Annotated in this window: 116 protein-coding genes and 1 pseudogene (1 of these 117 cut by a window edge); 29 read left to right on the forward strand and 88 right to left on the reverse strand. The window is 37.6% G+C overall.

The window, feature by feature from the left end; genetic code table 11:
• The 15 genes from N0O92_RS02665 to N0O92_RS02735 form a co-directional block, all read right to left on the reverse strand.
• On the reverse strand, window positions 1-523 hold the 5' portion of the coding sequence (locus tag N0O92_RS02665; protein WP_315613058.1) for a cell division protein FtsQ/DivIB. It extends 257 nt beyond the left edge of the window; only the first 523 of its 780 coding nucleotides appear in the window; its start codon is at window positions 521-523; its stop codon lies off the left edge, out of view.
• Window positions 524-725: 202 nt separating this feature from the next.
• Complete coding sequence (gene murB / locus N0O92_RS02670; RefSeq protein ID WP_315613059.1) at window positions 726-1,643, reverse strand: UDP-N-acetylmuramate dehydrogenase; 918 nt, start codon at window positions 1,641-1,643, stop codon at window positions 726-728.
• A 68-nt stretch (window positions 1,644-1,711) separates the two neighbouring features.
• On the reverse strand, window positions 1,712-2,803 hold the full coding sequence (gene murG / locus N0O92_RS02675; RefSeq protein WP_315613060.1) for an undecaprenyldiphospho-muramoylpentapeptide beta-N-acetylglucosaminyltransferase: 1,092 nt from the start codon (window positions 2,801-2,803) through the stop codon (window positions 1,712-1,714).
• Between the two features lie 234 nt (window positions 2,804-3,037).
• Complete coding sequence (spoVE, locus tag N0O92_RS02680) at window positions 3,038-4,135, reverse strand: stage V sporulation protein E (RefSeq protein WP_315613061.1); 1,098 nt, start codon at window positions 4,133-4,135, stop codon at window positions 3,038-3,040.
• A gap of 149 nt (window positions 4,136-4,284) precedes the next feature.
• Window positions 4,285-5,652 carry a UDP-N-acetylmuramoyl-L-alanine--D-glutamate ligase gene (gene murD / locus N0O92_RS02685; RefSeq protein ID WP_315613062.1) on the reverse strand — a complete coding sequence of 456 codons (1,368 nt, stop codon included), beginning with the start codon at window positions 5,650-5,652 and terminating at the stop codon, window positions 4,285-4,287.
• Entirely contained in the window at window positions 5,653-6,627 is a 975-nt protein-coding gene (mraY, locus tag N0O92_RS02690; RefSeq protein ID WP_315613244.1) for a phospho-N-acetylmuramoyl-pentapeptide-transferase, read from the reverse strand.
• 171 nt (window positions 6,628-6,798) lie between these two features.
• Complete coding sequence (locus N0O92_RS02695) at window positions 6,799-8,259, reverse strand: UDP-N-acetylmuramoyl-L-alanyl-D-glutamate--2,6-diaminopimelate ligase (RefSeq protein ID WP_315613063.1); 1,461 nt, start codon at window positions 8,257-8,259, stop codon at window positions 6,799-6,801.
• 67 nt (window positions 8,260-8,326) lie between these two features.
• Window positions 8,327-10,246, reverse strand: a complete 1,920-nt coding sequence (locus N0O92_RS02700) for a stage V sporulation protein D (RefSeq protein WP_315613064.1) — start codon at window positions 10,244-10,246, stop codon at window positions 8,327-8,329.
• Between the two features lie 111 nt (window positions 10,247-10,357).
• Window positions 10,358-12,547, reverse strand: a complete 2,190-nt coding sequence (locus tag N0O92_RS02705; protein ID WP_483860623.1) for a penicillin-binding protein — start codon at window positions 12,545-12,547, stop codon at window positions 10,358-10,360.
• Window positions 12,548-12,690: 143 nt separating this feature from the next.
• Complete coding sequence (gene ftsL, locus N0O92_RS02710; RefSeq protein WP_315613245.1) at window positions 12,691-13,038, reverse strand: cell division protein FtsL; 348 nt, start codon at window positions 13,036-13,038, stop codon at window positions 12,691-12,693.
• Between the two features lie 18 nt (window positions 13,039-13,056).
• Complete coding sequence (gene rsmH, locus N0O92_RS02715) at window positions 13,057-13,992, reverse strand: 16S rRNA (cytosine(1402)-N(4))-methyltransferase RsmH (RefSeq protein ID WP_315613066.1); 936 nt, start codon at window positions 13,990-13,992, stop codon at window positions 13,057-13,059.
• 23 nt (window positions 13,993-14,015) lie between these two features.
• Window positions 14,016-14,447: a division/cell wall cluster transcriptional repressor MraZ gene (gene mraZ, locus N0O92_RS02720; protein ID WP_315613067.1), complete on the reverse strand. Its 432-nt coding sequence runs from the start codon at window positions 14,445-14,447 to the stop codon at window positions 14,016-14,018.
• Between the two features lie 153 nt (window positions 14,448-14,600).
• Window positions 14,601-16,292 (reverse strand): bacillithiol biosynthesis cysteine-adding enzyme BshC, encoded by a 1,692-nt coding sequence (gene bshC / locus N0O92_RS02725; protein ID WP_315613068.1) that lies wholly within the window; start codon window positions 16,290-16,292, stop codon window positions 14,601-14,603.
• A gap of 12 nt (window positions 16,293-16,304) precedes the next feature.
• Window positions 16,305-16,685: a DUF3397 domain-containing protein gene (locus tag N0O92_RS02730; RefSeq protein WP_315613069.1), complete on the reverse strand. Its 381-nt coding sequence runs from the start codon at window positions 16,683-16,685 to the stop codon at window positions 16,305-16,307.
• Entirely contained in the window at window positions 16,682-17,608 is a 927-nt protein-coding gene (locus tag N0O92_RS02735; protein ID WP_315613070.1) for a 2-dehydropantoate 2-reductase, read from the reverse strand. Before N0O92_RS02735 ends, N0O92_RS02730 begins: the two co-directional genes overlap by 4 nt.
• A gap of 182 nt (window positions 17,609-17,790) precedes the next feature.
• On the opposite strand from N0O92_RS02735, the gene N0O92_RS02740 reads away from it, so the two are divergent.
• Window positions 17,791-18,309 carry an N-acetyltransferase gene (locus N0O92_RS02740; protein ID WP_315613071.1) on the forward strand — a complete coding sequence of 173 codons (519 nt, stop codon included), beginning with the start codon at window positions 17,791-17,793 and terminating at the stop codon, window positions 18,307-18,309.
• Between the two features lie 141 nt (window positions 18,310-18,450).
• Here N0O92_RS02740 and N0O92_RS02745 read toward each other — a convergent pair whose 3' ends face one another.
• The 4 genes from N0O92_RS02745 to N0O92_RS02760 form a co-directional block, all read right to left on the reverse strand.
• Window positions 18,451-19,038, reverse strand: coding sequence for an RsfA family transcriptional regulator (locus N0O92_RS02745; protein WP_315613072.1), 588 nt, complete (start codon window positions 19,036-19,038; stop codon window positions 18,451-18,453).
• Between the two features lie 163 nt (window positions 19,039-19,201).
• A complete protein-coding gene (locus N0O92_RS02750) occupies window positions 19,202-19,972 on the reverse strand; it encodes an enoyl-CoA hydratase/isomerase family protein (protein WP_315613073.1) in 771 nt (256 codons plus the stop codon).
• A 73-nt stretch (window positions 19,973-20,045) separates the two neighbouring features.
• Window positions 20,046-20,219, reverse strand: coding sequence for a 50S ribosomal protein L32 (rpmF, locus tag N0O92_RS02755; protein ID WP_144450654.1), 174 nt, complete (start codon window positions 20,217-20,219; stop codon window positions 20,046-20,048).
• Between the two features lie 99 nt (window positions 20,220-20,318).
• Window positions 20,319-20,834: a YceD family protein gene (locus N0O92_RS02760; RefSeq protein ID WP_315613074.1), complete on the reverse strand. Its 516-nt coding sequence runs from the start codon at window positions 20,832-20,834 to the stop codon at window positions 20,319-20,321.
• A 213-nt stretch (window positions 20,835-21,047) separates the two neighbouring features.
• Here N0O92_RS02760 and N0O92_RS02765 point away from each other — a divergent pair, with 213 nt between their 5' ends.
• Window positions 21,048-22,262, forward strand: a complete 1,215-nt coding sequence (locus N0O92_RS02765) for a nucleotidyltransferase (RefSeq protein WP_315613075.1) — start codon at window positions 21,048-21,050, stop codon at window positions 22,260-22,262.
• 103 nt (window positions 22,263-22,365) lie between these two features.
• Here the strand turns inward: N0O92_RS02765 and N0O92_RS02770 are convergent, their stop codons facing one another.
• Both N0O92_RS02770 and N0O92_RS02775 read right to left on the reverse strand, forming a co-directional pair.
• Entirely contained in the window at window positions 22,366-23,406 is a 1,041-nt protein-coding gene (locus N0O92_RS02770; protein ID WP_315613076.1) for a SepM family pheromone-processing serine protease, read from the reverse strand.
• Window positions 23,387-24,196, reverse strand: a complete 810-nt coding sequence (locus tag N0O92_RS02775; protein WP_315613077.1) for a patatin-like phospholipase family protein — start codon at window positions 24,194-24,196, stop codon at window positions 23,387-23,389. Before N0O92_RS02775 ends, N0O92_RS02770 begins: the two co-directional genes overlap by 20 nt.
• A gap of 124 nt (window positions 24,197-24,320) precedes the next feature.
• Between N0O92_RS02775 and ylbJ the strand changes: the two genes are divergently transcribed.
• Window positions 24,321-25,547: a sporulation integral membrane protein YlbJ gene (ylbJ, locus tag N0O92_RS02780; protein WP_315613078.1), complete on the forward strand. Its 1,227-nt coding sequence runs from the start codon at window positions 24,321-24,323 to the stop codon at window positions 25,545-25,547.
• Between the two features lie 49 nt (window positions 25,548-25,596).
• Here the strand turns inward: ylbJ and coaD are convergent, their stop codons facing one another.
• Both coaD and rsmD read right to left on the reverse strand, forming a co-directional pair.
• Complete coding sequence (gene coaD, locus N0O92_RS02785) at window positions 25,597-26,082, reverse strand: pantetheine-phosphate adenylyltransferase (protein WP_315613079.1); 486 nt, start codon at window positions 26,080-26,082, stop codon at window positions 25,597-25,599.
• Window positions 26,079-26,645 (reverse strand): 16S rRNA (guanine(966)-N(2))-methyltransferase RsmD, encoded by a 567-nt coding sequence (rsmD, locus tag N0O92_RS02790; protein WP_315613246.1) that lies wholly within the window; start codon window positions 26,643-26,645, stop codon window positions 26,079-26,081. Before rsmD ends, coaD begins: the two co-directional genes overlap by 4 nt.
• A 380-nt stretch (window positions 26,646-27,025) precedes the next feature.
• Here rsmD and N0O92_RS02795 point away from each other — a divergent pair, with 380 nt between their 5' ends.
• Entirely contained in the window at window positions 27,026-27,415 is a 390-nt protein-coding gene (locus tag N0O92_RS02795) for a DUF7147 family protein (protein ID WP_315613080.1), read from the forward strand.
• 60 nt (window positions 27,416-27,475) lie between these two features.
• On the opposite strand, the gene N0O92_RS02800 is transcribed toward N0O92_RS02795, so the two are convergent.
• Window positions 27,476-28,714: an MFS transporter gene (locus N0O92_RS02800; protein ID WP_315613081.1), complete on the reverse strand. Its 1,239-nt coding sequence runs from the start codon at window positions 28,712-28,714 to the stop codon at window positions 27,476-27,478.
• 240 nt (window positions 28,715-28,954) lie between these two features.
• Window positions 28,955-29,233 carry a YlbG family protein gene (locus N0O92_RS02805; RefSeq protein WP_315613082.1) on the reverse strand — a complete coding sequence of 93 codons (279 nt, stop codon included), beginning with the start codon at window positions 29,231-29,233 and terminating at the stop codon, window positions 28,955-28,957.
• A 139-nt stretch (window positions 29,234-29,372) separates the two neighbouring features.
• Here N0O92_RS02805 and N0O92_RS02810 point away from each other — a divergent pair, with 139 nt between their 5' ends.
• Window positions 29,373-29,693: a hypothetical protein gene (locus N0O92_RS02810; RefSeq protein ID WP_315613083.1), complete on the forward strand. Its 321-nt coding sequence runs from the start codon at window positions 29,373-29,375 to the stop codon at window positions 29,691-29,693.
• A gap of 70 nt (window positions 29,694-29,763) precedes the next feature.
• Here the strand turns inward: N0O92_RS02810 and N0O92_RS02815 are convergent, their stop codons facing one another.
• Both N0O92_RS02815 and uvsE read right to left on the reverse strand, forming a co-directional pair.
• On the reverse strand, window positions 29,764-30,204 hold the full coding sequence (locus tag N0O92_RS02815; protein WP_315613084.1) for a YlbF/YmcA family competence regulator: 441 nt from the start codon (window positions 30,202-30,204) through the stop codon (window positions 29,764-29,766).
• A 40-nt stretch (window positions 30,205-30,244) separates the two neighbouring features.
• On the reverse strand, window positions 30,245-31,234 hold the full coding sequence (uvsE, locus tag N0O92_RS02820; protein ID WP_315613085.1) for a UV DNA damage repair endonuclease UvsE: 990 nt from the start codon (window positions 31,232-31,234) through the stop codon (window positions 30,245-30,247).
• A 74-nt stretch (window positions 31,235-31,308) separates the two neighbouring features.
• Here uvsE and N0O92_RS02825 point away from each other — a divergent pair, with 74 nt between their 5' ends.
• Entirely contained in the window at window positions 31,309-32,088 is a 780-nt protein-coding gene (locus N0O92_RS02825; RefSeq protein ID WP_315613086.1) for an ATP-grasp domain-containing protein, read from the forward strand.
• Here the strand turns inward: N0O92_RS02825 and N0O92_RS02830 are convergent.
• The 3 genes from N0O92_RS02830 to N0O92_RS02840 form a co-directional block, all read right to left on the reverse strand.
• Complete coding sequence (locus tag N0O92_RS02830; RefSeq protein WP_315613088.1) at window positions 32,075-32,509, reverse strand: lipocalin/fatty acid-binding family protein; 435 nt, start codon at window positions 32,507-32,509, stop codon at window positions 32,075-32,077. The two genes, N0O92_RS02825 and N0O92_RS02830, sit on opposite strands and share 14 nt — an antisense overlap.
• 251 nt (window positions 32,510-32,760) lie before the next feature.
• Window positions 32,761-33,027, reverse strand: coding sequence for a YlbE-like family protein (locus N0O92_RS02835; protein WP_315613089.1), 267 nt, complete (start codon window positions 33,025-33,027; stop codon window positions 32,761-32,763).
• Between the two features lie 26 nt (window positions 33,028-33,053).
• Window positions 33,054-33,482, reverse strand: a complete 429-nt coding sequence (locus N0O92_RS02840; RefSeq protein ID WP_315613090.1) for a YlbD family protein — start codon at window positions 33,480-33,482, stop codon at window positions 33,054-33,056.
• 112 nt (window positions 33,483-33,594) lie between these two features.
• Here N0O92_RS02840 and N0O92_RS02845 point away from each other — a divergent pair, with 112 nt between their 5' ends.
• On the forward strand, window positions 33,595-34,101 hold the full coding sequence (locus N0O92_RS02845) for a PaaI family thioesterase (protein WP_315613091.1): 507 nt from the start codon (window positions 33,595-33,597) through the stop codon (window positions 34,099-34,101).
• A gap of 71 nt (window positions 34,102-34,172) precedes the next feature.
• Here the strand turns inward: N0O92_RS02845 and N0O92_RS02850 are convergent, their stop codons facing one another.
• On the reverse strand, window positions 34,173-35,246 hold the full coding sequence (locus tag N0O92_RS02850; protein WP_315613092.1) for a CAP domain-containing protein: 1,074 nt from the start codon (window positions 35,244-35,246) through the stop codon (window positions 34,173-34,175).
• Between the two features lie 274 nt (window positions 35,247-35,520).
• Between N0O92_RS02850 and N0O92_RS02855 the strand changes: the two genes are divergently transcribed.
• The gene (locus N0O92_RS02855) at window positions 35,521-35,871 is read left to right on the forward strand and encodes a YugN family protein (RefSeq protein WP_315613093.1); all 351 of its coding nucleotides are present in this window, start codon (window positions 35,521-35,523) and stop codon (window positions 35,869-35,871) included.
• A 41-nt stretch (window positions 35,872-35,912) separates the two neighbouring features.
• Here the strand turns inward: N0O92_RS02855 and N0O92_RS02860 are convergent, their stop codons facing one another.
• On the reverse strand, window positions 35,913-36,368 hold the full coding sequence (locus N0O92_RS02860) for a TcaA NTF2-like domain-containing protein (protein WP_315613094.1): 456 nt from the start codon (window positions 36,366-36,368) through the stop codon (window positions 35,913-35,915).
• A gap of 168 nt (window positions 36,369-36,536) precedes the next feature.
• Between N0O92_RS02860 and ytvI the strand changes: the two genes are divergently transcribed.
• The gene (gene ytvI, locus N0O92_RS02865; RefSeq protein WP_315613095.1) at window positions 36,537-37,595 is read left to right on the forward strand and encodes a sporulation integral membrane protein YtvI; all 1,059 of its coding nucleotides are present in this window, start codon (window positions 36,537-36,539) and stop codon (window positions 37,593-37,595) included.
• A 38-nt stretch (window positions 37,596-37,633) separates the two neighbouring features.
• Here ytvI and N0O92_RS02870 read toward each other — a convergent pair whose 3' ends face one another.
• From N0O92_RS02870 to cyoE, 6 genes are all read right to left on the reverse strand, one after another.
• Window positions 37,634-38,194 (reverse strand): DUF420 domain-containing protein, encoded by a 561-nt coding sequence (locus N0O92_RS02870; RefSeq protein WP_315613096.1) that lies wholly within the window; start codon window positions 38,192-38,194, stop codon window positions 37,634-37,636.
• 183 nt (window positions 38,195-38,377) lie between these two features.
• Complete coding sequence (locus tag N0O92_RS02875) at window positions 38,378-38,722, reverse strand: cytochrome C oxidase subunit IV family protein (RefSeq protein WP_315613097.1); 345 nt, start codon at window positions 38,720-38,722, stop codon at window positions 38,378-38,380.
• Window positions 38,723-38,735: 13 nt separating this feature from the next.
• Window positions 38,736-39,350, reverse strand: a complete 615-nt coding sequence (locus N0O92_RS02880; RefSeq protein ID WP_315613098.1) for a cytochrome (ubi)quinol oxidase subunit III — start codon at window positions 39,348-39,350, stop codon at window positions 38,736-38,738.
• Window positions 39,351-39,353: 3 nt separating this feature from the next.
• Complete coding sequence (gene ctaD / locus N0O92_RS02885) at window positions 39,354-41,222, reverse strand: cytochrome c oxidase subunit I (RefSeq protein ID WP_315613099.1); 1,869 nt, start codon at window positions 41,220-41,222, stop codon at window positions 39,354-39,356.
• 27 nt (window positions 41,223-41,249) lie between these two features.
• Entirely contained in the window at window positions 41,250-42,278 is a 1,029-nt protein-coding gene (gene coxB / locus N0O92_RS02890; RefSeq protein ID WP_315613100.1) for a cytochrome c oxidase subunit II, read from the reverse strand.
• A 111-nt stretch (window positions 42,279-42,389) separates the two neighbouring features.
• Window positions 42,390-43,325, reverse strand: coding sequence for a heme o synthase (gene cyoE, locus N0O92_RS02895; protein ID WP_315613101.1), 936 nt, complete (start codon window positions 43,323-43,325; stop codon window positions 42,390-42,392).
• 297 nt (window positions 43,326-43,622) lie between these two features.
• On the opposite strand from cyoE, the gene N0O92_RS02900 reads away from it, so the two are divergent.
• On the forward strand, window positions 43,623-44,519 hold the full coding sequence (locus N0O92_RS02900; RefSeq protein ID WP_315613102.1) for a COX15/CtaA family protein: 897 nt from the start codon (window positions 43,623-43,625) through the stop codon (window positions 44,517-44,519).
• Between the two features lie 163 nt (window positions 44,520-44,682).
• Here the strand turns inward: N0O92_RS02900 and pyc are convergent, their stop codons facing one another.
• The 3 genes from pyc to glsA form a co-directional block, all read right to left on the reverse strand.
• Window positions 44,683-48,129 carry a pyruvate carboxylase gene (gene pyc, locus N0O92_RS02905; RefSeq protein WP_315613103.1) on the reverse strand — a complete coding sequence of 1,149 codons (3,447 nt, stop codon included), beginning with the start codon at window positions 48,127-48,129 and terminating at the stop codon, window positions 44,683-44,685.
• A 228-nt stretch (window positions 48,130-48,357) separates the two neighbouring features.
• On the reverse strand, window positions 48,358-48,639 hold the full coding sequence (locus N0O92_RS02910) for an Fpa/YlaN family protein (protein ID WP_315613104.1): 282 nt from the start codon (window positions 48,637-48,639) through the stop codon (window positions 48,358-48,360).
• A 99-nt stretch (window positions 48,640-48,738) separates the two neighbouring features.
• Complete coding sequence (glsA, locus tag N0O92_RS02915; RefSeq protein WP_396334465.1) at window positions 48,739-49,668, reverse strand: glutaminase A; 930 nt, start codon at window positions 49,666-49,668, stop codon at window positions 48,739-48,741.
• A gap of 189 nt (window positions 49,669-49,857) precedes the next feature.
• On the opposite strand from glsA, the gene N0O92_RS02920 reads away from it, so the two are divergent.
• Window positions 49,858-50,370 carry a peptidyl-prolyl cis-trans isomerase gene (locus N0O92_RS02920; protein WP_315613106.1) on the forward strand — a complete coding sequence of 171 codons (513 nt, stop codon included), beginning with the start codon at window positions 49,858-49,860 and terminating at the stop codon, window positions 50,368-50,370.
• Between the two features lie 70 nt (window positions 50,371-50,440).
• On the opposite strand, the gene N0O92_RS02925 is transcribed toward N0O92_RS02920, so the two are convergent.
• Window positions 50,441-51,772: a PhoH family protein gene (locus N0O92_RS02925; protein WP_315613107.1), complete on the reverse strand. Its 1,332-nt coding sequence runs from the start codon at window positions 51,770-51,772 to the stop codon at window positions 50,441-50,443.
• A gap of 225 nt (window positions 51,773-51,997) precedes the next feature.
• Entirely contained in the window at window positions 51,998-52,453 is a 456-nt protein-coding gene (locus N0O92_RS02930) for a pyridoxamine 5'-phosphate oxidase family protein (protein WP_315613108.1), read from the reverse strand.
• A gap of 189 nt (window positions 52,454-52,642) precedes the next feature.
• On the opposite strand from N0O92_RS02930, the gene N0O92_RS02935 reads away from it, so the two are divergent.
• The gene (locus N0O92_RS02935) at window positions 52,643-52,846 is read left to right on the forward strand and encodes a YlaI family protein (protein WP_315613109.1); all 204 of its coding nucleotides are present in this window, start codon (window positions 52,643-52,645) and stop codon (window positions 52,844-52,846) included.
• A 21-nt stretch (window positions 52,847-52,867) separates the two neighbouring features.
• Here N0O92_RS02935 and N0O92_RS02940 read toward each other — a convergent pair whose 3' ends face one another.
• Together N0O92_RS02940 and typA are read right to left on the reverse strand one after the other, a co-directional pair.
• Window positions 52,868-53,194: a YlaH-like family protein gene (locus N0O92_RS02940; protein WP_315613110.1), complete on the reverse strand. Its 327-nt coding sequence runs from the start codon at window positions 53,192-53,194 to the stop codon at window positions 52,868-52,870.
• Window positions 53,195-53,217: 23 nt separating this feature from the next.
• Window positions 53,218-55,053, reverse strand: a complete 1,836-nt coding sequence (gene typA / locus N0O92_RS02945; protein ID WP_315613111.1) for a translational GTPase TypA — start codon at window positions 55,051-55,053, stop codon at window positions 53,218-53,220.
• 264 nt (window positions 55,054-55,317) lie between these two features.
• Between typA and N0O92_RS02950 the strand changes: the two genes are divergently transcribed.
• On the forward strand, window positions 55,318-55,506 hold the full coding sequence (locus N0O92_RS02950; protein WP_315613112.1) for a DUF5325 family protein: 189 nt from the start codon (window positions 55,318-55,320) through the stop codon (window positions 55,504-55,506).
• A gap of 78 nt (window positions 55,507-55,584) precedes the next feature.
• Here the strand turns inward: N0O92_RS02950 and N0O92_RS02955 are convergent, their stop codons facing one another.
• The 3 genes from N0O92_RS02955 to N0O92_RS02965 form a co-directional block, all read right to left on the reverse strand.
• Entirely contained in the window at window positions 55,585-56,487 is a 903-nt protein-coding gene (locus tag N0O92_RS02955; RefSeq protein ID WP_315613113.1) for an NAD(P)-dependent oxidoreductase, read from the reverse strand.
• Window positions 56,488-56,489: 2 nt separating this feature from the next.
• Window positions 56,490-57,290 carry an inositol monophosphatase family protein gene (locus tag N0O92_RS02960; RefSeq protein WP_315613114.1) on the reverse strand — a complete coding sequence of 267 codons (801 nt, stop codon included), beginning with the start codon at window positions 57,288-57,290 and terminating at the stop codon, window positions 56,490-56,492.
• 200 nt (window positions 57,291-57,490) lie between these two features.
• Window positions 57,491-57,679, reverse strand: a complete 189-nt coding sequence (locus N0O92_RS02965) for a hypothetical protein (RefSeq protein ID WP_250095239.1) — start codon at window positions 57,677-57,679, stop codon at window positions 57,491-57,493.
• A gap of 253 nt (window positions 57,680-57,932) precedes the next feature.
• On the opposite strand from N0O92_RS02965, the gene N0O92_RS02970 reads away from it, so the two are divergent.
• Window positions 57,933-58,562 (forward strand): YktB family protein, encoded by a 630-nt coding sequence (locus N0O92_RS02970; RefSeq protein WP_315613115.1) that lies wholly within the window; start codon window positions 57,933-57,935, stop codon window positions 58,560-58,562.
• Window positions 58,563-58,634: 72 nt separating this feature from the next.
• Here N0O92_RS02970 and N0O92_RS02975 read toward each other — a convergent pair whose 3' ends face one another.
• Window positions 58,635-58,910: a UPF0223 family protein gene (locus tag N0O92_RS02975; protein ID WP_315613116.1), complete on the reverse strand. Its 276-nt coding sequence runs from the start codon at window positions 58,908-58,910 to the stop codon at window positions 58,635-58,637.
• Window positions 58,911-59,094: 184 nt separating this feature from the next.
• Between N0O92_RS02975 and N0O92_RS02980 the strand changes: the two genes are divergently transcribed.
• On the forward strand, window positions 59,095-60,570 hold the full coding sequence (locus tag N0O92_RS02980; RefSeq protein WP_315613117.1) for an aminotransferase class I/II-fold pyridoxal phosphate-dependent enzyme: 1,476 nt from the start codon (window positions 59,095-59,097) through the stop codon (window positions 60,568-60,570).
• A gap of 46 nt (window positions 60,571-60,616) precedes the next feature.
• Here N0O92_RS02980 and N0O92_RS02985 read toward each other — a convergent pair whose 3' ends face one another.
• From N0O92_RS02985 to N0O92_RS03000, 4 genes are all read right to left on the reverse strand, one after another.
• Window positions 60,617-60,742, reverse strand: coding sequence for a GapA-binding peptide SR1P (locus N0O92_RS02985; RefSeq protein WP_315613118.1), 126 nt, complete (start codon window positions 60,740-60,742; stop codon window positions 60,617-60,619).
• A 222-nt stretch (window positions 60,743-60,964) separates the two neighbouring features.
• Window positions 60,965-61,411 carry a hypothetical protein gene (locus N0O92_RS02990; protein WP_315613119.1) on the reverse strand — a complete coding sequence of 149 codons (447 nt, stop codon included), beginning with the start codon at window positions 61,409-61,411 and terminating at the stop codon, window positions 60,965-60,967.
• Between the two features lie 90 nt (window positions 61,412-61,501).
• Window positions 61,502-62,584 carry a M23 family metallopeptidase gene (locus N0O92_RS02995; RefSeq protein ID WP_315613120.1) on the reverse strand — a complete coding sequence of 361 codons (1,083 nt, stop codon included), beginning with the start codon at window positions 62,582-62,584 and terminating at the stop codon, window positions 61,502-61,504.
• Between the two features lie 137 nt (window positions 62,585-62,721).
• Window positions 62,722-63,552, reverse strand: coding sequence for a polysaccharide deacetylase family protein (locus tag N0O92_RS03000; protein WP_315613121.1), 831 nt, complete (start codon window positions 63,550-63,552; stop codon window positions 62,722-62,724).
• A gap of 157 nt (window positions 63,553-63,709) precedes the next feature.
• On the opposite strand from N0O92_RS03000, the gene N0O92_RS03005 reads away from it, so the two are divergent.
• From N0O92_RS03005 to N0O92_RS03015, 3 genes are all read left to right on the forward strand, one after another.
• On the forward strand, window positions 63,710-64,756 hold the full coding sequence (locus N0O92_RS03005) for an FUSC family protein (RefSeq protein WP_315613122.1): 1,047 nt from the start codon (window positions 63,710-63,712) through the stop codon (window positions 64,754-64,756).
• 119 nt (window positions 64,757-64,875) lie between these two features.
• Window positions 64,876-66,498 carry a glycine betaine uptake BCCT transporter gene (locus N0O92_RS03010; protein WP_315613247.1) on the forward strand — a complete coding sequence of 541 codons (1,623 nt, stop codon included), beginning with the start codon at window positions 64,876-64,878 and terminating at the stop codon, window positions 66,496-66,498.
• 256 nt (window positions 66,499-66,754) lie between these two features.
• Window positions 66,755-67,204, forward strand: a complete 450-nt coding sequence (locus N0O92_RS03015) for a hypothetical protein (RefSeq protein ID WP_315613123.1) — start codon at window positions 66,755-66,757, stop codon at window positions 67,202-67,204.
• A 64-nt stretch (window positions 67,205-67,268) separates the two neighbouring features.
• Here the strand turns inward: N0O92_RS03015 and lpdA are convergent, their stop codons facing one another.
• The 5 genes from lpdA to N0O92_RS03040 all read right to left on the reverse strand — a co-directional run bounded on the left by lpdA (window position 67,269) and on the right by N0O92_RS03040 (window position 73,194).
• Window positions 67,269-68,678, reverse strand: a complete 1,410-nt coding sequence (gene lpdA / locus N0O92_RS03020) for a dihydrolipoyl dehydrogenase (protein WP_315613124.1) — start codon at window positions 68,676-68,678, stop codon at window positions 67,269-67,271.
• A 3-nt stretch (window positions 68,679-68,681) separates the two neighbouring features.
• Entirely contained in the window at window positions 68,682-69,968 is a 1,287-nt protein-coding gene (locus N0O92_RS03025; protein WP_315613125.1) for a dihydrolipoamide acetyltransferase family protein, read from the reverse strand.
• 83 nt (window positions 69,969-70,051) lie between these two features.
• Window positions 70,052-71,029, reverse strand: coding sequence for an alpha-ketoacid dehydrogenase subunit beta (locus tag N0O92_RS03030; protein ID WP_315613126.1), 978 nt, complete (start codon window positions 71,027-71,029; stop codon window positions 70,052-70,054).
• A 3-nt stretch (window positions 71,030-71,032) separates the two neighbouring features.
• Window positions 71,033-72,118, reverse strand: coding sequence for a pyruvate dehydrogenase (acetyl-transferring) E1 component subunit alpha (gene pdhA / locus N0O92_RS03035; RefSeq protein WP_315613127.1), 1,086 nt, complete (start codon window positions 72,116-72,118; stop codon window positions 71,033-71,035).
• Between the two features lie 425 nt (window positions 72,119-72,543).
• On the reverse strand, window positions 72,544-73,194 hold the full coding sequence (locus tag N0O92_RS03040) for a YkyA family protein (protein ID WP_315613128.1): 651 nt from the start codon (window positions 73,192-73,194) through the stop codon (window positions 72,544-72,546).
• A 350-nt stretch (window positions 73,195-73,544) separates the two neighbouring features.
• Between N0O92_RS03040 and N0O92_RS03045 the strand changes: the two are divergent.
• From N0O92_RS03045 to rnjA, 4 genes and pseudogenes are all read left to right on the forward strand, one after another.
• A pseudogene (locus N0O92_RS03045) lies at window positions 73,545-73,622 on the forward strand (YjcZ family sporulation protein); the annotation flags it as partial.
• A gap of 114 nt (window positions 73,623-73,736) precedes the next feature.
• Window positions 73,737-74,285, forward strand: a complete 549-nt coding sequence (def, locus tag N0O92_RS03050; protein ID WP_315613129.1) for a peptide deformylase — start codon at window positions 73,737-73,739, stop codon at window positions 74,283-74,285.
• A gap of 364 nt (window positions 74,286-74,649) precedes the next feature.
• A complete protein-coding gene (locus N0O92_RS03055; RefSeq protein WP_315613130.1) occupies window positions 74,650-74,859 on the forward strand; it encodes a DNA-dependent RNA polymerase subunit epsilon in 210 nt (69 codons plus the stop codon).
• Window positions 74,860-74,862: 3 nt separating this feature from the next.
• Window positions 74,863-76,530, forward strand: coding sequence for a ribonuclease J1 (rnjA, locus tag N0O92_RS03060; RefSeq protein WP_315613131.1), 1,668 nt, complete (start codon window positions 74,863-74,865; stop codon window positions 76,528-76,530).
• 53 nt (window positions 76,531-76,583) lie between these two features.
• Here rnjA and N0O92_RS03065 read toward each other — a convergent pair whose 3' ends face one another.
• The 4 genes from N0O92_RS03065 to N0O92_RS03080 form a co-directional block, all read right to left on the reverse strand.
• Window positions 76,584-78,572, reverse strand: a complete 1,989-nt coding sequence (locus tag N0O92_RS03065; protein WP_315613132.1) for an electron transport protein — start codon at window positions 78,570-78,572, stop codon at window positions 76,584-76,586.
• Between the two features lie 131 nt (window positions 78,573-78,703).
• The gene (locus tag N0O92_RS03070; protein WP_315613133.1) at window positions 78,704-79,936 is read right to left on the reverse strand and encodes a peptidoglycan recognition protein family protein; all 1,233 of its coding nucleotides are present in this window, start codon (window positions 79,934-79,936) and stop codon (window positions 78,704-78,706) included.
• 113 nt (window positions 79,937-80,049) lie between these two features.
• On the reverse strand, window positions 80,050-80,502 hold the full coding sequence (locus N0O92_RS03075; protein WP_315613134.1) for a redoxin domain-containing protein: 453 nt from the start codon (window positions 80,500-80,502) through the stop codon (window positions 80,050-80,052).
• 81 nt (window positions 80,503-80,583) lie between these two features.
• The gene (locus N0O92_RS03080; RefSeq protein ID WP_315613135.1) at window positions 80,584-81,135 is read right to left on the reverse strand and encodes a peroxiredoxin; all 552 of its coding nucleotides are present in this window, start codon (window positions 81,133-81,135) and stop codon (window positions 80,584-80,586) included.
• Between the two features lie 349 nt (window positions 81,136-81,484).
• Between N0O92_RS03080 and N0O92_RS03085 the strand changes: the two genes are divergently transcribed.
• Window positions 81,485-82,324, forward strand: coding sequence for a mechanosensitive ion channel family protein (locus N0O92_RS03085; protein WP_315613136.1), 840 nt, complete (start codon window positions 81,485-81,487; stop codon window positions 82,322-82,324).
• A 58-nt stretch (window positions 82,325-82,382) separates the two neighbouring features.
• Here the strand turns inward: N0O92_RS03085 and N0O92_RS03090 are convergent, their stop codons facing one another.
• The 11 genes from N0O92_RS03090 to N0O92_RS03140 all read right to left on the reverse strand — a co-directional run bounded on the left by N0O92_RS03090 (window position 82,383) and on the right by N0O92_RS03140 (window position 94,117).
• Window positions 82,383-82,634: a YkuS family protein gene (locus tag N0O92_RS03090; RefSeq protein ID WP_315613137.1), complete on the reverse strand. Its 252-nt coding sequence runs from the start codon at window positions 82,632-82,634 to the stop codon at window positions 82,383-82,385.
• Window positions 82,635-82,783: 149 nt separating this feature from the next.
• On the reverse strand, window positions 82,784-83,905 hold the full coding sequence (locus N0O92_RS03095) for an N-acetyldiaminopimelate deacetylase (RefSeq protein ID WP_315613138.1): 1,122 nt from the start codon (window positions 83,903-83,905) through the stop codon (window positions 82,784-82,786).
• Entirely contained in the window at window positions 83,892-85,115 is a 1,224-nt protein-coding gene (locus N0O92_RS03100; protein ID WP_315613139.1) for an aspartate aminotransferase family protein, read from the reverse strand. Before N0O92_RS03100 ends, N0O92_RS03095 begins: the two co-directional genes overlap by 14 nt.
• A gap of 83 nt (window positions 85,116-85,198) precedes the next feature.
• Entirely contained in the window at window positions 85,199-85,921 is a 723-nt protein-coding gene (gene dapD, locus N0O92_RS03105) for a 2,3,4,5-tetrahydropyridine-2,6-dicarboxylate N-acetyltransferase (protein ID WP_315613140.1), read from the reverse strand.
• A gap of 96 nt (window positions 85,922-86,017) precedes the next feature.
• Window positions 86,018-86,914, reverse strand: a complete 897-nt coding sequence (locus tag N0O92_RS03110; RefSeq protein ID WP_315613141.1) for an AEC family transporter — start codon at window positions 86,912-86,914, stop codon at window positions 86,018-86,020.
• Between the two features lie 232 nt (window positions 86,915-87,146).
• The gene (gene aceA / locus N0O92_RS03115; RefSeq protein WP_315613142.1) at window positions 87,147-88,442 is read right to left on the reverse strand and encodes an isocitrate lyase; all 1,296 of its coding nucleotides are present in this window, start codon (window positions 88,440-88,442) and stop codon (window positions 87,147-87,149) included.
• Between the two features lie 30 nt (window positions 88,443-88,472).
• Entirely contained in the window at window positions 88,473-90,071 is a 1,599-nt protein-coding gene (gene aceB, locus N0O92_RS03120) for a malate synthase A (protein WP_315613143.1), read from the reverse strand.
• Between the two features lie 213 nt (window positions 90,072-90,284).
• Entirely contained in the window at window positions 90,285-90,797 is a 513-nt protein-coding gene (locus N0O92_RS03125) for a hypothetical protein (protein WP_396334461.1), read from the reverse strand.
• A gap of 175 nt (window positions 90,798-90,972) precedes the next feature.
• Window positions 90,973-92,472 carry a glycine betaine uptake BCCT transporter gene (locus tag N0O92_RS03130; protein ID WP_315613144.1) on the reverse strand — a complete coding sequence of 500 codons (1,500 nt, stop codon included), beginning with the start codon at window positions 92,470-92,472 and terminating at the stop codon, window positions 90,973-90,975.
• Window positions 92,473-92,557: 85 nt separating this feature from the next.
• Window positions 92,558-93,691 carry a mechanosensitive ion channel family protein gene (locus tag N0O92_RS03135; RefSeq protein WP_315613145.1) on the reverse strand — a complete coding sequence of 378 codons (1,134 nt, stop codon included), beginning with the start codon at window positions 93,689-93,691 and terminating at the stop codon, window positions 92,558-92,560.
• Window positions 93,692-93,835: 144 nt separating this feature from the next.
• Window positions 93,836-94,117 (reverse strand): YtxH domain-containing protein, encoded by a 282-nt coding sequence (locus N0O92_RS03140; RefSeq protein ID WP_315613146.1) that lies wholly within the window; start codon window positions 94,115-94,117, stop codon window positions 93,836-93,838.
• Between the two features lie 144 nt (window positions 94,118-94,261).
• On the opposite strand from N0O92_RS03140, the gene N0O92_RS03145 reads away from it, so the two are divergent.
• Window positions 94,262-94,405, forward strand: coding sequence for a hypothetical protein (locus N0O92_RS03145; RefSeq protein ID WP_315613147.1), 144 nt, complete (start codon window positions 94,262-94,264; stop codon window positions 94,403-94,405).
• Between the two features lie 66 nt (window positions 94,406-94,471).
• Here N0O92_RS03145 and N0O92_RS03150 read toward each other — a convergent pair whose 3' ends face one another.
• The 6 genes from N0O92_RS03150 to ku form a co-directional block, all read right to left on the reverse strand.
• Window positions 94,472-94,711: a YozQ family protein gene (locus tag N0O92_RS03150; protein ID WP_315613148.1), complete on the reverse strand. Its 240-nt coding sequence runs from the start codon at window positions 94,709-94,711 to the stop codon at window positions 94,472-94,474.
• A gap of 91 nt (window positions 94,712-94,802) precedes the next feature.
• A complete protein-coding gene (locus N0O92_RS03155; RefSeq protein ID WP_315613149.1) occupies window positions 94,803-94,946 on the reverse strand; it encodes a hypothetical protein in 144 nt (47 codons plus the stop codon).
• 73 nt (window positions 94,947-95,019) lie between these two features.
• Window positions 95,020-96,603 carry a response regulator gene (locus N0O92_RS03160; protein ID WP_315613150.1) on the reverse strand — a complete coding sequence of 528 codons (1,584 nt, stop codon included), beginning with the start codon at window positions 96,601-96,603 and terminating at the stop codon, window positions 95,020-95,022.
• Between the two features lie 12 nt (window positions 96,604-96,615).
• Entirely contained in the window at window positions 96,616-97,479 is an 864-nt protein-coding gene (locus N0O92_RS03165; protein ID WP_315613151.1) for a CheR family methyltransferase, read from the reverse strand.
• A 28-nt stretch (window positions 97,480-97,507) separates the two neighbouring features.
• Window positions 97,508-100,237, reverse strand: a complete 2,730-nt coding sequence (locus tag N0O92_RS03170; protein WP_315613152.1) for an ATP-binding protein — start codon at window positions 100,235-100,237, stop codon at window positions 97,508-97,510.
• 205 nt (window positions 100,238-100,442) lie between these two features.
• Window positions 100,443-101,309: a non-homologous end joining protein Ku gene (ku, locus tag N0O92_RS03175; RefSeq protein ID WP_315613153.1), complete on the reverse strand. Its 867-nt coding sequence runs from the start codon at window positions 101,307-101,309 to the stop codon at window positions 100,443-100,445.
• Window positions 101,310-101,422: 113 nt separating this feature from the next.
• Between ku and N0O92_RS03180 the strand changes: the two genes are divergently transcribed.
• The gene (locus N0O92_RS03180) at window positions 101,423-103,261 is read left to right on the forward strand and encodes a DNA ligase D (protein WP_315613154.1); all 1,839 of its coding nucleotides are present in this window, start codon (window positions 101,423-101,425) and stop codon (window positions 103,259-103,261) included.
• Between the two features lie 101 nt (window positions 103,262-103,362).
• Here the strand turns inward: N0O92_RS03180 and N0O92_RS03185 are convergent, their stop codons facing one another.
• Both N0O92_RS03185 and eutH read right to left on the reverse strand, forming a co-directional pair.
• Entirely contained in the window at window positions 103,363-104,037 is a 675-nt protein-coding gene (locus N0O92_RS03185) for an NAD(P)H-dependent oxidoreductase (RefSeq protein WP_315613155.1), read from the reverse strand.
• 82 nt (window positions 104,038-104,119) lie between these two features.
• Window positions 104,120-105,211 carry an ethanolamine utilization protein EutH gene (gene eutH / locus N0O92_RS03190; RefSeq protein WP_315613156.1) on the reverse strand — a complete coding sequence of 364 codons (1,092 nt, stop codon included), beginning with the start codon at window positions 105,209-105,211 and terminating at the stop codon, window positions 104,120-104,122.
• Window positions 105,212-105,427: 216 nt separating this feature from the next.
• Between eutH and N0O92_RS03195 the strand changes: the two genes are divergently transcribed.
• The 3 genes from N0O92_RS03195 (at window position 105,428) to N0O92_RS03205 (ending at window position 108,006) form a co-directional block, all read left to right on the forward strand.
• The gene (locus N0O92_RS03195) at window positions 105,428-105,571 is read left to right on the forward strand and encodes a YjcZ family sporulation protein (protein ID WP_315613157.1); all 144 of its coding nucleotides are present in this window, start codon (window positions 105,428-105,430) and stop codon (window positions 105,569-105,571) included.
• Between the two features lie 316 nt (window positions 105,572-105,887).
• Window positions 105,888-106,793 carry a PucR family transcriptional regulator gene (locus N0O92_RS03200; RefSeq protein ID WP_315613158.1) on the forward strand — a complete coding sequence of 302 codons (906 nt, stop codon included), beginning with the start codon at window positions 105,888-105,890 and terminating at the stop codon, window positions 106,791-106,793.
• Between the two features lie 115 nt (window positions 106,794-106,908).
• Window positions 106,909-108,006, forward strand: a complete 1,098-nt coding sequence (locus N0O92_RS03205; RefSeq protein WP_315613159.1) for an ABC transporter ATP-binding protein — start codon at window positions 106,909-106,911, stop codon at window positions 108,004-108,006.
• Window positions 108,007-108,070: 64 nt separating this feature from the next.
• Here the strand turns inward: N0O92_RS03205 and N0O92_RS03210 are convergent, their stop codons facing one another.
• The 7 genes from N0O92_RS03210 to N0O92_RS03240 all read right to left on the reverse strand — a co-directional run bounded on the left by N0O92_RS03210 (window position 108,071) and on the right by N0O92_RS03240 (window position 114,712).
• Entirely contained in the window at window positions 108,071-109,042 is a 972-nt protein-coding gene (locus tag N0O92_RS03210; protein ID WP_315613160.1) for an ROK family glucokinase, read from the reverse strand.
• A gap of 184 nt (window positions 109,043-109,226) precedes the next feature.
• Entirely contained in the window at window positions 109,227-110,195 is a 969-nt protein-coding gene (locus tag N0O92_RS03215; protein WP_315613161.1) for a sugar phosphate isomerase/epimerase family protein, read from the reverse strand.
• Window positions 110,192-111,250 carry a Gfo/Idh/MocA family protein gene (locus tag N0O92_RS03220; protein WP_315613162.1) on the reverse strand — a complete coding sequence of 353 codons (1,059 nt, stop codon included), beginning with the start codon at window positions 111,248-111,250 and terminating at the stop codon, window positions 110,192-110,194. Before N0O92_RS03220 ends, N0O92_RS03215 begins: the two co-directional genes overlap by 4 nt.
• 14 nt (window positions 111,251-111,264) lie before the next feature.
• A complete protein-coding gene (locus N0O92_RS03225) occupies window positions 111,265-112,290 on the reverse strand; it encodes a Gfo/Idh/MocA family protein (RefSeq protein WP_315613163.1) in 1,026 nt (341 codons plus the stop codon).
• A gap of 31 nt (window positions 112,291-112,321) precedes the next feature.
• Window positions 112,322-113,035 carry a ThuA domain-containing protein gene (locus N0O92_RS03230; protein ID WP_315613164.1) on the reverse strand — a complete coding sequence of 238 codons (714 nt, stop codon included), beginning with the start codon at window positions 113,033-113,035 and terminating at the stop codon, window positions 112,322-112,324.
• A gap of 144 nt (window positions 113,036-113,179) precedes the next feature.
• Window positions 113,180-114,166: a LacI family DNA-binding transcriptional regulator gene (locus N0O92_RS03235; RefSeq protein ID WP_315613165.1), complete on the reverse strand. Its 987-nt coding sequence runs from the start codon at window positions 114,164-114,166 to the stop codon at window positions 113,180-113,182.
• Window positions 114,167-114,322: 156 nt separating this feature from the next.
• The gene (locus N0O92_RS03240; protein ID WP_315613166.1) at window positions 114,323-114,712 is read right to left on the reverse strand and encodes a hypothetical protein; all 390 of its coding nucleotides are present in this window, start codon (window positions 114,710-114,712) and stop codon (window positions 114,323-114,325) included.
• A 365-nt stretch (window positions 114,713-115,077) separates the two neighbouring features.
• On the opposite strand from N0O92_RS03240, the gene N0O92_RS03245 reads away from it, so the two are divergent.
• Window positions 115,078-115,281 (forward strand): alpha/beta-type small acid-soluble spore protein, encoded by a 204-nt coding sequence (locus N0O92_RS03245; protein ID WP_315613167.1) that lies wholly within the window; start codon window positions 115,078-115,080, stop codon window positions 115,279-115,281.
• Window positions 115,282-115,343: the final 62 nt, after the last annotated feature.

Below are 115,343 nucleotides of genomic sequence, written 5' to 3' on the forward strand. Positions count from 1 at the left end.
GCAGTTCTTGAAGTTCTGCCGATAACTCCGCTAACAGTTCACCTTGAGAAAAACCAATTAATAGTGGTGCATCCGATGGAAATTCATGACGCGGTAATTCTTCTAAGTAGTGACCCGTTTCTAGAATAGGGTAATACTTATCTTCTCGATAAAGGTATCCAATTCTAGCGTACTCTTCTACAGAAATCTTTATCGTGCTCGGTAATACTCTCTCTATATGAGCTGACCGAATTTCAACATGACTTAGAATGCGATCGACGACCACTTCTTGTTCAAGGTTCCACATGCTTGTCCCATTATCAACTTTACTTAATTTAATCAGTTCCTCATCAGAAACAAAATAATTCCCAACAACGGCTACATTTCTAACATGACTGAGAGGAGACTGAAAATAAACCATCAACAATAGGAGTAAGAAAAAGAAGGATAAAAAAAACAGCAAACGTCGATTAGCACGCTGTTTTCGCTGCTCTTTTAGCGATGGGATTCGTTCATTAATGGTAACAACCTTTTCCTTGCTCATACTCTTTCCTCCACCTACTTCATCCATCACGTTTACTAAAAAGCAAATAGAATGTTCTCAACTACGATTCTTCGTTGCAACCAACATATTTATTAGATTCGAAATGGCTCCTCCCCCATTCATTTTGAATAAGGGAGGAGTGATTAATTAGCATCCTCTAATTTGTTTAATTGTAACATATTTACTAATGAAAATAAGCTATTTACTCGTTTTCTTTTGGACGTCCAATCATTTCGACTTCCGTCTCAATCTCAATATTATGTTTAGTTTTAATTGTCTCTTTTACATGAGAAATTAAATTCATAACATCCTCAGCTTTTGCCTTATCTATATTTACAATGAAATTAGCATGCATCGTTGAAATTTGCGCCCCACCTATTTGAAACCCTTTTAAACCAGCTTCCTCTATTAGTTGACCAGCATAATTGGGCAACGGGTTTCGAAAGACACTACCACATGTAGGATGTTTCCATGGTTGAGAGTCGCGACGATAATCTTTATTTGCTTGCATATGCTTTACAATTTCTGCTTTTTCCCCTTTTTCTAATTGAAAAACGGCTTCAACACAAATGCCATGTTCTTGTTGAAGGCGGGATGTACGATAAGAGAATCCCATCTCTTCCCCCTTAATCCATTCCAGGCGACCATCCGGGAATAGTACAAGAGCTTCTTTAAGTATTTTAGAAATATCTGAGCCATGTGCTCCAGCATTCATGAATACCGCCCCACCAACAGAACCTGGAATCCCTCCAGCAAATTCAAGACCTGATAGCCCTTCTCGGCTAATAACAGTGGCGAGCTTGATAAGTGGATATCCCCCCCCTACTCTGATCGTATCCTCTTCTATTTCTAACTGATCCATTCCTTTGCCTAATTTAATAACCACTCCTTCGATCCCACCATCTGCCACCAACAAATTGGATCCTCTTCCAATCACTCTCCACGGAATATCATATTGTGAAATCAACTCCATTATCCGTTTTAAACTATCCAAACTATCCGGTTCAATTAACACATCAGCCGGACCACCTATTTTCCACGTCGTATGATTGGAAAGAAGTTCTTTTTCTTTTACAACTCCTATACTCTCTTTCTGAATCACTTCCAAAAACTGTTCCATATTCGTTCCCTCTTTTCTTGCTAAAGAAGTTAAGCTCTTTCCTCTTTTTAGCTTATGCAAACACCCATTTAGCGTGCTGTATCTCTTAATAACTGATAAACTTGATTCGCGGCAGATGGAACTCCTAATTCCTTAGCAGCCACGTGCATTTTCTGCCATTTCCCCTCTTCCGTAAGGACTCGATCAATCTCTTGCATTAATCGTTCCCCACTCATTTCTTGCTCTTTTAAAACGATTGCGGCTCCATTTGTTTTTAGGGAATTCGCATTTTTTTCTTGATGATTATTCGTTACATATGGACTCGGGATCAATATACTTGGTAAACCAAGAGCAGTAATCTCAGCTAATGTTGTCGCACCAGCGCGAGCAACAATTAAATCAATTGCACCTAAGACATCTGGCATATTATGAATAAAAGGTTTAATAATAACTCGATCAGAATGGCTAGTTTGCTTCACTTTTTCCATAACCGCGTCATAATGTACAGAACCTGTCACGTAAACAACTTGATAATCCTTTTTCGACCATTCATGAATAACAGATAAAAATGCGTCATTAATTGGCCTTGCCCCTCTACTTCCACCAACTATTAAAACTGTTTTTTTGTTTGGATTGAGGCTTAATGAGTTTCTACCTGCCTCTGAATCAATATTCAGCACATCTGAAGCTCTTGGATTACCGGTAAATACAACCTTCTCTTTCGGAAAAAATTGTTTCGCTTCTTCAAAACAAATGGCAACTCGATCGACGTATTTACTTAAGAATTTATTCGTTAATCCTGGTACACTATTTTGTTCGTGAATGACAGTAGGAACTTTAAGTTTCGCCGCAGCAAAAACAACCGGACCACACACATAGCCTCCAGTCCCTATAACAACATCAGGCTGAAACTTTTTAATCATACTTTTTGCACGTCTTGTGCCCACTAAGAAACGTGTTACCGTTTTAACATTATCAAAAGAAAGTTTTCTTTTAAAACCGGAAATATGTATGGTCTTAAATGGTATGCCCTCTCTAGGGACTATATCCGCTTCTAACCCTTGTTCCGTACCAATGTATAGAATCTCTGCATCTTGATGGTTTCTTTTTATTTCTTTAATTAAAGATAAGGCAGGATAGATATGTCCACCTGTTCCTCCACCACTAACCACTACTCTCATTAGCTTCCTCCCAAAAAACATGATTAGTACCATTTTATCATGAACAGAACTTGTATTATACACGAAACCTGCTAGTTTTTTTATGTTCCGATATCTTTCATACTTTCCCATTAAATTCATGAATATAATAGAAGTTTATTTCAAAATAAATCTTATTAACAAACGAAAGCACCCCCGTTAAAAATAACCATAATTATCTTTAACAAGGGCACTTCTTTTTTGCTATCCATTTTGTCATTTCACATAGCGACTTATATTTAACAACACTCCAATAGAAACAAGCATTAACGTAAGGGAAGATCCTCCGTAACTAAGCAAAGGAAGTGTAATTCCCGTAACTGGCATTAAGCCTGTAACAACACCGACATTAATCATAACCTGAATCGCTACCATGGAGATGATCCCAACAGCTAAAAAGCTCCCAAATAAATCTGGTGCCCCTAATGCGATTCTTATTCCTCTCCATAGCAAAATACCAAATAAGAAAAGAACAATAAATCCACCAATAAACCCTAGTTCTTCAGATAATATGGCAAAGATAAAATCTGTTTGCGGTTCCGGTAAATAAAAATACTTTTGCCTGCTTTCTCCTAACCCCATCCCCATTAATCCACCTGGACCAATTGCATAGAGTGATTGAATAATTTGAAACCCACTCCCTAAAGGATCTGACCAAGGATCAAGAAACGAAGTAATTCGCTTAATTCGATAAGGAGCAGAAGCAATTAAGGCTACAAATCCAACAAGTCCAGCTACTCCTAACCATGCAAAATGACTAAGGCGAGCACCCGCAACAAATATCATAATGACACAAGTGCCGACCATAACAGCCCCTGTCCCAAGATCGGGTTGTAACATAATCATACCAAATGCAACCATGACAAGAGACAGAGAAGGCATAAGTCCATGCTTAAAAGAAACGATCTTCTTTTGATTTTCTGATAAGTATTTTGCTAAAAAAGCAATCATAGCCATTTTCATAAATTCAGAAGGTTGAATAGAAAAGGCACCAATACCCAACCAACTTCTTGCCCCACCACGAACAAGGCCTACTCCTGGAATAAGGACGATTACGAGCAAAATAAAACAAACAATAATGATTACTTTAGACCAAGTACGCCATGTCCAATAATCGACCCGAATAACAAACAACATAGCTAGTACACCTACACTAGCAAAAAACAATTGTCGTTTAGCAAAGAAAAATGAATCATCGAATCGGTAGCTTGCCCATGCAGCACTTGCACTATAAACCATGATTAGACCAATTACTAATAGTACTAGCGTAGTGAACATTAGAACGTAATCTGGTGCTGTTCTCGTTTTTGGCATTCCTCCACACCTCATCTAACACGAATTAAGTTTTTCAGTTGCGCTGTACAACCCCTCAACTTAAACGTATGCTCGCGAACTACAAAACATGTCCAACGATTTTCTCTAATCGAAAAAAAGGCCGACTCACTAATGAGTTGACCTTTTGCTTACGACTTAGATGCGGCTTGTAGAGTTTCTACTGCTTTTACAAAACGCAGCCCTCGTTCTTCAAATGTTTTATACTGATCCCAACTTGCACATGCAGGGGAAAGCAAAATGACATCTCCAGACTCTGATTGATCATAGGCAGCTTGAACCGCTTCTTCCATTGTGTTTACAAAAACAATCCTTTCTACTTTTGCTTCTTTTGCTGTTTTTGCCAACTTTTCCTTTGTCTCTCCAAATGTAACTAATGCTTTCACATTCTTAAAGGAGGAAGATAACTCATCAAATTCGTTACCTCGATCGAGACCACCAGCTAATAAAACAATCGGTTGCTCAAAAGCTTCTAATGCTTTTTGTGAAGCTAAGATGTTCGTTGCTTTCGAGTCATTATAGAAACGTCTACCTTCATACTCAGACACAAATTGCAAACGGTGTTCGACTCCACTAAACGTTTGCAAAACATGTTCAATTTGCGACCGCTTAGCCCCCATCGTTAACGAAGCCCCAATAGCCGCTAATATATTTTCTAGATTATGAGCCCCAGGTAATACAATAGAATGAAGTTGGACGAGTGGCTGTCCGTTATAATAAATAGCTTCATTTTGGATACTCAATCCTTTTGCTAATGGTTGCTTTACCGAAAACGGGATTAGAGTTGCATCACTATCGTTCGCAATTTTCCTTACAATAGGATCATCTACATTATAAATAAGATAGTCACTCTCGGTTTGGTTAGCCGTAATTTTAGCTTTCGCTAATCCATACTCTTCTTTGGTGCCATGATAATCAAGATGTGCATCAAAAAGGTTTAAAAATACACTTACTTTTGGCTTAAATTGCTCCGTCCCTAATAATTGGAAAGAAGAGACTTCTAAGACCATTACTTCTTGATCTGTAGCTTTCTCAGCCACTTCACATGCAACAGTACCAATATTACCGGCAATTAACGGTTCACGCTCACCATTTTTTAGCATTTCGTAAATTAACGTCGTTGTCGTTGTCTTACCATTTGACCCTGTAATAGCCACGATTTCTGCCTCACTAATTAATGAGGCAATCTCTACTTCCGTTACTACAGAGATCCCCCTATGTAAAGCTTCACGAACAATCGGATTTCTGTACGGAATTCCCGGATTTTTCACCACCAACTCGATTCCTTTATCCAAAAGTGTGAGTGGATGACCTCCACAAACAACTTCAATCCCGATAGATTCCAATTGTTTTGCTTGCTCATTCTCTTCATACGGCTTTGCGTCATTTACAACAACATTAGCCCCAAGCTTATGAAGTAATTTAGCTGCCGCTTCACCGCTCTTAGCCAGCCCTAAGATCAAAATATTCTTTTCTTTAAACAGATCGTTTGACTTCATTTACAACCACACCTCTAAGTAGATTCCGAGCACTGCGAAAACCATACCAACAAACCAAAAAGTAACGACAACTCTCCATTCCGACCAACCTGATAGTTCATAGTGATGATGCAATGGACTCATTTTAAACACTCGTTTCCCTCTTGTCTTAAAAGAGATCACTTGAATAATAACCGAGAGTGTCTCTATGACAAAAACCCCACCAATTAAAACAAGTAATATTTCCATCTTAGTCATGATTGCAATGGCCGCGATGGCTCCACCTAAAGCTAGGGATCCAGTATCTCCCATGAATACTTTAGCTGGATGAGCATTATAAACAAGAAATCCTAACACAGATCCAACAATTGCTGCACTAAATATAGATACATCAATAAAACCAGCATACCAAGCAAGGACAGCAAATGCACCAAAAGCAATAGCTCCCGTTCCAGCCAATAATCCATCTAAACCATCTGTTAAATTCACAGCATTAGAAGCACCGACAAGCATGACAATGACTAAAGGTAAATAAAGCCAGCCTAAGTCAATGGATAAATTTGTAGCCGGGACATGAATCTCTGTAGAAAAATCCATTTGAATAAGACCAATATAAAAAAGGATCGCAATAAGTAATTGACCGGCTAATTTTTGTTTTGACGTTAACCCAAGGTTGCGCTTTAATACAACCTTAATAAAATCATCTAGAAAACCAACCAATCCAAACCCTACTGTTACAAGAAGTAATAATAAGATTTCTTGACTAAAAGACAGAAAACGAGTTGAGATAAATACAGTGGTCACTAGGACTGTCAGGACAATGACAATACCTCCCATTGTCGGAGTACCACTTTTCTTTTGATGTGATTTTGGGCCTTCCTCCCGAATACTTTGCCCGAATTTTAACCTTCTTAAAAAAGGGATAAAAAGGGGTGATAGGAGGACAGCAATTAGAAATGAAGCCAGTAAGGTAAGAAGTAAGACGCGCTCTAACATCACTGATCATTCCTCCTTTCTTTATAACGAATAACCATATTCATTTGTCATTTTTTAGTATTGTTAACTCTTTTTTTTTAGACCTTTATCATTTTCTTTATTATTGATATCACTTAATAGCAAGCGATATGTGTCTTTTCTATTCAAGAATTTAATCCTGTTAGCTTTCTATTATGATAACTTTTTTTCTAGTATCGCTTGCCGCGCCACTTCTCTATCATCAAAGTGGATCGTTTGATTGCCTAAAATTTGATACGTTTCATGTCCCTTGCCAGCAATGACAATGATGTCATCTTTTTCAGCTTCGTTAATCGCCTGTTTAATTGCCTCTGCTCGGTCCATGACTACCTCATAACGCCCATCACTAACACCTTCTGTCATATCATGAATAATTTGTTTTGGATCTTCTGAGCGAGGGTTATCTGATGTAAAGATGGCTCGATCGGCCTCCTCACAAGCAATTCTTGCCATAACAGGACGCTTTGTTCGGTCCCTATCTCCTCCACAGCCAACAATCGCAAAGATTCGTTTCGTGGCAAATTCTTTAACAGTTTTCAGTACATTTTCTAAGCTATCTGACGTGTGGGCATAGTCGACAATGACAGTAAAATCTTGACCTTCATCAACCGTTTCGAAGCGGCCGGCTACACCCTCTACCTGCTCTAGGCTGGCTTTAATAGAGGCTAATGACACACCAGAGACATAAGCAGCTGCAATAGCAGCTAATGCGTTATAAACACTGAACATTCCAATTAATTTCAAAGAAACGGATTCACTTTCTCCAAAAGCTGTTAAGTCAAACGTTGTACCAGAGGGGCTAATTTTTATATTATTAGCGACAATATCAGCCTCTTCTCTCACGCCATACTTCACAACATCAACCGTTGTTAAACGAGCCAATTCAGTAGAAGCGGGGTCATCTGCATTTAACACAGCTACCTTATTAGAGAACGTGTTACCAAGTTGTGAGAATAATAAGCCTTTAGCATACAAATAGGACTCCATTGTCCCATGATAATCTAAATGATCTGGAGACAAATTTGTAAACACCGCTACATTGAAATCACATCCACGAACTCTTCCTAAATGAAGGGCATGAGAAGAAACTTCCATTAATGCCACATCCACTTGCTCAACAACCATTTCATTAAATAATTGCTGAAGCGGAAGGGATTCAGGGGTTGTGTTCTTTGTCTCATATTGAGTTGAGCCCACTTTTGTGTACATCGTCCCAATCAAACCTGTTTTTTTGTGATCATCCTGCATGATCTTTTCAATTAAATGAGTAACCGTTGTTTTTCCATTTGTCCCTGTAACCCCAATTAAATGGAGCTTTTCGGTCGGATACCCATAAAAATGACAAGCAAGCTTAGCCATTGCTCGCTTTGTGTCCGGAACGATAATGACCGGAATAGACACAGAAAGAGGGCGTTCAGCGATAACCGCTACCGCCCCTTTTCTTTCTGCCTGTTGTGCGTAATCATGACCATCTACTGTATATCCTTTAATACAAATAAAGACAGTACCTTCTTTTACATTTCTAGAATCCATTTCTAAAGATGTGACAGTTGGGTTAGCTTGACACTCTTTATATTGAAACCTTAGTGGCACAAGGAGTTCCTGTAGTTTCATATTATTACAACCTCTCAATCCATTTCACAAATTACCAATCGCTTTAACTATTTTAGACGTTTTGTCCTTATTTGTCACCCATATAAATGCGGATTGTTGATCCTTCTTCAACTTTCACTCCAGGTTCCGGTGATTGTGCAAGCACATAATTCCCTTCTCCATCAGCATTAACTTTTAGTTCATAGTATGACTCATTTAATTCTCTTCTAGTTCGACCAACTAAATCTGGAACTTCAACGAGCGGAGTATCAGTCCAGGTCATTTCTTTCTCAATTCCTCCATCACGTTTCTCTACTCCCATCGCTTGCAAACTATCACCGATGATATTTCCAACGATAGGCGCTGCTACGATCCCACCAAATTGAAGAGTATCTTTGGGATTATCAATCGCAACATAGACGACGATTTGTGGATCATCTGCAGGTGCAAATCCAATAAAAGAAACAATATGGTTGTTTTCTAAATAGCGACCATCCTTTGCCTTTTGCGCTGTTCCTGTTTTCCCACCAACTCGGTACCCATCAATATAAGCGCCCTTACCTGAACCAAGAGCAACAACGTGTTCAAGTGCGTAACGCACTTCCTTTGATGTTTCATCTGAAATAATTCGTCTTTTAAGATTTGGAGTTCGTTGATCAACAACCTCATTTGTCATTGGATCAACCCACTCTTTTGCTAAAAATGGCTGATACAAATATCCTCCATTCACGGCTGCGGACACAGCAGCTACTTGCTGAATTGGAGTAACAGCAACCCCTTGACCAAAAGCCGTAGTGGCTTGTTCTAGAGGACCAACACGATCTCTATTAAAAAGAATTCCTGTTCCTTCTCCTTGCAGATCAATACCTGTTTTTTCTCCAAATCCAAAATCTTCAATGTAATCAAATAGTCGATCTGTACCTAAGCGTTCTCCTAACACAACAAAACCAGGGTTACAAGAATTTTGAACGACTTCTAAGAATGTTTGATGTCCATGACCACCTTTTTTCCAGCATCGTAAGTTTCGACCAGCGACCTCAATGTACCCTGGATCGTTAAATGTATCTTTCTCTAAGTCGACTTCGCCTTCTTCTAGAGCAGCTGCCAATGTAATAATCTTAAACGTTGATCCTGGTTCATACTGCATCCAAACAGGTTTGTTTTGATTATAAATTTCAGCAGGAACATCCTGGAAATTTTCCGGGTTATAGTGAGGCCTACTACTCATCCCTAATACTTCTCCTGTATTTGGATTCATAGCAATAGCTATAGCGCCGTCAGGATTGTACGTAGCTTCAGCGATATCAAGCTCTCGTTCCATAATGGTTTGCACTTGACTATCAATGGTTAATCGTAAATCTAAGCCATTAACAGGGGCGGTATATTCATCCGCTAAATTAGGCATTCTATTTCCTTTTGCTGTTGAAAAAAAGGACACGTATCCACTGTCACCCTTTAAATTATCATCATAATAAAGTTCCAAACCCGTAAGTCCCTGATTATCGATCCCTGCAAATCCTAAAACATGTGACAAGTAACTACCAAACGGGTAATGTCTCAAACTATCTTCGGCAATATAGACTCCCTCTAAACGTAACGAACGAACCTCACTGGCTTTCTCTTTCGTCACCTTTCTCCCCTCTGGGTTAATCCGAACAATTGACTCTTGTTTCGTCACATATTCATATGCTTTTTTATGATCCATATCGAGTACTGATGCAAGTTTTTCAGCTGTATCAACAGGATCTTTCACTTGTCTTGGCACAACGAGAATCGATGGCGCACTTACATTGGTTGCAAGAACTACATCATTCCTGTCCCTGATCTCACCTCTTTTTGCTTCAAAAGGAACGTCCCTACTCCATGAATCTTCTGCTCGATCTGTTAACCAATCACCTAATACAAATTGGACATACCCAAGTCTTAGAGCAATAATTAAGAACACAGCCAGTCCAAAAAAAAGTACAAGAATGAGTCGTTTTCGCACTGTTACGTTAGAAACTCGCACCGTAATACCTCCCGCATACATTCATATCATGTGCCGCCAGTTTAGACGGGGCTTGTTTAAACATATGCTTGTACGCGATTGGTTAGAACAGTAGCTACAGGTCTAAAAGTCTTATTCACCTATTTGATCTAAATTCAACTCATCGTCTTCTCGACTGTACTCTCTCTCCCCCGAATTTGGAGCTAGCTCTACTACAATATAATCACCTGGTTCGATTACTGTCCCCGGTTCTATACTTTGTTTCTCGACATATCCATTTCCGAAGAAAGTTGGATTTAACTCCATTGCTTGGGCAAAACGACGTACATCCCGATTGGACCAGCCTGTTAAATCAGGCATCTGAAAATGATCTCCATCTGTTCGGATAAATAACCGTTCTCCGTGCAATAGTCCTTTTCCAGCTAAAGGTTGTTGCGCTTCTATTTTTGATCCATTTCCTAAAACAGTTAATTCGACCCCATTCTCTTGTAAACTCTCCTGTATACTAGAAACGGTTTGACCTACATAATCCTCTGTTTTAAAACCCGTTTCGGTTTCTTCAACAATCTCGTCAAGAGTTGGTGTGATATTTAAATATTGTAAACTATGTTTCATGATTGTGTTGAAAATCATGGATGTCGGCATAGACCCAGACTCCTCTAGGCTTAATTTTGGTCTTTCTACAGCAACATAAACAATTACGCGGGGATCTTCTTTAGGTGCCATGCCTAAAAATGAAAAAATATTTTCTCCATGTCCCTGAATATACCCTCTTGCATTTGGATTGTTAATTTGAGCTGTACCAGTCTTACCTATTACATCAAACCCTTCTAAATAATAAGGGTGACCGGTTCCTGCTGAATTTGTAACAACCCCTTCTAATAAATCCTTTACTTGATCTGCCGTCTCTTTAGATATTGGTTCACCCACTACTTCTGGCTCATTTTTTTGTACAATTGTATTATTGTTTGGATCTACAATTGAATCAATAATATATGGTTTCATCATTTTTCCACCATTTGCAATTGCCGTAGCAGCTTGAATTTGTTGAATTGGCGTTACAGCACTTCCTTGCCCAAAAGCAGTAGTGGCTGCATCTACTCGTCCATTTCTTGCTAATAGACTATCTGCTTCATTCGGTAGATCAATACCCGTTTTTTCGTCAAAACCAAATTTACTCAAGTATTCATAAAGCTTATCAGAACCTAACTTTTCAAGGACCAATTTGGCCATCGCAACGTTAGAAGAACGATAAAAACCTTCATTATACGAGATTGATCCCCATCCGCGAGCTTCATTATGATCCCCAATTCTACGATCCGCAACTTCAATTGTCCCAGATTGATAGAATTCTTCTCCGTTGTAGACGCCCTCTTCAATTGCAGCTGCTACCGTAAACATTTTCATGGTTGATCCTGGCTCATAACGATCAGACACAGCGAAATTCAAGTAATTCGTGATTTGCTCATAATGATTCGGATTAAAACTAGGACGATTGCTCATCCCAAGAATTTCACCTGTTTTCGGATCAGCTACAATTGCAATTATTTTTTCAGGGTTGTAATCTTCTTCCACTTGAGTCATGACTTGTTCAAGCGCCGTCTGGATATTGGAGTCTAACGTTAAATATACAGCATGTCCATTTTCAGCCGCTGTTATGTTTTGGTTAGGGTTTAGCAATGGAAAACCTTTACGATCACGTTGATAGCGAATTGTACCATCATCTGCACTCATTAACTCATCCAGACTTCGTTCAAGCCCCATCCTTGCTTCTCCCGTGTTTCGCTCTGTAAATCCAATTATGTGAGAAGCATATGTTTGTTTCGGATAATATCGTCTTGATTCTTCCCTAAAATAAATACCGTCTAAATCCAATTCTCGAATCGCTGTTACTTGTTCAAAAGTTAAATGTCTCGCACCTGAACCTAACTCAATTTGAAATTTCCCCTCTGCTTGCCCATTCGCAAACGCCCTTTCCAAATCTTGTGCTTCCATATTAATATGAGGCGCAAGAAGAGTGGCCGTCTCTTCATTATTAACGACATATCTTTGATAGTTTTGGTCTAATACCGCATAAACAGTATAGGAATTCACTTCTTGTGCAACCGGACTACCTGTTCGATCATAAATTGTTCCACGGACCCCTTTTAACACTTCCGTAGTTGTCCATCTTTCTTCACCTAGTGCTCGTAAATTTTGCCCGTCTATTTCTTGTGTTGTTTGAATATAAATAATTCTACCAAGCAATATAACAAAGAAAAGCAAAACAACACTAAGTAGCAACACAGCTCTCTTATTTGTGACTGATCTTTTTATTTCCAATCTTTTCACCTCATTTTCTACTATACATAAGGTGGATGGCAATTACATGTCCTAAAATATGCCAATTTCAGAAAAAAAACTAGCCTATAGCTGAAGGGTAGAGAAAAAAGATAATTTTTCTCTACCCTATTAGCTAAACTAGTTTAGTTTTGCACAACTTTCACCTTATTATCATCCAAAGACATCCCCAGTTGTTCTGATGCAATATGTAAAATTCGATCTGGAGCACTTAATTCAACAACCTGTAGGGACAGCCCTTCATTAACTTGTTGTTGATTACTAATCGTTTGTTCTAACTGATAAACTTCTTGATTCATTGAATATAATGTTGCAAAATTATTGACCATGAATCCAAGAACAACAAATGTCAAAACCGCTACCATTCCAATAATGGCTTTTTCCCCTAACGTGATAGGATTACGAACGTGACGAATTCTCGTTTTTGTTTGAACCTGTGATTGTTGTTGCTCTTGAATGTTACGCGCTACCATACTCAACTTCATTCCCCCTTAATGTTGCTTTTCCGCTACTCGCAGTTTCGCAGATCTTGACCGGTTATTTTCCTCTAATTCCTCGCTTGAAGCTACAATTGGTTTTCGAGTGATTAGTTTTAAAATCGGCTCATATCCCTCCGGTATTACAGGCAAACCTGGTGGTAAGTCTGGTCCCTTGCTTTTTTCTTTAAAGATTTCTTTACAAAGCCGATCTTCCAAAGAATGAAAGGTAATAACAGAAATTCGTCCACCTACGTTTAATAGTGAGATCGCATCTTCCAACGCTTCTTCAAATGCTCCCAATTCATCGTTTACAGCAATTCGAATCGCTTGAAATGTTCTTTTAGCCGGGTGGCCCCCTGTTCTTCTAGCTGGTGCTGGTATGGCTTCTTTAATAATCTCAACGAGTTCTCCAGTCGTTTTAATTCTTTTTACTTCTCTATGTGATTCAATCTTGCGAGCAATTTGTTTAGCGAATTTCTCTTCTCCATATCTTGAAATAATCTTAACAAGTTGTTCAAATGGCCAATCATTCACAACATGAAAAGCCGTAAGCTCTGCCGTCTGGTCCATTCTCATATCAAGAGGGGCATCTTGGTGGTAACTAAATCCTCTCTCTGCTTCATCAAGTTGAGGACTGGATACACCAAGGTCAAACAATATTCCATCCACTTGTTCAACACCAAATTTGGCTAGCTCTTCCTTTATATGGCGAAAGTTGCTTCTTATGAGGGTTACTTTCCCTTCAAAAGGACTTAATTGTTCCCTTGCATGAGACAGAGCTTTATCGTCTTGATCAAATGCATAAAGGTGACCTTCCTCACTAAGCTGTGATGCTATTAACGACGAATGCCCGGCACCACCTAATGTACAGTCAACATAGACACCATTTGGTTTGATATTTAGGCCATCGACTGACTCTTGTTTTAATACTGTCACATGATGAAACATCTCACTACCTCCAAAACAAACGACTAAAAATCAAAATCTACAATATTCTCGGCAATTTCACTGAAAGAATCTTCTGATTCAGCGAAGTATTCCTCCCAGATCGTTTTACTCCAAATCTCAACTCGATTGGAAACCCCAATAACCACACATTCTTTATCAAGTTGTGCATACTCCCTAAGCGGTGAAGCTATATTTACTCTTCCCTGCTTATCTAGTTCACATTCAGTCGCTCCAGAAAAGAAAAATCGAGTAAACGCTCGTGCATCTTTTTTCGTAAAGGGTAAGGTTTTTAATTTATTTTCAAGCTTGCTCCACTCTTCCTGTGGATAAACAAACAAACAGCGATCTAAACCTCGGGTCACGACAAAAGAAGAGCCCAAACTATCCCGGAACTTTGCCGGAACAATCATACGACCTTTTTCATCTACGTTATGGCGATATTCTCCCATAAACATCGCAAACCCAACTCCCCCCACTTACTACCCTTAAGTTACCACATTCCTCCACTTTGCACCACACTAAATTTTTGATTTATCCACACAAAAAAAATCCTACCGCAAGGGCAGGATCCTTTTATCCACATTTCGACGGAAAAACGTAACATGAATTTACAAATATACAATTTTATGAGTGGGGGTTACCGACATATCTGTTGACAACAATCGCCTAAATCCATCTTCTCCTATGACATTCATCAACAAGATCGGATGAAATACTCGTTCTTGTGGTAAATTTAATGGCGCTGCCCACTTACCTGCTTCTGTAAATTTCGCAAGTGTATGCTCATGGCTTTGTCGAACAAAAAGTTTCATCTTTTTGTTCATAAATTCAATTTGATTCTCCATAATGGCAAAGTTTTTTTCACTCATTTTTGCCAAAGTGGGATCCATTTTGCTTGCTAGTTCCTGCAATGGCTGATGGTGATTAGAAAAAGCCGCTTTTACTTGCTCTATCACTTCATCAATTGGATAGACAGTTGCATCTTCTAACCAAGATTCTCGTAACTCCGTCATTTTCCCAAGTAGAAATGGCTTCAGATCATATTTTGTTTCGGCTAGCCACTTTTGTACGTCAGGTGGGATAAACGTCATTTGAATTCTAGGTATAACAGGTGGAACGTTCAAGTGAAAATGAGAAAACACTTGTTTTAATGTCGCCCAATAACGCAACTCGCCTGGACCAGCCACAAATGCTAATACAGGTAAAAGCCACTCTTGCATTAAAGGTCTCGTTACCACATTATTGCTGAACCTTTCCGGCTCCTTATGTAACAATGTAAGCAATTCACTCTTCGTAAAAGAAATATCTGTATCTTTCACAAAAAAGCCGTTCTCCTCATAATCTAATCTTTTTCGTTCTCCATTTATTTCTAAAAAAAGGTGTGCATTCGTTTCATCTGTGACAATCGGATCGCCATATCCAGCTTTTGCAAAGGCTGCTGCCCCATGTTGCTGTCTAATCTGAACCTGCTCTACATCTTGTATTAATGCTTCAAAATAATCTGTTTCGAGATTTCGAATGACAGGATCGTGTGCATCCAACAGCAATAGACCCTCACTCCCAAACAACCAGTTCATTATCTCCTTAAAGAAATCAACAAAAGTTGTTGATTGATCCATGAATGCTCGTAGTTGCCCCAAAATGGATTTCGTATGGACCGTTTCAGGAAGTGTTGCAAACAACTCATCCGTCCACCTTTGCAACTCCTTCTTATTAAGATGAAGCATGGAAGCGGACGCCACTTCAAAATGATCATTATATAAATGTTTCTTCCAATTTCCAGCTTTTTCTTTATAGACAAAACGAATTTCATCTACATCATGGTCTTCTCCTGCGATCCAGAAAACCGGCACAACGGGAATTTTTAACTTCTCCTCTTGTTGTTTTGCCAATAATACTATTGAGATTGCTTTATATACGGTATAAAGCGGGCCAGTTAACAGTCCAGCTTGTTGTCCTCCAACGACTACAACCGAATTAGGTTGTCTTAATTTCTCAATCTGAATCAGCGTTTGCTCTTTACCTTCAAGTGATGTATGAACATCCAGTAAGTAATCCGCTAATTCTTTCCGTTTAAAAGTGCGCGAAAGTAAATCATCCGCCCTTTTCGAGAATTTTTCTACATCGTTATATGTAAAATCAAAAAAAGATTCCATCCGTTCATGCCCGCTTATGTAATCTCTCATAAAACCTGTATTTGATATTAGGTCGATTTCTCTTACTTCCATCATGTATAGACGTCCCTTCGTATCACTTAATTCCTTTTCATCATAGCAAACTATGAGCCATTGACCAAGCATGACGAACTACCATTAACTAAATATTCTTGAGATTAATCCAAATCCACTTAATAACAAATAAAGAATAACAAAAAAAAGAAAGTTAAACCTCCATATCCCCTTAAATAATTTATTTGTTTGAATATCTCCTGATACTTTCCATTGTATCCAAGTAACGAAAAAAGCAATTAAAAAGAAAATAGCTAATATTAACCAACCAAAAGACTGATCCCATAGCTCAATTAAAATAAAATAAACAGCCATCATAAACAACACCGTTGTCCAATCCGAGGCACGACGTAACGACTTTGATTTATTTTTTGATATCTTTACGGAAGTAAGATAAATGACATACCATCCGAGCAAAGGAACTGTTACGATTGTAGCAATAACTGCTGCTAACACACTTGTCATAAAGTAGTACCTCCTAACTCATATGTTTGCTCCTTCGCTCTAATTGCACGATAAAGGAAAGTTAAAACGGGCACATTCATTTGTTTAGCTGAAGCTTGTCGAAGTAAGTACCCTACAATGCTATCGACTTCTGTTTCACGGTGACTATCTATGTCTACCAACATAGACGAGCGGTTTCTAGATGTTTTCTCACAAACTTGACAAACATACTTCCACAGACCTTCTTGATTCTCTATCCCGAGGATATCTGTCACTTCAACAAACACTTGTCTCATCATTGAGAAATAATAATCATTTTTCACTAACATTCCATTTGGAATGGCAAAAATAGCTGTAATTGGATTGATACAAGCATTTACTACTAATTTTCGCTGTAACAATTGTTTCCAATTCTGTTGTTTCTCAATTGGAAAATGCTCTTCATTTAATTGACTAAACAACCTCTCAATGAATTGGCTCTTTTGACGAACATAACTCCACTTTAACATTCCAATCCCCGTGTGACGAACCGTAACGTTATTTGTCCGCATAGCCCCATGTTCCATCACACCTACTGCAATTTCAGGGACAGAAATTTGGTGAAACAATTCTGTGTGAGACATTCCATTTTGTAAAAATAGGACGGAAAAAATATTCAACTGATTTTCATCTATCTGTTTTATCACATGTTCAACCTGATGAGACTTAACTGTAACAATTAGTAAATCGACATCTGTAAGTTGTGTCAATTGCTGAACATTCATCGCAAGGATAGAGACCTTTTTTATTGTTTTTTCTGAATAAAAAAGATGCAGACCGTTCTGATTTAAATCATCTGCTTGTTCTACTCGGTTCGTAACTAATGAAACAGGACATCCTAGTTTTGTAAAATAAAATGCCATTAACATTCCAATTGATCCTGAGCCTATTATGACAACGTTCACTCGTATTGCTCCTTGCTTTTTATGAAAATTGTACCATACTCTGGGGCAAAACTTACAAATAATAAAATTCTGACTATTATAACATTTTGTTCTTTAATAAAAAATTCAGGCATATTTAACCGCTTTCAGACTAATATGTAGTAAAATATAGTAGAGAACTGTAACTATGAGGAGGAAGTCTTATGCACAACTATGAAGTTAAGCGTTTACTTGTAAATTATAAAACGTTAGAAGAGTTTAAAAACTTTCGTGAATACGGTTCAGCCGAACTCTCTATGAAAGGTGACCTTGAAGCGAACATTATTGAAAATGATAGTGAATCACCGTTTTATGGCGTTTATTTCGGAAAAAAACTTGTCGCGAGAATGAGCTTGTATCGAATTGACGGCAAATACGATCGTTATTTTAATCCACCACAAGACTATCTAGAATTATGGAAGCTGGAAGTGTTAGAAGCGTACCGAAAACAGGGATATGGAGAAGCATTAGTTAATTTCGCAAAATCTTTTCAACTGCCAATCAAAACGAACGGAAGACAAGGATCAGGACCATTCTGGGAGCATATGGGTTTTGAAGCAGCAACATATGATGCTACAAGAGATAGAGGTGAAAGTCCTTATGTTTGGTACCCAGAAGGAGTAAAGGAACAAGTTGCGGGTAAAGAACCCGTAAATATAGAATCCGAAGATAATCTTTCTTAACACAAAATAGAGAGGTGTCCCAAGAAATCTATTTATTGATTTCCGGGACACCTCTTCAGCCTATTATGGACAAGTTCGACACCTCTTAAAGCCTTGAGAAAAGTGAGTTTCCTTCTCTCAAGGCAGCAATAACTTATTTAGTTAGATCGATAATTTTCTAGCACGATCCATAATAGACAGTAGCGCTCGATAGTCCTCTGTCATTATTTTTTTCTCCTCTTTTACCTTTTCAAGTTCTTCTTGTAACAGTTCGTTCTCTCTTTTTAGCTTTTCTATTTCTTCATATGGAATGCGTTTCTTCATTTCTTCTTCATAGTCAGCTAAAAACGAAAGTACCGTCTTCATTGTAAGCTCAGACGAAACCGTTTCCTTCTTTAAAGCAGCTCGCTTTTTACCTTCTGCTTTTTCTATATCTTTCTCTTCCTTAACGGAGACAACTGGCTCCATAATTTCTTCACTTGTTTCATTTACAAATTCTTCTGGTTCAGCAGGTTGTTGTTTCTTCCCTTTAGTCCGCTGTTTTTTCGCTAACGCAACAGCAGATTCATATTTTTTTCGAATCGCTGAATTCCAGCGGAACCCGCAAGCAGCGCTAGTTCTAGACAAGCGTTCTCCAACTTCTTCGAATGCAGAGAGTTGCGTGCTCCCTTCTCGAATATGTCTAAGAACGACTTCAGCTAAAATTAAATCTTCATCTGTGCTCCATGCATCTTGGCGAATCGTTGTCATAGAATCCCTCCTCAAAGTCTCATTTGCTTATTCATATGCATCTACTAGAGTAGAAAGACTTATTATTAGTAAAAAAAGATCAACTCTTCTTTTTTTATTAGATAGATTTTGTTCTATTAGTCAATTATGACCGATTTACCAAGTTCTATTCACAAATCTAGTATTAGCTCTCTTTTGACGAATGTAAGAACGTACGAACAGCCTCATGATGTTCTTTTGTTTCCCATAATTTTGCACAATGGCTTATTTCATTACTGATATGTTGATGAATGACAGATCTATTCATATGTTCAATCAGTCGTAATTTATACGCCTTTAGAACTTCGGCGCTATGACTTAAAAACGGGGTCACATAATCAATCACTCCTTCTTCAAACGGTTCTTTGTGAATAATTTCTTTAATAAACCCATTATTCACCAAATCAGTTACAGGAAACATCTTTGCTGTCACCAACATATGTAATGCTTCTGGCTTAGGTATCCTTTCAAATAGCAATGTGGCACCACCCCAACCTGTTGTAATTCCTAAATTAGCTTGGACAAACCCAACCTTTGAATGAGGAGCAGCAATGCGTAAATCACAGGCAGAAGCAAGCTCACTTCCTCCACCAACAGCCGTGCCATTTAAAGCAGCTACCGTTATTTTTGGAAAAAAAGCGATTCTCTCTAAAATGGATCCCATCTTACTGAACATCTTTTTAGCGTCCTCTTCCGTCATTAAGTGTTGAAAAGCTGTTAAATCTCCTCCTGAGCAGAAAGCTCGTTTCCCCGCCCCACTTAGAACAATGACTTTACTTTCATCTAATTCAGCCATGTCCAAAGCCTTATTTAACTCTTTCATCACTTGTTCATTTACCGCATTCCTAATTTCTTCGCGATTAATCTGAATCCACGTTACACCATTTTCACATTGCCTCATCTCTACGTTCGCCACATTCTCTCTCTCCTTTTCCCCTGTACAAAAAAGACGAAGAGAGAGCTCTCTTCGTCTTTCAGTTCGTATTAAATTACTTGCTGATCACATCTTGACCTTTGTAAGAGCCACACTCTTTACAAATACGGTGAGCAAGCTTTAATTCTCCACACTCAGGACATTTAGTCATACCAGGTACTGCTAACTTGTAGTGAGTACGACGCTTATTCTTGCGAGTTTTAGATGTTCTTCTAAATGGTACTGCCATCATTCCCACCTCCTTAAAAAATCTATAAAATCCAACCGCGCCCAAACTTAGTTGGTTATATGAAATGAAGGCCCGATCTTAGTCGGTGCTTCGACTTTCCTATTCCTTTTCAAAAAACTTTGCCAAATCAGCCAATCTTGGATCTACACGATTTTTGTGCTCTTCCTCTGTAACAAGTCCCCAATCTTTTCCTGAGGGTGGAGCAAGTCTCTCTTCTTCTGTCTCCGCATATACTTGAATTGGAATTTCAAGTAATATACGTTCCTTTATGACAGGAAGTAAATCAACTGTTTCTCCTTCAAAAAAATTAATTTCATCATGATCAACATCTGCTGTAACATAATCATTGGTCGGATGAAAATGCTCTGTTATTTGAAGATCAATTGGAAACTTTACATCAGCTAATGTTCTTACACACGGAAGAATCAACTCGCCTACAATCGAAAGCTGAAATGTAATCAAAGTACCGGAGTAGTTCACCTCTCCTTTTACGATTACAGGAGATACTGATCTAATCTCTGGATTTAATTCTTTTAAGCTAGATAAATCAATTTCTTCTTCAAATGTAAATGGTTTGCGCTTAGCAACAGATAATTGCTGTAATGACCATTTCATCTCTGATCACCTCTAAGACAACAAAATTAAGTATAGCTCTACACTAATTGAATGTCAACCTTTTTTCTTTACAGTAACATACAAGAAAAATTGCTAGAGCTTGTACTTGTTTTAAGCATGACGTTTATTGTAGCATGTCATAAAAGAAGAGTAAAGGAGCACGATTGTAATTATTAGATTTCACCTTACCATAATATTAGGAGGATGAGAAACATGAAAGCAGTTGGAATTGTTGTTGAATATAATCCATTTCATAACGGGCATTTTTTTCAAGCTGAACAAGCACGAAAAATGACAGAAGCTGATGTAGTGATCGCAGTGATGAGTGGCTCCTTTCTACAGCGAGGTGAACCTGCCATTGTCTCAAAATGGTACCGAACAGAGATGGCATTATCTTCTGGAATAGATCTAGTGATCGAACTCCCATATATTTATTCTACCCAAAAAGCAGAATTATTTGCTCACGGTGCCATTTCGTTATTAGCTGAGATGGGAGTTACTTTTATTAATTTTGGGAGTGAATGTGGTAACATTGATCAATTTAACCAGTTAATTTCATTTATGATAGAAAACAAACCAACTTTCGATCAATTCGTGAAAGAAAAAGTAAAGCTTGGATACAGCTATCCCCGTGCAACTTCTGAAGCGTTTGAGAAGTTGAAACCTAGTTCATCTATTTTATCTTTAAGTGAACCTAATAATATTCTTGGCTACCACTATATGAAAGCGATTAAAGATCAAGGACGACACATTAAACCAACTACAACATTACGCAAACAAGCTCACTATCATGACCAAACGGTTTCCGATAAAAACATAGCGAGTGCTACAAGCATCCGAAAAGCCATTGCCTCTAAGCAATTCAGAGAAATCCAACATGTCATGCCTGAAGTACCCTATCGTTTGCTCCTTCATTACCAAGAATCGTTTCACCTTCTCCATACGTGGGAACATTATTATCATCTTTTGCAATATAAACTACTGTCTACTCCTGTTGACCAATTGCAGCAGATTTACGAATGTGAAGAAGGGCTTGAATATCGTATGAAAGAAACCATTAAACATTCCCATTCATTCGCTGACTGGATGCAGCAAATGAAAACAAAACGTTATACTTGGACAAGACTACAACGGCTTGCTACACATGTGTTAACCAATACAACAAAGATAGACATGGCCGAAGCACTATCAACAGAACCGACATATATCCGACTACTTGGCATGAATGCTAAAGGTCAGGCCTATCTAAATCACACAAAGAAGAAACGAGAGGTTCCCCTTGTTACAAAACCAGCCAAGCTAACTGGACTTGCTGCAACATTAGATGAAAGAGCTACTAATGTTTATGTTACGGCCCTTTCAACGGAACATCGAATGAAACAAATGAGAGAAGAAATGACCAGACCCCCATTGCTACTTACAAACTAAAAAGAGGAGAAATGTTATAAGCTTCATGTTCCCATTTGCACACTTTTCCACTAAGTAATAACATGTGTGCAAATAGGAGTGAAACTTATAAGCGATTTCTCCTCTAAGATTTTTCTGGAAGTGATTGTAAAAAGACAAGTGCTTCCTCAAACGTATCAATCGGAATAATTTGCATTTGAGTTCCGATATCTTCAGCAGCCTCTAATGCCTCTAAATAATTTGAGTCATCTGCCCCTCCTTCATTTGGAGCAAAAAAGTAATCAGCTCCTGCCTTGTCAGCTGCGACTACTTTTTGTCCAGCTCCGCCAATACGGCCGACGATGCCTTCCTCCGTTATTGTACCTGTTCCAGCTATGTTATAGCCTTTCGTAATATCTGCTTCCATTAATTGATTGTAAATTTCCAAAGAAAACATTAAACCCGCGGAAGGCCCTCCAATTTGACTCGTATCGATTGTAACATTAGGATGAAATGTTACGTCACGGTCGGTAACAGGAGCAGAAATTCCAATACCCACTCTTCCAGCAGGTGCATTCGTTTCATCCGGAAACGCTGAAAAACCAACTTCAAAGACTTCCTCTTGATCATTTCGCCTAACCGTTAAGGTAACCGTACTTGTCTCGTCCATCCCTTGCAATAGATCAATTAATTGTTCTGCTGTTACGACTTGCTCCCCGTTTACCGCAAGAATATGATCCCCTGTCTGAAGGACACCTTCTGCCGGCATTCCTTCAATAAGACTCGTAACCAAAACTCCCTTATAATCATACTCCACATCCAACCCTGCTGCTTCATAGGCAACAATTTTGGCAATTTCTTGCGAACCTGTCATGGCCATTAACTGCCGGTGCTGATATTCCTCATCTGTTTCTCCCTCAAAGCGAAGCTGCTCTTCTGGATAAATCATCCGGTAAGGGCTTAAGTGGGCCCATGCATAAAAGAAAAGATTAGCCTTTCCCATTTGCACAGTCGTAAGCATGAAAGAGCCCTCTTCCTCTGTAAAGCCTCCCTCAACTGAAATCACATCATCAAGCACCTTCGCGCCCCCTGGTTGAGAATAATAGTAAGGCAGCTGATAAAATTGCAAAAATAATAATACAGCTATAAGTATGATCCACCTCTTTTTAATCTTCGTCCCGGTCATTTTTGTTCTCCTTCCAATTTTCAATACTACGTTTTATGTCACTTAATTTATCCCTCGTAGCATCTTCCCCACGTCGGATTAAATTTTCAACTTCAGTAAAATCAAGCGAACTAGAATGTTCGACAATGGGACGGATCATGACAGAACTATCAATTTCTTGTACTCGGACAAGTTCGCGAGCCATGATGTCCATACTTTGCATAATTATGTCATACACCGTATTCATTTCAATATCCGTCCTAAAATAAGATACATCAACTGCTATTGTAACATCTGCCCCCATTTCTTTCACTACTGATACAGGAACACGATCAATTACTCCACCATCAACTAGCAACCGCCCTCCTATTTTTTCAGGAACAAAAATTCCTGGAATGGATATACTTGCTCTTACGGCAGTAGCCACATCTCCCTCTCTTAAAATGACTCTTTCTCCATTTTTTATATCCGTAGCCACTATAGCAACAGGTGGATTTAATTGCTCAATCTTCTTATCTTTCGCTAACATTCGAATCACTTCTTTGGCTTTTAGTCCCGCTACGAACCCTAACTTCGGGACGATAAAGTCAATAAAATATTTTCGTCTAAACAATGTAGCAAATTTCTCTAGATGTGCAGGAGATTGGCCAACACCGTAGAGAGCTCCTACAAGAGCCCCCATGCTGCTACCGGCGATAAAGTCAACAGGTATGTTTTCTTCTTCAAGTACTTTTAAGACACCAATATGGGCAAATCCCCGTGCACCACCAGAACCTAGTGCAAGACCGATTTTTGGTCGATTTTCCCCCATTTTATCCTCTCCTTACGTTTTACATGACTCAATCTAAATCATATGGTCTATTACGGGCTCGTATACGTATAGTTATATTATGGACATGTTGGTTTGAAGTTACATAAAAGGAGGCAGCTACTCCATGTCAGGATCCATGATTAAAACTTATACATTAGCGCTAATAAGTATTTTTTTAGCAGCCTCGCTTATGATATTCCCTCAACAAGCACTTGAAGGCTCTATCCGTGGGTTGAATATTTGGTGGGAAGTCGTCTTTCCTTCCTTATTGCCATTTTTCATTGTTTCTGAATTACTAATCGGTTTTGGAGTTGTTACATTCCTTGGCGTATTACTAGAACCATTAATGCGACCTCTTTTTCGAGTACCTGGAGTCGGGGGATTTGTTTGGGCGATGGGACTAGCATCAGGAAATCCGGCAGGAGCTAAGATAACAGCTCGATTACGTCAACAAAAAAAATTATCCAGAATAGAAGCAGAACGTCTTGTTAGTTTTACGAGTTCTGCCAACCCATTGTTTATATTCGGTGCAATTGCAGTAGGTTTTTTTCATAATGCTGCTCTTGGGATTGTTCTAGCACTAGCCCATTATTTAGGAAACATTTTTGTAGGATTGATCATGCGTTTTTATGGCCGTAAGGAAGAGGCAAGTAGTCCACCACACAAACCAAAAGCGAGCGGACTTGTATCGGCTTTAAACGTATTACATGAAGAAAGAATTAAGGATGGTCGTCCCATTGGTAAATTGCTAGGTGACGCCGTTCAATCGTCCGTCCGTACATTATTAATGATAGGTGGATTTATTATTTTATTTTCAGTCTTAAATAAAATATTTAGTCTCGTTGGAATTGTAGCGATTATAGGTTCCTTCTTTTCTATTATTCTTGCATTCTTTCACTTACCAAGCGATCTTAGTCCATCTCTTGTGTCAGGTATATTTGAAATGACGTTAGGAGCCCAAATAGCTAGCGAAACAACTTCTGTCGGATTGCTCGAACAAGTCATTGTCGCTAGTTTTATATTAGCTTTTAGTGGGTTTTCAATACAAGCCCAAGTAGCAAGTATACTTGCTGAAACGGATATTCGTTTTAAACCCTTTTTAATTTCGCGCTTCATTCACGGTTTCTTCGCTGCTTTTTTAGTCTTTTTATTTTGGAAGCCATTTTACCTTAATCAACAAACTTCTGGAGAACAGTGGCAAGCCATCCCTGTTTTTTTAAGAGAGCAGTCAAGTACATGGGTACAGTCAACCTGGTCGATTATTAGTGATTATGGATCACTTTTCACTCTCATAATGTTGATCATCTTTATTTTTATAACAGCCAAAAACGCTTTAGCACATGGAAAGTAATGTGTATACACAATTTTACGTAAAAAGGGTGATTCAAAATAATTTTGAATCACCCTTTTCCGAATTTTTTTCGGAGTGCTTTAGCTACTGCCTCAGGTACAATATCTGAAACATCTGCATTATACTTGGCTACTTCTTTCACTATACTAGAACTTAAATAAGAATAATGATTGTTCGTCATCATAAAAAACGTTTCAATTTCCGGGCCTAATTTCTTATTAATAGAAGCTGCTTGCATTTCGTACTCAAAATCGGAAACGGCACGCAAGCCACGTATAATCGTATTAGCCTTTTTTTCTTTTACATAATCAATTAATAGTCCATTAAAAGAATCCACTTCAACATTTTTTAAATCTTTCGTTACTTCTTGTAGTAATAAAACTCGCTCCTCAACAGAAAACATCGGTTGTTTGTTTCGATTATGTAAAACAGCAACAATCACCTTATCAAATACAGAAGCCCCACGAGTAATAATATCAAGATGGCCTAACGTAACAGGATCAAAGCTTCCAGGACATACTGCTATACTCGTCATTTTGTCACATCGCCTCCTACAGTATAAATTGTAATCGTTGTTTCACCATATGTTTCTTCACGCACTTTCTTTCCTTGCCCTATTGTATCGGGTAGTACGACTGTATGCACATGCTCACAAACAATGATTCCTTCTTCCTCAAGTAAATCATGATCAAGAATAATACTAATTTCATTAGCAATGTTTTGTTTTGCATATGGCGGATCCAAAAAGATAAGTGTAAAGGCTATCTCTCTTTTTACTAAAGCTTTTAATGCTCGTTGTGAATCATTTCGATAAACTTCAGATCGTTCTTCAAAACGACACTGCTGCAAATTCTGCTTAATCGTATCAATAGCTTTTTTATTCTGGTCCACGAAAATCGTTTTAGTCATTCCGCGACTGATCGCCTCAATACCCAAACCACCACTTCCAGCATACAAGTCTAGAGCGGTTCCTCCAGAAAAATAAGGTCCGATCATATTAAAAATGGATTCCTTCACTTTATCCGTTGTGGGTCTTGTTGATGAACCCGGTACAGCTTTTAATGGTATACCACGCTTTTCTCCAGAAATAACTCTCACTATTTTCACCCATCCTCTTCTTCATATAACTAGGGTCCTTTAAAACGTATCATACGATTATTAAATACACAAATATATATAATGAACAACAAACAAAAATTGAAATAATTTCTAAATTTATACGTATGGAATGAAGGAAGACTGGTCATACTTCAACTAGTAGCACTTATAGTGTTGCTACAACCGCGGAGAAGGCTTACGTTTCCCCATAAGTTCTTCCTCCGGTTTCTCCTCTCCCATAGCCTCATGGCATACATAAGTATGTGTATGGGCACCTCGCAAGGAATCCTTGCGAGGATTTTTTTTTGCTCGACAACTTCATGAAACCGTGCTACATTTTCATTCATAAATGTTAGTAAAAGAAAGAAGGTTCCTTGCTCATGATACAACAATTTATTCTTTTAGGAGAAGGATATAATGATTTATATGAATTATTAGAACTTGCGCAATCTAACCAATCTAGAGTACATATGCTTTTACGGCTTGATACGACATATCAACAAAAGAATAAAAGTTCACTTGTTCTTATTTTAAACCCAGCTTCACCTGGAAAAATGATGCCTCTATACATTTGTTTAGAAGGAATTCCTTCACCCGATGATGTACCGTCCAAGCGCTACGACTTGTTTGAACAATTATCCGGGCAACTAGACATACCTATTCACCAACTAAAAGTCAAATCGTCTCAAAACTTTGAGGACTTGAACCTCTATTATCAATACCTCATTGGAGTACTTCGAATGAATCGTTACATCCCACCACTCCAATAAACCCATCTTAATAAAAAGAATCTGTGAAAGAAATGTTGAACTTTTCACAGGTTCTTTTTATTAATGTGAAACCGCATTTTTTCCCTGCTGTTTCCTTTTTTCTTGATCAAAAACCTTATTAGCTGCAGGTAATACCTTTAATTTCACAATAATAACATTTATAAGTAAGAAAATCGCACTAACAAAGAATAAGCCTCTAACACCAATACCAGATATAACAAATCCACCAAGTATAGGTCCCAGCATCGTCCCAAGATACATTGCGCTATTGGAAAACCCATACGTTCTGCTTTCCATTCCGGCCGGGGCATGCATTCGAATAAGTGTATTAGCTGCGGGCAATAACCCACCTAAACATAACCCAATTAAAAAACGTAAGCTGATTAATTGCCAAATTTCCGTTACAAATGCTTGCGGTATTGAAAAGAATGCTACACCAAGCATTGAATAAATGAGCACATGTTGTGCACCTTTTAGATCACTTAATTTCCCTAATTGTGGAGATGTTAACATATTGGCAAAGCCCATAACAGAAATAGCCACACCTGCATAAAAGGCCACTGTAGCAGGAGAAGTTAGTTCTTCAACAAACAAAGACAATAAAGGATTGACGCCCATTACTGCAAATTGGATAAAGAATATTACAACGTAGAGAGATAAAACAGGCTTCTTCTTTGTAATATATGTAAATTCTTGTAACGTACTCGTTTTATGTTTGGTTTCGACTGGCGTAAACGATTCTTTAACAAAAATGAGAACAACAAATGTTGCAATGAGAATGCATAAACCAGTAAGGAAAAAAACCGTGCGAAATCCAAATGTTTGAGCAATGACCCCACCAATTAACGGTCCACAAATAGCGCCAGACACCGATCCAGATTGCAGTAAACCTAAAGCGTAGCCAACTCGTTCTTTTGGAGTATTAGTGGAAACGAGCCCTATAGAAGCAGGAATAAACCCCGATACAACACCATTTAATAACCGAAGCAGTAGTAACATGAAAGGACCTGTCGCAAAACCGGTTAAGCTTACAAATAAGGCCATTCCAAATCCTGAACGTAAAATCATCATCTTCCGTCCATATTTATCTCCCATTCTCCCCCAAAAAGGAGAAAATAAAAAAGCAGTTAAGAAATTTGCTCCAAAAATCACGCCAGCCCAAATACTTAATGTTTCAGGGTTGGTTACACCAAGTTCTTGTAAAAAAAGAGGCAAAAAAGGAATAATCATCGTCATAGCACTTATGACAATGAATTGACTAATAACAAGAATCCATAAATTTCTCTTCCATGTTAGCATGTTACCACATCCTTCATATCTTACCTTTATTATAAATTTCGACAGTCGAAATAATCAACTCTCATTACCTACATTCAAAGCATCCCCCCTTACATATTCAACCTATATATCCTTAAAGCTCCTTTTTTTATTCATTTGAAAAACGTTCCAGCGTATTTATATTAGATAAGCGGAACGGGTTAGACATAAAAAAAACGACTTCACATAGGTTCCTAATAAGAAGCCCTAGTAAGTCGTAATTTAAATTCCCATTTTATAATCGTACTCTTTTGCTTTATCCGGTTTAGCATTTTGAAATTCCGTTTCAATAAAAGGTCTCATAGATGGCTTTACATCGCGCACAAATGGAAATGCTTGCAATTTTTTAATAACCTCATCTACCTTTTCTTGGTCACAATAGAAAACTACATACTTCATTTTCTTTGAGACATAATGAACATTACCAAATCGACGCAATTGTCTAGCAAATTTTAGTGATGTTAGCCAGACAGCTACTCCTTGACGTTTTGAGTCTAACATAATCCGCACTCCTCCTGAGTTGTTACCTTGCTTAAGTCTAGCATGTTCTTAGTTTGACAGCAATAGATGTAGTTGGTATATATAGAGAGAGTTTTTTAAATTATCTTTTAATTCGAGGATATATAAAGAGGATGATAGTATGGATCTTACTTCTATTTGGACAACATTTATTTCGAAGTTGAATCAGGACGACCATATACACTCGTTCCATACAAAAAACTATGGCGGTTTGCCTTTCGGATATATAAAAGTAATCAAACCAATGAGCCAACCACAGTTAGAAAACTTGGTAATCCAATATGCACGTGAAGCGATGAAAGGAAAGCGTCTTACGTTTGACATGATCTATGTACGCCATCACTCAAATGCCTTTGTCTATCGCATGCGCTTTAAAGTTCCTCAAGAAAAACTATTTTGTTGTGGAAATGGCTGTAGCAATTGCGTCCGCCTCAAGCAATAAAAAAGGAAAAAAACAAGAGTAGGTGTGCCAAGTGGTCTGTACTTGACCTTTTGACACACCTCTTCTCGTTTTAACTGCAACCACAACCGCCACCTGAGCTACAACCACCACTACAAGACATATTATCAAAGAATGGGTTACCTGTTGGTACCTTAATCGATTCTGACACAGCTCTTGCTATGATTTCACTAACCTCATTTAGAAGAGCTTCTAGATCACGTTCTGCCTTTTTAAAAACAGAAACGGTCTCCGTTAAATCAACTTCTCTCTTTATCTTTCGAATATCGGTTGATACTTTATCGTAATCTGGGTGATATCTCCCAAAACGTTGTACTTCATCATATTGGTCTTTCAGTTGATTAAATTTTCGAATTCTCTCTTGAGCGTCAGGGTCTGCTTGCAGCTCTTTTTTTGCTAGTAAATAGTGTTGATATACATTAGATTTAATAACAGCTTGACCAAGGTCACTAGCTTCATCAATCAACTCAAATGTTGACATCGTTGCGAGCATACTCACACCTCCTATCAACATTATAACACGTCTTCCTCCATTAAGATAATACTCTGTTCATCATGTAAATAGAGGAAGGATTTCTAACATGAACTCCCTCCATATCAGAAAGAGCCTCCGTTAACCTCAATAGTGAGGCATCTTTTTGCTTTGCTTCAATCATAATATCGAGATGTTCAACGGTTCCTTCAATTAGACGTAAGAATTCGTATAACCTTTGTTCATCTATGAAATCATGATGAGCTCGATCATTTTTCCCTTCTTTCGGACTAGAAACATGCATCTTAATAGGCAATGGACTATCCTTCCAAGTAAGTACGACCCTTTTCCAAAGTGACAATAGATCAGACGATTCATGCAACACATCATAATGATGAAGATCGAATACTACAGGAATATGTAACTTCTCTCCAAGATACAAAACATCTTCAAGTGGATAGTTCATATCGTCATTTTCTAGCATAATCATTTCTTGTATTGGTCTCGGTATCATAGAGAAATTTTCAATAAACTGTTCTAACCCAGCTTCTCGTCCTTCTTTCTTTCCCCCCACATGTAAAACACACCGATGGATCGGTGAAATTCCCATTCCTTTAAGTAACTTATAATGCATCATCAAAGTCCGTAGCGATTGTTGCAATATATCCTTCGACCGATTGTTTAATACAACAAAATGATCAGGATGAAAACCCACTCTCATTTCTTCTTGTTTTATAAAGTCTCCTAATTCCTTTAGAAAAGGAGCCAACGCTTTTTCATATTTCCAACCTTCTGTAAGAGGGTGGTTAGCTAGAGGGACAAGCTTTGATGATAAACGAAAAAAAGAAATTTGATGTGCCTTGTTATGCTTTATAATTCTAAGACAGTTTTGAAGATTTGATATAGCAATTCTTTCAAGCTTTCGAACAGCTGCGTCTCGGTCGGGAATTTGTTCAAATTGTTTAACTGTCATGGTTTGCGACGGAGAGGCATTTGAGAGCATCACACTCATTGCTACATACCCTAGCCGGAATGAATAGGACTGATCCATGTTTGACTTCCCTCCTAAGTTTGCTTATAATTCACTCGTCTTGTTTAATTGTATGAAGAAGGTGAGCAGAGTAAATGAAGATTGTAACGTTTAATCCATTTAGAACAATCGGTATGCCGGGTATCCAATATGTTAAACCTGAACGCATGTTTGAAAAAGAAGAGCGTAGAAAGATTGCCGAAGCTGACGTATGCTTATTTCCAGAAAACTGGCAAGTGAATGCACTTGTTTACGGCATGAAAAAAACCATTTTCCCAAGTATCCAATCCATCCAAATGGGGTTTAACAAAATTGAAGTTACCCGTGGCTTTTGGAGTGTGTGTCCAGATCATGTCCCTAAAACCGTTATTTTAGGTCGTAATCATGATAATATCAACCGTGTATTTGATGAGTTTCCATTCCCTTTTGTCGCTAAAGAGATACGAAATTCAATGGGAAAAGGAGTCTTTTTAATCGAAAATCATAAACAATTCAATGAATACGCGGAGAATAATCCTTATTTCTACGTTCAAGAGTATCTACCAATTGATCGTGACTTACGCGTTTGTTTTGTTGGTGATGATGTTGTCGCTGCCTATTGGCGAATAAATGAACGCAACTCTTTTAGAAACAATGTTGCGCAAGGTGCTAAGATTTCTTTTGATAACATCCCAAATGAGGCGATTGAACTTGTCCGAACAACAGCTAGAAACCTAGGTGTAAATCATGCTGGTTTCGATGTTATAACAGCTGGAGGTAAATTTTATTTTCTTGAATTTAATACTCTCTTTGGAAATCAAGGCTTTCAACAATTAGGGATTTCAATTGAAAGAACCATTTATGACTATCTCCAGAGAACCATTACGACATCGTAATAGAGATTGATTGTTCTATTTCATAAGGTGAATAATCATTTTTAACAAGGACAACCTTGATCTCATATTCTCCTGATGGCATGTCTTCAATTAAGAAGGCCGGTTCAAATAAAGTATCAACATGCTCATCGTTAATATAAAGTCGGATATGGCCCTCCCCTTCTTGATGGAGAGCACCGGCTTTTTTTTCGTTAAAATGAAAGTCATTAACAAAGCACTCTACAAATAAATGATTTCCTTGAATTTCATGTTTCATCGTTAAATCCTTTTGCTTTCCTGTTTGCACTTGAACGATACCCGTATTATGAATAGGTATAATATGTAAATGAAGAAGGTCAGATTGATTCGTCTCTGCCAGTACATTCATAGGAATGACTAGATAACAAACTATAACACTGCACAAAAGTTGTACTTTATTCATATGAGTCCCCCCTGCATCAGTATGTGAAGCCTCTGAAAAAGGAAAAAAACAACCTTTTTCACTGCCTCAAATAGATAGCAATGGCTCCGCACATTGCTTTAGACGGTACGAAAAACGAAAAATGATTTCTTTTGCCCTCTTAGTAAGTATCCTTATCGTCCCTCTCTATATCGCCTTCTATTCATTTTTCCGTATATTTCCTTATTAATCATTCTCCAACAAAACATGAATAAAACGAAAAGACCTGTCACTTACTCGACAGGTCCTTGTGCTTCAACCGTTCCTGTTGATTGCCCCATCTTTAACATTTCCATCATCATCATGACAAGTCCAAGCGAATTTTGAACTTTCTCTACACGCTGTGGGAGTGTACGACCATAGAATTGATTTGCTTCTTTCTCTAATACAGGAATTTGACCAGGGTCACGTGTTAATTTACGGTACCAATTAGGATGTTGTCTTATATAATGACGTAGTTCAGGTCTTTCATGAAGAATTTGTTGTACATCAGCTCTCACAGAAACTCCTCCTCATTTTGCTTTGGTTAATCACGTCTAAATGAAAATGGATGGTCTTGTTGGTTCTGATTTGTGTGATTTGATGGTTTTTGGAAAGACTGAATGACATTTTGAACATTCGCTAACACGGAACTAAACTGTGTTAAATGTTGCTGAAGATCATCAACATTCATTCGCTTAACTAGCCCAATAATCTGACCGAGGGTATCACTTGCACTCTTAGATGTCTTTGAATCTTTTGACTTATTATCTACCTCTGTTTGTTTTGACTCTGTTGATTGGGATCCAATGTACTGGGACCACTGTTCATGCTCACTGCCTACTACACTCCATTCTTCAAACAACTCTTGAAGCGTTTTACTTCCTCCTTTTACTTCTTGAATTAACAATGGATGTTGTTTCATAAACTGTTTAAATTCTTGCACAGAAGGATGTAATTCTTGATCTGAACTCATAATTAAACCTCCTTCATCTCTTCTTTATTACTAATGTACACAGTTGCCCAGTCCAATGTTCAATGAAATTTGCTACAATGTGAGGAGATTATAAAAAAAGGAGGAGTAGCGAATGGCTACAGTAGAACAGCAAAAATTACTAAATCAATTGGAATTGTTTTTAAAAGAGGCTACATCAGAGGAACAATCATTAGTTTCAGATATAATAACTGGACTCGAGGCAAAAAGAAATGGTTCTTTTCGAACATACATAGCGGCACTAACACAAATGGAAGGATGTTTTTTAGATAATGGGGATTACGAAGTTCGTTTGCCTATACAACCTCTTATTGAAAATCCTCTAAAAATGACTCATGGAGGAATAACAGCCACTCTTCTAGATACAACAATGGGTTCCTTAGTCAATCGTTCCTTACCAGTCAGCCAAGCTGCCGTCACATCTGAAATGAATATTCATTACATAAAACCTGGAATCGGTCAGTTCTTACGATGTGTCGCTTCGTTATCACATAAAGGTAATAACCTTTGTATAACAGAAGCCAAGGTATTTAATGATCAGGAAAAGCTCATTGCCATGGCTACGGCTACCTTCTTTATCATTGCTAGACCTACTGAATAATCCTATAAATAGGTAAGAGGTGTCCCATTTGGTCTAATTTGACCTATGAGACACCTCCTTAGAAACGACAATTAGAGTTGCCATGGAGTTAAAAAGTTCTGAGTATAATGTTCTCTAAATACTCCCACTCCTAAATGTGTAAACTCTTCATGTAGCAAATTAACACGATGCCCCTCACTATTGAGCCACCCTTCAACAGAAGCTAAACCATCCACATATTTGGCTGCAATATTCTCACCTGCCAACTTAAAAGGTACTCCCCCATTTTCAAAGCGATCAGAAACCTCTCCAAAGTTCGGAGACGTATGAGAGAAATATTCGTTTTCACTCATATCTTTGCTATGAAGATACGCTACATTCGATACAGTATCATCCCATTTAAATGGTTCTAACTTATGTCTTTCTCTTATTACATTCGTATAATCAAATATTTGTCTTGCATTGCCTTCTTCGATTCTCCTCCACTCTTCTTCTGAAAAAGAGGGGCGCTCAGGAGGAGCACCTCGATACGAAACAGAATAAGGTCTTTGCCTGATCAGAACATCATTTTCAACCATCCGCAAACTAGATAACTCCTCAGTATGTGTATCAAAGAAAAATTGAACCCAGACATCATTTACTTTTGCAAGGGGCCTCATTAGTAGATCCTCATCCGACAATTCAAATTGATACATTCCACCATCACTAGAGGAAACATCTACTCTATTTTTAAATTCTAATAATTCGTTAATCTCATAATACGTTTGGCCAAGAGACAGAGACTCCCCCTTAATATCGCCAGTTAAAAAGACAGTCACAACTCGATTGTCTTCTATACCGATTTGCATATAGGAATCCGCTTGGATTGGATAAATCCACCAATCATAACCATAAGCCGATAAATCAATTCGTGATGGTTCACCAAACTCTTCCATTATTTCACTTCCTAGTTTACCAATCAAATCTTCATTTTCTGAAAGTGTAACCATTTGTTCTTCATAAAGTTCGGTACTAACAGTCGATACTTCTTCTACTGAAAGAGTCTCTGGCTCCATTTGTTCGGATTGCTGAAACCATTCAGAAATTTGTGCCTCGAAGGTTCTTTCAAAAAAAACGATAAACCCGAATAATAACATGCTAAAAAAAATTACGTATGCTTTCTTCATATAGTCCCCTCTCTAATGTCAATAATCTGTAAGCTATAAAACTTTCACCTATTATGATCGCCACTCACCCACTGTTTTTCCTTACTAAAGAATTCGTAATGAGCCTTGTCGTATCCTTTCACTAACTATGTAAGGTTGTGTCGCTTCGAACTATAAAACTGTCGAAGTAATATTATCCATAAAACATTCACCATTAATTCGTTGCAACTGAAGTGTTTTCATACTATCATAAGTAGAGTACATATTTAGTGAATGAATTGGAGGCGGATTCGTAGTGAAATTTGAACATATTGAACTTGCAGATAAAGAATTGAAATTTGAAGCACTTCGTTACGCTGCAGAATCAATTGGCTTTATTCATGCTGGTCAATGGGATTATCAACGTGTAACATTTGATTACAAAATTGTAAACCAAGGAGATATCTATTATCTTCGTGTCCCTGCTTATGCAATTAAAGGAGATATTCCTAAGGATGATACAATTGTTAAGCTTATGACACCAATGTTAGGAAAGCACTATTATCCTCATGGCGTTGAATATGAAGGAGAAACTTTCCCACAACCTATTATTGAAAAGTGTAATAAAAAACTCGAGCTTCTATTAAAAAATCTCGATACAAACTAAGAAAGAATATAAGACAACAAGGCCTGGGCCTTGTTGTCTTATTATTTACTCTCTTTGATTGTAACGATCCTTAAGGAACCATCTCCTCCTCGAACGAGTTCAAATCGTAAAGATCTTGATAACTCCTTTTCGTCCCCATGCTCATAAAGTGTGACAACTTCATTAACATCAGCATGAAGTTCGCCTATTTCATCTTCATAGACAGCAATGACTTCAAAATCGTTTAATTCTTTTGTCGTGCGTTCTCCATGTAAATCACTAGTATAACGTCTTAACGAATGATAGAAGCTATTATTTGTAATTAAATACGGCTCAAGGTTGTTGAAATCCCCTGTATTTACCGCCTCGATCATATTTTCTTTATAGGAAAATAAAAAATCTGCAACTTCTTCAAACTGTTCTCCTTCTACTATGGTTAATTGTTCGGGCTCGGAGCTTCCGCAAGCTGTTAGGAAGGATAACAACAGTAAGAAACAGAAAAAACATAACTTTTGCATATAAACTCTCCTAGTTCCTCTATTTTTCATCCTGCATGATTATACCATACAGCAGAGAGGAATCCGAACTGTTAAAATTGACGACTTTAGGAAATTAAGTCATTAACCTGTTCATCTGTTTATCTTCGTACTATAATAAAGATAGCATTATGAGAGAGGAGTCTCACATTGGCAGCACTAATGACAAAGAGAACTATAATTATTATCGTAACAATACTCGCTGTATTACTTGTAGGTTACTTTATTTTACCAGTATCCATCCCCATTATTTCGGCATTTGTAACTGCACTTATTTTAACACCTGCCGTAAGTGCATTACATAAGCGAGCAAAATTAAAAAGAAACATCGCCGTTATGATTGTTTTTACGTTATTTGTTTTTTTTATTGGGTTTGCTGGGTACTATATAACAACCCAAGCTGTTACTCAAGGTACACAAATAGTCGAAAATCTGCCGCAATACGTTAATGATATCAACCGTGCGTGGCTTAATTTCCAACGGAATCTAGAAGAGGAATATGAGAATCTTCCTCCTGATCTTGTCCATGAAATTAATCTTCAAGTCACTCATACATTAAATTCGTTCCGAACAACCATTGGAGAAAGAAATTTAATTAATGATGTTGCATCGGTTATTACTAGTATTCCAGGCTATCTTGTTACATTTATCGTCTATTTAATTGCCCTATTCCTGTTTATGCTTGAATTGCCATCATTAAAAGATAAGGCATTTACGTATTTATCGGATCGAACAAAAGACAAAGTTAATTTTATGACTTCTAGATTAACCTATGTCATTTGGGGCTTTTTCAAAGCACAATTCCTAGTAAGTATCATCATCTTTATTGTCTCTTTAATAGGATTATTATTAATTGTACCTGAGTACGCATTGCTCATGGCTTTTATTATTTGGTTAATTGACTTTATCCCATTAATTGGGTCCATAGCCATTTTGGCACCTTGGGCTATTTTTCAATTCATAGCTGGAAATGCGAATATCGGTACACAGTTGTTGATTTTAGCTGCAGTATTGCTGATTATCCGCCGTACAGTCGAGCCAAAAGTAATGGGACAGCAAATAGGCCTTTCCCCATTAGCAACCCTTATTGCCATGTATCTAGGCCTTATGTTATTTGGCGTTATGGGCTTTGTAATCGGACCTCTACTTGTCATAGCATTTACATCAGCTAAAGAAGCGGGGATTATCAAATTAAATATAAAAATATAATAAAAAGAACTTAGCCAGTGGCTAAGTTCTTTTTCTATTTAATAATATGGTGAAATCATAATATAAACAATAACACCTGTTAAACTAACGTATAACCATAGAGGCATTGTCCATCTAGCAATTTTACGATGACGCTCATTCTCCATATTCCAAGCGCGGGCAACTGATGTTAAAGCAAGTGGTACAATGACTGCAGCTAAAATAATATGTGTAATTAAAATAAAGTAATAAATTCCTGCCATTACTCCTGTTCCTCCATAAGGAGTAGAAGCCGATAAGAAATGATGGGCTACGTACGTAACTAAAAAGAATGTTGTTGTAATAAAAGCCGCATAAATAAAACGACGATGGACCGTAACATTCCCCTTCAAGATAGCAATCAATGCTGCTAATAAAAATAGAAATGTAAAACTATTAAAAATAGCGTTCATGAGTGGAAGAATTTTAACATCAAACGCATTAAAGTTATCAACACCAGGCAATCCAGCTAATAGGGCAACTAAACCATTAATTAAAATGGTAATAATAATAATTGCGGGTTTATAATTACGCTTACGATGAGTTTGTCCTAAAACTCCTTGATTGTGTTGTTCGTTCATTTCATCACGCCTTTTTTAAATTTTCATACGTGTTTATTATACATCAAATCGTTATCCTAAAAACAAAAATCCTCTTTACAAAATCATGAACAAAACAATCTCACATTAAGAATTATTTTAGTAAGATTTCGTTAAACATGAAGAAGGTGACTCTCTCAGAGAGTCACCTTCCTACTATCTTATTTAGTACTTTGTAATTCCAAGCAATAACATTAATGCTGCAATCGTTGGAACCGTTACAAAAATACCTGAAATCATAAATGCTATTGCCCATCCGTGATCCTTATCTTTCAAGTGCATAAAGAATATCAACTGAAGTGCAAGTTGTACCAATGCTAAAAGCAAGATAAACGGAATCGCGAAAGAACGCGGAATAATATCTGCTCCAACAGCTAAAAACGACATAATCGTTAAGAAAATCATTAACGCAAAAACAATAATCTGCTTACGAATTTCTTTACTTGTCTGACGTTTCTCTTCATCTGTCATAGCACTTTTTTCAAATGGTGTACTTAAGTTATCTGCCATGTATTAGCCCCCCTTATACTACTCCCATAAGATAGACAACTGTGAAGATAAATACCCACACAACGTCAATGAAGTGCCAGTATAAACTAGCTAAATAAAACTTAGGAGCATTCGTTAATGTGATACCCGTTTTATTGTAGCGAATAAGTAGGACGATAATCCAGCATAAACCGAAAGCAACGTGAGCACCGTGCAAACCAACAAGTGAGAAGAATGATGATGCAAACGCACTTGTTGTAAAGCCTAAACCGTGATGCACGTACTCATAGAACTCGTAAATTTCGAATCCTAAGAAAGCTAGACCTAGTAAAACCGTAATCCACATCCAAATTTTAAAAGTACCAAATTTGTTTTTCTTCATTGCAAACATTGCAAGAACACTAGTTAAACTACTCGTTAAAAGTAGCATAGTCATTATAAAAACAAGTGGAAGGTGGAACATTTCTTGTGATGTAGGACCATCAGCAACACCATTACGAAGCCCTAAATAAGTTCCGAAGAACGTTGCAAAAAGAATTGTTTCTCCTCCAAGGAAGAACCAGAAACCGAGAAATTTGTTTTTACCTTCTAATGTAGCTCTCTCCGGATGAGAAGGAAGCCCTTTTGAAGTATCTACATGACCCGCCATTTCTTAGTTCCCTCCTTTCTTCAGATCCGCTTTTACTTGCTCAACAGGAACATAGTAACCATGATCCTCTTTCACCGAACGGACAAACATTGCGCCAAATGTGATCGCTAAACCACCAATAGCAACAATCCACGGATTCATAATTGGGTTTTCCATATTCATCATAATGAAACCAAAACCAGCAAAGAAAAGTCCTACAGAGATAATCAACGGTAAGATTGAACCATTTGGCATATGAATCGCTTGAACTGGTTCAGCTGGCTTCATCGTTCCATCACCATGAATTTTTTCATAGAATAATGGATCTAATGAACGAACTTGCGGTGTTTGTGCAAAGTTGTACTCTGGAACTGGAGTAGGTACTGCCCACTCAAGTGTACGAGCATCCCATGGATCAGCAACTGTAACACGCTCACCTTTAAATGCTGAGTAAATGACATTAATCACGAGTAGGATAACACCTGCTGACATGAAGAATGTACCAATTGTACTAATAAAGTTAAATGTATCTAGTCCTTGGTTGCCAAGGTAAGTATAAACACGACGAGGCATACCCATTAGACCTAATAAATGTTGTACAAAGAATGTTAAATGGAAACCAATATAGAAAACCCAGAAGAATAGTTTTCCAAGTGTTTCATTTAACATATGTCCAAACATTTTCGGGTACCAATAAAATAGACCAGCAAATAATGCTAATACGATACCACCAACGATAATGTAGTGGAAGTGAGCAACAACAAAGTACGTATCATGGTAAAGATAATCAACTGGAGCCATTGCAAGCATAACCCCTGTTACCCCACCAAGAACGAATGTTGGTACGAATGAAGACGCAAATAACATTGCTGTATTAAACGTAATTTTCCCGCCCCACATCGTAAAGAGCCAGTTAAAGATTTTGATACCAGTTGGAACAGCAATGGTCATTGTTGCAATCGCAAAAATGGAGTTTGCAACTGGTCCCATTCCTACTGTAAACATATGGTGAGCCCAAACCATGAATCCTAAGAAAGCAATAATCATGGTTGCAAATACCATGGCTGTATAACCAAATAGACGCTTTCTTGAGAACGCTGGGATAACCTCTGAAATAATACCAAAAGCAGGTAATACCAGAATATATACCTCAGGGTGACCGAAGATCCAGAAAATATGTTGCCATAAAACAACATTACCACCCATATTTGGAATAAAGAACTGTGCATCGAAAATACGATCTAACATTAATAGTGCAAGACCAGCAGCAAGTGGTGTAAATGCAAATAAAATTAATGTAGAAGAAATGAATGATGACCAAACAAATAATGGAAGACGCATCATTGTCATTCCTGGTGCACGCATGTTAATGATTGTTACTAAGAAGTTAATAGCTGAAACAAGTGTACCAATACCTGATACCTGTAAACCTAATACATAGAAATCAAGCCCTACACCTGCATAATCACGACTTGATAAAGGTACGTATGCTGTCCAACCAGCGTCCGGACCTCCACCAAAGAACCAACTCATACTTAATAATAAACCACCTGAAAGGAAAATCCAAAAACCAAGTGCGTTTACAAATGGGAATGCCACGTCACGTGCCCCAATTTGTAAAGGTATGACATAGTTCATAAATGCAAATAATAATGGTGTGGCAGCTAAGAATAGCATAATCGTACCATGCATCGTAATGAACTCATTAAATGTTTGACCACTTAAGAAATTCATCTCTGGATACATGAGCTGGATACGCATGAAGAGCGCCATCACACCAGCTTTTACAAAGAAAAGCGTCCCTGCAATCAAATACATGATTCCAAGCTTTTTATGGTCAACCGTTGTTAACCAATCCCAAATAACGCTTTTTTCCTGTTTTTGAGCAGCCAAAGGGTTTACCTCCTTTTAAATCAATTTTTAATTGTTTTGTACGTCAAGAGAACGAAGGTATGCAATAAGCGCTTCCATATCTTGATCGCTCATATCTGGAAATGCTGGCATGTTATTACCTTGTTTTAGTGCCTCTGGATCACGGATCCAAGCTTCAAGGTTAACATCGTTATTTTCTAAATAACCCGCAATTACTTCACGATTAGCAAAATCTGATAAAGCAGGACCTGTAGCAGAACCCATACCACCTACTGCGTGACAGCCGATACAGCTAGCTTCGAAAACATCGCGACCTTGTTGCGCTAATGCTTCAGTTGGCTCCTCTACTTCTGCTTGCATTCCTGCAACCCAAGCATCATACTCATCACGCTCAAGTGCAATTAATTTAAAGTCCATTAATGCATGTGAAGGACCACAAAGCTCAGCACATTTACCTTTGAAAACGCCAGGCTCATCTGCTTCTAACCACATGTGGTTCGTAATACCAGGAACGGTATCAAGTTTACCACCTAAAGCTGGTACCCAGAAAGAATGAAGGACGTCTTGTGCATGTAATTCGAAGATAACTTTCTCTCCTACTGGAATGTACACTTCTTGACCAGCAGTAAATCCTTCATCTTCATAATCAAATTGCCACCAGAATTGGTGTCCTGTTACTTTAATATAGACTGTATCGTCGCCGATCTCTGGATCAGGCTCTACATCAGCTAACATAAATTGTCCAGTAATTGTTGGAACAGCTAAAATTGTTAACAAGATAATTGGGATAACAGTCCAAGTAATTTCTAATGCCGTATTACCATGTACTTGCTTTGGAATCTCATCGTCTCCAGGAGCGCGACGGTACTTAGCAAGAATAATGAAAAAGATTGCAAATACGACAATTGTCACTAAGGCCATGATGTACAACGATAATAACATGTTGTCAAATAACCATTGTGATTGTGGTCCCTTTGGATCAAGGGCAGTTAAGTTCGTCTCTCCCAAACACCCCGTTAAAACAAACACGAGCAATGAAAGAGGTAGAAAACGCCATGCAGTTTTCCAAAGTTTCATCTGACAATCCAACCTCACTTTCGTTCGTAGTTATCACTACTTTTAAGATATATATCTATAGTCATTATTCATAATAATATCTTCAAATAAGTAATAGAGATATCTGCATTATTAAATATGAACAATAACCATAAGAACAAAGAGAATAGTTAAATAATTAAGCGAGTAAACAAACATAAGTCGTGCCCACTTAATATCATCTTTCATTTTAAAACCAGCAAATCCTAAAACAATCCACCCTATTCCAAGCAGCGCTGCAACAACTGTATATACAATGCCAAAAGGATAAAGCATCAAGGAAACTGGTAATAAAGCAATAACATAGACAACCATTTGGCGCTTTGTCACTTCAAATCCAGCAACAACCGGTAACATTGGAATCCCAGCAGCCCGGTACTCTTCTACGCGTTTCATTGCAAGTGCAAGAAAGTGCGGTGGTTGCCAAAAGAACATAATAAAGAATAAAATCCAAGCGAACGTGTGTAAGCTTCCGTCAATGGCTGCCCACCCAATTAATGGAGGAACTGCTCCGGAAAAGCTCCCTACAATCGTATTTAACGTCGTCGTACGCTTTGTCCACATTGTATATAGAACAACATATATAAATAGCCCTATTAATCCAATAACAGCGGCTGTCGCTGTTGTTAAAGCTAAGAAAGCTAAACCAATAGCTGCTTGGAGCAATCCAACTAGCAAAACATGATTAGCTGAAAAACGCCCAGTGACCGTTGGACGATCCTTTGTTCGTTCCATAATATGATCAATATCACGATCAATGTAATTATTTAATGTACAGCCTCCTGCCATCACAAGTGCTGCACCAATTAGCGCAAAAAACATAGTCGCTAAATGTGATCCTAATCCTATTCCCGTATAAACAGCCGCTAAATAAATGCCGGCAAATGTAGTAATCAGATTCGATGTTACAATTCCCTGTTTTGCAAGAACAAGATAGTCCTTCCATGACTTATGCTGACTAACAGCAACTGATGAATCTGGACTAGCAATAACCTTAGATGAGTCCAACACAGTATTAGTCTTATTCATCAATCTTCACCCCCTTTGTAGAGTCAACCAATTCGAGCACTCTTGTAGAAAAGAAAAAAGCTAACCGAATCTCACTGGATGTGCTACATGTCACATTATATCTTAAAATCTATTTAGTTTCATTAAAATCATGAGGTTCACATTATCTTCACATTTACAGATGTCCATAAAATATTCACTCTAGTAAAATTGACAATTTTCGTTTTTGTTTTTAAGATCAATGAGAAAGCCACTTAGTTTACCCTTGCTAACTCTAGCATATTTCTTAACAATTTTATAGAAGGAAAGGTGAATTGAATGCATAAAAGATTAAAAATCTATGGCATTCTGTCCTCTATTGGCCTATTAATCGTTCTCCTTCAAGGTGCTCTCGTTACAAAAACGGGTTCCGGCGAAGGGTGCGGTGCTACTTGGCCTTTATGTTTTGGAGAGGTGATTCCAGTTAACCCTGCTATTGAAACAATTATTGAATATAGTCATCGAATTGTTTCTGGTTTAGTAGGTGTCATGATTATTATACTAGCAATTTGGTCATGGAAGCAGTTAAAACATGTAAGAGAAACAAAATTCATGTCAATTGCTGCTGTATTATTAATTATTTTCCAGGGGCTTCTAGGTGCTGGCGCCGTAGTCTTTGGTCAATCAAAAGCGATTTTAGCCTTGCATTTTGGTATTTCAGCTATGTCACTAGCTTCTGTTGTTCTCTTGACGATCTTAGCCTTTGAAGATGGAAAACCACGGCAAATTGCTCCAAGAGTAACAAGTGCCTACAAACGCTTTTTCTTTTTTGTTATTACGTACTGTTACGCTGTTATTTACACTGGGGCTTATGTAAAACATACTGATTCAGCTCTAGCATGTGCTGGATTTCCTTTATGTAACGGAATGATTTTCCCTGGCTTATCTGGACCAATCGGAGTTCAATTTTTGCACAGAGTAGCTGGGATTACCTTAGCTGTTCTATTGCTTATTTTAATGCTCTGGACAATAAGTAGTTTCCGCAATGAAATAGTACTCGTCTGGACAAGCGTAATTGCATTTATTCTCATTATTCTCCAAATGTTCACAGGAATTTCGGTTGTGTTCACACAAAATGAGATTTTATCTGTTGGACTTTTACACGCACTCATCATATCCGTGTTATTTTCAAATTTAACTTATATGGCCATGATATTGCTTCGTAAATCAAACTAATAAAACGGAAAAAATGACAGCCCATCGCTGTCATTTTTTCATTCATGCCCAAAACAAGATGTTTTATACCTTTTATAGCAACTGTTTCTTTTCTTGACGATCACTCTTTAAAAATTAACAGCTGATTTATACGATAGTAAACTCGTATAAATCAGCTGTTTTTTTACATTAATTCAATTAATAAATCACCAGTTAAAATTGGATCTCCATCTGTAACAAAAATATCTTTCACAACCCCATCAAATTGAGCTTGAACGGTCGTTTCCATCTTCATCGCTTCTGTGATCATTAGATGATCACCTTTTTTCACTTTGTCTCCTTTAGAAACTAGCGTCTTTACAACCGTACCCGGCATGGAAGCCCCAATTTGATTTGGATTATCTCTATCAACTTTTGGCCGAGCAATTGTTGTCGTTTGGACATTCAAATCTTTAATTAATACTTCACGAGGCTGTCCATTCAATTCAAAATAGACAATTCGTGTTCCATCTTCATTTGGCTTTGAAATTGAAACAAGTTTCACAATTAATGTTTTCCCTTTTTCAATTTCGACTTCAATTTCTTCTCCTAAACGTAAGCCATAGAAGAAAGTTGGTGTATCCAAACAAGAGATATCACCAAATTGTTGACGGAACTGTTCAAATTCCATAAAAACCTTTGGATAGATTGCATAAGACAATATGTCATGACTCGTCACTTGACGATTTAACTTTGTAAAAAGCATTTCTTTTATCTCATTGAAGTTAACTGGTTCCATTGATTCCCCTGGTCTTCCTTCAATTGGCTTTCTTCCCTTTAAAATAATTTCTTGAAGCTTCTTCGGGAATCCTTGATATGGTTGACCTAATTGACCTTGAAACAGTTCGACAACGGAATCAGGAAAGTCTAGCTTTTCACCTTGCTCATACACATCTTCTTCTGTCAAATTATTTTGAACCATGTACAACGCCATGTCCCCTACTACTTTTGAAGAAGGTGTTACTTTCACCACATCTCCAAACATGTCATTGACGGTTCTGTACATTTTTTTCACTTCGTTCCAACGTGCACCGAGCCCTACAGCTTTAGCTTGCTGTTGAAGGTTACTATATTGTCCACCAGGCATTTCATGCTCATACACTTCAGTATGCGGGGCATTCATTCCACTTTCAAAACCTGCATAATACTTACGCGTGTGATCCCAGAATTCTGCTAATTGTTCTAGAGACTGAACGTTTACATTCGGCTGACGTTCAGACCCGCTAAGTGCATAATACAAACTATTCGCACTCGGTTGAGAAGTTAATCCCGCCATGGAACTAACGGCAACATCAACAATATCGACTCCTGCTTCAATAGCCCGTGCATAAGTAAACAAACCATTGCCACTCGTATCATGTGTGTGCAAATGAATCGGAATATCAATGGAACTCTTTAATTCAGTAATAAGCTGATACGCAGCTTCTGGCTTAAGCAATCCTGCCATGTCTTTAATACCAAGAATATGTGCACCTGATTGTTCTAATTCTTTTGCTAATTGCTTATAATACGCAAGGTCATATTTAGATCTTGAGGAATCTAAAATGTCACCTGTATAACACATAGATGCTTCAGCAATTTTTCCGCTATTTCGAACGGATTCAATGGCTAACGTCATTCCTTTTACCCAGTTTAAGCTATCAAAGATTCTGAACACATCAATACCAGCAGTAGCTGATTTTTCAACAAACTCTTCAATGACATTATCCGGATAATTCGTATAACCTACAGCATTAGAAGCACGTAGCAACATTTGGAACAACACGTTAGGCGCTTGCTTTCGAAGAGTCATTAATCGTTCCCACGGATCCTCATGTAAAAACCTCATTGTTACATCAAACGTTGCCCCACCCCACATTTCAAGCGAGAATAAGTTTGGAAGCATACGAGCTGTCGGTTCGGCAATTTGCTTCAAATCATGCGTACGTACTCTAGTTGCTAGTAACGATTGATGAGCATCACGGAAGGTTGTATCTGTTAATAGAACCTCCTTCTGAGCCTTCACCCAGTCAGCAAGCCCTTCAGGTCCTCGTTCATCCAGTATTTGCTTTGTTCCATTTGGTATAGGGTCTGTGTAAGACAATTTAGGAATAGGCGCTTTATCAAATACAGGTTTCTTTGTACTTTCTAAACCAGGATACCCATTTACAATTGTTTCCCCAATAAAAGAAAGCATTTTCGTGCCTCGGTCTTTTCTTTTTGGAAACAAAAACAACTCTGGCGTCTTATCAATAAAGGATGTATTATACTCACCATTCAAAAACTGCGGATGTTGTACTACATTTTCTAAGAAAGCAATATTGGTCTTAATACCACGAATTCTAAATTCTCGCAAATTTCGAAGCATTTTTGCTGCGGCACTTTCAAAGGTTAATGCCCAAGTAGACACTTTTACTAGGAGTGAATCGTAGTAAGGAGTGATAACGGCGCCTTGAAATCCATTTCCGGCGTCTAGCCTAACTCCAAAGCCACCTCCAGAGCGATATGCATTAATTCGACCTGTATCTGGCATAAATCCATTACTAGGATCTTCTGTTGTTACACGGGATTGAATGGCATACCCACTACAAAGTATTTTCTTTTGCGATGGAATACCAAGCTTAGAACTATGTAACATCTCTCCATCAGCAATCAATAGCTGAGACTGTACAATATCGATTCCTGTAACCATCTCAGTAATCGTGTGCTCTACTTGCACACGCGGGTTTACTTCAATAAAGTAGAACTCCCCTGATTCCGTTACTAGAAATTCCACTGTTCCAGCGTTGACATAACCAACGTTTTCCATTAATTGAACGGCTGCATCACAAATCTTATTCCGAACGTCTTCACCTAAGGAAACACTAGGTGCGATTTCCACTACCTTCTGATGGCGACGCTGAACAGAACAATCCCTTTCATATAAGTGAACAATATTCCCATGTTTATCTGCTAAAATCTGAACTTCGATATGTTTTGGATTTTCAATAAATTTTTCTACATACACTTCATCATTTCCAAAAGCCGACTTCGCTTCTGATTTAGCGCGCTCATAAGACTCTTTAACATCCTGTTCACTTCGGACAATCCGCATCCCACGTCCGCCACCACCAAGAGCTGCTTTTATAATAAATGGAAAGCCATGTTGATCTGCAAATGTTTGGACATCTTCTAAACTATTAACAGGTCCATCACTACCTGGAATGACCGGAAGTTTAGCTTTAACTGCTTGCTCGCGCGCTTGAACTTTATCACCGAACATGACTAAATGTTCTAGTTCAGGACCAATAAAAATAATTCCTTCTTCCTGACAACGAGTTGCAAAGTCTATGTTCTCAGAAAGAAAGCCATACCCTGGATGGATGGCATCAACATCATGTAATTTAGCCACTTCAATAATACCTTCAATATCAAGGTAAGCCTCAATAGGTTTCTTTCCTTCCCCGACTAAATATGCCTCATCTGCTTTGTAGCGATGATAAGCTCCGGAGTCCTCTTTTGAATAAATGGCTACCGTACGAATATGTAATTCTGTACAAGCTCGAAAAATTCGAATCGCAATCTCTCCACGGTTTGCAACTAATACTTTTTTAATGTTCGTAAGTCCGTTCATCTTTAACCCTCTTTCGCTCCTATTGTCTGTCCCCATTACACATTTGTTTTTCTATTCTGTTTAGTAAATATCAGTAATCCGTTGTGACTACTGATTTCAAGCTTTATTCTAGTATAGATAAAAGAATGAACTTTTTGCAATCATTTTTTAATTTGCCACATTCCGTTTATTCCTTATCCAAGAGCAAAAAAAAAAATAAAAATCAAGCTATATGAAATAGCTTGATTTTTATTTTTTAACAGATGCCTCATGTAAGTCATCTAGTTTCCTTTGTAATTCTCCTAAAATCTGTTTGCCATTCTCTTCTTCGACTAAGCCTAGCCTAACAGCAAAATCAATTTCTCTTGACAGTCCAAACATCTGTGTATCAAGAACCTCTTCATAGAGAGGACATTGGGGCATTGTTAAATTCTCCAACTGTACTTCAATCAGTTGACGAATTTTATCCGCATCTGATTTCAGAAGGGCAAATGCTTTATCTTTATCTCCAGTCACCATTTCTGCTGACATGTTGATCCCCTCCTTTATGTGAATTTTCCTTGTCTTAATAGTATCTTTTTCACAAGAAAATTGCAACGATTTTCACAGAGTAAGATCAATAGCCCACAACTAAAATATACTTAAATGGTACTTCGCTGATAGCAATTCTAAAAGTTTCATCCCAGCAATACTATTCCCTTTGTCATCCAACGCAGGGCCATAAAGACCGATTCCAACCCCACCAGGTACAGCTCCGACAATTCCTCCAGACACCCCACTTTTAGCAGGTATTCCTACACGAATGGCAAACTCACCTGATGCATTATACATCCCACATGTAACCATAAACGTTTTTACTAAGCGAGCAATTTCATATGGAATAATGGAATAGTTCTTATCTGGATGTTCTCCATGATGCGCTAAGGCATAACCAATCTTCGCTAAATCTTCACAATTTACTTCAATTGCACATTGTTTCGTATAGAAATCTAATAAAACATCGACATCTCCGGAGATGACTCCGTGCTGCTTCATAAAATAGGCAAGTGAACGGTTCAAATCAGCCGTCTTAAATTCTGATGTTGCCACTTCTTGATTAAAGTTAATTTGTTTGTTTCCACTTAACTCTCTAACAAAATGTAATAAGCGTTCTAATTTTTCTTCATTCGTATCTCCTTTAATAAGAGAACTCACCGCTAAAGCACCTGCGTTAATCATGGGGTTTAATGGTTTTGACGGAACATGAGATTCTAATTTAGCAATAGAGTTAAATGGATCACCAGTAGGCTCCATCCCCACTTTGCTAAACACAACATCTTCGCCATGATCCATTAAAGCTAGAGCTAGTGTTAAAACTTTTGAGATACTTTGTAAAGTAAATAAATGACGATGGTTGCCTTCACTAAAACATGTATCATTGCCGTCAAAGATTGCTACACCTACATCATCTGGGTTAGCTTTAGACAATGCCGGAATATAATTAGCTACTTGACCGTCTTTCGTGTATCTCTTTACTTTCTCAACCATTTCTTTTAAATCAGTACCATAATGACAAACGATTGTTACCACCTCCATAATCTGCACTCTTTATCTTTTACCAAAAGTGACAAAAACATTGAAACGCTTTATACTTTTAAGAAAGTAGTGTCGCTCTATGGCTTAGCTTACTCTAAATGTTTTGACTAGTTCAAGTGAGGAATATCTTTCACCATATCGCCAAACAAACGAATGTTTTTAGGAGGGGACAATATGCAAGAGTTTGTGTTTTTTATTAACGGAGACGTGGATCACCCGCTAACCATTGATCCGACTGTGTGGATCTTTGACGAGAGAAAGGTTGATCTTGATACATATTTTGATGAAATGAAAACAAAAGAAGATGAGGAAACCGCCTACAAAAAAGCAATTTCAGCACAATGGGATAAGGAACTAATAGAGGGGTCTGCACCACCACGTCCTAATAGCAATGGTAATGAGATAAGATATGATAAGCAAAAATTAATAAACGGCTCATTTGGTATGCCTCTTAAACCATTCATACTAAATTCTAAACCTCTTGAAGAAGTATCGAACGTAGAAATTGTTGAAGAAGATGGAACCAGCCATATCGTGAAACTCTCTGAGGTTGTAAACGGAATCGTTGGATTTTCTTATAAAGGTAAACCACTTAAAGAAGATGGACCTATTCACTTTTATTTCGGAGATGGATCGAATCGAACAAACCCAATTAAAAATGTCAGTACATTCACTCTTTCTAAATAAGGGCCCCCAAAACCACACTGCAGCGAACATCGGTCCGCTACAGTGTGGTTTCGTATGAGCAACTAGAAGCCTATAACAAGTCAGCAGCAAGTTGCGCCAAGCCTGAACGTTCTCCCTTGACTAACTTAACATGTCCACTAGCAGTTTGATCTTTAAATTTTTCTACTACGTACGTCAGACCATTATTATATTCATCTAAATATGGATGGTCAATTTGCTGTGGATCACCCATCAAAACAATTTTACTTCTTTCACCAACACGAGTTAAAATAGTTTTCACCTCATGCTTCGTTAAGTTTTGGGCCTCATCTATAATGATGAATTGATCAGGGATACTTCTTCCTCTAATATAAGTTAATGCTTCAACTTGAATCGAACCCATTCCAGCTAGAATGTGATCTAACTCCCCTGGCTTTTTCGTATCAAATAAAAATTCTAGATTATCATAAATAGGCTGCATCCAAGGTCTAAGCTTTTCTTCCTTCTCACCAGGTAAATAACCAATGTCTTTTCCAAGTGGTACAACAGGCCTTGCTACAACTAGCTTCTTGAATTTTCCCAAATCTTCTGTCTGCATTAACCCAGCCGCTAATGAAAGGAGAGTTTTCCCCGTTCCTGCTTTTCCAATCATTGTCACAAGGTTTATATCATCTCTGAGCAATAATTCAAATGCCATTCTTTGCTGAACGTTTCTTGCTCGTATTCCCCATACATGATCTGGTTCATTAATAAAAGGCTTGACTTTTTTCCCATCAGGCTCCACTTTACCAATTGCTGAGCTTGAGCTTCCTAATGCATCTTTCATAATAATAAACTGATGCGGATAAAACGGGTGCTTGGTCAATTCAGAGATCGCAATTTCTCCATTTTTATAAAACTTTTTCATTACATCGGCATCTACAAATATTTCTACATAACCGGGATAGACAGAATCAAATTCTACTACTCGATCACTTAAAAAATCTTCTGCCGGCAGTCCTAATGCGTCTGCTTTTACTCGAACTAATGCATCTTTACTTACAAGAATTACATGTCTTCCATCAATTCTCTCCTGTTCCTCAATCATTAAATTTAGCGCAACAGCGATAATTCGATTATCGTTTGTCATTTCGGCAAAAGAATCCTTTAACCTTAGAAATGAGCGGTGATTTAATTCAACTCTTAACGTACCACCTGACTCAATCGGAACACCTTCATGCAATTTCCCCATTCCTCTAAGGTTATCTATCAGTTTTGAAAATTGGCGTGCGTTACGCCCAATCTCGTCCATGTAGCGTTTTTTCGAATCGACTTCTTCTAATACAACTGCTGGTATGACTACTTCATTATCCTGAAACGAAAAAATGGAGTAAGGATCCTGTAAGAGTACGTTCGTGTCCAATACATAGATTTTTTTCAACATTCCGCCTCCTGACTAAAGAATCGTTTTCAACATCTTACTATTAAGTTATGCAAATTAAACAAGTCGGTCCGTCTAAAAACGTCCTTGTTCAACTTCCTCTTACTTTTAAATGTATGTTCAAGCTATCAAAGATAGACGAACGAATCGAAAACAAAACGTCACATTAGATAAAAAAATCCAAATAACGGACTAAAAAGTCACAATTATTTGGATAAAAACCGATTATTATTTTTTCTTTAATTTATTCATAACTTGTAAATCTAATTTAGCTGCAGCTTCTGCATCATATGTTTTTTCATAAGATGGAAACCTCGTCACTTTGGCACCATAAAACATGACATCACGCACTTCTTCTATTGTTAATTCAATTAGAGCTAATTTAATAGGGAGATTTTCGATATTTTCTTCCACTACTTTAGCTGACCCAGATATAGAATACGTCGAGTCATTTGCAATTAACGTTAAAACAACACCACTATTCTCGTTAATATTTTTCACAATTCGCGAACGAGCAGCAATTGAAAATCTTACTGTTTGAGGATCAAGAGCATACACCCATGAAATCGCATTAACATTTGGAATTTGTTTCTCATGGTCAATCGTAGCAATCGTTACAAAACATTCTTTTTGTAACAATGGCAATATTTCTTCTGTAAGTGCGTGCTCTACTCGGTTGGCCATCTCTACCCCTCCTTCATTTTCCTTTGATCTCATACTTCCATCATACCACTTTTTTGAAATGAGATAACATGCTTCCTTTAATTAGGTTAAAATTCTAGTTTCCCTGCGTAGAAATGAAAAAAACGATGAGAAGATAGCTTTTTTTGTCATTATTGCTTAGAATGGAAGTAGAATGGAGTGATTGAACCCATGCGAGTAAAATGTGTACTTTGTGACAAGATTGATAAATTAGATGATCAACTGCCGCTAGCTAAACGTTTACGTAATCGACCTATTCACACATATATGTGTGACGTTTGTAACGAACGAATTAGAGAGCGTACCGAATTTAGAAAAGCCTCAAGCTCGTTTCAGCTTACAGTTGAAACAAAAGAAGAGAGCGAATGGAACTAACCCCATTCGCTCTCTTTTGTTTTATGCTTGGTCTTTTTCTTTGCGATGTTTATGAAGCCTAAATCGATACATTCCAAGAATAACTCCGGAGATGATTAAAACAGCAATAATAGGAGCTCCAAATGCAAATTCTAAAAACCACATCACAAAACTACCGATTACTAACAAAATATAGACAACCGCCTTTTTTAATATAGGTAATTCTCGCGCAAAACCTAAATTAAACACTACGATCGTTAACGCGACTACAACAAGATAAGATAAAAATCCAAACCAAGGATTTTCTGCTGTCATTCGCATCATCCAAGTTAACACTTGTAATTCTTCTTCTGTAAACTGGTTATCCATACACTCACCAACTTTTTAAAACTTTACTTCGCTGCAAGCTTTCTACGTTTTTCTTCACGCTCACGCTCAGATTTCACAAGAATTTTCTTGCGCAGACGAATGGATTCTGGTGTAAGTTCGCAATACTCGTCTTCGTTTAAATATTCAAGCGCTTCTTCTAAACTCATAATACGAGGTTTCTTCATCGTCACTGTATTATCTTTATTAGCAGAACGAATATTTGTCTGCTGTTTCATTTTTGTAATGTTAACAGCAAGGTCATTATCGCGAGTATGCTCCCCAACGATTTGTCCTTCGTAAATTTCCGCTCCTGGTTCAACGAAAATCGTTCCTCGGTCTTCTACTTGCATGATACCGTATTGACTAGTTTTCCCTGTTTCCATAGATACAAGAACTCCTTGACGACGTCCACCAACTTGTCCCGGAGTAAGTGGTGCATAACTGTCAAACGAGTGGTTAATAATTCCATAACCTCTTGTTTGTGAAAGGAATTCTGTTGTATATCCAATTAAACCACGTGCAGGTACTAAAAACTCAAGACGAACTTGTCCACTTCCGTTATTCGTCATATTAAGCATTTCACCTTTACGCTCTCCAATTGATTCCATAACAGAACCCGTGTACTCTTCTGGAACGTCAATTTGAACTCGTTCCATTGGCTCTGACTTCACGCCATCAATTTCACGGATGATAACTTCTGGTTTAGATACTTGTAGTTCGTACCCTTCACGACGCATGTTTTCAATAAGAATCGAAAGGTGAAGTTCACCACGACCAGAAACGACCCATACATCTGGAGATTCTGTATTATCTACTCGAAGACTCACATCTGTTTCAAGTTCAGATTTTAAGCGCTCTTCAAGCTTACGACTTGTAACAAATTTCCCTTCACGACCAGCAAATGGACTATTGTTAACAAGGAATGTCATTTGAAGAGTTGGCTCATCTATACGTAAAATTGGAAGAGCTTCTTGGTGCTCAACCGGACAAACGGTTTCTCCTACGTTGATCTCTTCCATTCCAGAAACCGCAATTAAATCGCCAGCTTTTGCTTCTTGAATTTCTGTTCGCTTTAAACCTAAAAATCCAAACATCTTTGTTACACGATATTGCTTAACAGACCCATCAAGCTTCATTAAGGCAACTTGTTGACCAACTTTAATCGTTCCTCTAAAAACACGACCAATACCAATACGACCTACATAATCGTTGTAATCAAGCATCGTTACCTGGAACTGTAAAGGCTCATCGCTATTATCAATTGGAGCAGGAATTGTTTCAATAATGGTATCAAACAAAGCAGACATGTTTTCATCTTGCTTATCTGAATCCATACTTGCTGTTCCGTTTATCGCTGAAGCATAAACAACTGGAAACTCTAATTGATCCTCATTAGCACCTAGATCAATAAATAAATCAATAACTTCATCCACCACTTCTGCCGGGCGAGCAAAGTCACGGTCAATTTTATTTACAACAACAATCGGAGTAAGATTTTGCTCCAATGCTTTCTTTAAGACAAAACGAGTTTGTGGCATACAGCCTTCATAAGCATCAACAACTAGTAGAACTCCGTCTACCATTTTCATGATACGTTCTACTTCTCCACCAAAATCAGCGTGTCCAGGTGTATCCATAATGTTAATACGCTTATCGTTATAATTAATTGCTGTATTTTTAGCAAGAATAGTAATTCCGCGTTCTTTCTCAAGTGCATTGGAGTCCATCGCGCGTTCATCCACTTGCTCATTTTCACGGAAAGTACCTGATTGTTTTAATAGTTGGTCAACTAACGTTGTTTTTCCGTGGTCAACGTGAGCAATAATTGCGATGTTACGTATATCGTTACGAATTGTCATTTTTTTCTCTCCTTATTGGTTCATTAACTGTACAAGTATATCATAATTTCAAATTAAAGAAACATTAATCGACAAATACGTTGCACGACTTTCTTTATAAAATGTTTTTTTATTATTATGAACGTAAATAATTTAGATAAACAATAACATTATTACTATCTGTATCATGTTTAACGTATTTGTCACAATGTTGGGGTTTTGCTTTTTTTGAATTCGAGTTACACTTAGGATACTAAGATGTTCTTTTTGAGGGGGAACTTGCGAATGAAGAAAGAAAATATATTGTTTTTATTGCTTTCTGCCATTACTGTTATTTGCATAATGAGCATTGGAGTCGCTGTTGCTGAAAGAAGCATTCTCATTGCAGTTCTTGCAATTGCCGGAGTATTTATTGCCACAGGATTAGGATTTACGTTACGCAAAAAGGTACGAGAGTCGAGTGAAATGCAATAACATTTAATAACCATGAAAAACAGAAGCTTCATACCAAAACAGGTACCAGGATATCACTTTCTCCCGGTACCTGTTTTTTTAGTTTCCCTTTTTGATTCTTCTTTTAAGAATTGTACCTGTTTTTTCTTCTAAGGGTCGTACAATTGCACAAACGTCTTGATCTCCATATTTTTCTTTTGCTTCTGCTACTTTTTGTTCTCCTAGCTTAATTAGCTCAAGGGGCATGTTTACTTCTTCAGCTAATTGCAGAGCAAGCTTAATGTCTTTATGTAAGAGATTGATAGAAAAACGCGGGTCAAATTTCCGGTCCAGTATTGCATCAACTGACCAATCCATACTTTTTGAAAACCCTGCGCTTCTCTTGATTAAATCATAAGCAATTGCTGGGTCTACTCCTGCTTTTTCTGCCATTATGTAACACTCTGCTAACGCTGATTGATGGACACCAATTAACATGTTATTCAACAGCTTCACAACTGTCCCACTACCGGTAGGTCCAACATGAACAATATACTCTCCAAAAGCTTTCATGAATGGTAGCGCCTTCTCAAAAGTTTGTTCTAACCCACCACACATGATTGTTAATGTTCCCGCTGTCGCACCCATCGGTCCACCACTTACAGGAGCATCTAAAAATAACGCTCCCTTTTCTTGTAGCAATCGGGCAACATGTTCATTTGTTGTGCGATCGACAGTTGAATGATCAATGACGATCTTTCCATCGCTTGCACCAGCGATTAATCCATTTTCACCTTCATACACATCCATAATCGATTGTGGAACTGGCAAGCATGTCATAACAATATCCACTTTCTCCATTAATTCTTTTGGAGACGCCGCTTCTGTTGCACCATAAGCCACTGCTTTTTCAACAGGACCTCGACTTCGACCTACTACAAATGTTGTGTACCCTGCATCGATCAGATGTTTTGTCATAGGCAACCCCATTGTACCTAATCCAATAAAACCCACTTTAGTCATTCTTATAACTCCTCTCCGACATAAGATGAAACCATTTCTTTATGTAACCTAGGTTTTCCAACAATGACAGTGCTTTTTTTCAAGTAATCTAAATGTTCTCCCCTAAATGTAGACGCTTTACAACCAACTTCCTCTAACAATACAATTCCTGCAGCATAGTCCCATGGAGAAAGATTTACACTGATGTACCCATCTAGTCGATCAGCAGCAACATAGGCAATCTCGAGTGCAGCTGATCCGTAAGAACGGATACTACGAACATCTCGAACGAGTGCTCTCAATGGATTACGATACGGATTTTTTTCTTGGACTAACCATTTTGCATTAAGACCTATAATGGACTCATGTAGAGGTCGTTCTTTAACTGGAACTAATTCGTCACTATTCAAATAAGCTCCACGACCACGAATAGCATGAAATAATTCGTCGTTCATTACATCATAAACGAGACCAATCATTCCTTTTCCATCATGATAGACTGCAACAGAAATGGAAAAATTATATTTCTGATGAACAAAATTCATCGTGCCGTCAATTGGATCAATAATCCAAACCGTCCCATTCAACGAATCTAATTCTTCAGCCACTCCTTCTTCACCTAAAAAGTGATGTTCAGGAAAGGTTTCTTGTATTTTATGATAGAAAAAAGACTCTATGGCTCGATCAACCTCTGTAACTAAATCATCCGGATTAGACTTGGCTTCAATATGAATGGGATTAGAAAGTGAATCTTTGATCAAACCAGCCGCTTCATACGTCCATGCTCTTGCCGTTTTTTCAAGCTCTAACCAGTCGATTGACATCTACATGACCTCCTAAAAATGGAACTTCATTTATCCAATTTCCATTATGACATACATTTTCCAAATAGAAAAATTATGAGTCCTACCGATTTAGATGAAGACTGTTTTCGCATACATTATACTTCATAGCAACAATCTTTAGACGATAACAGCCAAATAAAAAGAGAGTGACTCATTTCACTCGAGTCACTCAAACACTCTTATACTTCTAATAAAATTAGTTCTTGCCGAAGCTGTTCTAACCTTTGCTTAGTCTGTTTTATCGTTAGCAGATCCTCATCGAGTAAAGCATCATGTAGAGTGGCTAGCTCATAATCAATTTCAAGACGTAACACCGGTATTCTCATTTCACCATCTTCACGAATAAAAGCTTGCACAACTTGTTCCATATAGCTTCACTCCCCTTTTTGTAAGTAAAAATACTAACTTGTTTATTAAAGACTAAATTTTCTGTTATTTAAATTAATTTTATTATAGCACACCTCATGCAAGTTGAAAATGCCATTTACTAAATCAATAAAAAAGAAATAAACTAGGAATATTCTTGTGTTTTTTGTACTAGGTCTAGGTTGCATATCATTCGAGATATTTTGGTAAGATGTGATAAAATACATCTATAAATGATAAAGTGAGGGCTAAATAATGACTGTAAAAGGTTTTTCTCAAGCAGATTTTGACATTTTTCACATTGACGGGCTTGAAGCACGTATGGATGCTATTCAAACAGAAATCCAACCAAAGTTTAAAGCTTTTGGGGATATTTTAACGGAAGAGCTTGCTGTTCTTCTCGGCAATGAAATGTATCTTCATATTGCTAAGCATGCTAGGAGAAAGGTTAATCCCCCAAATGATACATGGTTGGCTATTGGGCACGACAAGCGAGGATACAAGAAACATCCACATTTCCAACTCGGATTATTTGATGATCATTTATTTATTTGGTTTGCTCTTATATATGAAGCACCGAATAAACAAGCCATTGCGGAAAGTCTCATGACAAATAGTAATGTAATTATGGATTTACCCGATGATTATGTTATTTCATTAGATCATATGAAAAAAGCTGCTACTCCGTTAGCTGATAAAAATGAAAGTGACCTTATTGCAGACTTAGAGCGGTTACGTGATGTAAAAAAGGCTGAGTTTCTCGTAGGAAGACACCTTCATCCTGATCAATCAGTCGTAAAAGATGGACAAGCCCTATTGAAATATACGAAGGAAACGTACGAACAATTGCTTCCTATCTACAAACTAGCTATGGCTGCTCAATAATCATAATACAAGGGACCTGAAAAAGAGGATACACTCCTTTTTCAGGTCCCTGCCATTGTATTAAACATAACTCTACTTCTTTTTCATTTTTATCACTTCTTCTGTCCCTTCTCGAGCTTTTTTAATAACGTGATAACTAGATATCCCCAATTCCTCATCATACTGCTTAAACAATTGCTTTTCTTCGCTTTTACTAGGAACTATGTTCTTAAACGTCCGATAATTAGCTAGTAATTTCTCTCTTTCCACTCCATTTTTATAGGCTTTTTCAACCATTTCAAAAAACTGAATAACTGCTATCACTTCTTCTTTTGACCAATCTAGCGAAATCGGTAACTTTGACTCCATTATTATGCCTCCTGACAAAACGATCTTTTCTTGGAACAACCTCCTTCATTTTGGTGATTCAATGAAACATTGTCAAATTTCATTGTTCCACCGCTATATTGATTCTTTGCATTCCCCTACTTTTTTGATATACTCTAATTTGTTTTACTAGTAACTTAGTTCAAAGAAAAATGAGGTGAACCTGTTGTCACGACAACATCTTACTCCGTTGTTCACTGGTGTTCGAAAACACGCCGAAAAACAACCCATTCAATTTCATATTCCAGGACACAAACAAGGAAAGGGAATGGACCCTGAATTTAGTCAATTCATTGGGGAAAATGCTCTTTCAATTGACTTAATAAATATAGAGCCATTGGACGATCTTCATCATCCACATGGCATTATTAAAGAAGCACAAGAGTTGGCAGCTGAAGCCTTTGGAGCTGACCATACATTTTTTTCTGTTCAAGGGACAAGTGGGGCCATCATGACGATGATCATGTCTGTATGTGGACCTGGGGATAAAATTATCGTTCCTAGAAATGTTCATAAATCTATTATGTCTGCCATAATTTTTTCTGGCGCTACACCTATTTTTATTCATCCAGAAATTGATCCAGAGCTTGGAATTTCACATGGGATCACTACCGATTCCGTTGAAAAAGCGTTGAACTCTCATCCTGATGCAAAAGGACTTCTCGTTATTAACCCTACTTATTTCGGGATCTCAGGCAACCTGAGAAAGATTGTTGAAATTGCACACTCTTATGACGTTCCTGTTCTTGTGGACGAGGCACATGGAGTTCATATTCATTTTCACGATCAATTGCCTATATCAGCGATGCAAGCAGGTGCTGATATGGCCGCAACCAGTGTTCATAAACTAGGTGGTTCTATGACACAAAGTTCCATCTTAAATGTAAAAGAAGGCATAGTATCAGCTAAACGTGTACAGTCTATTATAAGCATGCTTACAACGACTTCGACTTCTTATTTACTACTTTCATCCCTCGATGTTGCTAGAAAGCAACTTGCTACTAAAGGGGAGGAATTAATAGGAAATGTCATTACTCTTGCGGAAACAACAAGAGCTCGTATTAATGATTTAGCTGGTATTACTTGTGTGGGAGAAGAAATCTTAGGTACGAAGGCAACTTTTGATATGGACCCTACGAAATTAATTATTACAGTAAAGGATTTAGGAATTAGCGGTCATGAAGCAGAAGTATGGTTACGTGAGCACTATTCAATCGAGGTTGAGATGTCCGATTTATATAACATTCTATGTATTGTTACATTAGGAGATACACAAGAGAAAATGGATATACTAGTGAATGCACTGACTCACCTATCCACCACCAAAGCAACCACTGTTAAAAATAATCAAAGTTCTTCGGTGTATGTACCAAATATTCCAACATTGGCCCTGTCGCCTCGTGACGCTTTTTATGCGGAAACTGAATTTGTCCCTTTTTCTGAATCAGCCGGAAGAATCATTGCTGAATTCGTTATGGTTTATCCGCCTGGAATTCCTATTTTAATACCTGGTGAAATCGTAACGGAGGACAATCTTTCCTATATAGAAGAAAATTTAAAAAATGGCCTGCCAGTTCAAGGTCCAGAAGACGTAACATTTCAAACATTACGTGTCATAAAAGAACATCGTGCTATTCAATAATACAAAAGAAGAAGGACTTCATGGAAGTCCTTCTTCTTTTGTATTATTATTTTTTTATTTCGGCTGGTTTACAATGTGTACATCCATTTCCCTTTGCATAAAGCTTCGTGACTTTCTCACCTTCAAAAACATCGATCGTCTTGTTACACGTTTGACAAATGATAATCCCCATTTGAGTCATCCCCTTTATGCATTTTAAGTTTTTGTAAGCGGTTTTAATTTCCTTATGAACATAATAATACATACTAATAATTGCGTCAACCCCTATATTGTATGTCACAATATTTTTTTGTCTGATGATTATGTGGTGCTTTTCCAATTGTATTGCTGAATTTAGCTGTTTATTTGCTGAGTCATCAAATAAAAAAAAGACCGATTCTACAGAATCAGCCTCTTACGAAGTATGGGGATAAGTTTCATGTTGAACCTCTATAAAACGCCCTACCTCTCTTAAAAAAATAAAATCATCTTCAGATACTTGATAGCTATCTAGAGGGAGATGCACGACTAAGATACCGAGTAAATGATGCTGTTTATAAAAGGGCATGAAGAGTTTTTGCATATCCTCTTCCACCTTAAACAGAAGGTCACCATTAATAGCTACATCACTTAATATCCCTTCTCCAAATGCCATATGCCTTTTTAAGTAGCATGGTCCAGCGCATACTTTCATAATAAATTGATGATTTGTCGCTTCATAAATAGAAATAGCGGCACCATCGCGTATAATTTTTGCTATTTTCCTTATGATCCCAACATAAAAACTTGATAAAGTTCGCGCTTCATCACGCACAAGACCAATTTCGAGACGTAACTCATCAAGAAAAAGTGACTTATCCATTAAGAAACCTCCAAAATGAAATCAACCAACTATTTTCTTTAGCTTACCATAAATAAGCTTGTCGAAGGATGTAGATTCTCGACAAATTCCTTATTCCCAAATTCTCTCTAACACCTCTAATACCTCATCTTGAGACAAAGGTTTCCAAAAAAGTTCACCATAAATGAGTAAATCTTGATGCAAATGTAACCCTGCTTCAAAATTTTCCGCTACGCCATCACTCGTGCCTGAGTTTCCAACAAATCCAATAATTGTATCAGCTGTTACGCGGTCGCCAACTTGTAAGTCGCTAGGAATATCATGAAGGTGAGCAAATCGGTTCATAACTCCTCCTTCATACTGGACCCACACTTGTCTTCCACGCAATCGATCAAAAATATATTCTGGGGTGTCTTGTAGCTCAGCAGTAAAGGCTAAATCTTTGTTTCTCTCTTCAGGAGAAGTGTATTCCACAAAATCATGATCGGCTCTTACAACAACTCCATCACCCATCGCATAGATAGGTGTCTCAGTTGTAATTCCCCCACCACTAGCAAAGTCATACCAATCAATTCCCTCATGAAATCCATTTCGATATGCTCTAGGAGCACCAGGTAGATGACTAGGAACCTTGCTCACTTTAGCACCTTTAATAGGTTTTTCCAAGAAAGATAAATACTCTACCATCTGATCGACATCCCAATCATCAAACGCAAATGTTTCTGGAGGACCTCCCACTCTTTCTGTAGGACCAAACCATTCAAATGAGACTCGTTCATCTTCAAAAACAACATTTGTACCAAGAGCTTGTCCCAGAAACTCAACTGGTAAGTAAATTTCCTCTTTACCTTCTTCCTCTTCAATAATTAAATAAATATCCTCAGAAGCGACATATTCACCATTTCTTTCCAATACAGGTACGTCATCAATTAAATAGAAAAAATCATCATTGATTGTCAACTGTAAAGTACGATGGATCTCGTCATATTCATAACTTCCACCAACAATCTCTATTAACTCATCAAGTTGGAACCTTGCTTCATTTTCCTTAATTTCTATAGACAATGTCTCCTTAAACTCACTACCTTCTTGTTGAGAAACCTTCTCGTTTTGATCTTGACCAATTAATCCTTGACAACCACTTACGAAAATCAAAACAAAAAATATGGATAAAACTTTCTTAGCTGCGTTCATGTATAACAACCTTCCTCTTGCTTAATTCGTCACATACCGACTATTTTACCCTTTCTGTGCTTCAGTTGACAAGGTTGCAAATGAAGTAAAAAAGGACAACTAATGAAAGCTTAATGCTCATTAGCTGTCCGACCTCATTATTCTATACGTATTTCTTTTGGATTCACAATTTCGTATTGTTTTTCCCTTAAACCTATTATAATCCTCTCTAATGCATCCTTTGTCCACTCTCGGTCATGCATGAGGAGGTTAGCTCCATCCGTAAGAAAAGGACTATGGACCATGATATCCGCTAAAGCCTCAGCCTCTTGATATTCCGCCTCCCAGTCATAACCATATGTCCAATTCATCGCTTGCATTCCTTCTTCTTTAACAACTTGATTAGATGTTTCCGTATTCACACCAAATGGAGCCCGGTAAAACCGAGGTCGCTCCCCTATAATCTCTTCAATTAAATTGTTTAATTGTATAATTTCCTTCTTTTGTTCCGATTCAGTTAATTGACTCATGTTAGGATGTGTCATCGTATGATTTCCGATTTCAAACCCTAAATCATGGATTTTCTTTAATTTTTGTTGTCCCTCTTCTGTGGTTATAAAATGGCCATTTACAAAAAAGATTGCTCCTGCATTTAATGTAGATAACGTCTCTGCCATAGCCACACTATAATGTTCAGGAGCATCATCAATCGTTAAAAGAACGATTTTCTCATTTGCATCTCCTATCGGTTCAACCAACCAATTTGTTTTGTTAATGGTATAACGCTGCTGCACCCCGTTAACTTCCGTCTCTTCAATCTCTTCTTCAGTTTCAATGATTGGCTCCATCTCTTCACCCGTTTCTTCGTCTTTTTGCTTCTCTTCTAATTCCGTTTCTTTTGCCTCATGGCTCACATTAGTTGGAACATCTTCACCATGGCAACCTACTGCAACTAGAATCCAAACAAGAAGCAAGAGGAGTCGTTTCATTTTTCATTCACCCTTTCTCTTTACTTGAACGTTAAGGATATTTGTCGAAGATTGAAGTATAACAACATTTTTTCTTTCTCATACTAAAGGTAGTACTTATTTACCTTATTTTGTTTATTTTTTTAATAACTATCACTACTAGTAAGGAGTTCGCCTAATGCTGATGAAAAGCTGGTTTGGGAGACGTGTAATAAAAACGGGTGTTGCTGTTTTTATTACTGCTTTTGTTTGCCACCTTATTAATTTACCACCTACGTTTGCTGTGATAACAGCCATTGTTACAACGGAACCAACTGCTGCTGATTCTCTCAAGAAAGGGATGATCCGTCTACCTGCAGCTGCATTGGGAGCTACGTTTGCAATCGCAGCAGATTTTATCCTTGGACAAAATGCTTTAACCTATGCATTGGTTGCCATGCTTACCATTATCGCTTGCTCTAAATTAAAGTTAGATACAGGTACGCTTGTTGCTACATTAACAGCTGTTGCCATGATTCCAGGTACTACAGAACATGCCCTTTTTGATTTTTCAATTAGAATTTCTGGTACCTCAATTGGTATTATTGTTTCAACATTAGTTAACTTTGTTATTCTTCCACCGAAATTTGGACCGATATTGGTAAAGAAAGTAGATGGCCTTTATAAACAAACTGCAGCTAAATTTACTTCTATTCTTGAGTCACACCTCTTAGACGAAGCAGTTGATCGGACTCATTATTATCGTAAATTGCATGAAGAATTAACAAAAGCATATCAATTAACACAATTTCAACACGATGAGTGGCAATATCGTCGGTCTTGTGAGTTTGAACGAAGGTCTTTTGGTTATTTACAAAAGAAACTTGATTATTTGCATCTGACTTTGTTTCACTTAGGAAAGATTTGTCACTTACGTGTAAATCAACCAATCACTAAAGATGAAAAACAACTTTTAAGAGAGACCATCCAATCATTTTGTGCGATTTTTGAAGATCATTATCACCAAATCACAACATCACATTTTACAAACATGGAGAAAATCAAACAGCTACGAGCTAAACAAACAAAACAAGATACTTTTCTAAACCAAATGACGCATGAATTAATTTCCCTACACGAGGTGACTTTAGAGTTAGCACAAATTACAACAGATGAGCGAAGGTTTTCTATGGAGGAAACAAGTTATCCAACCTATATATTCAAAAAACAAGCTCTCTATGAGTGAACTTCTAGTGTTTTTTTAATAAGAAACGGGTAAAGGGTAATGTTCTTAGTAAATCTTTTGCGCTTATCTATCAACATATGGTACGGTAGAAATTGGTCTTAAGAGAAAGGTTGATGAATGTGAAAAAAGTAACACCTGTTTTTACGATTTCAGTTGCGATTGCGGTCGCCTTTATTATATGGGGCATCATTGCACCATCTAATTTAGAAGCGGTCACAACAACCATCCAAAGCTTCATAACAAACGAGCTTGGCTGGTTTTATCTATTAGCAGCTACCGGATTTTTAATCTTCTGTTTGTATTTAATTTTTAGCCCATACGGCAAAATCAAACTCGGGAAACCAGATGATAAACCCGAGTATAATTATTTAACATGGTTTGCCTTCTTATTTACAGCTGGCATGGGGATCGGACTTGTTTTTTGGGGTGTAGCTGAGCCCATGTATCACTTCTTCGAACCACCAACAGCTGAGCCAGGTTCTGTAGCTGCTGCAGGTGAAGCCATGCGCTATGCATTTTTCCACTGGGGTTTACACCCTTGGGCAATTTATTCAGTAGTTGCCTTAGCTCTAGCTTATTTTCGATTTAGAAAAGACTCCCCTGCTGTTATGAGTGCAGTGTTAGAACCCCTTATTGGAGATCGAGCTAACGGAGCCCTAGGTACATCAATTAATGTATTAGTTGTATTTGCGACCATCTTTGGTGTGGCAACATCATTAGGTTTTGGAGCTGCCCAGATTTCAGCCGGTTTGGCGTATTTAATACCAGGTCTGCAAACAATGAATGGAGTTTTACTTCAATTACTCGTCATACTAATTGTAACTATCTTGTTCATGTTATCTGCACAAACAGGACTCAATAAAGGAATTCGTATTTTAAGTAAAACCAATGTTTATTTAGCTATTACATTAATGTTATTCGTCCTTTTATTTGGACCAACTAGTTATATAATGGGTGTGTTTACACAAGGAATTGGTAGTTATCTTCAGAACCTTGCTGGAATGAGTTTTAGACTTGATGTTTACAATCCTGAAACTACTTGGGTGGAAGGTTGGACCATTTTCTACTGGGCTTGGTGGATTTCGTGGGCACCATTTGTCGGAACGTTCATTGCTCGTGTTTCAAAGGGGCGTACAATAAGAGAGTTTGTCATTGGTGTATTAGCCGTTCCATCCATATTTGGAGCATTATGGTTTGCTGTATTCGGTGGTACAGGTATTCAAATGCAAAGGATGGGCACAGCTGATATTATGGAAACTATGACGGCCGGGGGGATGGAAGTTGCTTTGTTTGCTGTTCTTGAACAGTTCCCGTTAGGACTTATTCTTTCCATTATTGCTGTATTCTTAATTTCTTCTTTCTTTGTAACATCGGCAGATTCTGCAACGGTCGTATTAGGTATGCAAACAACAAATGGAAATTTAAATCCGCCAAATCAAGTAAAGTTTGTCTGGGGTATTATCATTTCAGCAACAGCTGCGGTGTTGCTCTCCACCGATAAAGGTTTAGGAGCACTCCAGACAGCAGCGATCATAGCGGCATTGCCTTTTACAATAATAATGATAATGATGGTTTTTTCTGTTTTAAAATCTTTAAAAGAGGAAAAACCGACGTTAGCTTCAGAAAAAGAGCGTATAAGGCAAGAACGATACGAATTAAAATTAGAGAGAGAAAAGTTAAAAGAAGAAAAATCAGCTTTTAAGAAAGAAAAATCTCAATTAAGAAATAAGAAGGATAAATAATATAGTAATATTTAAGAATAGAGGTAAGATCGTCTCTATTCTTACTTTTAGCTGATAAAGATTTTATAAAAATTAGGGTGTTCAAAAGGTCCAAACTAGGCTTTTTGAACACCCATTTTTTCTATATGTCCTAAATATTTCTATTTGATTACATTTATATAAATAATATCCTAATCAATTAAATGCGTGATAAAATGAAGTATCTTCAACACAATTAGTAAAAAATTGTTATTTAGGAGAAGGGATGTGTCTTGTAATGGACAAGTATTTCGAACTGATGATTCTCGGGTCAATTTTCCTATTAGGTTCTTGTTTTTCTACAGTATCATCGATGGAAAATCCTTTAGAACTGCATCATGATGAAACCATTACGGTCCTTTTTTCAGATTCTTCAACCATGCAAGATGAAAAAGCATATTATGATGCTTTACTTGAGTTAAAAAATCATTATCCAACTGAGATGCCTTTTTTGTTAATTATTGATGCGGATGAAAGGGATGCTATTCGATATTTTAATATAGAGCACTTTCCAACGATGCTCGTCATAACAGGTGATCATGAAGACTTACGAATGGAAGGCATACTTTCAAAAGACGAAATATTAGGACATTTAGTTGAAGTATATAGGCTTGAAAGTGAAGCTATGATTAACACTCATCTTGCATTTAATCATACATACAAAACTCCCTTGTCATATGACCAATGACAAGGGAGTTTCGACTTTAAATAAAAATAGAAACACCCCAAATTACTTGGAGTGTTTCTTTGTCTTACTTAACAATATGAATTGGTGTACCTAAAGCAACTTCTGCTGCTTCCATCGTAATTTCACCAAGAGATGGATGTGCATGAATCGTTAAGGCAATATCCTCAGCTGTCATGCCAGTTTCAATCGCAAGACCAAGCTCTGCAATCATGTCAGATGCATTAGGACCTGCCACTTGAGCACCGATAACAAGACCATCTTCTTTACGAGTGACAAGCTTCATGAAACCGTCTGTTTCATTAAGAGAAAGCGCACGTCCGTTAGCTGCAAATGGGAATTTAGATGCAACAACATCGAAACCAGCCTCTTTTGCTTCTGCTTCGGTATAACCTACACTTGCAAGTTCAGGATCTGAGAATACTACTGCAGGAATAGCTAAGTAGTCAATTTCAGATTTTTCCCCAGCAATTGCTTCTGCAGCAATTTTTCCTTCATAAGAAGCTTTGTGAGCTAATGGTGGTCCCTCTACAATATCTCCAATAGCATAGATGTTGGAAACACTTGTACGACACTGCTTGTCAATCTTCACAACGCCACGATCTGTTAGTTCAACCCCAATTTGCTCAAGTCCAATATCGCTCGTATTAGGGCGACGTCCAACCGTAACTAGGCAGTAATCAGCTTCAAATACTTCTTCTTTTCCTTTTACTTCAGCTGTTACTTTCACGCCGTTTTCAGTTTCTTCTACACCTTTTGCCATTGCTTCCATTTTGAATTCAACGCCGTTCTTTTTCAGACGTTTTTCAACAAGCTTAGCCATTTGTTTTTCGAACCCACCAAGGATTTGATTAGAGCCTTCAAGAACAACAATTTCTGTTCCCATGTTTGAATAAGCTCCAGCAAGTTCAATCCCGATGTAGCCTCCACCAATAACAACCATTTTCTTAGGTACTTCTTTTAGAGCTAATGCTCCACTTGAATTAATAACACGGTCTGTGTATTTAAACGCAGGAATTTCAATAGGTGTTGATCCTGTTGCAATAATACAATTTTTAAAATTGTATGTTTGCGCGCTTGTTTCATCCATAATTCGAACAGAATTTTCTGAAGCAAAATATGCTTCACCACGAACAATCTCAACTTTATTGCCTTTAAGAAGACCTTCTACTCCACCTGTTAATTTCTTAACAACAGAAGCTTTCCATTCTTGAACTTTTTCAAAGTTAATGGATACTTGTTCTGCAATAATCCCCATATCCTCAGAATGCTTTGCATTGTGATAACGGTGACCAGCAGCAATTAATGCTTTTGAAGGAATACAACCAACGTTTAAACAAACGCCACCCATTTCTCCTTTTTCAACAATTGTTACTTTTTGCCCTAGTTGTGCAGCACGAATCGCTGCAACATATCCACCAGGACCAGAACCGATGACAAGTGTGTCTACTTCATTTGCGAAATCTCCTACAACCATGCTTTACCCCTCCATTAATAATAATTGTGGATCGTTTAATAGGCGTTTAACGTGGTTTAGCGCATTCTGTGCTGTTACGCCATCAATAAGACGGTGATCATAACTAATTGAAAGAGCTAGTACAGGAGCAGCTACAATCTCGCCATTCTTTACAACTGGCTTCTCTTCAATACGACCAATACCTAAAATGGCTACTTCTGGATGATTAATTACTGGTGTAAACCAAAGACCACGAGCTGAACCAACATTTGAAATAGTGGCAGATCCGCCCTTCATTTCTGCACCACTAAGTTTACCATCACGTGCCTTAACTGCCAACTCATTAATTTCGTCAGCAAGTGCAAAAATAGATTTACGATCCGCATCTTTGACAACTGGTACAAATAAACCATGCTCTGTATCAGCTGCGATTCCGATGTTAAAGTAATTTTTGTATACAATTTCATCATTCGCATCATCAATTGAAGCATTCAGTGCTGGATACTTGCGTAATGCAGCAGTTAATGCTTTAACAACATAAGGCAAATACGTTAGTTTTGTACCTTGCTCTGCAGCAATCTCTTTGTATTGTTTACGGTGAGCAACTAATGCAGATACTTCAATTTCGTCCATATGCGTAACATGTGGAGCCGTATGCTTTGAGTTGACCATTGCTTTTGCAATAGCTTTACGCACACCTTTGAATGGTACACGGTGCTCAAGTTCTCCAACAGGAATCGCAACTGGCTCAGATTTTTGAGAAGCTGCTGGTGTTGCAGGTGCTTCCTTAGCTGCCTCTGTAGTTGTTTCAACTTGAGTGTCACCATTTAAGTAAGCAACAATATCTTCTTTTACAATACGACCATTTTTTCCTGATCCACTCACTTTATGAATAGCTACGCCGTTGTCACGAGCATATTTACGTACAGAAGGCATCGCAATAACACGCGTATCACTGTCTGCTTCATCGTTAGCTGTATCAGCAGCTGGCTCTGAAGATTTAGCTACTTCCTCTTCTTTTGCAGGTGTTTCTTCTGCTTCTGGTGCACTATCTTCTTCTGCAGGATTCGCATCACCAGCATCAATAGTAAGTAACACATCTCCAACAATACTAACCGTTCCTTCTTCCACTTTAACTTCAAGTACTTTTCCATCCACTGGAGAAGGGATCTCTACTACCGCTTTGTCATTTTGAACTTCAAGAAGAATGTCATCTTCCTTAATTTCATCACCTGGTTTTACGAACCATTTTACAATTTCACCTTCGTGAATACCCTCACCAATGTCAGGCAATTTAAATTGATATGCCACTTTGAAGTGCCTCCTTTAATTCATCTCGTACAGAATTTACATGAAAAGGAAAGATTATATCTTTCCTTTCGTTGTCTAACTGCTTAGAAATTAATAACTTTTTTAGCTGTTTCAACAATCCCTTTATAATCAGGTAACCAAGCGTCTTCCGCTTGTGCAAATGGATATACAGTATCAGGTGCAGCTACACGAAGTACTGGAGCTTCTAAGCTAAGAATTGAGCGCTCAGTAATTTCAGCTACTACGTTTGCAGCAATCCCTGCTTGTTTTTGAGCTTCTTGTACTACAATTGCACGATTTGTCTTCTCAACAGAAGCAATAATCGTTTCAATATCAATAGGACTGATTGTCATAAGGTCGATTACTTCGACATCAATTCCTTCTTTTTCTAATTCTTCAGCTGCTTTAAGTGAAGAATGTACCATTGCTCCGTATGTAACAATAGTTAAATCTTTCCCTTCACGCTTAATATCTGCTTTTCCGAGTGGAATTGTATACTCTTCTTCAGGAACTTCTCCACGGAATGAACGATAAAGCTTCATGTGCTCAAGATAGACAACTGGATCATTGTCACGAATAGCAGAAATTAAAAGCCCTTTTGCATCATAAGGTGTTGAAGGGATAACAACTTTTAATCCTGGAGTTTGAGCAACAAGACCTTCTAAACTATCAGCGTGCATCTCAGGCGTCTTTACTCCTCCACCAAAAGGAGAACGAACAGTAATTGGTGACGTTAATTTTCCACCCGTACGATAGCGCATACGATTCATTTGCCCTGCAAGTGAATCAAATACTTCAAATAAGAAACCGAAAAATTGAATTTCCATAATTGGACGGAAGCCTGTTAATCCAAGACCGATTGCTAAACCACCGATCCCTGATTCTGCTAGTGGTGTATCAAAAACGCGCTCTTCGCCAAACTCTTTTTGTAAGCCTTCAGTCGCACGGAACACTCCACCGTTTTGACCTACGTCTTCACCGAACACAAGAACATCTTCGTTATTCTTAAGCTCATTACGCATTGCATCCGTAATCGCTTGAATCATAGTCATTTGTGCCATAGGTTACTTCGACTCCTTTGCTGTGAATTCTTCCATTTGTTCGCGAAGATTGTAAGGTAAATCTTCGAACATAAATCCGATAAGATCTGTAACTTTTTGTTTAGGTGCTGCATCCGCTTGTTTCATAGCAGCTTTAATATCTTCTTTTGCTTGCTCTACTACTTCATTTTCCTTCTCTTCAGTCCAAAGAGATTTCTTCTCTAAGAACTTACGGAAACGAACTAGTGGATCTTTTTTTGTCCATTCATCATCTAGATCAGAAGAACGATAACGAGTCGGATCATCCCCAGCCATTGTATGTGGACCATAACGGTACGTCATCGTTTCAATTAATGTAGGACCTTCCCCTGCAAGAGCACGATCACGAGCATCTTTTGTAGCTGCATAAACAGCAAGAACATCCATTCCGTCTACTTGAATACCTTCAATACCTGCTGCTACCGCTTTTTGAGCAATTGTTTTAGCTGCTGATTGCTTTTCAACAGGAACAGAGATCGCAAAACGATTGTTCTGAACGATGAATACCGCAGGGGCATTGTACGCACCAGCGAAGTTCATACCTTCATAGAAGTCACCTTGAGATGCTCCACCATCACCTGTGTATGTGATTGCAATATTGTTTTTATTTTTACGCTTAAGGCCTAATGCGACCCCAGCCGTTTGAATAATTTGAGCTCCAATGATAATTTGCGGGAATAAAATGTTCAATCCATCAGGGAACTGACTTCCTGCAAAATGTCCACGCGACCATAGGAAAGCTTGGTGCAACGGCAAACCATGAAACACGATTTGAGGAATATCGCGGTATCCTGGTAAAATCCAATCCTCTTTTTCAAGAGCAAATTGACTTCCTAACATAGAAGCTTCTTGTCCTGCTACAGGTGCGTAGAAACCAAGACGACCTTGGCGGTTTAATGAGATGGCACGTTGATCCCAAATACGGGTATAAACCATACGTCTCATCATTTCTTGTAATTGCTCATCACTTAATTCAGGCATAGCAGCTTCATTCACAACTTCGCCTTCTTCATTTAAGATCTGGAAAGTTTCAAATTGATTTTCAACTTGTTCTAACGTTCTTGTACTCACTACCTTCACCTCTTCCTTTCATATAAAAAAAATAACGAATCATTAAAAAAAAATCGTATTTTGTCAAATCTCCCCCATAGGATACCCAAACTCTTGTTATCCATAACCTTTGGAAAGAAGTTTGAAACAAAAAATCATGCAAGCTATTCTCATGTCACACTAACCAGAGAGTTCCTTTATGTCTTTCCTATGTTTGAATGATCATCTGTATTAGTCTATTTCCTATCGAAGTGATACAACATAACTCACAAAATTAAGTCTACATCACTTGAATAAAATACGTCAATCCTTTTGCTCATCTAATTTCAATAAAAAAATAAAACACTTTAAGAGAAAAGATAAAAAAAGTTGTTATATAATAATCCTAATCCATATTAGTACAGAAGATCCGTTTTTTTATCGATAACAAAAAAAAACTTAACGTACTAGTCATACTGTACGTTAAGCTCAGCCTTTTCATAGAATTCGCGTTTCAAGGAATTGTATTCGTCCGTATAAGAATTAAAGTTTTCTTTATGATTATTAACTTTCTCATATATGTCATTAACAAGATTAATTTGTTCCTGAAGCGATTCCATTGTCACATCCTCTTTTTGTAACATCTGAAATAATTGCTGATCTAACTGAATGGCTTCTTCATAGCTACCGTATAAATTTTGATAAGAATCGTAGCGCTTGTTCATCGTTTCTGCTAATTCGTTCAAGAGATTTACCATTTCTTCATCCTCAATGGTCTCTCGCTTCTCTTCAATTTGAGTAAACTCTAGATAACTTTCTTCAATGCTTTCTTTTTCTTGTGCTAACATGGATTCTCTTGCATTAATCGATGCAATTGCCTCATCTGCTAACTCAACAATTTGATCGAACTCATTCAGTCCAAGTGATATAATTTGTTCAAAAAGCTCATTTTCCCTCAATTCTGCTTTTTGTAAAGGTTCTTGTTGTTGCTCAAAAGGCATTTCTAGTTCTACTGCTGCTTCTAAGTGCTGGTAAACGGATTCTGCCGGGTTTTCTCCACATCCTGTAAGCAACATAGTAGTGACCAAAAGCCCCAATCCCCATCTCTTAACACCCAATATCTGTCTCCCCCTATCCTACTTAACTACAATAAGACATTATCAATAAATTAACAATCTTTCCCTTTTATCGCTAGTATATGAGCCCCTTTTTGGTAATATGAGCTTGTCCCCAAAATAATTACAAAATGATTAAAAAATCTAGGCATTCATCCAACCATCTTCCCCCAGTTTGCATAATGTAGTTAGTGAATCGCAACCAATGCGGTGCCGAGACAAAAAAGGAGGAATGCAAAATGTTTGGATACGGATATGGTGCAGGACACGGTGCAGGATTTGGATGTACTGACCCTTGTGGATATGGTTATGGTGCTCCAGTAGTTGCAGGAGCAAGTTACGCACCTGGTGCAGGAAGAGGTTTCGCGTTAATCGTAGTACTTTTCATCCTGCTTATCATTGTTGGAGCTTCTAAGTTCGGACATTGTTAATAAGTAAGAAGGAATAAGACAAAACCGTCTTATTCCTTCTTTTGTTATAATATTACTTGATATTTCATTTATTTCTTCATAAAGTAAACGTAAGTGCAAAAGGAGTGATACATAATGTTAACCATGAAAGATGTTGTAAGAGAAGGCGATCCCGTATTAAGAAAAATAGCTGAAGAAGTCTCTCTTCCTGCAAGTGAAGAAGATAAGAAGATCCTAGAAGACATGCTTGAGTTTGTTATAAACAGCCAAGACCCTGAAATGGCAGAAAAGTACGAGTTAAGACCAGGTGTAGGAATTGCCGCCCCTCAAATTGGGGTCTCAAAAAGAATGTTTGCAGTTCATGTAACTGACGAGCAGGATCAACTATATAGCATGGGCCTATTTAACCCTAAAGTAATTAGTCATTCTGTCGAGGAAACACACTTAGAAGGCGGAGAAGGTTGCCTATCAGTTGATCGTGATATTCCTGGTGATGTCCCTCGTTATTCTCGGATAACAGTAAAGGCAACAACATTAGACGGAGAAGAGGTAACATTACGTCTACGAGGCTTAGTCTCAATTGTTTTCCAACATGAACTTGATCACCTTAACGGCATTATGTTTTATGATCGTATTGAAGGGTTTCAAGATAAATTAAAAAAAGAATTAACAAATAATGGATAATAAAATGATTCAATACCTGGGATCCTCAGGTATTGAATCATTTTTTTTATCCAGTTTTTACCTTGAGCAGGAGAACATGAAGAAACACATACTATTGATACATACAAAACCCTCACCAATTGGATAATGTTACAATTAAAAGGAGCGTGAACAAACAATGTTACGTAGATGGAGAAAACGAATTGTTAAAGGATGCAAAAACCTACTCCCAAAAAGCCGTTTAATAGAGGTTTAATCAAGAGGTTTATCGTAAAGAATGGACTGTTATGTTATGTCAAAAAAACAGCCGGAAATAAATAACATGAAATGAGGAGACATTTGCTTTATAATGAAAATATAACCAATGGTAAGGAGAGGTAGTAACATGTTATTTAAAGTATTTTTTCAAAAGAATTTTAATCAAGTACCAGTTCGTGAATTTACTGAAACTATTTTTGTTGAAGGCGAAAACGAGGCAGACGTTCGTAAAAAGCTAGTGGAACGAAAGTATAATATTGAATTTGTGACACCAGTCTCTGGAGCATACCTTGAATATGAGCAACAAAATGAAGATTTCAAAGTGGAGACTCTTTAATTTATGAAACAAGTTAAAAACAACCAAACTGCTGTATTTGCCCTAGGTGGTCTAGGAGAAATTGGAAAGAATACGTACGCAGTTCAATTTCAAGATGAAATTATTTTGATTGATGCCGGGATTAAGTTTCCAGAGGACGAGCTTCTCGGTATCGATTACGTAATTCCAGACTACACGTATTTAGTTAAAAATGAGGATAAAATCAAAGGTCTATTCATTACACATGGACATGAAGACCATATTGGAGGCATTCCTTATTTACTTAGAGCTGTTAATATTCCTATATACGGTGGAAAACTAGCACTAGGTTTATTAAAAGGAAAGTTAGAAGAACATGGACTTCTAAGAAAAACGAAGCTTCATGAAATTCATGAAGATCAGGTCGTTAAATTCACCAAAACATCGGTAACCTTTTTCCGTACAACTCATAGTATTCCTGATGCATATGGAATTGTTGTTAAAACACCACCTGGAAATGTCGTTCATACAGGAGATTTCAAGTTTGACTTCACACCAGTCGGAGAGCCAGCTAACTTAACAAAAATGGCCAAAATTGGTGAAGAAGGTGTCCTTTGTCTATTATCAGATAGCACCAATAGTGAAATTCCAGAATTCACGATGTCTGAACGAAAAGTTGGTGAAAGTATTAGCAACATCTTCAGAAAAGTAGATGGGCGAATAATTTTTGCAACATTTGCTTCTAATATCCACCGCCTACAGCAAGTAGTGGAAGCTGCTGTTCACCAAGGGAGAAAAGTGGCCGTATTTGGTCGCAGTATGGAGAATGCGTTAACGATTGGACAAGAATTAGGCTATATTAACGCACCGAAAAGTACTTTTATTGAACCATCACAATTAAATAAACTACCTGATAATCAAGTAACTATTCTGTGTACAGGTAGCCAAGGAGAACCAATGGCAGCCCTTTCGAGAATTGCCAATGGAACTCATCGTCAAATTCAAATTATTCCTGGTGATACAGTGGTATTCTCTTCTTCACCTATTCCAGGAAATACGCTAAGCGTTAGCAAAACCATTAATCAATTATACCGTGCAGGAGCAGATGTGATTCACGGGTCTTTAAATGACATTCATACATCAGGACACGGTGGTCAAGAAGAACAAAAATTAATGTTACGTTTAATGAAACCACAATATTTCATGCCAATTCATGGTGAATATCGAATGTTAAAAATGCATATGAAGCTAGCTGAGGATTGTGGAATTCCGAAAGAAAATAGCTTCATAATGGATAACGGCGATGTTCTCGCCCTTCACCCTGAGGAAGCCGGCGTAGTCGGGAAAGTTCCTTCAGGTTCCGTGTACGTCGATGGCAATGGCATTGGCGATATCGGAAACATTGTTTTAAGAGATCGAAGAATACTTTCGGAAGAAGGGTTAGTAGTAGTTGTTGTTAGTTTAAATATGAAAGAGTTTAAAGTAACAGCTGGCCCTGACCTTATCTCTCGTGGATTTGTCTATATGAGAGAATCAAGTGATTTAATTCACGAAGCACAAAAGCTACTTGCTTCTCACCTTGATGAAGTAATGGAGCGTAAAACAACACAGTGGTCGGAAATAAAGAATGAAATTACTGATTTGCTAGGACCATTCTTATATGAACGGACAAAACGTAAACCAATGATTTTGCCAATTATTATGGAAGTGTAACAAAAAGAGGATGACACCAATGTCATCCTCTTTTCTTTTGCATCTAGATTGATTTATTTCTCTTTTTCTGCACGTTTTTCTTTTTCTAAATCAATAGACAGCAAATATTGAATAAGCGCATCTTGCTCTTCTTTAGAGAAACCACTTTGGTCATCTACCCAATGCTCATGTCCTTCTCCAGTTACATGTGCCCCTTGTAAGGAGGTAGATGTTTTATTTGCTTTTATAACTTTTTCGCGTAACTTCCGATCAATGAGAGCTTTCAAGCTGTTATACGAGTCAGGCATAATACCTTTATCAAGTGTACCAGTCAGACCTAACTGCGAGAGTTTTTCTCCTACCGCTACACCACCATCATGTAAATATGGGGCAGAGTGTTTCAAGCCAACCAAGCCTTTTACTTTGTATCCTCCTTCATTTCCTAGTGCAAGTGTTAATTCCAATTGATCCTGTTCCAGATGTCCAGTAGGGATTTTCACTTTTTCTGCGTCCTCTGGTACTGGAATTGGGGTGTCTAAAGTATAAAACCACGGTTCTTCTAACAGTTTAATCGAATCTTCAAATGCCTTCGCTCTAGATGGCTCGGCCTTTATTTCCGTGTTTGGAATAATTCGGTTGTTCGTTCGTGCTGTACCAGCGTGACAACTAATACAACCAGCTCGATCAAATACATCTCTCCCTCTTGCTTCCACCACAGTATAAGTGGCAATTTCAGATGGCGGTTTAAGCGCATTTTGGTAAGCGGAAATTGCATTTAATTCTTCAAGAACCGTGTGACCTTCTGAACCAATCACCGTTCCATTCGGTGTAAATAATGATATATTCGGATAGGTGGGTGGACGAATCATATCATTAAAGCCAAATACGGTCTCGTTATGATCCACTCTCGCCAATAGTTCACTTGGTAGCTCTTCTAGCGAATGATCATATCGATAATGATCATGGGGTGCATTTTGTAACATAATTCCTATATAACGTTCTTTGTCTATGTCAAATAATTCATCACTTTGATCCGCTTGCGCTAATAGGTCTGAATTTTGTGCATGGACGTTATTATTTAACGCTGTTAGCCCTTTAAAAGGACCAATTGAAGCAAATCCATTCCATCCATAAGGATGATCTCCCAACGTAAACGAATCCGGTATTTGCGCTGGATTGTTTTCTAAGTCCATTGTTGAGTCAAAGTTTCCTCTTGGCCAATCTAACAAAGCACGATCAACTGCCTCTTCTAATTTTTCCGGATCTGGCAAAGCAATAAAATTTTCCTTTCCAACCTCTTTCTCTTTCATCCAATCTTGCTCATGAATAAAGGACTTAATTTTTTTTGAATCAACGTCCGTATTTGTAAAATAGGCGGTAGAATTTGTTGCAAGTGCCATAAGCAGTCCAGCGTCAAAGTTCGCATTCGGTGCACCCTCAATAATTTTTCCCGTTTCACGATCAACTGTAGCATGACATGCTGCACAAGAAATTCCTGCTTTTAATCGTCCACCACTAAATTTCATTGGCATGCCGAGTGGTGCAAAAGCGCCTTTCGGTACATCTAAACCCGTTTCAATCATTTGACCTTTTTTAAATTCTTGACCACCTATTATGGCGTCTTCAGCTAACTCCACTTTTAAATTGTCTGTTCCTTCCCCTCTTGCTTTTAAGACGGCTTTCCCGATATTTATGACTGATAAAGGTCCATCTAAAATGCCTAGTACATCAGTAATGAATTCTTCATTGTTAAACGTTTCCTCAAAAAATAAATCTCTTCCTTCTTGTACAAAACTCTCGTCAACCATAACGGCTCCGTTATGGAGTGAAAGCATGTCCTCTCCTTCACGATCTCTTTTTATTTCATTCGCTTCATTCACTGAAACAGATAAACCCCAAATGTCATAACCATATATATCATTCATTTCATGGTCAATTGGATGATTGAGAGAGCCTTCTCCTGAAGGATTAACAGCGTAACTTGGTTCCCAATAATACAATCCCAAGTATGCTGCTATCACAACAACAGCGATGCAAAGTCCAATCCAAAAACGATGTCTCATGTCATGCTCATCCTCCTCTATACAATGTAAATCTCTTCTTACTATGAGACATCTCGTTCCCTCCTATTCACCAACTACCATAGGGTCAAAAAAAAGAGAACTACATTTGCAGTTCTCTTTCATTATTGAAATTAATTAAAAAGTCTTCTCCATGTTTGTGGACCAACTATTCCATCAACTGCAATAGACTCACCTCGTTGAAAATTCCGAACAGCTTGAGCTGTCAATGGTCCATAAATGCCATCGGCTGTCACACCTAGCGCTTGTTGGACTTGCTTCACATCAGTTCCCCTTATAAATGGAGTTTGCACAGACAAAAGTCGCTGATAACTAACTCCATTGGTCGCGTCAACTCGATCTAAAGCTCTCCATGTTTGCGGCCCAACTATTCCATCAACCGTTATTCGTTCCGTTCTTTGAAATTGCCTAACTCGTTCCTCTGTTTCGGGACCAAATAGTCCGTCAACTGTAGCTCCTACTTTTTGTTGAACTTCTTGAACATCTTCTCCTCGCATCATCGGTTGAATAAATCTGAGCATCCTTCTAGTTTCGCTGCGATACATTTCTTCACGTTCATCCGGTTCATCTGTTGGCGATCCATGTTCAGGCGGATCTGCTGTAGGCTCAAAATCTCGAAGTGCTTCCCGAGTTTGCGGGCCAACTATTCCATCAACAAGGATAGAAGCTGATCTTTGAAACCTCATCACGGCATCCGCTGTTTGACGTCCGAAAATTCCATCAATAGGGCCCGGAAGAAACCCAAGTTCATCTAATCGTTCTTGAAGCGCTCGAATATCGTCACCTTGATCCCCACGAGATAAAATAGAACGTTGTCTTACCCCAGCTACATAGGTAGGCGCAGGGGTTGGGCGCCCTGTTCTAGTGGCTCCTTCATCACGCAGCCAATTTCGAAAACTTTGCATACTAATAGAAGGACAAGGTTTCCATGAATAACCAGGAAACTCAATATGTCCCCAAACATTATCAACTGGGATATTCAATTCATCCATTAAATATCTAGTTAAATCTAGAGTTGCTCTTCTCTGAGCATCAGGCAATGATTGAGATCTAAAATCTCCGACCATACAGATCCCCACCGCATGACCATTGCTATTTCCGACATGATAACTGACAACTTCTAAATCATGACAGCGACTAATAGAACCATCTCTGCCAACAACATAGTGATAACCAATACCAGGCCAACCTAGTTCATTCACATGATACCTCGCAAACGCTTCAGCACTTCCTGAAGTTGTTGCACTATGATGGATAGCGATATTTCGGATAGCGCTTCTCGCTCTTCTCCGATATGATCTTGATCGGTTTGAAGCAAGCGAGTTTCTCTTATCAATTATGTTCATGGAAATCACCTCACTGTATATATATGTCGAGGTGGGCCATTGTGATGTATTGTCTAAACAAAAAGGGTATCCCTAAGATTACATTCCTCTTAAGAGATACCCGCACACTAGACTTATTCTTTAATACCTAACACACGATTTACACGTTTCGTTAGCATTTTCATACCACCACCACCGGCTTGAAAGTGCCGCAGTTGTCCTTCTTCGTCAAAAACATAATAAGCTGGAACATATTCATTTTCAAACGCATCCGTTATCTTATGTTGATTATCTACAATGATTGGCTGTGTGATGCCATGTTCTTCTGCAACTGTTTTGATTTCTTCTAGATCTAAATCTTTCTCAGAACGAGGCATATGGACCGCTACTACATGTAGCTGATCTTTATATAATTCACGGAATTCATTTACGCTCGGCATAGCTTCTTTACACAACCCACAACTAATCGACCAGAAATGAAATAAAGTTGGCTTACCCCCTAGCAGATCATTTTTAGATACTTCTTTGTTTAACCAAGTTGTCGCACCATCTAATTCTGGCATTTGAGATCTTAGTTTTAACGCCATCGGAATTCCTCCTTAAAGTTTTTTACATTCTATTAGAATAAAAAAGGCCTAACATTACTGCTAGACCTTTTCGCTTATCTGTTACACGTTTAATGTTTTTTGGCCAGGTTTCCAGTTAGCAGGACAAAGACCACCCGTTTGAAGTGCTTGAAGTACACGAAGTGTTTCGTCTACATCTCGACCAATATTATTATGATTAACAACAGAGTACATTAATTCGCCTTCTGGGCTAATAATAAAGAGTCCCCGAAGCGCTACCCCTTCTTCTTCTATAAGCACCCCATATTCACGAGAAACGACGTGATTTGTATCCGCTGCAAGTGGATAACTTAAGTCACCAAGACCATTTTCATCACGCGGTGTATTGATCCATGCTTTGTGAGTATGAATCGTATCAGTTGAAACACCAATCACTTCTGCATCTAAGTCTTCAAACTCGTCATATCGATCACTTAGAGAAGTAATTTCTGTAGGACATACAAAAGTGAAGTCCATTGGATAGAAATAAAGAACCGTCCACTTATCATTCTTCATATTTTCTTCTAAACTTACTTTTGCAAATTCTTTGTTTGGCATCACTGCATCCATTTCAAAACGAGGAGCTTGTTTGGCAACCATACGCTTGTCTGTCATATGTAAAACCTCCGTTAACAAAGTATTTTCCTATATAGCCGTAATTATAAAAGAAGCATTTTTACTAGTCAATATTATTTAAGAATAGATACAATTTAGAATGTTAGCTTCTTTTACATCACACCATTTATAGTATGCCCACCGTCAGCGCTTGTAACCAACTTCCTAAAATAATTATACCATCTTTTACCACATCGGGCGAATTACTACTATAGTCCCTATCAATTCTGCTAATTTGAGTAGGATGTTTTTTTATGCTACGATGTTTTTTTACTATCAATAGTTGTTTGAAAGAAAGAGAAACCGGGAATAGCTTTGATAGAGACATATAATGTTTAGGAGTGATAAGATGGAACAATGGCTTAACCAGCTTACAGAAGGGACATTTCTTGTTGGGTTGGTTACAATTATCGGTCAAATCGTATTAGCCATATTGGCATTTTTGATCGCACGTTCAATTGGGAAAAGAGTGATACAAGGTAGTTTTTCAAAAATGGAATCTCAAAAGGGGATGTCTGTTGGTCGTGTAAAGACATTGGAGAAATTATCTGTTAATGCCTTTTCATATGTACTTATATTTGTATTTATTACGATTTTAATTAGTATTTTTGGACTTGATGCCACTGGATTAATCGCTGGTGCTGGTGTGGTTGGACTAGCAATCGGTTTCGGTGCACAAGGGTTGGTCAGCGACGTCGTTACCGGTTTTTTTATCTTATTAGAGAAACAAATAGACGTAGGTGATTATGTCACTGCCGGTGGTGTTGACGGTATAGTTGAAGAAGTAGGATTACGTAATGTCCAAATTAGAGGGTTCGATGGAACTCTGCATTATATTCCTAATAGAGGAATTAGCAATGTAAGCAACCATTCACGTGGCAATATGAGAGCACTTGTTGATATGAGCATTTCGTATAATGACAACATTGATGAAGCGATGGCTGTTCTTCAAGCTGCTTGTGATAAAATAGCAACAGAAGACGACACAATTAAAGAAGGTCCTAATGTTGTCGGTGTACAAGGTCTAGGTGATTCAGATGTAGTCATTCGCATTATTGCCAAGACAGAAAACATGGAACAATGGGCCGTTGAAAGAAAACTACGAAAAGTGTTAAAAGAAGCACTTGATGCTAATAATATTGAAATTCCTTTTCCACATCAAGTTTTTATTGAGAAGAAAGAACAGTAGTCAAAGTTTAAACTCCAGAAATAAGGGAGGCTGATGATAACATCAGCCTCCCTTCCTTTTATTGTTGATGACCCATTTTTTCCTCAACTACTTGGCAAACTTGCTGAGCTGTCATTCCGTGTGCATTGATGACTGACCCTTGAATGGCAGCATCTTGAATCCCCATTACGTTTTGATCTTGACCTGTAATGACACAACAGTCACAACCTTGAGCATCCTGTTCTTGTTTTAACTGCACAACATCATAACCCTTTGATTGTAACTCTTGTTGTACGTCTGTAAGCGACTGTTCCACACCAATTTTCGGCATATTTTCGTACCTCCACTAATTAAATGTTTACTACATTGCAATACTTAAACTTCCCAATATATTGGTAACTATGCACGAAATTTCATTTTTTTCTAGTTCAAGGCCCAAAAAAGCTCTTATCATCAAGAGACAGATAAGAGCTTTTTGATTTACCTTTGTAAATAGTCTATAAGCGTTTCGACAGCAAAAGATATAGCCTTCTCGTCCGGCTCAAGTCTTGCATCATGCAAACCGTACTTGCTGTCTACCCCAAGCCAAAACATAAAGCCAGGTATTTCTTCTAAGAAATAACCAAAGTCTTCTCCTGTCATAGCTTCATCACTTTGAACAAAGTTTACTGACTCTTGCTTTTGTAAAAATTCAATAAAATCAAGAGTCACTTCCTCATGATTATAAACCTGACAATAGTTTGATCCGTAATCAATAGAAATGGCACAATCAAACCCCACTTCTATCCCTTTCGTTAATGCTTCAATTCGTTTTTTGATTAGGTTCATCGTTTCAATTGAACGCGTCCGAATGGTTCCTTCAATTACAGCTGACTCAGCTATAATATTCTGTTTTGTCCCACCTTTAATTACTCCAATCGTAACGACCCCCGCATCTAACGGATTGACATTCCTTGCTACAATTGTTTGCAATTGGGTAACAAGATGACTTGCAGCAACAACCATATCATTAGCCGTGTGAGGATAAGCTGCATGCCCCCCTTTCCCCTTTAACGATACAAACAGTTCGGATGTATTCGCAAATAGCATTCCGGTTTTTGTCGCTATCGTTCCAACAGGAAGTTCGGGTGCAATGTGTAGAGCTATCATTTGATCAGGTTTCCACTTCTGAAACACCTCTGCTTCTAACATTGGTTTTGCTCCACCTGGTCCTTCTTCTGCTGGTTGGAAAATAAACAACTGATTATACTTTGGCTGTTGGTAGGCAAAGTGTGACAGTACTCCTAATGCAATTGTCATGTGAAAATCATGTCCACATGCATGCATGGATCCCTCATGAATAGACCTAAAATCAGTATAGGAAGTTTGTTCAACAATAGGTAATCCATCAATATCTGCCCGATATCCAATTGTTTTCGATGAATTTTCCCCTTTGACGTGAACTAAAATGCCTGTCTTCCATTTTTCAATTGTTAAAAATTCCTGTGGCAGCTCTTCAATTTTCTGTAAGAGATAGTGCTGTGTTTTAACCTCTTCATAACCCAATTCAGGAATTCGATGTAAATCACGACGAATCTGTATCAACTTCTCAACTGATAACATTAGAGTCCACCTTACTCTTACTAAGTAGTTTCTCTTCAAATGCTTCAATAAAAGTTCGAACCTCTTCACTAGTTAATGTTAAAGGTGGTAATAAGCGAATAATGGTCTGCTGAGTTACATCCACCATAATTCCCTCATTTAGCAACTGATGTTGGATTTCTTTCACTACTGCGGCCTCTAGATTCATAACAATACCTAACATCATTCCTTTGCCTCGAACATCCAGAATCGCATCAGGAAATTTACGTTGTAACTCTTTTACAGCCTTATGCAATTGGTCAGCAATTTGAGTCCCTGCTCTAAGCTGTTCTTTTTCCATTAATACATCAATCACTGCATTTCCTAATGCTGCACTTAATGGAGAGGGACCAAACGTGGTACCATGGTCACCAGGCTTAAATAAATGAGAATATTGCTCCGCTACAATAATCCCTCCAAGTGGAAGACCTCCCCCAATTCCTTTTGCAAATAAAATCACATCTGGTTTAATCTGTGCGTGTTGATAAGCAAAAAATGCCCCTGTCCGTCCAACCCCTGTTTGGATCTCGTCCATACAGCAAAGAACACCATATTCTTTACAAAGTTTAGAAACGCTTTGTAAATACTCTTCTTCTAGCGTCACAATTCCACCTGATCCTAAAATAGGTTCTAAAATGATCGCTGCTGGTTTTTTTGTTTCGTATAGGTCCTTTAAAGCCTGAACATTATGTGGTTCAACTTCGTATACTGGTGTGTCAGTTACAGGAAAATCTTGATAAACTCCTTTTTGCCTTGTTAACTTCAAAGCTCCAAGGGTTCTCCCATGAAAACTTTTCTCTAATACGACAACACCTGAACGTTCTTCTTTTTGTTCTTTTGACCATTTATGAATAAGTTTCAAAGCTGCTTCAGTCGCTTCGGCCCCTGAGTTAGCGAAAAACACCTTTCCTTTTATTGAATGGTTGATTAACTTTTCTGCAAGAGTTATTGCTGGTTTGTTATAGAAATAATTTGAAACATGAAGGAATTTAGAAGCTTGCTCTTCTAGTGCTTTGGCAACAATAGGGTGAGAATGCCCTAAAATATTTACAGCTAATCCGGTAAACAAATCTAAATACTTCTTCCCATTTTCATCATATAAATAGTTTCCCTCTCCGCGATCGATAACGATCGGGAGACGCCCATATGTAGACATAATGACTTCTTTGTCACGTTCAATCCAATTCGACACGTTCGGATCCCCTTTCGCTCTAAGTACGGAAAGAGCTTTGCTGAAAGGAAAGTTCCTAACAACAAAGCTGCTTGTCCACTCATTTATCTATCTTCATTTAATCGACGAAGTTCTTGCTTAATTTCTGTTTTTCCTTTTGTCTTCTCATCAATTTCTTTAATCACACGTGCTGGTGTCCCAGCAACAACCGTGTTAGGAGGAACATCTTCCGTAACAATCGCTCCAGCTGCTACAACTGCTCCTTTTCCAACCGTTACACCTTCTAAAATAACACAATTTGCTCCAACAACTACATCATCTTCAACAACTACAGGCTTAGCAGAAGGTGGCTCAATAACTCCAGCTAAAACGGAACCAGCACCGATGTGACAGTTCTTCCCTACTGTTGCACGTCCTCCTAACACTACATTCATGTCAATCATTGTACCTTCTCCAATGACAGAACCAATGTTAATGCTTGCTCCCATCATAATTACGGCGTTATTACCAATTTCCACTTGATCACGAATAACAGCACCTGGCTCAATACGAGCTTGAATGTTCTTCATATCAAGTAGTGGAATCGCCGAATTACGACGGTCGTTTTCAACAACGTAGTCCTCAATTTTCGCTTCATTTTCTTTTAAAACTGGTTCGATCGCACTCCACTCACCGAATAAAACACCAACTGAACCTGTAATAAATGCTTTTGTATCAGCTCCAAAATTTAAGCCTTCTAAATCACCTTTAATATGTACTTTTACTGGTGTCTTCTTCTCACTTTTAGAGATAAACTGAATAATCTCATTTGCATCCATCATTTTCATTTTTTATGCCTCCTACTATTTAAAACAATCTCTTCATTATGATAAAGATTCCAAACAAAAAAAGCAATGATAAAAGACTTCTTTTCCGACAAATCTTTACCCTAATATAATCAACAACAAGGTTAATGTTATCACGCTAATAATTGTAGAAACTAATGTAACACTTGACACAAGTTTAGGATGCGCATCAAATTGAACAGCATACATGACTATCGTTGCGGCAGAAGGCATCGCAGCTGAAACAATTAATACTTTGGCCATTAGAGGATCCATTGGTAGTAAAAGGGTGATCCCGTATGCAATAGCCGGAGAGAGAAGCAACCGAATAACAGTTGAATAGATAACCTTGCCCCATTCAAAACCACCCCACGGAATTCTAGCTAACTGCATGCCTAAAATAATCATAACTGTTGGAATGGCTGCTTCAGCAATAATATCCACCGTTACTAAAAGGTTGTCGGGCAAAGAAATTGAAGTCAACTTTAAAAAAAGCCCTACTACAACAGCATATGTTGCCGGCATTTTAAAGACTTCTTTCACTGCAACCCCAAACCCAGCTTTTCCTTTAGCAGCATAATAGACACCGAAACAATTCATAATAATCGATTGTAACACTAGGAACATAACAGCATAAGCGAAGGCTTGCTCCCCGTATGCAAACAAGATAATAGGGGCCCCGTAATTCCCTGCGTTCATAAAAGCAGTTGAAAGAATCATTCCACTTTCCATCGATTGATTATAATTCATGATTTTCGCATAAACCTTATTTATAATAATAAGACTCATTAGTAGAATAATAGAAAAAATGACCATATAAAATGATTGAATATCTAGATTTGAACTATAAAATGTCCGAAAAACTAAACATGGCGTCATAATATAGATTGCAACAGTTGATACAGGCTTTATATCAATTTTTTTCCACTTCTGGACTGTGAATCCAATGATAAAAACAAAAAAAACAGGTAACACCACTTGTATAAAAATCTCCATACGACCCTCTCCAACTCTAAACACCTAAAATATGTATTGTTTTATTATACTCCTCATTCGTTCGAGTTGAATAGAGCTTATAAGTATTTCCCCGGCAAGAATCTTGGAAAACACCGAAGTATTTCAATAAATCGACAGAGTTCAATTGTGTTGTATCAATTTTTTATTTTATCCACCTGTAATATAACAGACTCTACAAATAAATGTAGAGTCTGTTATCAAAAACATCCAGTTATCCTTGCTTTTGAAACTGCGCTTCCTCCGTAGAGCCTTTTAAAGCAGTGGTAGATGATGTTCCCCCCGATACCACTTGAGAAATTTCATCAAAATAACCTGTTCCGACTTCACGCTGATGACGCGTGGCTGTATATCCCTTCGCCTCACTTGCAAACTCAGCCTGTTGCAATTCCGAATAAGCACCCATACCGCGGTTTTTATATCCTTGTGCAAGCTCAAACATGCTATGATTAAGAGCATGGAATCCTGCAAGTGTAACGAACTGAAATTTATAACCCATTTTGCCTAATTCTACTTGATACGTTTCAATGGTTTCTTTGTCGAGGTTTGCTTCCCAGTTAAATGAAGGCGAACAGTTATACGCTAGCATTTTTCCAGGGAATTTCTCATGAATCGCTTCAGCAAATTGTCTAGCCTCTTCTAATGATGGCTTAGAAGTTTCGCACCAAATTAAATCGGCATATGGTGCATAAGCCAAACCTCTGGCAATCGCTTGATCAATTCCAGCATTTGTACGATAAAATCCTTCAGGTGTGCGTTCACCCGTGATAAAAGGTTGATCTGCTGGATCGATATCACTTGTAATTAGATCAGCTGCATCAGCATCCGTTCGAGCAATAATGATCGTCGGAACTCCACTTACATCCGCTGCTAGCCTTGCAGCTGTTAAGTTTCGAATAGCTGTTTGAGTCGGAATTAACACCTTTCCACCTAAATGACCACATTTTTTCTCCGATGCAAGTTGATCTTCAAAATGTACTCCAGCTGCGCCAGATTCAATCATTCCTTTCATCAACTCAAACACATTTAATTGACCACCAAAACCCGCTTCGGCATCTGCGACAATCGGCGCAAAATAATCAATATCACCCTCACCTTCCATATGTTGGATTTGGTCAGCCCTTTGTAAGGCTTGATTGATTCGCTTTACCACACTAGGAACACTATTGGCTGGATACAAGCTTTGGTCCGGATACATTTGACCAGCAAGGTTGGCATCAGCTGCAACTTGCCAGCCACTCAGGTAAATTGCTTTTAAGCCTGCTTTCACTTGTTGAACAGCTTGATTTCCAGTTAACGCTCCTAATGCATTCACATAATCTTCTTCGTTTATTAACTTCCACAGCTTTTCTGCCCCTCTTTTAGCAAGAGTATGTTCCACCTGTACAGAACCCCTTAAACGAATAACATCGTCAGCTGAATACGGTCTTTCGATCCCATTCCACCTTATATCGTCTGCCCACTTTTTCTCTAATTGTCTAATCTCCATTTGTCTTGATTCAGTATTCATTTTCATCGCTCCTATTCTCATATTTTTTTATTAATGTAATAGTTGATATCCAGGTAACGTTAAAAACTCTTCAAATTTGTCTTGTTCGATTAATATAGTAAACAGATTGGTTGCTTCAACAAACCTTCCACGATTAAACCTCTCTTTTCCTAACTGTAATTGCAACGCCTCCATTTCTTCATCAATGATTTGTTTAACAAGGCCTAGCGTAATATCAATTCCGTTTTCCAAAACCCCCTTTGGGTGCCTAATCCATTGCCAAACTTGAGCCCGAGAAATTTCAGCTGTAGCTGCATCTTCCATTAAACTACGAATAGGTGCGGCTCCATTTCCATTCAACCAAGATTCAATATACTGTATTCCTACGCTAATATTTATTCGAAGACCTTCTTCTGTAATTGACCCTATAGGTACTTCGATTAATTCGTCTGCCGTAACTTTAATATCTTCTCTCTTTTTGTGTATTTGATTAGGTGTTGGCATGTATTGATTGAACACTTCTTTCGCTACCGGTACTAAAGCCGGGTGAGCTACCCACGTTCCATCATGGCCATCACGAGCTTCCCTCTCTTTGTCGAGCCGAACTTTTTCAAATGCCTCAGCATTTTTTTGCTCATCGTTTTTCACTGGAATTTGAGCTGCCATCCCTCCAATAGCTGGGGCATTTCTTCGGTGACAAGTTTTAATGGTTAATAGTGAATAGGCCCTCATAAATGGTGTCGTCATCGTTACTTGACCACGGTCAGGTAGGATAACATCAGGATGATTGCGGAAGCGTTTTAAATAGCTAAATATATAATCCCAACGTCCACAGTTCAAACCTGCTGAATGCTCACGAAGCTCATACAATATTTCATCCATTTCAAAGGATGCTAGAATGGTTTCAATCAAAACCGTTGCTTTTATCGTCCCTCTTGGGATAGCTAGTTGTTGCTGCGCCCAAATAAAGACATCATTCCATAATCGAGCTTCAAGGTGACTTTCCATTTTTGGTAAATAAAAGTAAGGTCCTGTTCCTCTCTTGAGTAGCTCTGCTGCATTGTGATACATGTATAGACCAAAATCTACCAGACTTGCAGAAACAGGTTCTCCATCTAATAAAATATTTTTTTCTACTAGATGCCACCCACGTGGCCTAACTACTAATGTTGCTGTCTCCTTGCCTAGAACATATCGTTTCCCAGTTTTTTCATTTTCGAAAGATATGGTTCTTCGTATCGCATCTCGTAAGTTCACTTGTCCTTGTATTGTATTTTTCCAAGTTGGAGCATTAGCGTCTTCAAAGTCAGCCATAAAAACATGCGCACCTGAGTTTAAAGCATTAATAACCATTTTTCGCTCAACTGGTCCTGTTATTTCTACTCGACGATCTTGTAAATCTTTTGGTAGCGGATTGATCGTCCAATCACTTTCTCTAATGTGCTCTGTAGATTCGAGAAAGTTTGGCATCAACCCTTTGTCGATTTCCTCTTGCCTAGTTACTCTTCGTTTTAATAATTCCTTCCTACGTTTTTCAAATGATCGACATAAGCCTTCTACAAAAGCTAAAGCTTGCGGAGTTAAAATTTCTTTACTACTTTGATCCTCTGGACCAGCTAATCGTAATCCTTGCTTTGTTTCTTGACTCACAATCAATCTCCCCCTTCCACCTTCTGTATTAATACAGTTTGTAACTTATGATGTTATAATATAACAGTTAAGTGGTTTCCGCAACCACTTTTTTCTATTTTTCTAAATTTTCTTTTGCCTATTTGTGAGTTCCTATAAAAAAAGCTAATGAGAAGGTTAGAAAATACCTTCTTCATTAGCTTTTTTGGAAACGTATTACATAACGCCTAATTATTATTGTTTTCGTAACCAAGCGTAGGACAACAATCCTTCTTCTGATTCTGCCTCAAACATGAGATGATACTCATCTAAATCATAAATAAACATCCAATATCCATCCATTTCGTTCATCTCACTTTGATCTGGTGTTCCTAGCTGTCTTCTCATTTCATCACTTGAGATTTGATGCGTTTGTATATCAATGGCAATCGCAACACTTCGATTTGTATCCGGACTAATAAAAAAAGTAGCTTCTTTATACTCCCAGAACTCACCGCCTTCATAATTCCCTTTTATACTAGGTTCACCGAACTGTTCAATTATTTCTTCAGCACTTTGATCGACCTTCACATCAATGGGAGAAAAAATACCATTATAACCTTTTTCAATCCAGCTAAATGTTAAAAAAGAGCTACTCATAGCTTCTGTAGAAAGTTGCGTATCATCTTCCGACTTCAGTTGCTCACCCGATACTTGTCCGCAACTTACTAACACCAATACTAGTAAGCAGAGCCATACCATTCTCAAGCAATCACCCACTTTCATCATCTACTATTTAGAGCCTTGACGAATAAGAAATAACTTAACCATATTAACTATATGTAAAATAAAAAAAGGAATGACTCTTCTCTTATCTTCTTAAAAAGAAAATAAGAAAGTCATTCCTCCATGAAACGAAAAAAGTTAATTGTTTTTCTATTTTTCACCTTTCTTTACGTGGCTTTCTAAATCCTGCAACTTCCATTTTGAACGTTTTTAAAATGCCTACACTCATCACTAGAAGGACAATGGTTAATGGAAAAGCACTTACAATAATGGCAGTTTGAAGGGCTTGTAGGCCTCCAGATGCCATTAACACAATGGCGGATGCAGAAAGGATTAACCCCCAAGAAATTTTAATCCAATTAGCTGGATCTATATCTCCTTCTGTCGTTTGCATCCCTAAAACAAATGTAGCTGAATCTGCCGATGTTATAAAAAATGTCGTAATTAATAAAACGGTTATGACTGACAAAAAGCCTCCAAAAGGTAAATGCTCATAAACGAAAAACAACCCTGTTTCTAAGCTTTGACCTGCTACATCAATTCCTTGTAGAAGATCAAGGTTGATTCCCGTGCCACCAAATACACAGAACCAAAAAGCACAAACAAGGGTAGGAACGACTAACACTGCAATCGTAAACTCACGAATGGTACGCCCTTTAGAAACTCTAGCAATAAACATCCCAACAAAAGGCGACCATGAAATCCACCATGCCCAATAAAAAATGGTCCATCCTTGCGTCCAAGCTGCTCTTTGTTCATCGAAAGGAAAAATCCGCAACCCCATTTGTGGCAAATTTTGAATATATTCCCCTAGTGTATGAGTAAATAAATTTAATAAAAATAAAGTTGGTCCTAGAATTACCATTGCAATAAGTAAAAGTGTAGCTAAGACCATATTCGTATTACTTAAATATTTAATCCCACGTTTGATTCCTGTACTTGCCGATAAAATAAACAAAACCGTAATAATTAAGATAATAATTAATTGAACCGTAAAGTTAACAGGGATTCCGATTAAATAGCCAAGCCCTGCATTAATTTGTTGAGCGCCCAATCCAAGGGAGGCACAGACCCCAAATATAGTTGCAAATACAGAAATAATATCAATGGTATATCCAATAGGCCCTTTCACACGATCACCTAGAATTGGCTGGAGTGTTGCACTCATTAAACCTGGTGCATCTTTACGAAATTTAAAATAGGCTAATGCTAACGCAACCACGGCATAGATGGCCCAAGCATGAAACCCCCAATGTAAATACGTGTATCTAAGAGCAAGCAAAGCGGATGCCTCTGTACTTCCTTCACCCGTTGGAGGTGCTGCATAGTGAGATACTGGTTCAGAAACACCATAAAACAACAGCCCAATCCCCATTCCCGCACTAAACAACATCGCAAACCACGTTGCTCGGTTAAAATCAGGTTTATCCGTATCTTTCCCTAACTTAATTCTCCCATATTTGCTAAAGATTAGAATTAATGAAAAAACAAGAAAAAACGATGCAGCTAAGTTGTAAAACCAACCAAATGAATTTAAGAAAAAGGCTTGTGCCACTCCCATGATATTCCCTAGTTGTTCTGGAAATAACGCTCCCCAAATAACAAAAATAAGGGCTATAGCAACAGAGATCTTGTAAGTAACTGTAAGATTTTTCATCTTTTCCCCCTCCTTTCAAACACTTCTCTCCTTGTTATCTTGCAACAAAACCTTTGTTATTATTTATGAAACGACAAAAGAGAGCTTAGCTTTCGCTTGAGCTCTCTTTCATCATTGTTTGCATATTTTCAGTCGTAACTTCATTATTTTCCATATAAATACTTCTGCTTGGAAATGCAACAGAAACATTTTCCTCTTCTAAAATCTTCAAAATTTCAAAATTAATTTCTTCTTTAATACGAAACCATTCCGCCCATACAATTGTTTTTGTAAAGAAGTATACAAAAATATCTAAGCTTGAATTGTTAAACTCACTGAATCGAACCATAATTAAATCTTGATCAACTTCGTCATGAGATCGAAGCACCGATTCGATCCTTCTTGCACAACGCTCTACCTTATCCTTAGGTGTGGAGTACGTTACACCAAGGGAAAATGACACACGACGTTTCCCCATCTCTGACCAGTTTGTAATTGGTTCATTTGCTAACGTCGAATTCGGAATGGTTACAATTGAATCAGAAAAAGTTCGTATTTGTGTACTACGGAAGTTAATATCTTCTACTACCCCTTCAACAGATGGTGTTTGTATCCAATCGCCTTTTGAAAAAGGCTTCTCTGTTATAATGATCACTCCACCAAAGAAATTCCCAATTGTATCTTGCGCAGCTAAAGCAAAGGCGAGACCACCTAATCCTAAACCAGCAATAAATCCGCTAATTTCATAGCCCCACTCGCTTGCGACAACAACAATGATGAGTGCAATGATCGCAAAACGTAAAATTTTAGATACAAAAGGAACCAGCATGCTGTGCTCATCTATATCGACATTTCGAGCCAATTTAATTAAACCCATTGAATATTCAGACGTGTAATTATACAAGCCCCAGCCAATCAAAATAATGATTATCGATCGATAAAGATGTTCAACAAATTCAATTGTTGTAAAATGAAAAGGCAAGTATACTAAAGCTAAATATGTACCAAGAACAATCCAAAAAGCTCGAAGTGGCTTTTCAAATGACAGTAAAATATTTGTAAATAATTCCGTTGGTGTTTTACGGAATGTAGCTAAAACGAGTTTAAAGATATATTTTGTAAATATTTTTCGAAACAATAGAAAAACAGAAAAAATGGCTACTGCAATACCAATGTCAGTCCATTCTAACCGTTCTAATGAGCGTACAAAAACATCCCATCTCCAACTATCTATCTCCATCTAAATCCCACCTTTTTCAAGTAGTATTTTATCATAGCTAGGACAAGATGGTACAGAAAACAATATGTATAATCGTCAAATTCTTTGTCCAACCATTGAGAAAAAGCAACTATATGATCATATAGCTGCTTTTCTCTTTCATTTTTATTGTTTGCTCTCTTCGTCACTCGTATATTTTCCTTCTTGATCTTGTGATGTTTCAGATCTAGAATCAACGACATCACCAAAATTAGCCCATTCTTTTCCTAATTCCAGTAACGTATTCGAAACCATTCCCTCGTTTTGATTCACTTTATTACTCAGGTCTTTTCTTAACATTTGTCCACGCTCACTATTCATAAACAGAACGCTCGCTGCCCCAATTGCTCCACCAACGATCGAAGTTGCCATATAACGTGATGCGGATGGTTTCGACTTTCTAAACATCAAGAATCCCTCCTAAACATCTATTCCTTCTTACTGTTACACAATTGATGATTCTTATTCTTAAATAACTAGTTCTTTTTTTATAAGTAATTCACCTGTTGCTGTGATACACTACTTAGAAGAAATCGTAAGGAGGAATGGGAATTGAGTCTCAAGTCTACCATCTATAAAGTTTTGCGGATTTGGAACGACATAGACGCTGTCAGAAAAGGAACAGTCGGAAAGAGAATAGGTCGACGTATTACAGGTCGAGCGTCTGGAAAAGCAATAAGAAAAATTTTTAAATAGAAACAATAGTAAAAAGGTGTGCCAATAAGTCTTAACTTGACCATTTGGCACACCTTCTTTGGAGTTTTACTTTTCTTTAAAAACATCTTTCTCATAACCATCTTTAGGAAGATCGATGTCTTGTCCTTCATAGTTATCAATTTGACCGTCAATCGTACCTTCTACATAGGAATCACTTACTTGTTCATGCGTCATTGCTAATCCCTGCTCAACTTCTTCTGAACTTTTATAATCAGAAGGCTGATATGAATTTTCTGCAACTTCCTCAGACGACTTTACGGAATTCTTTTCCTTTTTGTTTGCCAACATAAACCCCTCCTTTTTCTTACTTATTATTCGTTTTATTGAAGCGAATTATGATGAGAAATTTATGGGCATTTTCAGGAAATGAATCATTTTATGTTTTAGGATTAATGTTTCTAATTTTATTTGACTTTTGTATCATCCATTTCATAAACAGCCTTTCATTGTCATCTGTTTTTCTCGTTAATTTCTTTTCGATCGAGCGTCGTAATTTTGGATATTTCACATCTCCAACCATTCATTTTACCTCCTATACAAAAGGTGTTTCTGGTTTAATACCCATTTTACTACAAAGTGAAACATAATAAGAGTTAATTACTAACTTTCACTACTTTATCATTTGTTAACTGAAATGAGATAAGAAAGGATGTACCTTTTTCACTTGTTTGAATATCGATATGAGCTGAATGGCGTGAAGCAATACTGTAACAAATGGCTAATCCAAGACCAGTTCCTTGATCTTTCGTCGTAAAGAACGGCGTTCCCAACTGTTCTAACACTTCTTGCTTGATTCCTGGGCCATTATCAGTGATTTCCAAAATAACCGTCTCATCATTTTGAGAATATGTTTTTAAAATTAATGTTCCACCAGCATCCATGGCTTCTAGTCCATTAAGACCAATATTCAATATTAATTGTCTAATTTCTTTTTCATCTAACCATAATTCTGGACAGTCCGTTAACTCTAATAAGACTATTTTATTTTTCATCATTGCTTCTGCTCTTAGTAAAGGATGCAAGGTTTTTACAATCGAATTGAGGTCTTTTTTTCTCCTATTATTTGCTTTATCTTTTGCTAACGTCAGAAACTCTGTAATGATTCCATTCGCTCGATTTAATTCATCTATCATTAAATTTATGTACTCTTGCGGTTGAGCAACATGATTCTCATTTTTAGCTAACTGTAAAAAGCCTAATACTGTCGTCATCGGATTTCTTATTTCATGAGCAATACCAGCCGCCATTTCTCCAACCAAATTCAAACGATCTAAACGTGACACTTCCTTTTCTAATTTGACCATTTCCGTAATATCCGTAATCGTACTGATCAGACAAGGTTCTCCATTAATTGTTGCCGTTTCAGTCGAAAGTAACCCTTCACGCCTATTTTGATCTCGTGTTACATATGTAATTTCTTGATTATAAATATCGGCTTGTAAGTCTGCTATTTCATTACTAGAAGTTTTGTCCTTGGAAGCCGGTGATAAATTTAGCACATCATCATTAAGGTCAGCTAACTCATGTAATTCGTATCCAGTAAATGTCACCCAACTTTTATTGACATCAACATAACGGTTGTCAATCAACGAACGGATCGCCATTAAATTAGGACTAAATTGAAAAATTTTCTGAAATCTTTCATGCGAGATTTTCAGCTCTTCGTTCGCACTCGTAAGCTCCACTGTTTTCTCATTTATGATAGTCTCTAAATTATTTTGCTTTCGTTGTAACTCCTGAGACTGAAGTTCTAATTGTTTATTTCTTCTCTCAATTTCTTTTTGATTTCGGTATATCTGAACAAATGCTTCGACTTTGCTTCTTAAGACTACTGGATTAAACGGTTTAAAAATATAATCAATAGCTCCAGTTAAATAACCAGTTGATACGTGTTCATTCGCTTTACTTAATGCCGTTACAAAAATAATCGGAATATGATTTGAACTATGTCGTTGTTTGATAATTTCAGCCGTTTCAAATCCATTTAATCCTGGCATTTGAACATCTAATAAGATAACAGCAAAATCATATTGTAATACTTGTTTTAGAGCTTCTTCCCCTGAATTTGCTCCTACTAATAGGTAGTCATCAGAGTCTAAGACTGCTTCTAAAGCCATAAGGTTTTCTGGTCGATCGTCAACCATAAGGATGGCAACCTTGTCATGAGCAGACATCATTTTTATACCTCTCTATTTCACTTTGACTTTTTTATATATTTTTTCTGAGGAGTTAACCTCTTCATATAATTCCACTGAATGGTACATGTTTAACGACTCTTTTGCACCAAGCCCTAAATATCCTTCTTTCGTTAAACTGTTATAGAAAAGATCATACACCCTATTGGTCAATGTTTGATTAAAGTAAATCAATACATTTCTACACAAGATCATGTGAAATTCATTAAAAGAATGGTCTGTAACTAAATTATGATGAGCAAAGACGATATTTTTTTTAAGAAAGGAATGAAGAACGACATGTTGATCTTCCACATTATAATATTCAGAAAACTCCTTCCTTCCACCTGCTTGTTGGTAATTTCTCGTATATAACTGCATACGTTCAAGCGATACTTTTCCCGCCTTTGCCTTGTCCAATATTTCTTCATCCATATCTGTTGCATATATTTTTGTCTTCTCATATAGTCCTTCTTCATACAAGAGAATCGCCATTGAATAGACTTCCTCACCTGATGAACAGCCAGCATGCCAAATCCGAATGAAAGGGAGTTCCCTTAATACGGGAACAACCTCATTACGAAATGTTTTGAAAAAACTCGGATCACGAAACATCTCTGTCACATTAATTGAAAAATCACGTAGCAGTTGTCTCATAAGCTCAGGTTGATAGAGAACTTTTGATTGAAACTCGGAAATGGTTTTAACATTCTCGATTTGAGCACGGTACCAAATTCTTCTTTTAATAGAAGAATACGCATAGTTACGAAAATCATAACCATATACTTGGTAGATTCCTTCTAGAAACAATTCTATTTCTATTCTTTCTATTTCGTTTTCCCTCTCCACCTGAGTGTGACCTTCAGATAAATAAATCATCAGCTCTCACCCTCTCTCTATAAAACTCCTATTTATGGAGCCAAACTTTCATCAATGATAGGAGTTGTTCCATATTTACTGGTTTACTAATGTAGTCCGAAGCTCCTGCCCTTATGCATTTTTCCCGGTCATTTTTCATTGCTTTTGCTGTTAATGCCAAAATAGGTAAATCAGCCCATTCCTTATTTTTTCTTATCTCTTCCATAGCTTCATATCCATTCATTTCCGGCATCATAATATCCATTAGAACAATGTCAATGTTCGGTTGATCTTGTAACGTTTCAAGTGCCTCTATTCCATTTTCAGCAAAGAGCACAGTCATGTTTTGCATTTCTAGTGCAGCTGTTAAAGAAAATACATTACGCATATCGTCATCTACAATCAGGACGGTTTTATTTTGTAGTTTTTCTTCCGTTCTCTCTTGATCAGCCGTTTTGTATGAATGGCTAATCTCTACAATATCTGGTTCTACTTTACTTTCATCTAACGGGACATCTTGATCAAGTGCACTTGCAACCTCAGGTAAAACAGTTTGATGAACGTGAGGCTCACCTTGATAATCAGGTAGGTGTAAAGTAAAAGTACTTCCTTTTCCTTCCGTACTTTCAACTTCAATATAACCTCCCAATAACTCTGAAAGTTCCCTGCTAATGGACAACCCTAGACCTGTACCTCCGTATTTACGAGTGATGGTACCATCTTCTTGATAAAAAGCATCAAAAATACTTTGTTGTTTCTCAAGACTAATTCCAATTCCTGTATCAATAACCGAGAAAACGACTTTAATCCCATCTTCCTCTTTGCCATCTTTAATATGCAATTCAACTTGTCCTTCGTCCGTGAACTTAAAGGCATTTGACAGCAGATTTTTTAATATTTGCTTCAGTCGTTGATCATCTGTACACACTATTGTAGGAGAAGAACGATCAACTAAGATTGTTAGATCAATGCCTTTTTGAGAAGATATCGGTGCGAATTGCCTTTCAACAAACGCTTTAATATCACCTATTAATACTTCTTCCGGATAAACATCTACTTTTCCTGATTCAATTTTAGACAAATCTAAAATATCGTTAATAAGCTCCAATAAATCTTGTCCTGAAGAGTAGATCGTACTCGCATAATCAACCTGTTTTTCTGAAAGATTGCCAGTTGAATTCTCTGCTAGCATTTGCGACAAAATTAACATGCTGTTTAAGGGAGTACGCAATTCATGAGACATATTAGCTAAAAACTCCGATTTATACCTAGACCCAAGTTTTATATTTCGATTTTTCTCTTCTAAATCCTTTTTGATTAATTCAAGCTCTTGCTTCTTCTCATCAGATTGTTTAAATTGCTCGTGTAATTGCTCATTAATTAAACGTAATTCTTCCTGTTGTTGTTGAAGTTCTTCTGATTGTGTTTGCAATTCTTCTGATTGTGTTTGTGACTCGGCAAGGAGCTCTTCGATTTTCATGTGGTCGAGAATTCGCTCAATACTTGATCCAGAAGATTGACTTAACTGCTCCAATATTCTAATTTCAGCATCTGAAAAAGGCTCGAATTTTGCAAGTTCGATGACTCCTAGTATTTCCCCTTCAAATTCAATTGGCAAAAGAATAAGAGAAGTCGGCGCCGCTTCTCCTAACCCCGATCTTGTCGAAATATATCCCTTTGGTAAATGATCAAGAATCATTCGCTTTTTATCGGCCGCACATTGACCTACTAATCCTTGTCCTAAATGAAACTTGTCAATTCCAACTTCATTATCAATTCCAGCGTATGAAGCAAATTTCGATAATGTATTGCCTTCCTCTTTAATATAAATAGCCCCGTATGTCGCACCTACAAATTGAGAGACATTTGTAAGAAGGACTTTGCCAAATTCATGTAACTCGTTAATGCCTTGAAACTTCATAGCAATTTCAGCATATCTAGATTTAATCCAGTTTTCCTCTTTTAAAGAGTTTGCGAATTGTTTCTCTTGACTTGAAATTTTTTCTAACGACTCAGCCATCGCATTATATGCAATCGCAATATCAGCAATCTCATCCCTTGTTGTTACTTCAATTCTTGGTAATTCTTCTATCGAATGTTCATTCACACTCGTGATAACTTTCCTAACACTATTAATGCTAGAATTAATACCTTTAATAAGGGAATATGTAATAACAACGATAATGACAAGTGCAACAATCGTTAGGATAACTAAATATCTGATCGCACTTTCATATGCTTCTTCTGATCTAGATAATCTTTCTAACATGGAAGCCTGTTCTTCTTCTACAAATAAGTCTACTTCCGTAATCATATTTCTTCTTAAATCTTGGTTTTCTTTTAATAGAAAGTTTCTAGCTTCATTATAATCCTCACTAATAACAAGGGAAACAACCGTTTGGATCATATCATTATAGGCAGTACTCAAATGTTGCATTGAAGACGTTGATGTCTCAAACCCCTCACCAAACGTACTCATTTGTTGAAGAATATCCAATATGTATAGTTGGTTTTCTTGAGCTTCATTTATATTCGAGATTGTCTCATTGATTAAAGGATCTCCCTGTTCGAGTAATAAAAGCTCTCTTGACTCGCGTGCAATAATACTCACTTCATTTTTAAATGACTCTGCTAGCATGACTCTTTGATGATCTTCTGTCACTATTCCGCGCATATATTCATTTTGTTGTGTTAACGAGTAAAATACCGTTACGCTTAAAATAATAATAATGACTAGTATGGAGCCAAGTCCCATAGTGAGTTTTGTTATTAACTTCATCGTATATAAAATCCTTCCCTACTACCATTTTGGTTATAACTACTAGTTTACTATACAAATCTATGTAGTTCTACCGTAAGATAAGGTTTGAGCATACAATTCCCTTATATCCTATTGGAATAAAACTATCCAAACAAAATGCCTATTGCACCTAAAAAAAGGTACCGAAAAGGGCGCTGTATTGCCCTTTTTTGTACCTTCTTTTTTATGCATTTTTGCGCGCAGTTGTCGCTTTTTCGGTCGTAGCTTTTTTTGTCACTGGCGCCTTCCTTTTTCTTGTCGTTGTTTTTTTTGTTTTCGTTTTATCAAGTGATGCCTGAAGTGCTGACATTAAGTCAGTCACGTTAGAAGCAGCTGCAGGTTCTTTTTCTGTAGCTGTAACAGTTTCTTTGCCGTTTTTCTTTTCTTCAATTAATTCCATTAACGCGGTTCGATATTCGTCTGTATATTTCTCCGGTTCAAAAGTTGTAGTTAATTGCTCAACAAGCATTAATGCTGTATCAAGTTCCTTTTGTTCCACTAATTGTTCAGCGGGAACGTTTGGTACATCTTGTACATTCCTAACTTCATCTGGAAAATGAATGGTCTCCATTAACAATGTATCCTTATAAACACGTACGACAGCTAGCTGTTCCTTCGATCTGATTATAATCTTCGCAATCCCAATCTTTTCTGATTCTGTTAGTGCTTTTCTCAACAATGAATACGCTTTGGCACCCCCATTATCAGGTGCAATAAAATAACTTTTTTCAAAGAAAATAGGATCAATCTCTTCCAATTTCACAAAATCAATAATTTCTACTGCTTTATCTTCGTTCTCTTTCTTTAATTTCTCAAGATCATCATCATCTAGTACAACGAATTTATTTTTTGCATATTCATACGCTTTTACGATATCATCATTTGTTACCTCTTTATCACACCCAGGACACACTTTTTGATAACTAATGGGTGTATGACATTCCTTGTGTATTTGTCGTAATTTAATGTCTTTATTTTCTGTTGCTGTGTGTAGCTTTATTGGAATATTTACAAGTCCGAAACTTATACTTCCTTTCCAAACTGTGTGCATCGTGTTCCACCTACTTTTTTTCTTAATGTGCAAGTTTTTAGCTTTGATTATGTATGGTTCTTACAATTTTGTTACAGCTTAATAACTAACCGCATGACAAAGTAGGTGAAACTGTGAAACCAATGCTCTTATCTCCTTCCACAGATATACCAGTTGGGAAAGGGTGGATTTACGAAGGAAAGTATGATGGCTTCCGCTGTCTCTTACACTGGGATGAAGAAACACCACAACTCATCAGTAGGAACGGTAACAACTTAAATCTCCAGTTTCCAGAAGTGATTCAATACTGTAAGGATATTTATCCAAAAATTAAAGCACATTTGCCTCTTTCTTTAGACGGAGAAATTGTTTATTTAAAAAACAATTATCAAAGTGATTTTTCTCATGTTCAAATTCGGGGACGGATGAAAAATGAAACTAGTATCGCAAAACATGCCAAAGAATTCCCTTGTCATTTTATTGCTTTTGATAGTATGAAACTTACTGGCAACGATCTAACAAATCATTCTTTAACGAAAAGAAAAAAGGCACTCCAAGCTTTTTTCAGTAAGGAAGGATTGCCAACTTCAGTTGATTACCAGAATAGAAACCGACTACAATTAATTGAAGTTTTCCAAGATCCAAACGAATTATGGAGGAAAATCGTTTCAAGCAACGGAGAAGGAGTTGTGGCTAAAAAATCATCTAGTTATTGGGAGGAAGCAAAACGAACAACCAATTGGCTTAAAATAAAGAATTACCGTTATATATCTGTTTTGCTAACGAAATACGATAAGAGCAATGGATACTTTCATGGCTCCATCTATAAAGAAACGACTCTCATGGAAATTGTCATTTTCCGTCATGGATTAACAGAAGAAGAGGAACAAACATTACTTACGTTTTTCCAAAATAATGGAACAAAAAAAGCAAATAATATATGGGAGTTGCCACCATCCATTTGCGTAGATATTGCCTGTATTGATTTTGACGGAAAACAATTGCGCGAACCCCGTTTTCATGCCTTTAATTTCAATCAGGAACCTCGAGATTGCACATGGAAACTGATGCAAAGGCAATTGAATCCTATCTTAGAGACCATTACCATTACAAGCCCGGATAAGCCTATTTGGCCTGTTATTGATATAACAAAAGATGATTATTTATTATACTTGCAAAAAGTAGCTCCACACCTTTTACCATTCCTACATGAACGTCTATTGACTGTTATTAGATATCCTCATGGATCCGATAGTGAGAGTTTTTATCAAAAACATTGTCCTGATTATGCACCTGATTTTATCGAGACTGAACAGGTAGAAGACATTAATTATATTGTTTGTAACAACATCGAAACACTCTTATGGTTAGGAAATCAACTTGCTCTTGAGTTACATATTCCATTTCAAACACGTAAAACGTCTCAACCATCAGAAATCGTTTTTGATTTGGACCCGCCATCTGTTAACGAATTTTCTTTAGCAATCATTGCAGCTAAGCAAATGAAGACCATTTTTGATCAATTTAAGTTACAATCCTTCATAAAAACATCAGGGGGAAAAGGGTTACAAGTATATATCCCCTTACCGGATAATCGTTTTTCGTATGAGCAGACACGTGTGTTTACACAGTTTGTTTGTCAGTTTTTATGCGAACAACAACCAAACTTATTTACGACAGAACGACTCAAAAAAAATCGGAACAATAAATTATATCTTGATTATATTCAACATGATGAAGGTAAAACGATAATTGCGCCTTTTTCGACGAGGGGGAGTGAAAAAGGACTTGTTGCCACCCCATTATTCTGGGATGAGGTCGTAGACTCGTTAACGCCTGACTTATTCACCATCCCAGCTGTAATAGAACGAATTGAAAAGAAACCTAACCCTTTTGCTTCCTTTCGTAAAGTGGATAATGAAGAACCTTTCACGACCATTCTTTCAAAACTAAACGATTTGATTAAATCTTAATGTCCATCACTATGAAGCAATAAAGAAAGGGTACTTGATTTAAGCTCTTTTGCCTTCTCAAGTACCCTTACGTTCAACTTTTCCCTTACTAGTTAACTGATTCATTTCACCCATGAAACGATATCATCAAGATTTTTTCTTGTTTTCGGTCGTGGGTCATCCTTTCTATAACCGAAAGCTGCCATGACAGATACATCAAAATGACCATTTTCTAACAAACCTTGCTCTTCTAAAAAATCATGAACAAGACGATGATTAAAACCTTCAATTGGACAAGAATCAATCCCTATTTGGGCAGCGGCACTTAACATATTCCCTAATGCGATATAGGTTTGTTTACAAGACCAATCAAAAATTGTACGTTCATTATCCAACACGCCAAATTTCTCTTGAAAGTTTTGGTACCTTGCAGGAAGCTCTTTCACAACCTCTTCTGGAGCATTTTTCACGGTTCTAAAATGATTAGTTATGTACTCAGAATCATATCTGACATCTTTACTCGTCCGAGCTAAGATAATAACAAAATGACTAGCTGTTGGTAATTGACCACCTGCTCCCCAGGCTATTTCTTTTAATTTCTTTCTGAGCTCCGTATTTTGTAAGACGACAAACTTCCAAGGCTCTAAGCCGATAGAACTTGGAGATAGCCTTCCTGCTTCTAAAATGAATTGAAAATCGTCATCAGAAATGACCTTTGTTTCATCAAATACTTTCGTTGCATGCCTAAACTGAAACGCATCTAGGATTTGTTTTTTTATTCCTTCTTTTTCAAGCATCAAATCTCTCCTCTTTTCAATTTTCGGAAGAATGTTAAAAGAATCGTATCACACACAAGAATTAGTCACAAATGAAAAGAAACTACCCTTGCTTCTTGCCCTCTTCCCGCTTTAGAACAAAATACGCTAGTGTTAATGCAGCAAAACCCGAAATTAATTTACCAGTAACCATAGCAAAAACCATTTCTTTCTCCATTCCAGCGACAAACCCTAAATGTCCTCCTAATACGAACGCACCACTAACTGCGAAAGCTACATTAAAAAGTTTCCCTCTTGGTGTCATTTCCTTCAACAAAGCAAGCATTGGAATAACATGTGCCAAAGAAGCAATAAGACCCGCGGTAGCCTTCTCATCTATCTTCAATAGAGCTCCCACTTTCCTTAATCTCTTTGTAAATACTTGATTAATAAACGTGACGAGAGGGAAAGCCCCGGCTAAAACAATAACAATCATTCCTACAATCTTTATTCCCTCTTCTAGTGGCGTCATATTAGGAATCACAACGAATCCAGTTAATGTTTCAATGATAATAGCTGTCAGTCCGACAATAGCAATGATCTCAATTCCTTTTGCGAAATATTGAAATCCTTTAATCATTTTATCTGTTATTTTCCAAAGTCCAACTGAAATGAACAGAGATAAAATGATAGTCGGAATTAAATTTCTTATAATGATGCTCATATCTAAACCGGCAACCAATCCTCCTATTAAACATCCAATTGGAACTGTGATCACACCTAACAGGATTCCCTTCGCAAAATACGGTTGATCTTCTTTCTCGATTATTCCAAGTGCAACCGGTATAGTAAATACGATTGTTGGGCCCATCATTGTTCCAAGAAAAACCCAAGAAAACAATTCTGCATCTTTTGTAAGTGCCATCTCTTTGGCAAGTGCATATCCTCCCATATCAAGAGCAAGAATGGTATTAGCAAAAGCGGCTGGATCAGCTCCAACTACTCCATAAATCGGAGCTATGATTGGCGTTAATAAAAGCGCAATAACAGGAGCTAAAGAAACAATCCCCACCATAGCAAGAGTTAATGATCCCATTGTCATAAATGCATTAGTAAAGCTTTGTCCAAGACCGATTTTATTTCCTATAACCTTATCAAGAGCCCCTATACATAGAAAGAATACCATTATGTACACAATAACATCATTCACCCACATGCCTTTTCTCCCGTCTATACTATTATTGATTACTATGATAACAGAACACTAGATTCATTTCCTTTTTTTTACTTTGTAATTACTAGTTCTATCTTATTAATTTCAAATAAATCTCCATGCCTTTCCTTTTTTCTTTTTAAATTCCACACTTACCTAGCTCTAATACCATGACATATGCATAGTGTGTAGTAACCCCCCTGAAAGGTGGTGTGAGTTATGGGTTATTATGGTCCATGGTACGGAGGTTACGGTGGATACTGTTATCCCCCAACACCCCGCCCAGGTTTTGGCTTTGGCTTCGCACTAATTGTTGTGCTGGTCATTTTGCTCATTATCCTTGGTGTTAGTTGGTATAAATAATGGCAACAAACATAATAAAAGCGCCATCTAGAATAGGCGCTTTTATTAGTATCATTCATTCGCTTTATCCCAAGCAAGCTTAAAAGCTAAACAGGATCCAATTAAGAAAAAGATAGATCCAATCAACATGAGACCATTCGTGATAAGGTTCAAATCGTCTTTCATTACGCTCAATCCTTTCACTTTGCCTTCCCACTTTAGCTTATGTTATCAAAGCTATTGAAGTTCAATGAAATTGTATACTGTACGTTCTTTAAAAAGCCCTAAAGGATTGATATACTTTAACTAACGTAAAATTAAAAGGGATTTGATTACCATGTTGTTGGACAAGCTTAAGGATTATTTTGGAGAGAACTTCGTCACAAACGAAAAACATAATACAAATAACCATCATTATTATTGGTTCAAGACACCCGATAACGAAGTCATTGGGTTTCCTAAAGATAAGATTCGTCATAATGAACTCGATTTATTAAACATTTTCCTCAAACCAATTGATGACAAAATAACGTACTCTCCTCAAACCGAAGAAGAAAAAAAATGGGCGTCATTGCTATTTACTGATGCAGATGTAGAGTTACCTAACCAAACATCATTTCGCTTTATCTACTTTCTTTTAAAAGAGGAACTTCAAGAACGTGATACATTTAATGAAGCCATTAAAAGTTTATTTCCTGGTAAAACGCTTATACTCTGGGAAACTGAAACAACTGGTGTTTTTATAGATTTTGAACCTAAGACAACAGATATGCTCGATAATTTTTTTGAATCAATAGTAGATACGGTTATTAGTGATTTCTTTGTTGAAATCTTTTTGTATCTAGGATCCAGTAATATTACTACTGATGATGCTAGAACAACGTATCAATGGGAAAAAGGAAGTTTTAGGACTATTCAAAAACAAGTAAAAAAGCAAGTTTACAAAGGTGAAGAAGAACTTCCATTCTTGTTATTTGATGAAGCAACCCGCGACACTTTACTAAAATTACGAGATCAAACACTTCAACGTGTGGTGGATGATCGAGATTTAATTCAAAGTATAAAAGTTTATTTAGACTGTAATATGAACGTTTCCCTTGCTGCAAAAAAACTATATTTACACCGAAATACATTACAATATCGAGTTGATAAATTTATTGAGAAAACTGGGATTGACATTCGCCACTTTAGAAGTGCAGTATCTGTTTATATAGCATTACTAATTGAAAAAAACATCCATTAATGCATTGTGCACAAAAGCAATGCATTCTTTTTTATGCACATTTACCGTATACGAAAACGGTTACAAAAGTTACACTTAGACCATATTAAAGATTTAAATTAAAGGAGAGATTGACATGGGTGAAATTCGTTTAGATAACGTTTACAAGATTTATGAGGGGGATGTTACAGCAGTAACTGACTTCAATTTGCATATTAAAGATAAAGAATTTGTAGTGTTTGTTGGTCCATCAGGTTGTGGTAAGTCAACAACATTACGTATGATTGCAGGACTTGAAGATATTTCAAAAGGAGACCTTTACATTGGTGATCGCCGAGTAAATGATGTAGCTCCAAAAGATCGTGACATAGCGATGGTTTTCCAAAACTATGCACTATACCCGCATATGAACGTATATGATAATATGGCTTTTGGTTTAAAACTACGAAAATTTAAAAAAGATGAAATTGATAGAAGAGTTAAAGATGCAGCAAAGATTCTTGGCTTAACGGAAATGCTTGATCGTAAGCCAAAGGCAATGTCTGGTGGTCAACGTCAACGTGTTGCTTTAGGACGAGCAATCGTTCGTGATCCTCAAGTTTTCTTAATGGATGAGCCATTATCTAACTTAGATGCTAAGCTTCGTGTACAAATGCGTGCAGAAATTACAAAATTACACAAACGCTTACAAACGACAACAATCTATGTAACTCATGACCAAACGGAAGCAATGACAATGGCCTCGCGTATCGTCATTATGAAAGATGGTATTATTCAACAAGTTGGTACACCAAAAGAAGTGTACGACAACCCAGACAATGTATTTGTAGGCGGATTCATTGGATCTCCAGCTATGAACTTCTTTAAAGGAACACTTTCAGAAAATGGTTACTTTAAAATGGGAGATGTACAATTAAAAGTTCCTGAAGGCAAATTCAAAACGTTAAAAGAAAAAGGCTATAGTAATAAAGAAGTTATCTTTGGTGTTCGCCCGGAGGATGTTCACGATGAATTATTATTCCTAGAAGCATCACCAGAGTCTAAGTTCACAGCTACAGTCGAAGTATCAGAATTACTTGGAGCAGAATCTTACCTTTATTCCAAAGTAGACACCCAAGATTTCATCGCGCGTATTGATGCTCGTTCTGATGTGAAAATGGGCCAACAAATTGAGCTGGCGTTTGATATGAACAAAACGCACTTCTTCGATGCAGAAAGCGAAGAAAGAATTTAATGAATAACCAAAACATCCCCTCACCTATATTAACTCGGTGAGGGGATGTTTTCTATACGTTTTTTTATTTTGTACCTAGTTTTGTTTTCGCTAACCAAGCGCCACCAATAACTCCAGCGTCATTTCCTAATGTGGCAATTGTTATCTCAGCACCTAACACTTTAGGAAAAGCGAATCGAGAAAATTGTTCTTTGATCGGGTTTAATAACGTACTTCCTGCCTTAGAAACGCCCCCTCCAATTACGATTTTCTCTGGATTAAGCCCATTAGCTAAATTAGCTAACGCAAGTCCTAAGTGTAATGTTACAAACTCCATGACTCTTTTCGCAACATCATCATTTTCTTTAGCAGCATCAAGCACTAGCTTAGCTGTGACAGTATTGTTTTCATTATAATAGTCTCTTAGCTGACTAGCCTCATTCGACCTTTTTAGCTCCTCTACAGCGAGTCTGACAATACCTGTTGCCGATGCTATCGTTTCTAAGCATCCGTTTTTGCCACAGTTACATCTTGCTCCACCTTCTATTATAGAAGTAATATGTCCTATTTCTCCTCCAGCACCGTTCATTCCGTGGACAATTTTACCATTAGAAATCACGCCACCTCCGACGCCCGTTCCTAATGTAACGAAAATTAAATCATTGGATCCTTCCCCAGCACCTGTCCACATCTCGCCAAGAGCAGCAATGTTAGCATCGTTATCAACCGTCACTGGTAAGCCACTTTCTTTTTCAAGTAACTCTTTTAGAGGAAAGTCAGTCCACCCCAAATTTACCGCTACTTCAATAGAGCCAGTTGCAAAATCTACAGGGCCTGGTGCACCTATTCCAATTCCTATTAATTTATCTTTCACTTCGTTTAATTCCACTAATTTTTCGTCTATTGATTGGGCAATCTCCTTAGGAATATGTTGCCCATTTTCCTTTATATTCGTTGCAATTTCCCACTTCGCCACAAGGTGACCTTCTTGATTTAGGAAAGCCATTTTTATCGTTGTACCACCAATATCTACACCAACCAACCATTTGTTTTCCACTAGTATCCATCCCTATCTCACTTAATTTAATGTAACCGATAGCATTATCGTATCACAATATAGTTAAATTTGTTGCGAACTATAATAAATGCTTTTTTCGCATGCTTTGCTGCAAAAGGATACCATATTAAGGAGTTGCCATTTACAACTCCTCTCTTATAGTATCCTTGTCTTTCTGATTGGTTTATACCCACCACATGTCGGATGGCTTTTCTGTTATAACGACAGAATTCAGATTTTTCACCGCTCTTGCAAAACCTTCTTCAATCGACATGATTGGATCTTCATGTTCAATACTTACAACATAATCATAACCATACGTACGTAGAGCACTAATCATATCCGACCATTCTTGAATGCTATGACCACAACCAACAGAACGGAACGTCCAAGCTCTTGTTTGCACTTCTCCATATGGCTGCATATCAATTAAACCATACATATTCACATTATCTTGATCAATGTACGTATCTTTAGCATGGAAATGATGAATCGCATTTTCTTTTCCTAAAATTTTAATAGCCGCGACAGGATCAATTCCTTGCCACCATAAATGACTAGGGTCAAGATTCGCCCCAATTGCATCACATGTTTCTTCTCTTAGTTTTAACAACGTATATGGAGTATGAACTAAGAAACCTCCATGAAGCTCTAATCCAATTTTCACATTATGATCTTTCGCGAACTGTCCCCATTCTTTCCAATAAGGAATAAGTTTCTCTTCCCATTGCCACTTTAATATATCACTATATTCATTTGGCCAAGGGGTAACAGGCCAATTTGGGTATTTCGCTCCCTCATGATCTCCAGCTGTTCCAGAAAAACAGTTAACAACTGGTACTCCCATTAAACTAGCTAGCTTGATTGATTTTACCAATGCATCATGTGACTCTTTTGCAAAGCTCTCATCTGGTGAAATAGGGTTCCCATGACAACTAAAAGCGCTAATTTCTAACCCTCGAGATGTAACTTTTTCGATATATTCCTTCCGTAACTCTTCACTTTCTAGAAGGTTATCTATGTCACAGTGGGCATTACCAGGGTAACCCCCAGTACCAATTTCAACTGCCTTTACGCCTGCAGCTTTCACATAATCTAGCATTTCTTCAAAATTCTTTTGAGAAAATAAAACAGTAAATACGCCTACTTTCATACAAAGTCCTCCCTGTTATCTATTTTTACGCTTTGACCAGTTTGACTGCTTTCGTAAATGGCATCGATAATTTGCGACACTTGCATGGCCTCTTCCGGTTTGACAATAAGCTCTTCTTCCCCTAAACAAGCATTCGCAAAATTTCTAACTTGGATGAGGCCGGGATCCTCGTCACCAGGAATCCAATTTGCCTGACTGTTCAGTAACATTCCATGTTTTGCTTGATTGAGTTCAAACGGAAATACATCAATTCCTCCTTGCAACCCAGAAATGCTAATATGCTCAACATCTTCTTTTATATTAGCTGCCCATGATGTTTCAAATAACATCGACGCCCCGTTATCAAACGTGATATACGCTGTAACATGGTCATCTACATTAAATGTCTCATGGTCAAAACTCCCCCATTGATTTACTTGTCCTGGCATTTTACTAAGATGGTTATATGCCTTTCCCATTACTTGAACGGGTTTTGGATTTCCAAGTAACCAAAGTGATAAATCTAGAAAGTGACAACCCCAGTCAATTAAACTTCCTCCACCTTGAAGTTCTTTATTTGTAAAAACCCCCCATCCTGGAACTTTTCGACGTCTTAACGCTTGTGCTCTTGCCACAATCGGTTCGCCAATTTCTTGCTCCACAATAACCTTCTTTGCAGCTTGTGATTCTTTCATAAAACGGTAATGATAGCCAATTGATAAGACTTTTCCTGATTCATTTGCTGCTTCAATCATTGCTTCACATTCCTTTGTCGTCATAGCCATTGGCTTTTCACATAGAACATGAACACCTGCTTCAAGCGCAGCAATTGTGATTTCAGCATGAAATTTATTTGGTGTGCAAATCGTTATAGCGTCTACTTCACTAAAAAGTTCCGAGTAGTCCGTATAGACTTTTGGAATGCCAAACTTTTCTGCAACTGATTGAGCTGTAGCCATATTCACATCACAAACGGCTTCAATGCTTACTTTATCTGAAATAAGTTGGTAAGCGGGAATGTGTCGATCTTGAGCAATCCCGCCTGCACCAATAATTCCCATTTTTAGTTTTTGCATAACAAACTCCCTTACTACAAACTAGTAATTCTTTTTGTTTCATTTGACTCTAAAGCAGCCAACACGACTTGAAGCGATTTCATCCCTTCTTCTCCTGAAACAGGGACATCTTTATCTTGTACGATCGCACTTACAAACTGGTCAATCACTTGGGTATTATTTTGTCCTCCAGCCTCATTTGTTTGAATACCGCCGAGCTCGTACTTTACGACTTCTCCGTTTTTATATTGAACAATTAGAGAATTAATAGGATCATCTTCCAAACGCAAAATTGCATTTTCTCCGTAAATAATTGTTGAGTTATCCTCTTTTGCTACGTAAGACCAGCTAGCTGCTAACGTACCAATGATGCCACTTTCTGTCTTTAATACACATACAGCAGTATCATCGACATCTGTATTTTTCTTGGCACTTGTTTCAATAAAAGCACCTACTTCTACAAATTCCTCTCCAAGGATATAACGTAGGAGGTCTGTCTTATGTACCCCTAAGTCCCCCATTGCACCAATAAATGCTTCTTCTTTTTTAAAGAACCAACTATCTGATCCGTCAGCACTCCAACCTTCTGGACCTCCATGGCCAAATGCCGTGCGGAAGCTATAAATTTTTCCTACCTCTCCTGCTTCAATCAATTTTCTAGCTTTTTGATGAGAAGGAACAAAGCGTTGGTTATGGGCAATCATTAATTTTTTCTTATTTTTGTTTGCTGCTTCAATCATTTTCTCTGCATCCTCACGTGAGGTTGCCATTGGCTTTTCACAAAGAACATGTTTTCCTGCTTGCAAGGCTGCAATGGAAATAGGAGCATGTAAATAGTTTGGTGTACATACACTCACAGCATCGATCTCAGGATTAGCAACTAGTTCTTCATAATTTGTATAGGCTTTTGCACTATAAAGTTTGGCGAATTCATGGACTCGTTCTTCTACGATGTCACAAACTGCAACAATTTCTACATCCGCATTGTTAGCATACTCCGGTAAATGACGATGTTTTGCAATACTTCCACAACCAATAACTCCAACTTTTAATTTACTCATCTAATATTCCTCCTATTATTATCGATTTAATTTAGATTTTCTCTAATGGTTTTGCATTTCCGTAAACTGGCATGTTACGATCTGTTGGTTTTGCCCACTGAACTGCATTTTTAATCACTTTTTGAATCTCTTCATTGTGATATGTTGGGTATGTTTCATGTCCTGGACGGAAATAAAATACTTTTCCTTTCCCTCTCTGATACGTACAACCACTTCGGAACACTTCTCCTCCGCTAAACCAACTCATCATGATCAGTTGTTCTGGTGCAGGAATATCAAAATGTTCTCCGTACATTTCTTCTTCTTCTAGCTCAATGTATTCTCCGATACCTTCTACAATCGGGTGACTTGGGTCAATGATCCAAAGACGTTCTTTATCATTTGCTTCACGCCATTTCAAATCGCATGTTGTTCCCATTAATGTTTTAAAAATTTTAGAGAAATGCCCTGAATGAAGAACAATCAGTCCCATTCCCTCAAGTACTCTCTGTTTTACTTTTTCAACAATAGCATCATCCACTTCATCATGTGCAAGATGTCCCCACCAAATTAAAACATCTGTAGAACTGAGAACTTCCTCTGTTAAACCGTGCTCTGGTTCATCAAGTGTAGCCGTTTTCACTTGCACTTGATCTGTTTTTAAAAAGCCGGCAATAGTACCATGAATCCCTTCAGGATAAATCTCACTTACCACTGGATTTTTCTGTTCATGACGATTTTCATTCCATACTGTAACCTGTAACATATGTGTTGCCTCCTCAAGTTTTTTCCTTCTAATGTTTTTCTTGCATCAGTCTTCTTTTCAAAACTAGATTACTTCAATTCAGGAAAATCCCCTTTTATGAGATCGTTCTCATATCCAACGTAAAATTGTGGGAACGATCCCAGATCAAACGGAATCTCTTACAATTAATTCAATCGGTAGTTCTATTACCGTATTTTCTTCTTGGTCTTGACTTGCTAACCTTGAAACCATGACTTCCATTGTCTTTTGTCCCATCTCTTTAATTGGTTGCCTTACTGTAGTAAGAGATGGTTCTACCAACTGAGCAATCGGCAAGTCATCAAAGCCAAGTACGGCTAAATCATGAGGGATTGTTAGACCATGTAGCTTTGCTTCCTTTATTATTCCAGCTGCTACTTCGTCACTCCCCGCAAAAATGGCCGTAGGTTTGTCTTCAAGGGCCAAAATCGCTTTTAAGATCCTTTTTCCATTTTCTATGCTAGGATCATCGCGAAAAATCCATTGCTCGCTTATTTCAATGTTATTCTCAACTAGTGCTGCTCGAAAGCCTTTTTGACGGTCTGCACCCAGCTCTCCTTTATCGTTTCCACAGTAGGCAATCTTTTTATGGCCATGTTCAATCAGATGTTTCGCACCTAAATAACTACCTTTTATTTGATTTAAACGAACGACCGGAATGCTTGCTTCTGACCTATACTCGTTACACATGATAATAGGACCAGACTCTTTAAAAGGAGCAATCGAATGCCAATCATTTTCTAGTGAAGTCAGTATGACCCCATCTACTTGCTTCGTTTGTAACAATTGTAAATAGTTTCGTTCCTTGTCTTTATTTTGGTGCGTTTGACATATTAGTAATTGTAATCCATTTTCTACAGCAACGTTTTCTAGCCCTTCAATTAAAAAAGGAAAGAACGGATTTGTAAGACTTGGAACAAGAACTGCAATCGTGTCCGTTTTTTGCTTTCTAAGACGTTGTGCAGATGAATTTGGAAAAAAGTCCAGTTCCTTCATTGCTTCATAAACTAATTGTTTTTTCTTTTCTGTGACATATGGGTGATTATTGATGACCCTAGAAACCGTTGATCTTGATAATCCAGCAAGTTTCGCCACATCTTCAATGGTCGCCATCGCACTCTCCTTTCCGCTAGCAAGAAGTACGCCTTTCAATCACGATAGCGTTTTCATAAACTGAATTATTTATATTTTAATCTAGTCTTACGTGAAAAACAACACTAAAATTAAGAGACCCCCTACCCATACAGATAAGGGCCAGACTATATAAGATTAACGGTTGTCCTCTGGTTGTACTTCTGTGTGAAGCGCTTTAAAAAATTGTAGAATGTTTTTATAACTGCTGCCAAAATCCCCTAACGCTCCTTGCTTCGAACAATACACGTCAACAGCTGACTTGATAGGGCTAATTTTAAACACGGTTACAACCATCACACTAGATGCAACCCCTTTCTTTTCCAGCGAAACTTCTCCTCGTTCTTCATCAATGTTCGCCACCTTCCAATTAGGAAGCTTATTTTGATTAATGACCTTGTTAATAATCTCAATCATTGCTTCACGGCTTTTTTTATAATACCGAGTATTCAAACCTTCCAATTTAGGTTTCTCACTCGTTTCTTCATGGCTTTTCCAGATTCCTGTAACAGTTCTTATAAATGACATATCCTTCCTCCTTAACATTGCAACTAAATGGCTCTTTCTCTATTCTTACCTTATGTTTTCATTTAGTTAATTATAGTGCTTGATAATATTTTATCACGTTTTCTCTCTAAATTGGTACAGGTACAAAAAGAGTTACCTTTCTTTGTGAAATGAATGCCGGATCTTATCCTGAATCATTCCTTCGAATGCTAGAGGATTATTCCATTCTAACATTCAGAAAATAACTAAAAATAAAAAAAGCTATAGAAAAAATGAAATTAGAATACTTTCGCATTTCAGTTAAATACAATTTATGTTTAACTTATGTATAAACCTTAATAAACCTCATATAATAAGCTTCGAAACTAATAAAGAGGTGATTAGACATGGCACAAAACAACAACAGCAACAACCTTTTAGTTCCAGGAGTAGAAGAAGCTTTAGATCAAATGAAGCTTGAAATTGCTCAAGAGTTCGGCGTACAACTAGGAGCCGATACAACAGCTCGCGCAAACGGTTCTGTCGGTGGAGAGATTACAAAACGTTTAGTCCAAATGGCTGAACAACAAATGCAAGGCTCTAGATTCTAAAAAATAAAAATTAAAACTCTCCTTGCCCCTCACTCAAATAGAGGTTGTCACAGGTTCTTACC

Origin of the sequence: Alkalihalobacillus sp. MEB130, assembly GCF_032335535.1 — a bacterium.
Lineage (GTDB): Bacteria > Bacillota > Bacilli > Bacillales > Bacillaceae_D > Halalkalibacter.

What these genes read in the sequence shown, in the direction of transcription:
- murB (WP_315613059.1), bottom strand. Translation starts at nt 1,643, where the DNA reads ATGGAACAGTTTTTGGAAGTGATTCAGAAAGAGAGTATAGGAGTTGTA.
- murG (WP_315613060.1), bottom strand. Translation starts at nt 2,803, where the DNA reads ATGAGAGTAGTGGTTAGTGGTGGAGGAACAGGTGGACATATCTATCCT.
- spoVE (WP_315613061.1), bottom strand. Translation starts at nt 4,135, where the DNA reads ATGCCAAAAACGAGAACAGCACCAGATTACGTTCTAATGTTCACTACG.
- murD (WP_315613062.1), bottom strand. Translation starts at nt 5,652, where the DNA reads ATGAAGTCAAACGATCTGTTTAAAGAAAAGAATATTTTGATCTTAGGG.
- mraY (WP_315613244.1), bottom strand. Translation starts at nt 6,627, where the DNA reads ATGTTAGAGCGCGTCTTACTTCTTACCTTACTGGCTTCATTTCTAATT.
- N0O92_RS02695 (WP_315613063.1), bottom strand. Translation starts at nt 8,259, where the DNA reads ATGAAACTACAGGAACTCCTTGTGCCACTAAGGTTTCAATATAAAGAG.
- ftsL (WP_315613245.1), bottom strand. Translation starts at nt 13,038, where the DNA reads ATGGTAGCGCGTAACATTCAAGAGCAACAACAATCACAGGTTCAAACA.
- rsmH (WP_315613066.1), bottom strand. Translation starts at nt 13,992, where the DNA reads ATGTTTCATCATGTGACAGTATTAAAACAAGAGTCAGTCGATGGCCTA.
- mraZ (WP_315613067.1), bottom strand. Translation starts at nt 14,447, where the DNA reads ATGTTTATGGGAGAATATCGCCATAACGTAGATGAAAAAGGTCGTATG.
- bshC (WP_315613068.1), bottom strand. Translation starts at nt 16,292, where the DNA reads ATGCTTGGTCAATGGCTCATAGTTTGCTATGATGAAAAGGAATTAAGT.
- N0O92_RS02730 (WP_315613069.1), bottom strand. Translation starts at nt 16,685, where the DNA reads ATGACAAGTGTGTTAGCAGCAGTTATTGCTACAATCGTAACAGTTCCT.
- N0O92_RS02740 (WP_315613071.1), top strand. Translation starts at nt 17,791, where the DNA reads ATGCACAACTATGAAGTTAAGCGTTTACTTGTAAATTATAAAACGTTA.
- N0O92_RS02745 (WP_315613072.1), bottom strand. Translation starts at nt 19,038, where the DNA reads ATGACAACGATTCGCCAAGATGCATGGAGCACAGATGAAGATTTAATT.
- rpmF (WP_144450654.1), bottom strand. Translation starts at nt 20,219, where the DNA reads ATGGCAGTACCATTTAGAAGAACATCTAAAACTCGCAAGAATAAGCGT.
- N0O92_RS02760 (WP_315613074.1), bottom strand. Translation starts at nt 20,834, where the DNA reads ATGAAATGGTCATTACAGCAATTATCTGTTGCTAAGCGCAAACCATTT.
- N0O92_RS02765 (WP_315613075.1), top strand. Translation starts at nt 21,048, where the DNA reads ATGAAAGCAGTTGGAATTGTTGTTGAATATAATCCATTTCATAACGGG.
- N0O92_RS02770 (WP_315613076.1), bottom strand. Translation starts at nt 23,406, where the DNA reads ATGACCGGGACGAAGATTAAAAAGAGGTGGATCATACTTATAGCTGTA.
- N0O92_RS02775 (WP_315613077.1), bottom strand. Translation starts at nt 24,196, where the DNA reads ATGGGGGAAAATCGACCAAAAATCGGTCTTGCACTAGGTTCTGGTGGT.
- ylbJ (WP_315613078.1), top strand. Translation starts at nt 24,321, where the DNA reads ATGTCAGGATCCATGATTAAAACTTATACATTAGCGCTAATAAGTATT.
- coaD (WP_315613079.1), bottom strand. Translation starts at nt 26,082, where the DNA reads ATGACGAGTATAGCAGTATGTCCTGGAAGCTTTGATCCTGTTACGTTA.
- N0O92_RS02795 (WP_315613080.1), top strand. Translation starts at nt 27,026, where the DNA reads ATGATACAACAATTTATTCTTTTAGGAGAAGGATATAATGATTTATAT.
- N0O92_RS02800 (WP_315613081.1), bottom strand. Translation starts at nt 28,714, where the DNA reads ATGCTAACATGGAAGAGAAATTTATGGATTCTTGTTATTAGTCAATTC.
- N0O92_RS02805 (WP_315613082.1), bottom strand. Translation starts at nt 29,233, where the DNA reads ATGTTAGACTCAAAACGTCAAGGAGTAGCTGTCTGGCTAACATCACTA.
- N0O92_RS02810 (WP_315613083.1), top strand. Translation starts at nt 29,373, where the DNA reads ATGGATCTTACTTCTATTTGGACAACATTTATTTCGAAGTTGAATCAG.
- N0O92_RS02815 (WP_315613084.1), bottom strand. Translation starts at nt 30,204, where the DNA reads ATGCTCGCAACGATGTCAACATTTGAGTTGATTGATGAAGCTAGTGAC.
- uvsE (WP_315613085.1), bottom strand. Translation starts at nt 31,234, where the DNA reads ATGGATCAGTCCTATTCATTCCGGCTAGGGTATGTAGCAATGAGTGTG.
- N0O92_RS02825 (WP_315613086.1), top strand. Translation starts at nt 31,309, where the DNA reads ATGAAGATTGTAACGTTTAATCCATTTAGAACAATCGGTATGCCGGGT.
- N0O92_RS02830 (WP_315613088.1), bottom strand. Translation starts at nt 32,509, where the DNA reads ATGAATAAAGTACAACTTTTGTGCAGTGTTATAGTTTGTTATCTAGTC.
- N0O92_RS02840 (WP_315613090.1), bottom strand. Translation starts at nt 33,482, where the DNA reads ATGAGTTCAGATCAAGAATTACATCCTTCTGTGCAAGAATTTAAACAG.
- N0O92_RS02845 (WP_315613091.1), top strand. Translation starts at nt 33,595, where the DNA reads ATGGCTACAGTAGAACAGCAAAAATTACTAAATCAATTGGAATTGTTT.
- N0O92_RS02850 (WP_315613092.1), bottom strand. Translation starts at nt 35,246, where the DNA reads ATGAAGAAAGCATACGTAATTTTTTTTAGCATGTTATTATTCGGGTTT.
- N0O92_RS02860 (WP_315613094.1), bottom strand. Translation starts at nt 36,368, where the DNA reads ATGCAAAAGTTATGTTTTTTCTGTTTCTTACTGTTGTTATCCTTCCTA.
- N0O92_RS02870 (WP_315613096.1), bottom strand. Translation starts at nt 38,194, where the DNA reads ATGAACGAACAACACAATCAAGGAGTTTTAGGACAAACTCATCGTAAG.
- N0O92_RS02875 (WP_315613097.1), bottom strand. Translation starts at nt 38,722, where the DNA reads ATGGCAGATAACTTAAGTACACCATTTGAAAAAAGTGCTATGACAGAT.
- N0O92_RS02880 (WP_315613098.1), bottom strand. Translation starts at nt 39,350, where the DNA reads ATGGCGGGTCATGTAGATACTTCAAAAGGGCTTCCTTCTCATCCGGAG.
- coxB (WP_315613100.1), bottom strand. Translation starts at nt 42,278, where the DNA reads ATGAAACTTTGGAAAACTGCATGGCGTTTTCTACCTCTTTCATTGCTC.
- cyoE (WP_315613101.1), bottom strand. Translation starts at nt 43,325, where the DNA reads ATGAATAAGACTAATACTGTGTTGGACTCATCTAAGGTTATTGCTAGT.
- N0O92_RS02900 (WP_315613102.1), top strand. Translation starts at nt 43,623, where the DNA reads ATGCATAAAAGATTAAAAATCTATGGCATTCTGTCCTCTATTGGCCTA.
- pyc (WP_315613103.1), bottom strand. Translation starts at nt 48,129, where the DNA reads ATGAACGGACTTACGAACATTAAAAAAGTATTAGTTGCAAACCGTGGA.
- N0O92_RS02910 (WP_315613104.1), bottom strand. Translation starts at nt 48,639, where the DNA reads ATGTCAGCAGAAATGGTGACTGGAGATAAAGATAAAGCATTTGCCCTT.
- N0O92_RS02920 (WP_315613106.1), top strand. Translation starts at nt 49,858, where the DNA reads ATGCAAGAGTTTGTGTTTTTTATTAACGGAGACGTGGATCACCCGCTA.
- N0O92_RS02925 (WP_315613107.1), bottom strand. Translation starts at nt 51,772, where the DNA reads ATGTTGAAAAAAATCTATGTATTGGACACGAACGTACTCTTACAGGAT.
- N0O92_RS02930 (WP_315613108.1), bottom strand. Translation starts at nt 52,453, where the DNA reads ATGGCCAACCGAGTAGAGCACGCACTTACAGAAGAAATATTGCCATTG.
- N0O92_RS02935 (WP_315613109.1), top strand. Translation starts at nt 52,643, where the DNA reads ATGCGAGTAAAATGTGTACTTTGTGACAAGATTGATAAATTAGATGAT.
- N0O92_RS02940 (WP_315613110.1), bottom strand. Translation starts at nt 53,194, where the DNA reads ATGGATAACCAGTTTACAGAAGAAGAATTACAAGTGTTAACTTGGATG.
- typA (WP_315613111.1), bottom strand. Translation starts at nt 55,053, where the DNA reads ATGACAATTCGTAACGATATACGTAACATCGCAATTATTGCTCACGTT.
- N0O92_RS02950 (WP_315613112.1), top strand. Translation starts at nt 55,318, where the DNA reads ATGAAGAAAGAAAATATATTGTTTTTATTGCTTTCTGCCATTACTGTT.
- N0O92_RS02955 (WP_315613113.1), bottom strand. Translation starts at nt 56,487, where the DNA reads ATGACTAAAGTGGGTTTTATTGGATTAGGTACAATGGGGTTGCCTATG.
- N0O92_RS02960 (WP_315613114.1), bottom strand. Translation starts at nt 57,290, where the DNA reads ATGTCAATCGACTGGTTAGAGCTTGAAAAAACGGCAAGAGCATGGACG.
- N0O92_RS02965 (WP_250095239.1), bottom strand. Translation starts at nt 57,679, where the DNA reads ATGGAACAAGTTGTGCAAGCTTTTATTCGTGAAGATGGTGAAATGAGA.
- N0O92_RS02970 (WP_315613115.1), top strand. Translation starts at nt 57,933, where the DNA reads ATGACTGTAAAAGGTTTTTCTCAAGCAGATTTTGACATTTTTCACATT.
- N0O92_RS02975 (WP_315613116.1), bottom strand. Translation starts at nt 58,910, where the DNA reads ATGGAGTCAAAGTTACCGATTTCGCTAGATTGGTCAAAAGAAGAAGTG.
- N0O92_RS02985 (WP_315613118.1), bottom strand. Translation starts at nt 60,742, where the DNA reads ATGGGGATTATCATTTGTCAAACGTGTAACAAGACGATCGATGTTTTT.
- N0O92_RS02990 (WP_315613119.1), bottom strand. Translation starts at nt 61,411, where the DNA reads ATGGATAAGTCACTTTTTCTTGATGAGTTACGTCTCGAAATTGGTCTT.
- N0O92_RS02995 (WP_315613120.1), bottom strand. Translation starts at nt 62,584, where the DNA reads ATGAACGCAGCTAAGAAAGTTTTATCCATATTTTTTGTTTTGATTTTC.
- N0O92_RS03000 (WP_315613121.1), bottom strand. Translation starts at nt 63,552, where the DNA reads ATGAAACGACTCCTCTTGCTTCTTGTTTGGATTCTAGTTGCAGTAGGT.
- N0O92_RS03005 (WP_315613122.1), top strand. Translation starts at nt 63,710, where the DNA reads ATGCTGATGAAAAGCTGGTTTGGGAGACGTGTAATAAAAACGGGTGTT.
- N0O92_RS03015 (WP_315613123.1), top strand. Translation starts at nt 66,755, where the DNA reads ATGGACAAGTATTTCGAACTGATGATTCTCGGGTCAATTTTCCTATTA.
- lpdA (WP_315613124.1), bottom strand. Translation starts at nt 68,678, where the DNA reads ATGGTTGTAGGAGATTTCGCAAATGAAGTAGACACACTTGTCATCGGT.
- N0O92_RS03030 (WP_315613126.1), bottom strand. Translation starts at nt 71,029, where the DNA reads ATGGCACAAATGACTATGATTCAAGCGATTACGGATGCAATGCGTAAT.
- def (WP_315613129.1), top strand. Translation starts at nt 73,737, where the DNA reads ATGTTAACCATGAAAGATGTTGTAAGAGAAGGCGATCCCGTATTAAGA.
- N0O92_RS03055 (WP_315613130.1), top strand. Translation starts at nt 74,650, where the DNA reads ATGTTATTTAAAGTATTTTTTCAAAAGAATTTTAATCAAGTACCAGTT.
- rnjA (WP_315613131.1), top strand. Translation starts at nt 74,863, where the DNA reads ATGAAACAAGTTAAAAACAACCAAACTGCTGTATTTGCCCTAGGTGGT.
- N0O92_RS03065 (WP_315613132.1), bottom strand. Translation starts at nt 78,572, where the DNA reads ATGAGACATCGTTTTTGGATTGGACTTTGCATCGCTGTTGTTGTGATA.
- N0O92_RS03070 (WP_315613133.1), bottom strand. Translation starts at nt 79,936, where the DNA reads ATGAACATAATTGATAAGAGAAACTCGCTTGCTTCAAACCGATCAAGA.
- N0O92_RS03075 (WP_315613134.1), bottom strand. Translation starts at nt 80,502, where the DNA reads ATGGCGTTAAAACTAAGATCTCAAATGCCAGAATTAGATGGTGCGACA.
- N0O92_RS03080 (WP_315613135.1), bottom strand. Translation starts at nt 81,135, where the DNA reads ATGACAGACAAGCGTATGGTTGCCAAACAAGCTCCTCGTTTTGAAATG.
- N0O92_RS03085 (WP_315613136.1), top strand. Translation starts at nt 81,485, where the DNA reads ATGGAACAATGGCTTAACCAGCTTACAGAAGGGACATTTCTTGTTGGG.
- N0O92_RS03090 (WP_315613137.1), bottom strand. Translation starts at nt 82,634, where the DNA reads ATGCCGAAAATTGGTGTGGAACAGTCGCTTACAGACGTACAACAAGAG.
- N0O92_RS03095 (WP_315613138.1), bottom strand. Translation starts at nt 83,905, where the DNA reads ATGTTATCAGTTGAGAAGTTGATACAGATTCGTCGTGATTTACATCGA.
- dapD (WP_315613140.1), bottom strand. Translation starts at nt 85,921, where the DNA reads ATGAAAATGATGGATGCAAATGAGATTATTCAGTTTATCTCTAAAAGT.
- N0O92_RS03110 (WP_315613141.1), bottom strand. Translation starts at nt 86,914, where the DNA reads ATGGAGATTTTTATACAAGTGGTGTTACCTGTTTTTTTTGTTTTTATC.
- aceA (WP_315613142.1), bottom strand. Translation starts at nt 88,442, where the DNA reads ATGAATACTGAATCAAGACAAATGGAGATTAGACAATTAGAGAAAAAG.
- N0O92_RS03130 (WP_315613144.1), bottom strand. Translation starts at nt 92,472, where the DNA reads ATGAAAAATCTTACAGTTACTTACAAGATCTCTGTTGCTATAGCCCTT.
- N0O92_RS03135 (WP_315613145.1), bottom strand. Translation starts at nt 93,691, where the DNA reads ATGGAGATAGATAGTTGGAGATGGGATGTTTTTGTACGCTCATTAGAA.
- N0O92_RS03140 (WP_315613146.1), bottom strand. Translation starts at nt 94,117, where the DNA reads ATGTTTAGAAAGTCGAAACCATCCGCATCACGTTATATGGCAACTTCG.
- N0O92_RS03155 (WP_315613149.1), bottom strand. Translation starts at nt 94,946, where the DNA reads ATGGTTGGAGATGTGAAATATCCAAAATTACGACGCTCGATCGAAAAG.
- N0O92_RS03160 (WP_315613150.1), bottom strand. Translation starts at nt 96,603, where the DNA reads ATGATGTCTGCTCATGACAAGGTTGCCATCCTTATGGTTGACGATCGA.
- N0O92_RS03165 (WP_315613151.1), bottom strand. Translation starts at nt 97,479, where the DNA reads ATGATTTATTTATCTGAAGGTCACACTCAGGTGGAGAGGGAAAACGAA.
- N0O92_RS03170 (WP_315613152.1), bottom strand. Translation starts at nt 100,237, where the DNA reads ATGAAGTTAATAACAAAACTCACTATGGGACTTGGCTCCATACTAGTC.
- ku (WP_315613153.1), bottom strand. Translation starts at nt 101,309, where the DNA reads ATGCACACAGTTTGGAAAGGAAGTATAAGTTTCGGACTTGTAAATATT.
- N0O92_RS03185 (WP_315613155.1), bottom strand. Translation starts at nt 104,037, where the DNA reads ATGCTTGAAAAAGAAGGAATAAAAAAACAAATCCTAGATGCGTTTCAG.
- eutH (WP_315613156.1), bottom strand. Translation starts at nt 105,211, where the DNA reads ATGTGGGTGAATGATGTTATTGTGTACATAATGGTATTCTTTCTATGT.
- N0O92_RS03195 (WP_315613157.1), top strand. Translation starts at nt 105,428, where the DNA reads ATGGGTTATTATGGTCCATGGTACGGAGGTTACGGTGGATACTGTTAT.
- N0O92_RS03200 (WP_315613158.1), top strand. Translation starts at nt 105,888, where the DNA reads ATGTTGTTGGACAAGCTTAAGGATTATTTTGGAGAGAACTTCGTCACA.
- N0O92_RS03205 (WP_315613159.1), top strand. Translation starts at nt 106,909, where the DNA reads ATGGGTGAAATTCGTTTAGATAACGTTTACAAGATTTATGAGGGGGAT.
- N0O92_RS03215 (WP_315613161.1), bottom strand. Translation starts at nt 110,195, where the DNA reads ATGAAAGTAGGCGTATTTACTGTTTTATTTTCTCAAAAGAATTTTGAA.
- N0O92_RS03220 (WP_315613162.1), bottom strand. Translation starts at nt 111,250, where the DNA reads ATGCAAAAACTAAAAATGGGAATTATTGGTGCAGGCGGGATTGCTCAA.
- N0O92_RS03225 (WP_315613163.1), bottom strand. Translation starts at nt 112,290, where the DNA reads ATGAGTAAATTAAAAGTTGGAGTTATTGGTTGTGGAAGTATTGCAAAA.
- N0O92_RS03230 (WP_315613164.1), bottom strand. Translation starts at nt 113,035, where the DNA reads ATGTTACAGGTTACAGTATGGAATGAAAATCGTCATGAACAGAAAAAT.
- N0O92_RS03235 (WP_315613165.1), bottom strand. Translation starts at nt 114,166, where the DNA reads ATGGCGACCATTGAAGATGTGGCGAAACTTGCTGGATTATCAAGATCA.
- N0O92_RS03240 (WP_315613166.1), bottom strand. Translation starts at nt 114,712, where the DNA reads ATGTCATTTATAAGAACTGTTACAGGAATCTGGAAAAGCCATGAAGAA.
- N0O92_RS03245 (WP_315613167.1), top strand. Translation starts at nt 115,078, where the DNA reads ATGGCACAAAACAACAACAGCAACAACCTTTTAGTTCCAGGAGTAGAA.